This is a genomic window from Rhodococcus sp. NPDC055024, from assembly GCF_053608585.1.
The window spans coordinates 57672-169782 of sequence record NZ_JBSGVT010000012.1; the positions used below are offsets into that span (position 1 = coordinate 57672).

Genomic DNA, 112111 nt, shown 5'->3' on the forward strand with positions numbered 1-112111 from the left:
TACCTACGTCGGCGACGCCACCATCGGCCATCACAGCAACATCGGGGCTTCGAGCGTCTTCGTCAATTACGACGGGGTGAACAAGAGCCGTACTGTGGTGGGGTCGCACGTACGAACAGGCTCCGACACCATGTTCGTCGCCCCTCTCGTCGTGGGAGACGGTGCTTACACGGGTGCCGGCACGGTCTTGAAGAACGACGTACCGCCTGGGGCGCTTGCCGTCTCGGGTGGAGCGCAGCGCAACATCGAGGGTTGGGTCCAGAAAAATCGACCCGGAACCCCTGCAGCCGACGCCGCTGCAGCGGCTGCGCAACCTGACAGCCCTGCAACAACCTGACAGCCCCTGCACAACCAGACAGCCCTGCACGACCAGACAGCACAGATCACCACCAGATCGACCGGCAAGTACAAAAGGATGGCATGAACCAGTGACTGCGAATTGGATCGACAACCAGAAGAACCTGATGTTGTTCTCGGGTCGCGCACATCCCGAGTTGGCGGAGCAGGTGGCGAAGGAACTCGACATCAGCGTCACCCCGCAGACCGCGCGCGACTTCGCGAACGGTGAGATCTTCGTTCGATTCGAAGAGTCGGTTCGCGGCTCCGACGCGTTTGTCCTGCAGAGTCATCCGGCACCGCTGAACACGTGGGTGATGGAGCAGCTCATCATGATCGACGCTCTCAAGCGTGGGTCGGCAAAGCGCATCACTGCCGTTCTTCCGTTCTACCCGTACGCCCGCCAGGACAAGAAGCACCGCGGACGCGAGCCGATCTCCGCTCGCCTGATCGCAGACCTGCTCAAGACTGCCGGCGCGGATCGCATCATCACGGTCGACCTGCATACCGATCAGATCCAGGGCTTTTTCGACGGCCCCGTCGATCACATGCACGCACACAGCCAGTTGGCCAACCACATTCGCGCGGGATACAACCTCGAGAACATCACGGTGGTCTCCCCGGACTCGGGCCGCGTTCGTGTTGCCGAGAAGTGGGCCGACTCGCTTGGCGGAGCACCGCTGGCGTTCATTCACAAGACGCGCGATCCGTTGGTGCCCAACCAGGTCAAGTCCAACCGCGTCGTCGGTGATGTCGAAGGTCGCACCTGCATCCTGATCGACGACATGATCGACACGGGCGGAACGATCGCCGGCGCGGTCAAGGTGCTCAAGGAGGCCGGTGCGGGTGACGTCGTCATCGCCGCAACCCACGGCGTCCTTTCCGACCCTGCGGCCGAGCGTCTGTCGACGTGTGGTGCGAAGGAAGTTGTTGTCACCAATACACTTCCGATCGACGAGTCGAAGAAGTTCCCGACGCTGACGGTGCTGTCCATCGCACCGCTGCTGGCTCGCACCATCAAGGAAGTTTTCGAGAACGGTTCTGTGACTTCGCTGTTCAACGGCAGCGCCTAGTCTTCCGCCGCACTACGGGCGCGTACCTGTGACTTCACTGTCACCGGTACGCGCCCGTAGTCGTCTTCGCGAACCCCACGAAAACAGACCACGCGGTCATCATGAAACCACCTGTGCGACACACGAATACCAGAAAATGCGGCAAACAGCATGATCTTGATCACGCCCGCGTCGAGAAACCCAGGTCGATGTTGGGGCGGTGTTCACCGCGCCGCAATCTTCGCCTAGTGTGGCTCGTCGTGATCGACGCGCAAACCCTGGAATCCCGGCCCGAATCTCATTCTCTGAATTCATCAGTTCCGACGATCCGGCGGTGGCGCCCAGGATCTTGTGTCTGGTGCGGAGACGACAACTCCGTGGACATGTTCCGCAACGAACCCCGCTGTGGAAAATGCCGTGAAAACGAAGGCATCATCGACGACGCCAAGCGCTTCCTCGGGATGTACGGTCTGCGCCCGCTCGGCGGCACGCTGCAGTCCGACGACGACGAAGAGCGCGAGTACCGCGTCAACGCACGCGAGGCACGCCGAGTCCTGAACGAGATCCGCATGGACGTCCTTCCCGATGCGGCCGCTGTTCGCAAGGCAATTCGGCCCCGCGCCGCAACGGTTGTCGCCGACGCGTCACCCGCGCGGGCTTCTCGCCCCTCCAGCACGGGCACAGCGACGCGCGTTGCCGCTCCGGTCAAGACGGACACCGTGGACATCGACACGCTCCAGACGCGCGTCCTAGGGCTTCTCGATCAGCTCGGTTCGATCGACGAGCAGATCAAGGTCGCCGAACTCGCACAGGGGTTGCCGGCTCGCGCACGACTGAGCGATCTGAACAAGCAGAAGGCCACGGTTCTTCGCACCCTGGCCGCTCTCGAGAAGGCCCGCATCGCCGCCTCCAACTAATTCTCCTCGCGTCCATCCCACGGCCCCGTCTCACTTGCGAGACGGGGCCGTTCTGTATGAGCAGGTACCTTTACGAATCGTGAATGACATCACCATCACTTTTGTCGTGCTTGCACTGGTCGTGGCGCTGTTCGTAATCGGCCGAATCCCGGTCGGCATCATCGCGATCGGCACTGCCCTGGCGCTGTACGCCGCCGGTGTGATCACGATGGAGCAGGCGCTCGCCGGATTCGGCGATCCCACGGTGGTGTTCATCGCCGCGCTTTTTGTCGTCAGCGAGGCCCTCGACGCCACCGGCGTCACGACCTGGGCGGGTGAGAAACTGCTGGCGAAAGTCGGTGAATCCCGAGTCCGTCTCGTGAGTGCGATCATGTTGCTGGTTGCTGCGTTGACCGCCTTGATCAGTGTCAACGGGGCCGTAGCCGCACTGGTACCGATGGTGGTCGTCTTGGCGGTGCGTCTGGGTAAATCGACGTCACAACTGCTTCTCCCGTTGGCATTTGCCGCCCATGCCGGATCGATGCTCACCTTGACCGGAACGCCGGTCAACATCATCGTTTCCGAAGCAGCCGAAGAATCCGGGGCCGGCGCGTTCGGGTTCTTCAGTTTTACTTTGGTCGGTGCGCCGCTGGTGCTGGGAACTATTGCGATCGCCGTGCTTCTCGGGCCCCACGTCCTCCCACATCGTGCGGGGACGTCCATGTCACCTGATCTGAGTCGGCACGCCAAAACCCTCGCGAAGCAATATCGCCTCATGGGCACCGATGCCCCGTCCGCCGAACCCTTGATCACCAAGTACGACGGTGTGGTCGAAGTGATCATCCCGCCGCGCTCGGAAATGATCGGCGACAGGGCTTTTCCGGGCATGGTGACCGACAGCGGAGATCTGGTGATACTCGCAGTCCAGCGCGCCGGTGAGGACTGCGGCCCCAAGGGCGTCAAGTTGGCGGCCGGTGACACGCTTCTCCTGCAAGGCAGCTGGGACGATCTCGACACCCACACCGCAGTCGATCCGAACTTCCTTGTGGTCGACGCACCTGCTCAGATCCGTAAGCAAGCAGCACCGTTGGGAACCCGCGCAGTCATCGCCCTCGTCGTCGTCGCGGCGATGGTCGTGTTACTGACCTTCGGATTGGTGCCGTCGGCGATAGCCGGACTCCTCGCTGCGTGTGCGATGGTGCTGCTGAGAGTCATCAGCGTGGAGCAGGCACATCGGTCCATCTCGTGGACCACGTTGATTCTCGTCGGCGGAATGATCCCGCTCTCGACCGCGATCCAGCAGACCGGCGCAGCCGAAAAACTCGCTCATGCCTTCGTCGACGTCGTCGGCGGTGCTAGCCCCTATGTCGTTGTCGCCGGACTGTTTGTCGTGACGGCGACTCTGGGTCAGCTGATCAGCAACACCGCGACCGCCTTGATCATCACGCCGATCGCCATCTCGGTAGCAGGCGAACTCGACATTTCGGTGCTGCCCCTTCTGATGACGGTCACCGTCGCTGCCGCGGCTTCCTTCCTGACGCCCGTAGCCACTCCCGCGAACATGATGGTGATGGGCCCTGGTGGGTACAAGTTCGGCGACTACTGGAAGCTCGGGCTCCCGATGTTGTTGTGGTTCCTGGTAGTTGCGACCGTGTTGATCCCAGTGATCTGGAGTTTCTGATGTGCTCCCCGAAGGTGTTGTCGGAGGTCTACGAATCGATCGGACGAGAAGGCAGGAAGGTCAGCCGACGATCGATGTTCGCGGCGCTCGGCTCTACGGCGCTAGGCGCAACCGTCGTGGCCGGCGCGGTGCAGCCCACTGCGTCGGCAGCGCCGGCGGGTCAGACCATCGTCGATCTGACGCACGTGCTGACGCCCGATTTCCCGGTGTGGCCGGGCGCGCGCTCGTTCGAGATGAGGAACCTGGCGAAGATCGCCGACGCCGGCGGGTCTCTGGGCTCGCTCGGGTCCGCTGGTTTCGGCGGAAACTTCTACCTCAACGAACTCCGTCTCGAGGAACACACCGGTACTCACATCGACGCGCCTGCTCACGCCAGTGCGGACGGAATCACCGTCGAGAAGATTCCGGTTGCCGACCTCGTCGTACCGATTGCGGTCATCGACATCAGTGCCCGAGCCTCCGTCGACCCTGACACACTGCTCACCCGCCAGGACGTCCTCGACTGGGAAACCCTCCACGGGACGATCGCTCCCCGCAGCCTGGTGGCGATGAACTCAGGCTGGGATACCCGGGCCGGTGCCGGTGGAGCCTTCACGAATCGAGATGCACTCGGCGTGCAGCACACACCGGGATTCGCCCCCGAGGCGATCGACTTTCTCGTCCGCGAGCGCGACATCGTCGCCGTGGGCTCGGACACCCTCAGCATCGACGCGGGCCGAAGCACGACCCACGGGGCCCACCGAAGCGCCTTGGGCTCAGGAAAGTACGCGGTCGAAGCCCTTGCAAACCTGTCCGCACTTCCAGCCGTCGGCGCTACCGTGATGGTGGGAGCGCCGACGCATGCTGGTGGCTCTGGTGGTCCGTGCCGGGTTATCGCCTGGTACTGACGGATGACTGAGGTTTACGGCGTGGGTGTCACCCGGAGCACCTTGTCACCTGTTCCGTTGTCCGTGGTCACCAGGAGCGAGCCGTCCGCCGTCGGAGTCACCGAGCGCAAGCGCCCGAACTGGTTCACCAATCCGAAGGTCTGAGCGTCGACCGAACGGCCGTCGGCACTGAGGCGGAGGAAGATCAGTTCCTTGCTCTTGAGGCCACCCATTACGAGCGCACCGTCCCAGGCACCCCATGCAGCTCCACCGGTGAAGGCAGCGCTGGCGGTAGCCAACGTGGAGCTACCCGAACGCCACACCGCCGCAATTGCTCCCGGCACTCGCACCGGGTCGGTCATCGGCACGGATTCGTCGTACGTTCCGGGAAGCCGATCCGGGCGGTAGCCGTAATTTCCGCCGGGGGTAAGCAGGTTGACTTCGTCGTCGACGCTCGTGCCCTGTTCAACCGAGTACACCCGGCCGGTTCCGGGTTGCACGGCCAAACCTTGCACGTTGCGGTGCCCGAGCGTGTAGACGGGGCTGCCTGCATTCGGATTTCCCGCCGCCGGAGTTCCGTCGGCGTTGATGTGCAAGACCTTGCCGCCCAGCGAATTCGGATCCTGCGGAACGCTCGGCGTCGCGGTGTCACCCGTTCCGACGAACAGCGTTCCGTCCTGGGCCGCAAGAATTCGGCAACCCCCGTGACGCCCGGACGAGACCGGGATTCCTGGCAATACAGTTCCGGTTCGCGTCAGTGCGGTCCATCCGGCGTCGACGGTCCACGAGATCACTCGAACGTCCGTGACTCCCCCGGCGCTGAATCCCTGACAGGTGTACAGGGTGCGCGATTGAGCGAAATCGCGGGCAAGCGCAATGCCCATGAGGCCGGTTTCGGACTGCGCGTAGAGATCCGAAAGGTCAGCAGCGACTGGACCTGTCGTGTTGTCGCCTCGGCGAACGAAGAATCCGCCGGATCGTTGTCCGGTCAGGATTGCACCGTCCGGGGCCGCCACTACGTCCCAGGGGTGGTCGAGTCCGTCGACCAGTGTGGTGACCGACAACTGCGGGAGGGTGTCCTCGATGGGGATGTCCGGGTCTTCACCGCCCAGCGACCCTGTACTTCCGTTGCCGAAACTGCCGGGGTCGAAGGGGAAGGGTTGGGCCACGCTCTGCGTTACCGGCATCACCAGTACTGCAGTCAAGGCCACGGTCAATGCGGCGAGCTTCGGATGACGCACGCGTTCTCCTCGGGTCGGAAACCGTTCTGCGCCTCACTATAAACAGACAAATCGGTCTGCGCTGCCGGAACCGAGCGCACAGAAGTCGTTCCCAGACGCGGAAACCCGCGTTTAGAGTCGATTAGTGAACGCTCACGCCCGCTGCGCGCACAACAGCGCGAAGCGCTGATCCTGATCCGTCCACACCTTCCGCACCCCGAAGCCCGCGGACGCCAGCTCCGCGGCAATCCCGTCCTCGGTGAACTTCGCCGAGATCTCGGTGCGCAGTTGCTCGCCCGCTGCGAAGGTGATCTCCAGATCCAGGTCGTCGATCCGGACCGAGAGTTCACGAAGTGCTTCCAGCCGCATCTCGATCCACTCGTTCTCGGCATCCCAGAGCGCGACGTGACGGAAGTCCTCCAAGGGAAAGTTCGCTCCCAGTTGCTTGTTCAGGACCGAGAGAACATTGAGATTGAACTGCGCGGTCACACCGGCAGCGTCGTCGTATGCGGGCACGAGGACTGCGGGATCGATCACCAATCCCACGCCCAGGATCAGGTTCTCACCGGGATCGAGCACGGCTGCAATGCCCGAGAGGAACTCGGCGCGCTCTGCCGGAACGAGATTGCCGAGAGTTCCACCGAGAAACGCGACCGCCCGCCGTCCACCACCGGGCAGATGATGCAGCGAGCCGGTGAAGTCACTGACCACCCCGACCACATCGATCCCGGGGAATTCGGCACCGACCTGCCGCGCCGCGCCTTCCAGTGCGGTCACCGAAACATCCTGCGGTACATACGTTCGCAGAGTTCCGCGCGCGGTCATCGCATCGAGCAGCAACCGAGTCTTCTCCGAGGAACCGGAACCCAGTTCGATCAGGATCTCGGGTTCGGTCAACGCAGCGATCTCGTCGGCGTACTGCGCGAGCAGGCCGCGCTCGGTGCGGGTGGGGTAATACTCGGGTAGGGCCGTGATCTCCTCGAACAGTTCACTTCCACGCGCGTCGTAAAACCATTTGGGCGAGAGCCACTTCGGTGTGGCGGTCAAACCCTCTCTGGCCTCGGCGCGCAGTGCGTCGACCGATTCGGCCGGTGTCAGATAAACCTCGAGCGTAGGGGTTTTCATTGTTCTCCCATCGGTATCGGGGTGATGATCAAATGCCCAGGACGCGCGCAGACGATATGCCGGTCGGGCACCTGCTCCCAGTCCGGCGATCGATCGAACGGTTCGGAAACGATCAGGGCCCGCGACTCGTCGACCCGCGTGTACAAGGTGTGGCCCCACGCCGTGGCCCACAGTTCCTGCCCGTCGCCGAACAGGAGGTTCAGTCGTGAATCCGGTGCCGCCGCATCCACATCGTGAACCAGGCTCGTCACGGCAACCTCCGCGGGTTTCGACTTCAACCGATGCCGAAGCGCTGTCCACAACAGGGCAGCATCCGTCGGGGCGGGCATCTTCAGCAGTTCGACGGCCGGAAGTTCTGCCGCCAATTCGGCAAGTGAACCAGGCCAACCGGATACCGCTCCGTTGTGGCTGAAAGCGTAGGTTCCGTCGACGAACGGTGCGCAGGCACCGATCTCGACGGCCATCCCCTCCGTCGCGGAACGGACGGCGGCGAGAACGGATCCGGAAACGATGTGGGACAACGTCTCGTCGACGGTCGGGTCCGACCAGATCGGCGAAATGCTGCGATACCGCCCCTGCCTTCCGTCGTTCCACCACACCGCGCCGAATCCGTCGGCATTGATGGTCCCGCCGCCACGCATCTCGCGAGGTGCCCACGACTGGCGCATCAGTGAGTTCTCGCCGTCGTGGATGAGTTCACGAACCGAACGCGGCGGCCCGAGATACCCGAGGTGCCGACACATGTCAGGATCTACCCGAAATCGTTCTGGCGCAGCGAAAACCCGAGAAGATCTGGCGCCTGATCGGATGGTCCCAGTTGCGGAACGTCCCCCGGCAGGCAACGCTGTCGGTCCCGAACGATCCCCCTCGCAACACCTTGTAGTCGCCGCCGAAGAACACCTCCGAATACTCCCGATACGGGAAGGCCCGGAAACCCGGATACGGATGGAAACCCGAAGAGGTCCACTCCCACACGTCGCCGATCAACTGCTCGACACCTGCTGCCGACGCACCCGCCGGGTACGAGCCGACGCCCGCTGGACCGAGATGGCGCTGACCGAGATTGGCAAGATTCTCGTCTGCGGACGCGTCCCCCCACGGGAACCGTCGTGATCTCCCGGATTCCGGATCCCACCGCGCGGCCTTTTCCCATTCCGCCTCGGTGGGAAGCCGTTTGCCTGCCCAGCACGCGTAGGCCTCGGCTTCGTAGAAGCTCACGTGCACAACCGGCTTGTCGGGTGGAACCGGAGCCTCGACGCCGAAAGTCTCGTGCCACCAACCCGAACTGTCATGTTCCCAGAACAGAGGCGCTCGAAGCTTCGCGTCGACGCGATGCCGCCAACCGTCTCGAGACCACAATTCCGGTCGGGAATAGCCGCCGTCCTCGATGAATTCGACGAACTGCCCGTTGGTCACCGGGAATCTGTCGATTGCGAAGTCGGTGAGATAGACCTGATGTGCAGTGCGCTCGTTGTCGAGTGCCCACGGCTCGTCGTCGGTCCCCATGACGAAGGAGCCGGCCGCGATGGTGACCTCGTCGAGTTCCGGCATGCGGGCCGCTTGCGGAGCGGGTGTCGCAACGAGTGCCGTGGGCCCCGAACGTAATTGGTGTGTCGCGAGCATGGTCTCGGCGTGTTGCTGTTCGTGCTGCGCGATCATCCCGAACGCAAAGCCGTCCACGTCGAGTTCTGTGCGCCCGAACGTGCTGGCTTCGAGCACATCCCAGACCTTCCCACGAACCGTACGTACGTATTCGCGCGCCTCGGCCGGGTTGAGCAGGGGAAGTGTCGGTCTCGACGATCTCGAATGCTTGAAAGCGTCGTACAGCTCGTCTATGTCGCTACGCACCGGATCACGGCCACCGACATCGCGCACCAGCCAGAGTTCCTCTTGATTGCCGATGTGCGCCAGGTCCCACACCAGCGGACTCATCAACGGAGAATGCTGAGCGATCAATTCGGTATCGTCGACGCAGTCGGTGAGCAGCGTCGACCGCTCACGCGCTCGCAGAAGTACGGCCTCGACCGCTTCCTTGGTGATCTCCCCTGTCATGTGTCGCTCTCACCGGGCACAATTGCGCGACAACACCGTTCGGCTGCGGCATCGAGAAGACGGACAAACTGTGGCTCCGGCGCATAAGACGCGGCAAGCGACATCAGAGATGTTGCCGCCGAACGCAGTTCGACGTCGTCCAGACCGTACTCTGCCGCATCCCGCCACCTCCCGGCCGTCGACGCTGCAGCATCACTCGCCTCGCGCATCACGGCTGGCCCGGACAGCAACGCGTCGACCGCTGCTATCGGCACTCGCCACAAATCTCCCGGTTGTGCGTCGATGTAGCGAACCTCCAGATGGCCGACAGCGCGAACCGGCGGGAACAGCGTGGACAGGTGATAGTCCAAGTCCGCCCAGACGGGGCGACGTCCGATCTCGGCATCCAGGGCGCCGGCGATCCAGTCCGCGAAAGTCGCGCCCCGCGGAGCCGTCCAATCATCGCCTTCGTTTCGCACACACATGAGCGGAACGTCGAGCGCCCAGGCTGCGTAGTCCTGCGCTTCCGGGATTGCGGCGGTGCGCCAGGAATCGAGTTCGAGCCACGTCCGCATGCGTTGAGAAGCCCAATCTCCCCTCGGAACCCCTTGCAAGCGTGGAGAACACGCAAACGCCGCGACGAGAGCCGGACCCATGTCCCCGAGGAGCCGCCAACGCTGAGCGATCGACTCCGGACTCCCGCCGGCATCGACACTGACCTGCACTGCTGCGGTATTGCACATCATCAAGGTGCCGTACGGGCCTATCCCGGCGAAGCGGGATTCCATTGCGCAGTAACGCGGCAACCGGAGAATGCGGGAAGGGGGGCGGGCGACGTCGGCGGCAGCCGAACTGATTTCGATCGAGTACGACGCGAGAAGAGATTCGAGAGTCCGACGGTCTTCGTCGAGACAGTCACACAGTTCGCGGGCGGACGTGCGCGGTGCGGACGAGAGTTCGATCTGTCCGCCAGGTTCTACGGTGACCAGGCTGCCACGAGGAAGCGGAACCGCCGGTGAATCCGGGTCGATGCTGGTGGGTGCGTGTCGCCCGAGCGCTCTCGCCAGCGTCGCGGCGGATGGCCGCTCCCCACCGGGATCTTGCCTGGTCAGCCACTCGACCTCGGCTCCGACCAAGCGGGGTGGCCCCTGTTTGAAGCACACACCACCGACGTAGGCCTCGGCCGCAGGACGCGAATCCACCTGCGTGGTCTGTGCTGCTGTCAACGCTGCTGTCACCATTCGACTTCCCCTTCGGGCGGTCTTCGCGGTCGTTACCGACGATAGAACGCCTACGTCCGAGATGCACCCATTGTGGTGTTACGTGTCGTTGAATTTCTTCAGTCGTATCCACCGGTACCCACAACCGGCCAGAACCACACCTACCCCGGAAACAACCGCGATCCACGGAAGTGTGACCACCAGAACGAGACAACCAGCCGCCCCGACTGCCTGCAGCCACTTCGGATACATCCGGTCCACTCCGCGCTGGCTGTACGCGCTCACGTTCGCGACGAAGTAGTAGAGCAGCACTCCGAACGACGAAAAACCGATCACGCCACGAAGATCGGTTGTCGAAACCAGAACGATCACAACAGCTCCGACCACAAGTTCGGCATGGTGAGGGACTGCGAACCGTGGATGGACGGCAGCGAGGGCAACGGGCAGATCACTCTCGCGGGCCATCGCCATCGCAGTGCGACTCACCCCGGCGATCAGAGCCAGCAGCGCCCCCGCCGACGCCGCCGCGGCACCGATCACCACCACGGGAACGGCCCAGGTCCACCCGGCTGCGCCCACCGCATCGGCCAGGGGCCGCGCCGAATTCGCCAGCCGATCAGGCCCCAACGTCACCAACAGCACCACCGCTACCAGCGCATAGAGGACAACCGCGGCGGTGAGTGCAATCAGAATCGCCCGCGGAATCGTGCGGCGCGGATCACGCACTTCCTCCCCCAGCGTCGCGATCCTGGCGTAACCGGCGAAGGCGAAGAAAAGCAGCCCCGCCGATTGCAGAATTCCGTACCACGACCCGAACACGAGGTCGGGGAGCTCACGCACTGCACCAGGTCCCACGACGGCAACCAGCAATGCCACACCCAATGCCGTCGTCGACACGGCGACGATAGCCCTGGCCATCTGCGCCGTCCGCGTCACTCCGCGGTAGTTGACTGCTACCAGGGCCACGACCACCAGGACGGCGGCGGGAACACGCCAGGCCGCAGGAGCGACGTACGTCGCGAAGGTCAGAGCCATTGCCGCGCAACTCGCGATCTTCCCGATCACGAACGACCAGCCTGCGGCAAACCCCCACCAGGGTCCGAGCTGCTCACGTCCGTAGACGTAGGTCCCACCTGACGTGGGGTATCTGGCCGCAAGCTGCGCCGACGACGTCGCATTGCAGTAGGCGACGAACGCTGCGATCGCCAGGCCGAGCAGCAACCCGGTACCCGCTACTGCGGCAGCGGGCGCGAACACCACGAAGACTCCGGCGCCGATCATCGCGCCGAGGCCGATCACCACGGCGTCGGCCGTGCCCAGTCTTCGCTCCATCGGGACAGCTTCGTTCACAGGTAGTTTGAACCACACCGACATGAACGGAAGGTGCCATGTTCGATCTCGACACGATCCGCCGCGACACTCCCGGATGCCTCGACAAGGTGTTCCTCGACAGCGCGGGATCCTCGCTCCCGCCCGAGCCAGTGCTGACCACCATGATCGAGCACCTGCGACGTGAAGCCGACGTCGGCGGGTACGTCGCCGCTGCTCGCCAGAGCGGCGCACTGGCTGCTGTTCCGCATTCACTCGCCCGCGTCATCGGCGCCCAGGCAACCGATATCGCGTTGACGGACAGTGCAACCCGCGCGTGGAACGACTTCTACGCTGCCGTTCCACTCGGACCTGGTGATCGAATCCTGATCAGCGGAGTCGAGTACGCGAGCAACGCAATCGCCGCTCTGGGGCGGGCGCGTTCCACCGGCGCCGGCATCGAGGTCATTCCGAGTGATCAGTACGGATGCATCGACCTCGAGGCACTCGAGAACATGCTCGACGATCGGGTTCGACTCGTCTCCGTCGTACACGTCCCCACCAACGGCGGCTTGATCAACCCGGTCCGTGAGGTAGTCGAATTGGCCAGAGCCCACGGCTCTCTCGTCCTGCTCGACGCGTGCCAGTCCGTCGGCCAGTTGCCCATCGACGTCACCGAACTCGGCGTCGACGCGCTCAGCGCCACCGGCCGCAAGTGGCTCCGCGGGCCACGCGGAACCGGATTCCTGTACGTCCGCCCCGGACTCGTCGACGCGCTCGAACCCGCTGCAATGGACCTGCACGGAGCGGAATGGACCAGCGAGAACAGCTTCGTCCCTGCGCCGGACGCAACACGATTCGAACTCTGGGAAACGAGTGTCGCTGCGCGCCTGGGTCTCGGCGTCGCCGCCGACTATCTGCTCTCGATCGGCACCGACACGGTGTGGGAGCAGATCGAATCCCGAGCCTGCGCATTGAGGGAAGGTCTGGCAGCGATTTCCGGAGTCGAAGTCCGCGATCGAGGAACCCATCTGAGCGGCATCGTTTCCTTTACCGTCGACGGTATTTCCGAACACCTGATTCGGGATCAGCTTGCAGCACAGAACATCACCGTCACCGTCAGCGGTCGCGGGTCCACGCTCCTCGACATGGATGCCCGCGGGCTCGACGCCGTGGTTCGGGCATCGCCGCACTACTTCGTCGACGAAGCCGACCTGGACACATTTCTGGGTGCGGTCAGGAGTGTGCAAACCTCCCGTTGACCGGGACCATGCCTCATCTGCGGAGGTCGAAGCTGCGACTGTGTGGCGACCAGTAGTTTCGCATTCCGAGAGGACGCTTCGCATGGCCGACCCCACCGTCAAACCGATCTCAGCTGCCGACATCACCACCTGGGACTACGAGGCCGACGTCGTCGTCGCGGGATACGGCATCGCCGGCGTCACCGCTGCGATCGAAGCAGCGCGGTCCGGCGCCGAGGTCCTCGTCCTGGAGCGGACGGGTGGCTGGGGCGGAGCAGCTTCGCTGGCGGGTGGCTTCATCTATCTGGGCGGTGGAACGCCGCTACAGAAGGCGTGTGGGTTCGAGGATTCGGTCGAGAACATGAAGACGTTCATGAAGGCAGCGCTCGGCCCCGGAACCGACGACGCGAAAATCGACGCGTATTGCGAGGGCAGTGTCGACCACTACAACTGGCTCGTCGATGCCGGCGTCCCGTTCAAGGAGTCCTTCTGGGGTCAGCCCGGCTGGGAACCGCCGTACGACGACGGCCTGATGTACTCGGGCGGCGAGAACTCCGCACCGTTCAACACCCTCGTCGATCCCGCGCCCCGCGGACACGTTCCGCAGATGTCCGAGAAGAACACCGGTGAGCGGGGCGGCGGCTACATGCTGATGAAGCCGCTCGTCGAGACGGCCGAAAAGCTCGGTGTCCGAGCAGAATACGATCTGCGCGTCCAGACTCTGGTGGTGGACGGCGATCGAGTTGTCGGCGTAGTCGCCAAGCGTTACGGCAAAGACGTCGCGATTCGCGCACGCAAGGGCGTCGTGCTGGCGATGGGCAGCTTCGCGTACAACAACGAGATGGTGCGCTCGAACGCACCGCGTATCTTCGGCCACCCGGCGGCCTCCATCGAGGCGCACGACGGCCGCGCAATCCAGATCGGTCAGGCGCTGGGCGCCGACACCGCGCACATGGACGCCACCGAGGTCGCGTTCTTCTGCGACCCGCAGTTGATGGTGCGCGGCATTCTTGTCAACGGCCGCGGTCAGCGATACATCCCCGAGGACACCTACCCCGGCCGCATCGGCCAGGCAACGCTGTTCCAGCAGGACAACCAGGCATTCCTCGTCATCGACGAAGCTGCATACGAGGAAGGCGTGAATGCCGAATCGTCCAGTGCGCAGTTGCGGGCGCAGCCGACCTGGGTGGCGGAAACCGTCGAGGAACTCGAAGCCGAGATGGGGTTGCCCGCCGGATCTCTGCAATCGACCGTCGACCTCTACAACCGGCACGCGGTTGAAGGGTCGGATCCGGTGCTGGGGAAGAAGTCCGAGTGGGTGAAGCCGATCGTCGGCCCGTTCGCGGCAATCGATCTGCGCGGACGCACCGGCGGATTTACCCTCGGCGGGTTGAAGACCACCGTCGACTCCGAGGTCCTGCACGTCTCCGGTGAGCCGATTCCCGGATTGTTCGCGGCGGGCCGGTGCACGTCCGGTGTGTGCGCAGGTGGTTACGCCAGCGGAACCAGCCTCGGCGACGGCAGCTTCTTCGGACGACGTGCCGGAATCAGCGCGGCGCGCTAGATCACCACGACCCGCACGCCGTCGGCAAAGCGGTACGGCTGAGTCTGCAGGACCGCGCCGAGGTGTTTTCGCAGTCTGGATACCTCGGCGCGCACTGCCACCACGTGCTCGCGATCACCGAAGAGCACTTCGCTCAGGCCGGCGGCATCCACGCCCGCCGAACCGACGGCTGCCAGGGCCCTCAAGATCTGAGCGTGCCGCGGCGAGAGCGCTCGCGTCCAGTTGGCGTCACCACGCACCGTCACCTGCGGCGATGCGCCGAGGGACAGCTCCAGCTCGATCACCGGCCCGCCGACGCCGGTGCGCAACAGCCAGCCGTCCCCGAGGGGCTCGGGCAGACACATCCCCAGCCCCGGCACGATGACGGGCTTTCCCGCGCTCGGCGCAGCCACGCGGTCGGGCGCGGCTATCCCGCTGGCGCCGGCCACCCAACCGAACTCGTCGACCACCAATGCCGGACCCGTCCCGGCCGCGAACAACGGTGCTGCCCGCGAGCGCAGACGCTCGAGCTGAGCTGCGTGCTCGCGCCAGAGCGTCGCCTCCGCGAGGCGAACCGCGGTGCGGACCAACGCAACGGTGGTGGGATGCACCGAGGCTGCGGACCCACTGATATCGACAACTCCCAGGATCTCGCCCGTCCGCGGATCGTGCACGGGTGAACCGGTACACGACCAATTGTGGTGCGTCGGCGCATAGTGCTCGGCCGAGAAGAGTTGCACCGCAGAATCTTCGATCAGCGCCGTACCTATAGCGTTGGTACCGACCGACTGCTCCGACCAGCGCGCACCTTCGGCGAATCCGAGTGCGTCCGCCGCACGCTTGACTGCCTTCGCGCCCTCGCGCCAGAGCAGGACACCATCGGCATCGGCAACGACCACGATGAAGTTTGCGTCCTCGGCCACCTCGGTCAGCGTGGTTCGCAACTCGGGCAGAACCGCGCGCAGTGCGGTACGCGAACGCCTCGACTCCAACTCGGAGAAATCAGCGACAGTAGATGCGCCGCAGTGATCCGGCGTGAGCCCGCCCGCGGCCACTCTCGACCACGACCGTGCCACGACGGTCCGCGGCTGTGCCGGTGGTTCCTGCCCGGAGAGGACTGCGTCGTGCACCCGACTGAGAAGGCGAGCATGCTGCGACAGATCGGTACCCGGCACGACGGCACCGAGCCGACTGCCTTCGGGAGCGTTTCCCACGGTGGTCACTCCGTCAGGCTACCGCTTTCGATGTGACGCGAACCACGTCCACACGGCCAGGTCGCCGCCACCTGCGATTAGCGGCGAGGAGCAAACTCCGGTAACGTATCCAAAGTTGTCTCGGCGAGGGTGAATCGCAGCAGTTCCACACGTTGCAGGTTTACCGTGATCGACGCGGCTACGGCTCAGCTCGAGCGTTTCGCTCCTGGCCGTGTGCGCGCCTGTCCGCCTTGCCGCAGGCAAAACCACACGTCAGTAAACCGAGCACGAACCCCGTGAGTTGTAGGAGCCGTTTCATCATGTCTGAAGAAAACAACCTCGTCGCCGTCGTCCGCACCGAATTCGGCAAGGGCGCAGCTCGCCGCGCACGTCGCGACGGCCAGGTCCCCACGGTTCTGTACGGCCACGGCGAAGATCCCCGCCACCTCAACGTGCCGGCTCGCGACTTCGCTCGCATCCTCCGCGCACAGGGCACCAACGCCATCCTCACCCTCGACATCGAGGGCACGGAGCAGGTTGCACTGACCAAGTCGGTCGTCGTGCACCCCATCCGCAGCTACATCGAGCACGCTGACCTCCTCGTCATCAAGAAGGGCGAGAAGGTCACCATCGACGTTCACGTCGTAGTCGTCGGTGACGCTGCTGCAGGCACCATGGTCGCGCAGGATGCATCCACCATCTCCATCGAGGCAGACGCCCTCCACATCCCCGAGCAGATCGAGGTTTCGGTCGAGGGCCTCGAAATCGGCACCCAGATCCTCGCAAGCCAGCTCGAACTGCCCACCGGCTCCGTCCTGCAGGCTGACGCTGACACCCTGATCGTCAACGTCGTTGCTGCACCGACCGAGGCTGACCTCGAAGAGGGCGCAGAAGCTCCCGCCGCCGACGAGGCTGCAGAAGAGGCCTGATCCTCTCGGTTCCTACAGAACTCACTGCGCGCGGCGCGTCATTCCGATTCGGAGTGACGCGCCGTTCGCGCGTAGCAGGAAAAAAGAACAAGTCAGAAAGTAGCGTCCGTTGAGCACAGATACCGCCCTCGTCATCGGCCTGGGTAACCCCGGCCCGCAGTACGAGAAGACCCGGCACAACGTCGGCTTCATGGTCGCGGGCACCCTTGCCGGACGCATGGGCGGAAAGTTCAACGTACACAAGAAGAGTGGCGCCGAGATCGTCGAAGGTCGCCTCGCCGGCCGACGCGTGATCCTCGGAAAGCCGCGCTCGTACATGAATCTCTCGGGCGGCGCGGTCGCCGGTCTCGCACGATTCTTCTCGGTCGATGCCGCGAACATCATCGTCGTCCACGACGAACTGGATCTCGATTTCGGGACCATCAGGCTCAAACTCGGCGGCGGCGAAGGCGGCCACAACGGGCTGCGGTCCATTTCGAATTCGTTGACCACCAAGGACTACCTGCGCACGCGCGTCGGGATCGGTCGCCCGCCGGGCCGCATGGACCCGGCGGACTACGTTCTCAAGCCGTTCTCGTCCACGGAGCGAAAAGAACTCGATCTCGTGTGCGAAGAAGCTGCGGATGCAGTGGAACTACTGCTCGAACTCGGGCTCGAGGCAGCACAGAACCGTCTGCACTGACAATCAGTTACCCAGCAGGGCAGCTGAATTGGCGCGGCGAAGCTTTCCCGACGACGTCTTCGGGATACTGCCGGGACCAAGGACCGCAACGGCACGAGGGCGCACGCCGACGTCGGCGACCACGGCGTGGACCACTTCGCGCTCGATGCGCTTGACCTCTTCCGGATCCTCGAAAGCGTTGGTCTCGACCGCGACGGCAAAGCTCTCACGCTTCTGGCCGGCATCCAGGCGAATGGCGACTGCATTTCCCGGGCGCACACCGGCAACGCTTCCGGCCGCCCGCTCGATGTCGGTCGGATACACGTTCCGGCCGCCCATGATGATGACGTCCTTGACTCGCCCGCACACCACAACCAGGCCTTCTTCGGTGAAATAACCGACGTCACCGGTGTCTAGCCAACCGTCGGCGTCCTGGGCCGGCTTGTGTCCGTCGACTGTGACATATCCGGGGGTGACTGCCTTGCCGCGAACCTCGATGATTCCGACGCCTCGGGCCGGGAGCACCTGGCCGTCACGGTCGACGATGCGTCCCTCGAGGTCAGGCACCATCTTTCCGAGCGTCGCAAGGGCGCGCGCATTGGGGCGATTGGACGGCACCGCGCGGGACATCGACTCGAGGAAATCGGGATCGACGTAGTCGAGAACCTGCCCCTGATCGGGATCCGGAATCGACACCGCCAGGGTGGTTTCCGCCATTCCGTACACGGGAGCCAGCGCTGTCGGGTTCAAACCGAAACGCGCGCCGGCCGCGGCGAGGGCATCCATCGTGTCGGGATCCACCGGCTCGGCACCGTTCCACATGTATCGGACGCTGGACAGGTCGACCGCCCCGTCCTCTGCCTGTGCGAGTCGACGCGCCAAGAGGGAGTATGCGAAGTTCGGTGCGGCCGTGACAGTTCCGCCGTACTTGCCCATCAGTTCCGCCCACAGCACCGGAGTGCGGAGGAAATCCATCGGCGTGATGCTGATGACCTCGGCGCCCACCTGCATCGGAACCGTCAAGAACCCGACCATGCCCATGTCGTGGAACAGCGGAAGCCAGCTCACCATCACGTCGTCTTCGATGGAGAACTTGATGCGGTTGATCATCGCGTATGCGTTTGTGTAGAAGTTCTCGTGCGTGATCTGCACGGCCTTGGGCGAACCGGTGGAACCGGACGTCAACTGCTGGAGTGCGATATCCGATTCGACCGTCTCCACGGGATCGATCGACACTCCGCCACGAAGCTCGTCCACCGTCACGACGGTGATGCCACGCTCTTCGAGTAGCGGCTTGGCCGCATCGAAGGGCGCGCCCAGAATCACGGCTTTTGCCGAGATCATGTCGATCACCGTCTCGGTGTCCTGAGCCCAGACACCCAGATCCGTTCGGGGGGTCGGCTGATGCAGCATCGTCACCGACGCACCGCGCATCCACGTCGCCTGGCAGGCAGGCGCGATGTCGACGGGCTGTCCAGCGAGAATGCCGATCGCAACGCCACGGTCGATACCGACCTCGGCCAGGCCGCCGGCCATGCGCCGCGCCTCCTGGTGGATGTCGCCCCAGGTCTGACGGAAAGCGTTGTCGGGCTCTCCCGTCACCAGGCCGCGGTCGGTGACTGCGGCGGTCGCATACATCTCTTCGGTGAACTTGCTCAACGCAACTCCTCGGTCAGTGTCACTCTTCGATCAGTGCAACTCTTCGCAGGACACAAATGGCTGTGTGTTCGAACACACACATACTTGGATAATCAGCGATCGTTCGCCGAGTGTTACGCCGCAGTGGTTATTGCATCGTGGTCTGCGAGTATCCTTTCTCTGTTGTGCTGCCGCACTCTCCACCTGTCCGCGCACCGGCACGTCGCCGGCACTGACGCCCACTTCGAGAGGTTCTTCGTTGACTACCCCGTCCGACTCGACCGTCCCTTCCGACTCGACTGTCCAGTCCGACACCGAAGGCCCCGATTCCACCGAGAGCGGGTCGGTTGCGGTCACGACGACCACCAAGGGTTTGTCAGCCGAGGCGGAGCGTCGCCGCACCTTCGCCGTCATCTCGCATCCTGACGCCGGTAAGTCGACGCTCACCGAAGCGCTGGCACTGCACGCGAAGAAGATCTCCGAGGCAGGTGCCGTCCACGGCAAAGCCGGCCGCAAGTCGACGGTCTCGGACTGGATGGAAATGGAGAAGGCCCGCGGCATCTCCGTCAGTTCCACCGCACTGCAGTTCAACTACCACTCGTCCGAGACCCCGGACGAGCAGATCAACGTCATCAACCTCGTCGACACCCCCGGTCACTCCGACTTCTCCGAGGACACGTACCGCGTCCTGACCGCGGTCGACGCAGCCGTCATGCTCATCGACGCTGCCAAGGGTCTCGAACCGCAGACGCTCAAGCTGTTCCAGGTGTGTCGTCACCGCGGTATTCCGGTCATCACGGTCATCAACAAGTGGGACCGCCCCGGCCAGACTCCGCTCGAACTGCTCGACGAGATCAGCGAGCGGATCGGCCTCACACCCACTCCCCTGTACTGGCCCGTCGGCATCGCCGGCGACTTCCGCGGACTGCTGCGTCGCGGCGAAGACGGTGAGGCTCGCGAGTACGTCCGCTTCACCCGTACCGCCGGCGGCGCGAAGATCGCCCCCGAAGAGGTCATGGACGCCGAAGCCGCACTCGCCAAGGAAGGCTCCGAGTGGGAGACCGCGGCCGAGGAGAGTGAACTGCTCTCCGCTACCGGCCAGGACCACGATCAGGAAATGTTCCTCGCCGGTCAGACGTCCCCGGTGATCTTCGCGTCCGCGATGCTCAACTTCGGTGTCCGCCAGATCCTCGACACCCTCGTCGAATTGGCGCCGCCGCCGCGAGGCCGCGAAGACCTGAGCGGCAAGCCGCGCGAGGTCACCGATCCGTTCAGTGCGGTCGTCTTCAAGGTGCAGGCCGGTATGGACACCGCGCACCGTGACCGTCTGGCATTCATGCGCATCGTCTCCGGCGTGTTCGAGCGCGGCATGGTCGTCACGCACGCCCAAACCGGCAAACCCTTCACGACCAAGTACGCGCAGACGGTGTTCGGCCGCGAACGTTCCACTGTCGAGTCCGCGTTTCCCGGCGACGTCGTCGGTCTCGTCAACGCCACCGCCCTCGCGCCCGGCCACACGCTGTACACCGAGAAGAAGGTGGAGTTCCCGCCGATCCCGTCGTTCGCGCCGGAACACTTTTCGATCCTGCGCGCCGAAAGCGCAGGCAAGTACAAGCAGTTCCGCCGCGCTGTCGACCAACTCGACTCCGAGGGCGTCGTCCAGATTCTTCGCAATGACATCCGCGGCGACGCCTCCCCTGTCATGGCGGCCGTCGGCCCGATGCAGTTCGAAGTTGTCGCAGCGCGTATGAAGGCCGAGTTCAACGTCGAGGCCAAGATGGAACCCCTCGGCTATGCATTGGCCCGTCGTACCGACGCCGCGTCCGAGGTCGAACTGAACCGTCAGCGCGGTGTGGAGGTCTTCACCCGATCCGACGGTGTTCTGCTCGCTCTTGTCAGCGACAAGTGGCGCCTGCAGTACATCCAGAAGGAACTTCCGGATCTGACGCTCGAACCCCTCGTCGCTGCCGCGGACTGATGAGTCTGATCGAGGCGCTGTTCGACGCCGAACTGCACATCGGCAGCGCCACGATTCTCTGGCGAGAGATCATCGGAAACGCGTTCGGAATAGGCTCCGCCATCGCCGGAGCACGACGCTCGGTATGGGCGTGGCCTGTCGGTATAGCCGGAAATGCCTTGTTGTTCACGGTGTTCATGGGCGCGCTTTTCCACACGCCGCAAGAGCTCAATCTCTACGGCCAAGCCGGCCGTCAGTTGTTGTTCATCACCGTCAGCGTCTACGGATGGACTCAGTGGCGACGTGGGGCTCGCGACTCCGGTCGCGCAGTCCTGCCGCACTGGGCGACCACTCGCGAGCGCGTCGCCATGATCGCCGTCATGGCAAGCGGCACAATCGCTTTCGCCTGGATCTTCGACCTTCTCGGCTCGTACGGGGCATGGGCGGAGGCCTGGATTTTCACCGGATCCATCCTCGCGACGTACGGCATGGCACGCGGCTGGACTGAGTTCTGGCTCATCTGGATCGGCGTCGACGCCGTCGGTGTTCCCCTTCTTTTCCGGGCCGGGTATTACCCGTCGGCGATCCTCTATCTGGTCTACGCATTCTTCGTACTGTGGGGTTTCGCGATGTGGCTGCGCATTCAACGTCGAACTCCACAAGGGGTGCGACCGTAAACGAACTCCTGGTATGTTTGCGTCGATTAAGCAAACCAGCGGTCTGTTTACGGGCATCAGGAGCGAAACAATGGAAGACAAGAATTCTCACGGAATAACGGGTCCCAACGGTTCCGGAAACGGATCGAGAGCCAGTAGTTCCGCGAGTAACGGTTCCGCGAGTAACGGTTCCGCGGGTAACGGTTCCGCGAGCAATGTTTCCACTGGCAACGGTTCCGGCAGCGCCACCGCCACAGCGGATTTTCTGTCGACCGCACCCAAGCAATCGGATGCCTTCACGTTTCCGCTTCCCACCCGAACCACGGCCGCACACAGCAGCGGAGAGGACCTTTCAGTGCCAGCTTCAACACGCGAATCATCGAGGACACTCGAGACTCGGAGTCGCACCGTCGTACGGCGCGACGCGATGGGCGTAGCCGCCGTTCGAGTGGCCGGGCGTCTCACCCACACCGAACTGATCGCGAATCAGGCCTCACCCTCGAGCACCCATTCCTCCGATCCCACGATGGATCTGGACGAGTTGCTCACGATGCTCGGCAGCTACCTGTTGTCCTCGGGGTTCGAACACCCAGAAATCCACGCCAAGCTCGGCGGACAGTCGATCGTCGTCAACCTCGTGTCGCCGGAAATCAGCGCCAGCTGAGCTCGGCCCAGCTGTTCTTCAGGGCCACAGCACTGCGCGTGTCCATGCTCGGTTCGAGCCACGCCGGTACAACCACCGCTGATGCCGACGCCCGGAGTCTGCCTGCCAGAACTCGACAGACTCCGGTTCGAGGCACCACGCACGCCAGTCCTTCGACACGAACCCTGGGTCGTCGCCGATTCTTGCTTCCGCAGCGGCCACCGACGTGTCGTACGCGTCGACGTCTTCGAGCACCTGACTCTGCTTACTTGCCGTCGCCACCGCTCTCGCCGTGACGGAGCGTTCGACGAAGTCTCGGCGCCGAAGTGCGTCGTCGCCCTCACGAACCAATCCGCGAATCCGGACCTGCTGGCCCGTCTCACGCCAGTAGAACGCCAACGATGCCCGCGGATTTTCTTTCAGCTCAATACCTTTCGGCGATGTAGCCGAACCGGAGAACCAGAACCCACCCTCGGTCACGTCCTTGAGGATGAGGAAGCGCGAATCAGGCATACCGTCGCCGTCCACGGTCGAGAGCGCACACACGTGTGGCTCGACGACCCCGAAGGCCACGGCCGCACAGAGCCAGTCGAGGAACAACTCTCCTGGGTTCTCCGGAAAACGTTCAGGCGCGGGCGGCGGAGTTCCGGTCAGTGCGGGAATACCGCGAATCCATGCCCGGACGTCCGGCAGCGAGAAATCTGCGTCAACCATGAGCCGACTCTAATCGCGGGCGGCTTCAGGAGACGTTGCGAACGATCGAGTCACCGAACGAGGGTTGCTGCAGCAGTGCCCACTTGTTGGACGTCAATCGAAAACTCGGCATGTCGGCGAGCGCCACCACGGATTCCCAGGTGCGCTCGTAGCTCGTGTGGGAGATTCGCCATTCACCGTCGCTGCAGCGGGTGTATCTGTCGTGATAGAAAGCCGATCCACGAAGCAGCATGCCGTCTTCGGGGATGACCACCGTGTCCGCAAGGCACCAGATCCCGGTTGCGGTGTCTCCGTCGACGTCGATCTCGGGTTGCCCACATTGATGTTCGGTGATGATGTGCGAGCCGAGGGTGTTCTCGAGGAAGGAGACGAATGAATCTCGGGAATCGAAACTGAGTTGCTCTCCGTAGATCGCGGTGGCGTCGACGGTCAGAGTGTCGGCGAATTCGACCCACGATTTCGTGTCCAAGGCGCGTGCGTATCGGTACTTGAGTCTTTGGATGAGAACAATCGCTTCGAGATCCATGATCCCCGCCTCCCGGTGCAGCAACCACCCGTCCTATGTGTGCACATTAGCCTGTATCACGCGTAAACGGGCATTACTCTCAAAGCTAGTAGAAATGTCAGCCGATAACACGCCTTTCCAGGCCGTCGAGCATGATCGTGATCTTCTCGTCCAACCAACCTCGTCCGTGCCACGTCGATTCGTCGCCGATCCCCTCGATCAACGACTCCGACGCATTCCAACTCTCCTGATACGCCTGGCGTGCAGAACGCGAATCCGCGGAACTGACGGTCTTGTCCAGTGCCGCCATCATCGCGAACTGAGTCATCGTCACCTCGGAGATGAAGTCCACCGCCAGTACCGCGTCGTGTGGTGTGAAGCCTTGCGCAGTCAACGAACCGACCAGTTTCTCCACGATCTCGATTAACGCCGGCGGCGTGCCCGGAACAGCGAGACCTACCTGGGCAAGACCAGGATGACGCTCGAACGAAGACCACAGAACGTCGCAGAGGTCCTTGAGAAATTCACGCCACGGACGATCCGTGTCCGGCCACACAGTCTGACGCACAACGTGATCCGAGCAGGCCCGCAGCAGCGCTTCACGGTCGGCGAAGTAGCGATAAAGAGCAGAATGACTGACGCCCAGACGCTTTGCCACATTCGGCATGGTCAATTCGCTCAGATCACCAGCCAGGGCAGCCTCGACGATGTCCAGTCTCGACAACGTCGGCGGCCGCCCTGTTTTCTTTCCGGTCTGCATTCTCCTCAGCCTGCCACCTGCTCAGCCTGCTACCAACCGCCATCCCGACGCACGGTGGCGCTGATTCCAGAACGCGGCGTAGCTCCCACCGGTGGCAAGGAGAACTTCGTGAGTTCCCACTTCGACGATTGATCCGTCGTCACCGAGCACGATGATCTGGTCTGCGGCCACGACGGTCGACAGTTTGTGAGCAATCACGAGCAGTGTGCTTTCACTGGCGAGTTCCTGCATCGCGCGCTGAACGTGGGCCTCGTTCTCGGGATCGAGCGCGGCCGTCGCCTCGTCGAGCAGCACGATCGGTGCACGCTTGAGGAGTGCACGCGCAATGGAGACTCGCTGCCGCTCTCCACCGGACAGTGCCGTCCCGCCCTCACCGACGCGGGTGTCCCAACCCCGCGGAAGTCGCTCGACGATTTCCGCGACGCCGGCGATCCGAGCGACGTCGAAGACTTCCTCGTCCGTGGCTTCGGGGCGGCCGAGGCGGATGTTCGCGATCAACGTGTCGTCGAAGAGATACACGTCCTGGAAGACCAGGGACAACTGCGCCATAAGATCGGCACTCGTGAGGTCACGCACGTCGACGCCGCCGACGCGCACCACCCCGGAGTCGACGTCGTAGAAGCGCGAGATCAGCCGGGTGACGGTGGTTTTGCCAGAACCCGACGGACCGACCAACGCCGTCAGTGACTTCCGCGGCACGTCGAAGGAGATGTTCCGCAGAACCTGCCCACCGTCGGCGTAACCGAAGTCGACGGCGTCGAACTGCACTGCCGTCTCCCCCGTCGCCAGTCCGCTGGTTTCGGGTTCGACCAGTGGTTCCACTTCGAGGATCACGGACATCCGACGGATTTCGTTGCGTGCCATTCTGATTGCACCGCCGAACTCGCCGATCTCACCCAGCGGTTGAATGAACCGTGCGGTGAGCCCGAGTAGCGCGATCAAGGTGACCGGATCGATGTCGCCGCCGAGCGCGAGGAACGCACCCAGGATGATCACGGCCGAGAACACGAACTGCAGGGCGATCCCATTTACCACGGAACCGATCACCACGAACCACAGTTGTGAACGACCCGCGGTGTGCTGAGCTTCGATCGCGTCGTCGAGCGGTTCGTAGACCCCGTGGGTGCGTCCGAAAGCACGCAGGACCGGTTGGCAACGCGCGTATTCGAGCACCCGATTGTTCGATTCGACCGCCGCGGCATGGGCCTGATCGTCAGCCTTGGCGGTCATCGCCGAGGCAAAGCGTGCTGCTGCGAACAGAATCGGAACGCCGACCACCAGGGCGAGCCCGAGCCGCCAGTCGAAGAACAGCATGCACACGACAATGGTTGCCGGGCTGGCGATTCCGGAGATGATCGGTGTCATCAAATGCGCGGCCGCCCCCATCACCGAAATGGTGCCCTTGCTGGCGACCTGCGATACCTGGCCGAGTCGGCCGGCACCGAACCAACCGAGCGGGAGCGTGACGAGGTGATCACCGAGGCGCAGATGCATCGTCCGCAGCAAGGTGAGCGCCGACTCGAATCCCTTGATGGCCTGCAGGTAATGCGCAATCGAACTGATCACCGCGCACACAGCCATGGCGGCGAGCCACCGAACGAAACTTCCCCAGTCCTGCTCGAACAGTGCCCGCACGGTCGGCACCAGCAATGCCACTGCCAAACCCTGCATCACGCCGTACAACACAGCCCACACCAGGAACTCTCGATAGCGTCCCTGATTCTGCGGGCCGAGGATCCGGAAGAGGTCGCGAATCATGAGTTGGCCTTTCCTGCTGCGTCAGACGTACCTGCGATGCTGTCGGCTCGACTGTGTTCGATCGAGTCGGCTCGACTGTGGCTCGCCCACATCCGGGCATACGTCGAACCATTCGCCACCAGCTGATCGTGCGTGCCCTTCTCCACGATCCGCCCGGCGTCGAGGACCACGATCTGATCGGCACTCACGATCGAAGCCAACCGGTGCGCGATCACCAGCACGGTGCGCCCCACCGTCAAACGCGACAATGCTTCCTGGATATCGGCTTCGGACTCCGGGTCCGCAAACGCGGTCGCCTCGTCGAGCACGAGAACGGGAGTGTCCGCGAGAATCGCCCGCGCGATGGAGACTCGTTGAGCCTCACCGCCCGAGAACCTGGCGTCGACCCCGACCACAGAGTCGTACCCTCTCGGGAGGGCTTCGATTCGGGTGTCGATCTGCGCGGCTGCGGCGGCAGCCTTCACCTCGGCCTGCGACGCCTGAGGGCGGGCAAGCCGAATGTTGTCGAGAACAGTTGCTTCGACCAACTGCACGTCCTGCAGAACGAATCCGACGTGGCGGTACAGCTCGTCGGTGGCGACGTCCCGGACGTCGACACCACCGATGGCCACGGATCCGGTACGCACGTCATGGAATCGGGGAACGAGCGTCGCCAGTGTCGACTTACCCGAACCTGAAGGTCCGACCAACGCCGTCACCGTGCCCTCCGGCAGCGTCAGATCGATGCCGGACAGAACGTCGGCCCCGTCGTCGTAAGCGAAAGAGACTCCGGAAAATCGAACTTCGTTCCCCGCGGGCTTTTTCGGATCATCGGTTTCCGGCAGTGCGTCGGTTGCGAACAGAGCGATCAGCCGCGCCGCAGCGGCGGCAGCCTCACGGCGGGCCTGCATGCCGAAACCGATGGTCGTCACCGATACCGGAATCACCATCGCTACCAGAGAACTGGTCAGGACGTCGATGGGTGACACCCACCCGGAGTGGACGAACCACGAGCCGAGACCAAGGTTCACCACCAGCACTACCGGCGCGCTCAAGGCAATCGAGGCCAGCGCCTCGGTCCGAAGCATCGGGCGAACCCAACCCTCGTAAGAAACGGCAAAAGCCTTGGCGGCATCACGGTATCGAGAATGTGACTGCTTGTCCTGACCGAAAGTCTTGACCACTGCGATGCCGGTGACGAACTCGACGATCGTATTGCTGATGGCCGCGATGCCCTCATTCATCCGGCTCATCTTGACGGCCATGTCCTTGGTCATCGACGCATAGGCGATCATGTAGATCGGGAGCGTGGCAATCGCGACCAAACCCAGACGCCAGTCGATCGAAATCACGTAGCCGAGTCCGACGAGCGGCACCGCGATGGCTCCGGTGGTCTCGACGGCGCTGTGCGCAACCAGGTAGTGGAGATCGGAGATGTCGTTCTGCGCAGCTTTGCGCACGGTTCCGGACGAGTGGGAGGTGAACCAGCCCAGAGGAAGTCGACCGAGCGTCGCTGCGATTCGGCGTCGAAGCACAGCTTGGAGATTCACATCGGCGAAGTGCGTCACGATCAACGCGCCGCCACCGAAGAACGCACGCACACCCAGGCCGAAGACGACCACCCACACGATCGTCCAGACGCGAGACGAGTCGATGTCGCCGCCCACGATCAGCGTCTTGCCCAGTTCGGCGATGGCAACGTACGGGACGACGGCAGCAACCGCGGCAATCACCTGCATCACCATCGCGATGGTCGTCCGTGTCCGAACTGGCGCAAGGAGTTCGCGTAACGCGCTCTTGTGCGCCGCCGCTTCAGCCTTGGCCTGTGAGGCTTCGGCCGCAGATCCATGCGGCGCGTTTGCCTCCTCGGGTGGAACGTCTGCTGACTTTTCCTGTGTTGTCGTCATTTCGAGAACGCCTTCCATCGGGTGACTGCGTCGGCGTCGGATGCGATACGGCCCTGGAGTTCCGCGCCGGTGAGAGTGCGATCGGCAAGTGCCTCGAGATCTTCGAGGATCCAGTAGACCGCGAAGGGATAACTGCCGAACCAGAGTTCACCGCTCACGTCCGCGGTGCGTCCGGCCTGCACGGCGGCAACCTCGTTGAACAGCGGATTTGCGTGAACAAGGGCGCCGTCGTAGATGTTTCCCGACGTCACGATCATCGCGTCCGCTGCGTGTTGCCCGACCGCCTCGCCCGAAACGGAGGACGTGGCAACCCCCGTGTTGGGGCCGACCTTCGCTTCGAGTTCGGCTTGGGGGCGCCCGAACCCTGCTTCTCCGATGATCGAGGACATCGGCGACTGCGGGATGACGGTGTAGATGCCGCCCGAATATCCGACCAACACGGACAAGGTTTGTGGCTGCTCCTCGACCCTTCCGGACACCTCTGCGAATTTCTCCTCGAGCGTCGAGACGATCTGCCGAGCCTCGGACTCCCGGCCCAGTGCAATGGCAGCAGTATCGAGAACCTCGCGCCACGGCGCCGCATAGGCGAGCACCGTCGTCGGCGCAATCTCATTGGCCTGCGCGGTGATCGAGGTCAACGAGCCGACGTCACTGAGAAGGATCCTGTCCGGATCGACGGCCGCGATCTGTTCCACGTCGGGTGACTGGAAGAACGTCGGTTTGTCGATGACCTCGATACCCTCGCTCTGCAAGATCTCCTTCGCCGCCTGTGATTGCAGGGTGGCGAAGACCGTATCGGGCTTGACCCCGAGCGTGAGCGCGTTGAGTGCTGCAAATTCGTCCAGTGCGAGCAATTTTTGTGGTGCAGGCACGGCCGACGACCCGCCTACTTCCGATGCATCCGCGTCATCGCTGCCCGACGAGCAACCGACAAGGGTCGTTGCCGTCGCTGCGAGTGCCACGGCTCGTAGGCCCCACTGCTGCCGCATCATCTCTCCCTGCCTTAGTTACATGCTGTCTCGATTAGGGGAGCCTACAATAACTCAAGCCGTTTGTGCAGCCCTCGTCACGGGAAGTGCAATCGCCGGCAGAAATGCAACAACACTGATGACGGCGCCCACCACGAACGCCACCGCGAACGAGTCGCCGGAAACTCCGATCGCCAGGACCGCTGTGGTCACCGGAGCGCCCACCGCCGAACCGACGGTTCTGATCACACTGTTGACACCGCTGGCCGCTGCCATTTCCGATGGCGGGACGATCGAAGCAACCAGCAGAGCACAGACTGCGAACCCCACGCCGTTCCCCAATCCGACGAGGGAGAAGAACAGCACGATCGCAACCACCGAGCTCGGCCAGATCGCGAGTCCGACCGCGCCCGTCGCCATGAGTGCCAGCGCTAGGACTGCCGGCACTCGCGGCCCGTATCGCCGCGCGAGAGCCGGCGTCAGACGGCCACCGAGGAAGACGAGGACAGCGGCGGGCAAGAGGGCCAACCCGGTCTGCACAACGGTGAATCCACTTCCATACGTGGAGGTTTCCGGCGCCTGGAGGATCCGCGGCAGGCAGAGGTAGAAGATGTACGGCACGAACCCGAACACCAGGGTCAGTGCGCTGGTGATCATCATCGGCTTGTCCCGAAAAACTCGCATGTCGACGATCGGAGCGTCGTGGCGGGAATCGACGGCAATCAGAGTTGCGAACGAGACGAACGCGATAACCACCAGACCCCAGAATCCGAGCGACAGAACTCCCCACTCGGAGGCTTTGGTGATCGCCAGGAGCAGGCTCACCAACCCGAACGCCAGAGCGCCGGCACCGGCCCAGTCCGTCGGCATACCCGGCCGGCGATGCGAACCCGGAACCACAGCCACCACTGCGACCAATGCAAGCACGATCAGGATCCCGGTGATCACGAACAACCACTGCCAGCTGAGGTACTCGAGAATGACACCACCGATCACCAGTGCACTTCCGGCACCGATTCCCAAAGTCCCAGCGAGCCAACCTATCCCAGAAGACAACTCCGGACCGGCCACCGTTCTTCGCAGCACTGCCATCGCGAGCGGGAAGCTTGCCATACTCACTCCCTGGACAGCTCGAACGACAAGCAGCACCCCGATATTCGGGGCGGCCGCCGCGGCAAATGTCGCGAGAGCGAAGATGATCAGGACGATCACCAGGACTCGCTTGTCGCCGAATCGATCCCCCATCGCCCCGACGATCGGAGCCATCACCGCGGCCGCCAACAGGTACGCCGTCAGGATCCAGCCGGTCACCGCCACGGACGTATCAAAATGCTCACCCAACACCGGCAACGCCGGCACCAGCATGGTCTGCATGAGCGAGTAGACGAGCACCGCCCCCGCAAGTGCGGCGATCACCCGACTCCCGGATCGCGTGGGCGCCTCCGCCAAGGTTGTCATCGACACCTTCCTCCAATCTTGATTTCAATCGGAACGGAACACTCCGTTCCGATTGAGTAAACCATGCATTGCTAGCCTGTGGGAATGGCGAAAGAGAATGCGAGCCTCCCCGGACGCGCCCGAGAAGCCGCAGACAACGACGTCACCGTACTGCGAGCAGCGCGCGAGATCTTCGCCGAACAGGGTTGGAATGCACCGGTATCGGCGATCGCCACCCGGGCCGGGGTAGGCGTCGGCAGCATCTATCGCCGCTACCGCGGCAAAGAGGAACTGGCGCAATCGCTGCGCGTCTGGGCGATCGACCACCTCGCCACCCTGGCACGAGAGTGCGTGTGCAACGCAGACACCGATGAAGCCGTACTGAAGACGTTCTTCTCGCGATACCTTGCCGAATCGGTGGGACCCCTCATTCCCGTCCTCGGCGGCAGGTTGCCCGAACACACCGAAGTCACCCGCGCCGCAGAAGAATTGGAGGCCGCGCTGCAATCGATGGTCGAGATCTGCATCGATACTGGCGAAGTCCCGCCCGACTTCACTTCTGCAGACGTCATGCTCATGACGGTGCATCTACGACCGACCCTACCGATCGAGGGGGTCCGCGCCACCGAAATACACACGCGCTATCTCGAGTTCATGCTCGACGGACTTCGTCACGGAAGCCCTCAACCGTCGACCACTCCCCCATCCTGGAGCGAATGGCTTCAGATGTGGCAGGGCAGCAACTGACCCTGAGGACACCCGAACAAGATGTCAGGTTAGGCTTACCTAGCTTAGTTCGCCATGTTCGGAAGGTTCTCATGAAAATCACTCGCAGGCTCGCAGGCTTCGCCGCATTACCCGCCGTTGCCGCACTCCTACTCACCGGCTGCGGCAGCAGCGACGCATCAACTTCTACCGAGGCCAGTTCGACGGACCAGTCCTGGAGTTATACAACGGGATACGGAAACACGGTCACCCTCGATCACGCCCCGGAGCGGATCGTCGTCGACGCGTACTCCGCTGCTGCGCTGTGGGACTACGGCATTCGGCCGGTCGGCATCTTCGGTTACGGCGTCGGCGAACCCGACGTCACCGATCACGCTGACGAGTCGACGATGACCGTCGTCGGTCGTGAAGGTGAACTCAGCGCGGAAGCTCTTGCGGCACTGGACCCAGACCTGGTCATCGGGTACGGAAACAGCGACGACCCGACCCGATGGACTTGGTGGGACGAGCCGATGGGCAAGACCGTCAACGATGTTGCACCGTTTGTCGGTGTCAAGTTCTCCGGCTCTTCGACGCCGGACGTGTTGAGCGAATACGCCTCACTCGCCGAAGCTCTCGGCGGAGACCGACACAGCAACGGCGCGCGAGGGCAAGGAAGCATTCGAATCCGGGGCAGCGCGCATCCGAGCCGCTGCGGGCAAGGTTGACGACATCGAAGTGCTCGCTCTGAACGGCGACGGCTCCGAGTTGTACGCAGGCACAACGGCACTCGCTCAGTTCGGCTACCTGAAGGAACTCGGCGTGAAGTTCACCGGCCCGGGAGGTGACAAAGGCTGGGCCGACCTCAGCTGGGAGCAGGTCCCTGACTATCCGGCGGACATCGTGTTCCAGTTCGCGAAGTCGGCGGAAGCGTTCGCAGCATCACCCGTTTTCGTCAAGCTGCCCGCGGTGACCGCGAACCAGGTGATCGACTTCGACGACAAGCGTCCCAACACCTACGCCAATTACGGTGCCTGGTTCGAGCAGGTTGCACAACTACTCGACCAGGCCCGCAACGTCACCTGAATTACTCTCCAGCGGTGATTCGCCCGGCCGCTTCCTCGAGAACGTCGAGGAAGATGGCCGCGGTCAGCGCAAATCCTTGGTTGTATCGCGCGTCGCTGGTCAACACGTTGCCCGCTTGGACTGCAGGCAACCGCTGCCACGTCGGCTGCGTCTTGATCGCGTCGAGCGCTTCCTGATCGCGTGCTTGCGCGATGATCACATCCGCCGGAGCCAAGGTGTCGAGTTGTTCGAAAGACAACTCGAACGAGTTCTCTGTATTGTCGTCATCACGGAAAAGCACGTCGAGGCCGGCATCGATTGCGACGCTGATCCGCAGATTCCGCTGATGCACCAGGAATCCGGTCGGCGTCTGAACGCCGAACACGATCTTCTTTCCGCCGAGCTTCTCCTGCAACATCGGACGCAGTCTCGCGAGCTTGTCGTCGTACTCCGCAATGGAAGCCTCGGCGATCGCCACCCGGTCGAGCTGGCTCGCCTGCGCCATCAGCGCACCTCGCCAGTCGACCGGGTGTCCGGCGATCGGTTCGACGTCGTCGCCGACGACCAACAGCGGCGCGATGGAAGACAATCGCTCGGTGCCGTACCAGTCACTGGTGTACCCGATCGCAGTGATGACGATCAGATCGGGCTCGAGAGCGAGCAACGCCTCGAAGTTGGTGGAGAAGTCGCCGGCGACGTTGACGAAGCTCGCGCCCTCGATGGTGCGGCCGGGAAACTGGAATCCCGCCTTGGCGTCGGGGAACCAGAAGTTGCCCGAACCGACGATCGGGTAGTCCATCATCATCGCGAATTCGAGGTCGACCCGGCCGTCGAGCACCACCACACGCTTGGGGTCGCGCGGAACGTCGCCACTGAACTCGGCCCACGTGTACGGGAGAGTGTCACTGGCCGAGTCGGATTCGCCATCGGAGCTTCCGCAGGCGCTCAGCGCCAGTGCTGCAGCCACACCGGCAGCGCCACCGAAGAATCGGCGTCGTGAAATGCGGTCGACGATCTGAGTCCACTCCGTGTCGGTAACCTGCGTATCCAGGACGAATGTCATACGTTTGCTCCTTCGTTGTTTCGCTGACGCTCGCGTCCCAGCGGAATGACCAGCGGTGTGTGGGAAACCGGATCGTCGATGATGCGGCATGCCATGCCGAACACCTCCTGCACCAGTTCTTCGGTGATGATCTCCGCGGGCGGGCCTTCGGCGACTACCGCGCCGTCCTTCATCGCGATGATGTGAGTTCCGTAGCGGCACGCGTGATTGAGATCGTGAAGCACAGCCACCAACGTGTGTCCGTCGTTCTCGTTCAGATCGCGGCACAGCTCCAACAGTTCGATCTGATGAGCGATGTCGAGGAAGGTCGTCGGTTCGTCCAGCAGCACCAACGGGGTCTGCTGCGCGAGAACCATAGCGACCCAGACACGTTGGCGCTGACCGCCGGACAGTTCGTCGACCGGCCTGGCCGACAGATCCGTGACCTTGGTTGCCTCCATCGCCTTGATGACGGCGGCCTCGTCCTCTCGGGACCACTGGCGGATCAGCTTCTGGTGCGGATAACGTCCGCGCGCAACCAGATCGGCGACTTTGATGCCGTCCGGAGCGATCGACGTCTGCGGCAGAAGCCCGAGTCGCCTCGCAACTTCCTTGGCCGGGTACGAGGTTATCGTCTTGCCGTCGAGGAGGACCTTGCCGGTCGTCGGCTTGAGCAACCGCGACAACGCACGCAGAAGCGTCGACTTGCCGCAGGCGTTGGGACCGACGATGACGGTGAATCCGCCGTCGGGGATCTCGACGTCGAGGTGCTCCGAGATGACGCGCTTGTCGTAACCGATCGTGACGTCCTCGGCGCGAAGCCGATTCGTCCTTTCAGGCACGACGGCGGCCGCACTTGTCTCGTTCACACTGTTCCTCGTTCCTTCACCGATCACTGCTTACGTGCCTCTCGCGCGAGAAGCCAAACAAAATAGATGCCACCGATGGAGACGGTGACGACGCCGACCGGCAACTGCGTCGGTGCAAAAGCTCGCTGCGCCACCCAGTCACTGACCATCAGCAGTGCTCCACCCATCGCCGCCGACGGCAGCAGGGTCACTCCGGCGCTACCGGTCAATCGTCTGACCAACTGCGGAGCGGCCAGCGAGACGAACCCGATGGGCCCGGCCGCAGCCGTCACCATGGCTGTCAACGCAACACCGAGAACAACCAGGGAAAGCCGGGTCGGTTCGGCCCGGACGCCGAGTGCCTTGGCGGCGTCGTCGCCCATCTCGAGCATCTGCATCCGCCTGCCCAACACCAGGATCAGCGGAATGAGGATGGCCAGCACGACAACCACCGGCCACACCTGAGTCCAGCCGAGACCGTTCAACGAACCGGCACCCCACACTGCGGCAGCCATGGCGTCGTCGAGCTTCGCCTTGAGGATCATCCAGGTATTGACCGAGCCCAACATCGCGCTGATGGCGATACCGACGATGATCAGCCGGAATCCCTGCACGCCACGTTTGTACGCAAGAAGGTAAACGACTGCTGCGGTGGCGATTCCGCCCACCAGAGCGCCGACTGCGATCTCGTAGTAAGTGCCACCGATGAGGAGGATGACCACCAGAGCGCCCGTGTACGCACCGGAGTTGAAGCCGATGATGTCCGGGCTACCAAGCGGATTCCTGGTGAGTGACTGGAAGATAGCACCACTCATGCCCAGTGCCGCACCGAGCATCAGCGCCAACAGAACTCGGGGCAGACGCCATTCCACGACGACCATGTGGATACGCGCGGGAGCTTCGCCGAACAGGGCGCCGAGGACGTCCCCGATCGGCACCTGGTAATCACCACTGCCGAGGGCGATGACACCGATCGCCAGTGCAAGCGCAACGAGGATGAGGCAGACAGTGACCGTACGGACGTCGATCCGCGCGGACCAGCCTTCTTTGGGTGAGCGCACCACCGTGGTGGGGCGCCCGAAATCAATGCTCACAGACCGCTCACCTTGCTTCGACGCACCAGCATGATCAGCACCGGAGCACCGATGAAGGCCGTGACGATGCCGACCTGAAGTTCACCCGGGCGCAGCACGATTCGGCCGACGACATCGGAGAAGAGAAGAAGAATCGGCGAGCACACCAACGTGTACGGGAGAATCCATCGCTGATCTGGCCCGACGAACCATCGCGCGACGTGGGGAACCATCAGACCGACAAATCCGATCGGGCCGGCCGCAGCTGTCGCCGCGCCGCACAGCAAGGTCACCGCAATGACGCCGAGGATACGAGTACGGGTGATGTTGGCACCGAGCGAACGTGCCAGATCGTCGCCCAAGGCCACGGCGTTGAGTTGGCGCGCCAACGCGAGCGCCAGGAAGAGCCCGATGAGAATGAACGGGGCAACGGCGAGAACGATTTCCAACGAACGTCCGCTGAGTGAGCCGGCATTCCACTGACGCATCTGGTCGAAGGCGGTGGGGTTGAGCAGGGTGATGCCGGACGAGATGCCGCCGAGCACCGAGCCGATGGCAACACCGGCCAAGGTCAGCCGAATGGGCGTCGCACCACCTCGGCCGATAGACCCCAACGTGTAGACGATCGCCGTGGCTATCACCGCTCCGAGGAAAGCGAACCAGATGTAAGACCAGATGCTGGTCAATCCGAAGACCGCGACGGCAACAACCATCGCGAACCCCGCGCCGGCATTGACACCGAGAATTCCGGGGTCAGCCAAGGGATTTCGCGTCATCGCCTGGATGAGGCCGCCCGCCACACCGAGCGCCATGCCGACTATCAGTCCAAGCAGAGTTCGCGGTAGCCGCAGGTCACGGATGATCACGTGATCATTGGAGTCGTCGTAGTTCACCAAAGCGTCGATCACGGTGCCGAAAGGAATGGTCTTCGAACCCACCGCGATACTCAGAAGGAGCACGGCGGCGAGCACTACCAGACACACCAGAAGACCTGCCATACGACGAGAGTTGGTCGATACCAGCCCGTCCGGTTGCTTCTGCTTCTCTTGCAGCGATTCGTCGATCAGCTCTTCGGTGTGTTTGTCGACGGCGCTCTTGTCGACTGCACTTTTGTCTACAGCACTCTTGTCGACAGCACTCTTGTCGAATCCAACGGTCACAAGCCGGCGCTCTCTAGAGTCTTCTCGACCTCGTCGCGGATCTCTTCCTCGTCGCGGTCCGATTCCCAGGCGGCATCGAGTGCCGCACGGACACTTTCGTCGAGGGCCTCGTACTTCGCGTTCCACACCTCGGCCTTGTAGGTCCAGTAACCGATGACCTTGTACTGCTCACCCGGCAACTTCAGTTCGTGGCGAAGGTACTTGCGGATGTCACGGAGCATCGTGCTTTCGCCGGCCACCCACACGTATCCGAGATCGGTGGGCAGGTTCATCGCCCGCACCGCGTCCGGGAGCTTCGACGGTGCAACACCGTTGCCGCTGCCGACAAGCCAGATGAACTCGACGTCGGCCGCGGAGGTGATCTGCTGCTTGTGAGACTCGTCCACCACCTCGACGATTGCCTTCGCCGAGATGCCGGCGGGCAACTGTTCGATCAGGCGCCCGAGTGCGGGGAGTCCAGTCGCGTCGGCGACGAATACCTGCCAGCGTGCGTCGGCCGGCGGCTCGTAGAGCCCGCGAGATTCGCCGATCGCCAACTTGTCGCCGATCTCGGCTTTCTGTGCCCAGTCGCTGGCGATGCCGCCCTCGTGAACGACGAAGTCGATCGTCATGCGGCTGGCTTCGGTATCGAACCGTCGCACGGTGTACGGCTGGCACGGGGACGGTTCCTCGCCCTCCGGGTACCGCCAACCGCGCGGGGCGTCCGGATCTTCGGCCGGCAGAACGAACTTGCCCGTGGCCGGGACCGGGAAGTGCAGACGCAGGTATTCGTCGCCGGTGCCGGTGGTTTCGAACGCGGTCAGCTCCTCCCCACCGAACACGATACGAACCATTCCCGGGGTCACGTACTCCTTGTGAAGTACCTCGCCGAACACAAGACTCACAACAATCTCCAACATCGATGGAACATGAACCGGACCCGAACACGAGGATCGATCCGACTTCCGGACATAGTTAACCCGCACTAAGTAAGGTAGACCTTAATTTATTGCAGTGTTGTCGATGAGTCGATGCCTTCCCCGCCGCAACGGGGCCAACTACTATCGCGATTCGGCCACAGCCAGACGTATGGCCTGTTCACGACAAGTATTGGCACCTGTGTGACTTCTGACTACCGGCCACGGTCCCTAGCGTGGACCCAGTGCCTTCGACACCACTTCTTTCGGCCGATACAAACGGTCCCCCAACAAGCCCGGCGATCACGCCGCGCCAGGTAATCACACGCGCGATCGCCTCCGACGGACGCGGAGCCAAGCTGGCGGCAGCGTCCGTCGGCTTCACGGGCCACCAGGTCGCGGAAGCGTTGGTGCCGGTGGTGATCGGTGCGGTCATCGACCGAGCTTTGGCGACCAGCGATGCGGCAGCACTGGGAAAGTGGATCCTCGTTCTCGGAATTCTCTTCACCGGCTTGTTGCTCAGTTGGCGCTTTGCGGCGCGCATCTCCGATTCCGTCACCGAGCACGGAGCACACCGCTTGCGGATGGACATCGCGAGCCGAAGCCTCGATCCGCACGGCATGTCACCGCGGCGCATGCCCGGCGAGGTCTACTCGATCGCAACATCCGACGCGGGTTCGGTGGCCGGATTCACGCACACACTGAGCACAAAACTCGCCGCGGCCTGCGGAGTACTGACCGCAGCGATCTCGCTACTCGTGATCTCGGTACCGCTCGGCCTGCTCGTCATCCTCGGCACTCCCCCGGTACTCGCCCTCATGCAGGTGGTCAGCCGACCGCTCGAACGCCGAGCCGAAACCGATCAATGGCAGGGAGCCAAAGCCGGTGCACTGGCCGCAGACCTACTGTCGGGGCTCCGGATCCTGTCCGGAATCGGCGCGGGAGACGCTGCAGCGCAGCGTTATCGGGGAGCCAGCCGGACTTCGCTGGAAGCAACCCTTCGCGCACAGCGATACCAAGCGATGTACTCCGCCGCGAACGTGGCGATCGCCGGAGCTTTCCTGGCCGTCATCGCGTACGTCGGTGGGCGGATGGCAGCGTCCGGGAGCATCTCGGTCGGTGAATTCGTGGCTGTGGTGGGTCTGGCACAGTTCCTTCGAGGTCCGTTGATCGACATCATCTACTTCGGCGCCGGCCTGGCACGGGCCCGCGCTTCCGCCAACCGCGTCGCAGCGCTTCTCGGGACCGGCGAGGCTGTCACACCCACGAGTGAACCTGTACCCCTGAGCCACTCGGAGTTCCTGACGCTGCGTGACGTCGTGTTGGCCGGAGCGTCACCAGTCGATCTCGACGTCAAACGCGGCGAGATCATCGGCATCGTCACCGAGAATGCGGCCTGGGCGGATGCGTTGGTCGACGCACTGGCGCGTCGAATCGAGCCTTCGAGCGGAACGATTCATCTCGGCGACAACGCCATTCACGAACTGCACATCGACGAGCTCCGGTCCCACGTTCTGGCTGCGCCGCACGACGCGGCACTGTTCATCGGCACAGTCGGTGACAACATCGAGGCACTCGCACCGATCGGCAGCCGCAGCGACGAGGCAATCGCCGCCGCTGCCGCAGATCAGGTGATCTCGGCCCTTCCGCTCGGCCTCGCCACCCGAGTCACCGAGCAGGGAAATTCGCTCTCCGGCGGTCAGCGACAACGCATCGCCTTGGCAAGGGCACTGGCGAGCGAAGCTCCGGTCCTGGTGCTGCACGACCCCACCACTGCCGTCGACTCCGTCACCGAAGCGCGAATTGCACGCGGGATCGCCGAGGTACGCGGTGCTCACGCGACTCTTCTTCTGACCAGCAGCCCCGTGCTGCTCGATATCTGCGATCGGGTGATCGAGCTGTGAACGAACTACTCCCCACCGCGACACCGAAACAGGCACGCCGCGCAGCACTTCGGTTGATGGGTCCGCACCGGATATCCGCCGTCGCCGCCGTCGTCACTCTGACTGCTGCGACCGCGATCGGCCTGCTCACGCCGCTGGTCCTCGGCGCGATGGTCGACGCTGTGACGGACGGAGACGGCGACGCTGTCTCGCGCATCGGCACGCTGACTCTCGCGTTGGTCGCCATCGCGGTTGCCTCCTCCCTTCTCGTCGGAGTCAGCAACTACCTGCTCGCCGGTGTCGGCGAAAGGGTTGTCGCCGACCTGCGCGAAGAAGTTGTCGTCCGGGTTCTCGATCTTCCGCAGAGCGACGTCGAACGAGCAGGGCGCGGAGATCTCGTCTCCCGCATCACCGGGGACGTCCGCTTGGTGACCCGCGCTGTATCCGAAGCACTTCCGGTTTTTGCCACCGCGGCACTGACCATCGTGTTGACCCTGATCGGATTGGGCAGCCTCGATTGGCGATTCGCCATTGCCGCGGTGATTGCGGCGCCCATCCAGATCCAGGCGCTGCGCTGGTATCTCTCGAGGTCGGCACCGGTCTACCGCGAGGAGCGGGAGGCAGAAGGTGCACGTGCGCAACAACTCCTGGACTCACTGAGCAACTCCGACACCGTCGGATCACTTCGTCTGGCTCAGCCCCACCTGGAACAGATCGAATCTCGATCGATGACGGCCGTCCGGCTGAGCTTGATGACCACGCGTCTACGCACCAGGTTCTTCGGCCGGCTCAACATCGCCGAATTCATCGGCCTGTCCGCCGTGCTGATCACAGGCTTCTGGCTGGTGCGAGACGGTCAGATCAGCATCGGCGCCGCCACCGCCGCAGCATTGTTCTTCCACCGGCTCTTCGATCCGGTCGGCGCGGTTCTCAGCGTGTTCGACGAATTGCAGGAAGGCACAATCGCATTGGCTCGACTGGTCGGAGTCACCCTTGCACCCGTGCCACCCGCGCCGTCCGATCCACATGAACCTGTCGACAGCTCAGCGACTTTGGAAAGCGTGACGTTCGCGTACCGAAGCGGCGACGCTCCTGTTCTGCGCGACATAGACATCACCATTCCGGCCGGGACCGTCACGGCACTCGTGGGCGCAACCGGAGCCGGAAAATCGACAGTCGCAAAACTGATCGCGGGTACCTACGAGCCGACCGAAGGCATCGTGAAGATCGGGACGGTACCCCGGAACGAATTGCCACGGTCGACTTCTCGGAGCGCGGTGGCCCTCGTGACTCAGGAGGTCCACGTCTTTGCCGGCACGTTGGCCGAGGATCTACGGCTCGCTGACCCGTCGGCAACCGACGACGACATCATCGCGGCGCTCGATACCGTCGGTGCGTCGGATTGGCTGCGGGCCCTGCCGGACGGACTCGAAACCGTAGTCGGGGACAGCGGACACCGACTGACCGCGACACAGGCACAGCAACTCGCTTTGGCAAGAATCGAATTGCTGGATCCGCCGCTGCTGATTCTCGACGAGGCGACCGCCGAAGCGGGCAGCGCCGGAGCCAAGGTCCTCGACGATGCCGCGCTGGCCCTTACCCGGGGTCGCACTGCTGTCACAGTGGCACACCGACTCTCACAGGCCGTCGACGCCGACCAGATCCTGGTCATGAACGACGGCCGCGTCGTCGAGCAAGGCTCTCATAACGAGTTGGTCAACCTCGGGGGTCGGTACGCGGAACTGTGGGACGCGTGGTCCGCGCCGCGGCGGTGACCGCGACGGTTGCACCGGGCACTACCGCCTGGTGCGACCTACCTCAAGCGTGCAGAAGGTACGGCACCGATTCGGGCGCCACACTCCCCTTGTTCATTATGCTGCCGGGCGTACGGCCGGTGACCCGACGGAACACTGCGACAAAAGCACTCGGAGTTTCGTACCCGACTCGCCTACTGACAACCGAAACCGGCACTCCAGCAGCCAGATACGTCAGTGCTGCGCGGACTCGAACCTGAATTCTCCACTGTGCAAAGGTCATTCCCGTGCCCTGCGCGAACACTCGCGTCAACGTACGGACGCTGCCGCCAGCCGTCAGTGCCCATTCCGACAGCGACCGCTGGTCTGCCGGATTGGCGACCAATGCTTCGGCAACGAACAGCGCCCGCGGATCAGTCGGCATCGGAACCTCCACCGCAGCAACTTCGAGCGGCTGCAGCATGTCGAATGCCACCCGCTCGGCGCGACTACGCGCCTCGTCGGGCATATTCCGCCGATGCATGTGCAGTAGTACCTCACGCAGCAGAGCACTGACACCGAACAAGCCAGGAACGCCAGAGGGCGCAGCGTGAGCCTCGGGCCGGAAATAGGTACAGAAGAACTCCGTACCCGGACCTGCCTTCACGGCATGCAACGCGCCGGCGGGCAACCACAGCCCTGCCGAAGGCGGAACCTCCCAGGTGATGCCGTCAGCGACAACCGTGAGCATTCCGCCGGAGTTTCCCCAGATCAGCTCATGTTCAGGGTGACGGTGCGGTGCCCACTGCCGCTGGTGAGAGAGCTTCAGAGTCACCGTTGTCATCGAGTAGGGGTGATCGATGGAACGCGGCCCCACGGGCACCGAAATTCTCTCTGCCACAGCTGTCATGATGACGAGTATAGGACTTTCGTTAGGCATACCTAAATAGGAACCTGAAAAATGTTGACTGTGACCCGCGAGTTACACATATTAGGATCCCCGATATCGTGACTGCAACTCCCGGCTACGGGTCGGCAACGAGAGGTACATGATGGTTGACGCATCACGAATCCCGGTCATCGTCGGCGTCGGCGATCTGCGCTGGAACCCAGCCGACGGGCACCGCGAACCTCTCGATCTGATTCACGACGCCACCGTTGCCGCCTTGAACGACAGTGGACGCACTGAGCTGGGAACACAGATCGATTCCGTGTACGCGGTCAAGACCGTCAGCTGGTCGTACGACGACCTCCCCGGACTGCTCGCCTCGCGACTGGGCGCGACTCCCACGATCACCTCGACCTCTCCGATCGGTGGCCACTGGCCCGCGGCGCTCCTCGATCGGATCGGCGCGTCCATCGCCCGCGGTGAATCTTCGGTTGCTCTGCTCGTGGGCGGAGAATCGCACGCCAGCAGCACCGCGCTGCGAAAGTCCGGAGTCACCCCCGACTCGATCGGGTGGACGGCAGCACCCGGAGGGCCTCCCGGATTCGATCCGACCGACCTGGGAAGCCCCGAAATGCAGCGCGCCGGTTTCATCGTGCCTACGCGCGTCTACCCGCTCTTCGAGAACTGCTTCAGTGCGGCCGAGGGCCACGGCGCCCGCGAATCGCTCGCCTGGTCCGCGAGGATGTACGCCGCGTTCTCGGAGCTGGCATCGAAGAATCCAGCCTCCTGGACGTCGGAGATCCGATCGGCAGACGAGATCGGCACCGTCGGACCTGGCAATCGGATGGTCTCCGAGCCGTACCCGCTGATGCTCAACGCCATGCCCTTCGTCAATCAGGCTGCGGCCGTTGTCGTCTGCTCGTTGTCGACGGCCCGCGAGTTCGGGATCGATGAAAGCAAACTGGTGTACCTCTGGGGCGGCGCGGGCGCCAGTGATCCATTGGACATCCTCAGCCGCAACGGCTTCGACAGCTCAGCCGCGATGCACGACGCCGTGCATCGCACACTCGATAGTGCCGGAGTAGGCGCCGACGCACTCGACATCGTCGATGCCTACAGTTGCTTCCCGATCGTGCCCAAGCTGTTGATCCGCGAACTCGGACTCCCGGATACCGCGATCCCGAGTGTCACCGGAGGTCACTCGTTCTTCGGTGGGCCACTCAACAGCTACACCCTGCATTCCGTCGCCGAGGTCACCAGGCAAATTCGTGACGGCGCCAACCTTGCCCTCGTCCACGGCAACGGTGGATTCCTCACCTGCCAGCACTGCGTACTGTTGTCCGCCGCTGCTCATGCTGACGGGTACGTCGGCGATCCCGACGCACGCGCGTTAACTGCGGAGGTTCCGGAACTGATCACTGGTTACACGGGCGCGGCGGAAATAGTCTCGGCCTCTGTCGAATACGGCCGCACCGGCGAGCCTGAGATCGGGTTCGTGATCGCGACGACGCAGGACGGCCGCCGAGTCGCCGGTCACACTGGTCCCGAGAATGCCGCCGAACTGACGCAGCTTCGCGGTGACAACCCGCCGGCGATCGGGCGAACTGTTCACATCAGCGACGAGAACGGGCGACTCACGCTCACATTCTGACAGTAGCGTTCTGACAGTAGACAACCGTGAGCACCGGGGCATGGTTCGTCCCCGGTACTCACGTATTCAGTTACGCCCGTTCAGGCGGCTGTGGGTGGACTGTTCCCACCGATCGGCTGCTGGAACGGATCGATCGACATCGGCGGATAGAACACCGCCTTCCGGTCCGGGCCTATCTCCACCCGCCACTCGGTGTGGTGCAGTGTCCGATGATGATGACCGCACAACAGAATCAGGTTGTCGAGATCTGTTGGGCCACCATCGTTCCAATGAACAATATGATGAGCATCGCACCACCCCGACGGCGTTCCGCACCCCGGAAACGCACACCCACCATCACGCACCGCCAACGCCCGCCGCTGCGGAACCGTCGCCGTTCGCGCTTCCTTGCCGCACTCGAGTGGAACACCATTCCCATCCAACAAAATCCGGGTGATGGTGCAGTCGCACGCCAACATCCGGGCAGTGTCGATGCTGATCGGCCCCACCCAATCCGTCCACGCAAATCCCAACTCTTCTGTCGACGGCAACAGGTCCTTCAATGCTTTGAGGTCCGTCATGTCCTTCGCCGACGCTGTCACAGTGATGTGCGGTTTCACGCCGCCCTCGATCGGACCCAACCCCGCCCGCTCGTACCGTCGCAGTAATTCGCAGAACCCGTCCGCGCGCCGCAACGCCGGTGTACGCGTGTCTTTGACGCCGTCCTTCTCTGGTGTCGGAGCCGACAGGCTCGACAACAAGGTGATCAGACGCGCCCCGTTGACCGCATCCAGATCGCCTTTCACAGACACGCGCCCGTACAGGCCTTTCGAGGCGTAGAACTCGTTGCGCTCCGAGTCCTCCCCGACCGGGACACCGTCCTCGCGTTTTCCGTACTGCTTCTCGATCCGCCGGATCGCTGCACGCACCGCATCACAATCCGCGATGTTCTTCGACGCCAGGTCAAGCAGGATCCTGCGGGCTTTGTCGACATCGGCCGGTGTCATGTTCTTGGGTGGATGTTGACAAAACGACGCCACCTGACGAGCCTTCAATGCATCCACATCCCCGCGGTGGAATGCATCCGCGACAACAGGTTCGAGCAACAGCAGCCGCGCCAGACTGACCAGCAGGCTGCACTCACCGATCTCCAGATTCGTAGAACCGTGCAGCCACTGCGCGATCGCCCGAAAACCCTTCCCGCCGAGAACGTCACGGGAAAACATCTCCACGATTAACAACACCATCCGCGACTGCAACTCATGCCGCACGCGCACCAGATCCAGAACCTCACACTTGAGGCCCTCACCATCCAGCTGCCACGCTTCCCGACTGTCCATGCTCAAAGTTTAATCGAACATACTTTCGATTACCAGAGACATAACGGACAACTTTAGGAAGGTGCACGACTCGAGACTTGTTGAAGTACATCAACATTCATCTAGCCGTCAAAGACGACGCGATAGAGGACGTATCCCGCGAAACACACAATCGCAACAACGCACAGCACCAGCAGGATGTCGAAAAAGACGAGCCGGGTTGGGTTTCGCGCTTGGTCGATGAGAGGCGTCGAGGACGTAGCCGGCGTGCCACACGGCAGCGCACGGCACTACTTCGCAAACCAACGTGGACTGATAGTCGAAGTGGTGCGACATCTTCTGGACGGTGATCTTCCTCGCCCGGGCGAGACACCGAAGCAACAGGTGGCCCGATGGCTGGGACCCGAGTCCGGTCGCACTCGTGCTCGCTACGAACTGATCATCGCGTCATTCCACGATCCCGACCTCGCAGTGGAACTGGTGCGTGGTCGGGATCGATTTGTTGCCATCTTGATCGGACGCGGCATGACCTCGTCCAAGCAGTTCGGGGCGAAGTTCCCCTAGCCGTCCAGCTCGGCGAAGAGCTCCATCCACTGCTCTTCGGCGGCTTCCTTGTCGGCGATGACCTGCTTGAGTTCTGCGCCGAGTTTCTGCAGCTTGTCCGGGTCGGTGGCCGCGTCGGCGAGTGATGCGTGCAGCTTCTTCTCACGGTCGTCGAACTTCGCGATGGACCGCTCGAGCTTCGAAAGTTCCTTGCGCGCAGCGCGATCCGCGGCACCGTCGCGAACCTGCTTGCTCTTCGACGCACCACTCGCGGTCGAGGCAACTGACGGGTTGTCGCCATCCCCCATCGCGGCGCGTCGACGCAGGTAGTCCTCGATACCGCCGGGCAGGTTGGTGAGCTTGCGATCACCGAAGAGCGCCCAGGTGGTGTCACAGATTCGCTCGATCAGGTACCGGTCGTGCGAGATCACAACCATGGTGCCTGCCCAGCCGTCGAGCAGATCCTCGAGTTGCTGAAGCGTGTCGATGTCGAGATCGTTGGTGGGCTCGTCGAGAAGCAAGACGTTGGGCTCGGCCATGAGAACACGCGTCAACTGCAGGCGTCGGCGCTCACCACCGGACAGGTCACCGACGGGGGTGCGCTGACGCGCCGGTGTGAAGCCCAGCCGCTCGGCGAGCTGACCAGCCGATACTTCCTTGTCACCCAGGGTGATTCGCTCGGCTACGTCCTTGACCGCGTCGAGTACGCGCATGTCGGTCGGAAGATCGTCGAGTTCCTGCTTGAGCCAACCGATGTGGACGGTCTGTCCCTGAATGCGCTTTCCGGCTGCGGGCTCGAGTTCGCCGGCCAGCGTCCGCAGCAGCGTCGTCTTGCCCGAGCCGTTGACGCCAACCAGGCCGACACGCTCGCCCGGCGCCAGACGCCAGGTCAGATCCTCGACGAGTACGCGGCCGTCCGGGGTTTCCAGACGAGCGTCTTCGAGTTCGATGACTACCTTGCCGAGCCGACGCTGCGCGAACGACGCGAGCGCCACCGCGTCACGAGGTGCCGGAACGTCGGCGATCAAGGCTTCTGCTGCTTCGATGCGGTACTTCGGCTTGGACGTACGGGCGGGGGCACCGCGGCGCAGCCACGCCAGTTCCTTGCGCGCAAGGTTGCGGCGACGCTCTTCGGAAGCGTCGGCCTGACGGGAACGCTCGGCACGGGCGAACACCCAGTCGTTGTAGCCACCCTCGTAGCTTTCGACGCCGCCACCGACAACCTCCCAGGTGCGGGTGGCGACGGTGTCGAGGAACCAGCGATCGTGGGTCACGACAACAAGCGCACTGCGACGTGAGACGAGGTGCTCGGCCAACCACTGAACACCTTCGACGTCGAGGTGGTTGGTGGGCTCGTCGAGCACCAGCAGATCGAGGTCCTGAACAAGAGCTGCAGCCAGCGCGACGCGGCGGCGCTCGCCGCCGGACAGTCCGTCGACCTTGGCGTCCAATGCAGACCGCTCGCCGCCGGCGCCCAGATTGTCGATGCCGATACCCGAGAGCACTGAACGGATGCGCGCATCGCCGGCCCACTCGTGCTGAGCTACTCCGAGCGGCCCCAGGACCACTTCACCGACCGTAGAGCCGGGAGGCAGTACACCGCGCTGCGTCACGACGGCCATCCGCAATCCGCCGACGCGGCTCACTCGTCCCGAATCCGGCTGCTCCACACCCGCGAGGACCTCGAGCATCGTTGTCTTGCCGCCACCGTTGAGACCGACGACGCCGATGCGCTCGCCTTCCTCGACGCCCAGGGAGACCCCGTCGAGCAACGGCTTGACGCCGAAAGACTTCGACACGTTTTCCAGATTGATCAGATTCGCCATCAGTGCTGTCCCTTTGCCGCATTGTCGAGTATTCGTGCTCCGGGAACAGGTCCGCTCGCCACGCGAACGGTGCGGCACACCCCCGCTCCCGCAAGTTCTGCGCTCACTTCCACCGCGGACTGTGCGTCGGCGCAGAGAAACGCGCATGTAGGTCCGGAGCCGGAGACGATGCCTGCCAAAGCTCCGGCTTCGACGCCCGCTCGCAACGTCCGTCGTAGGTCCGGGTTGAGTGAGAGTGCTGCCGCCTGCAGATCGTTGCCGAGGAGCGGCGCAAGCAGATGAGCGTCACCGGTGGTGAGCGCCTGAATCAACGCATCGGCGCTGCCCAACCGTTTCGGGGAACCTTCGGCCCGCAGCTTGTCCAGTTCGCGGAACACGACCGGTGTGCTCAAGCCGCCCTTGGCCAGCGCCAGCACCCAGTGGAAGGTGTGGCGGGTCAAGACAGGCACAAGTTGTTCGCCGCGGCCGGTTCCGAGGGCGGTGCCACCGTGCAGGGAGAACGGAACGTCGCTCCCGAGGCGTGCCGCGAAGGCGTCGAGATCAGGTCGTGAGAAGTCGAGCTTCCACAACGAGTTGAGCCCAACCAACGCGGCGGCCGCGTCGGCGCTCCCGCCGGCCATTCCGCCTGCGACGGGAATGCCTTTCTCGATGACGATCTCGACGTTCGGGGCCACGCCACCCTCGACCGCGAGCATCTCGGCGGCACGCCACACGAGATTGGTGCGATCGGTAGGCACGGCCGCGGCGTCGTCGCCGATAACCCGCACGGCCAGGGTGTCCGCAGGCGCCACCGTGACGGTGTCTGCCAGCGACAATGCCTGAAACACCGTCGTCAGTTCGTGATAGCCGTCCTCGCGCAGGTCCCCGACGGCAAGGTGGAGATTCACCTTGGACGGGGCCCGAACGACTACGGGGCGAGGAACGACGGAGAGCACAAGGAACAACAATAGGCGCTGCGAACACCTGGGCGAAAACCTGCGACCGCCGCACCCCGTCCGACAGCCTGTACACCCACACTATTTCACCGCGCGCACACCTACGCCCAGACCGACAACCGCAACGCCCACAGCGGCCACGATTCCTGCCAGAACGCTGCCCGACGCGAAGTCACCGGCAAACAGTGCCCGCTCGGCATCGACGACGTAGCCCAGCGGATTGACGTTCACGAGGACCTTCATCCAACCTGGCGCATCATCGAGTGGAAGCATGGTTCCGGACAGGATCAGGAGCGGGAACATCAGCGTCTGCTGAACGACCCAGAACATCCAATCCTGCTCCCGCACAGCCAGAGCGAGAGCGTACGAGAGCGCACCGAGTCCGACGCCGAACACTCCGAGCAGGACGATCCCGAGCGCGGCGCCCGCTGCGTTGACGTCCAACCCGAGCGGAAGCGCAACCAGAATGATCAAAATCGCCTGCGCGGCAAGCGGAACCATCTCCTTGCACGCTCGCCCGATCAACAAGGACGAGCGTCTGAGCGGAGTCACCAACATTCGCTCGTGCGATCCCTGCTGCATCTCCATCAGGAGGTTGGACCCGGTCATCGTCGTTCCGAAGATCGCGATCATCACCAACACCCCGGGAATGAACCAATTCCATACGCCGTCACCGGTACCCGGGACCCCTTTGAGCAGAGGCCCGAACAACGCCAACAGGATCAGAGGCTGAATCAGGCTGAAGATGACGCTGACCGGGTCGCGCAACATCGGTCGCAGTTCACGACCCATCACGATTGCGCTGTCTCGAACGATGTTGCCGTGCACGGTACGTGGGGTATCGAGCGTGATTGTCATGGCAGATTCCTGTTCTTCGAAGTACTTTGTCGTGGTTTCAGGAAGCGACCGCGGCGGCGCTCTCGCGCAGGCTGCGACCGGTGAGGGTGAGGAAGACATCGTCGAGAGTCGGCCTGGTGATGTCGGCGGTGAGAGCGCGGGCACCTCGGGCATCCGCTTCACGCAGCAACACCGGTAGCGTCGAATCGCCCTCGCCGGCACGGATACTCACCGTGCTTGCGTCGACAGTGACTTCACGGACAGTGACAAGTTGCTCGGCCACCGACGCTGCGACGCCGGCCGCCTCGACGCTGTCGAAGGTGAGCAGAAGATGATCTCCCGCAAGGTCCGCCTTGAGCGCGGCAGCGGTGTTGTCCGCGATGACAGTGCCCTCGTCGATGACGATGACCCGCTCTGCCATCGAATCCGCTTCTTCGAGGTAATGCGTGGTCAGCACAATCGTCGTGCCCATCTCGCGCCGCAACCGAAGGATGTGGTCCCAGAGGTTGGCCCGACTCTGCGGGTCCATTCCCGCGGTCGGCTCGTCGAGGAACAGAAGAGGTGGGCGATGGACCAGGCCCAGAGCGATATCGAGGCGCCTGCGCTGCCCGCCCGACAGAGTGCTGACCTTCCGAGTACCCAGATCGGTGAGTTCGAGATCACCCAGCAACTCGTCGGCCCGGACCTGCGAATCGGCCTTGGACATTCCGTAGCACAACCCCTGCGTCACCAACTCGTCGCGAACCCGCTGGTTGTGGCCGGCGCCGTTCCCCTGTCCGACGTATCCAAGGCTCGAGCGCACCTCGTTTCGTGCCGCGGAGATGTCGAACCCTGCGATTCGCGCGCTGCCGGAGGTGGGCTCGAGCAAGGTGGTCAGCATTCGCAACGTCGTCGATTTTCCGGCACCGTTCGGCCCCAGCAAGGCGACCAATTCGCCCTCCGCTACGTCGAGCGTGACTCCCTTGACTGCTTCCACGAGCTTCTTGCCCTGAGCGAAGTGCTTGGTGAGCGCCTTCGTCTCGATCATCGGTCTCCTCATGATGTGGCCCCAATTTCTGCTCGACTGGTCGGATATGGACCAACCTAAATTCAATTGAGGACTCATACGGTCCTAAATGTTTGGCAGACTTCTTGCCATGAAGGAGACATCGGCTCGCCTACTGCGGTTGCTGTCACTGCTCCAGACGCGTCGAGACTGGTCCGGTGCCGAACTCGCAGACAAACTCGCGATTACCCCGCGCACGGTTCGACGTGACGTGGACCGCCTCCGCGATCTCGGTTACCCCGTCGACGCAACGGTCGGCGTCGGCGGCGGATATCGCCTGGGTGCCGGCGCGGAGATGCCCCCGCTACAGCTCGATGACGAGGAAGTGCTCGCGGTTGCGCTCTCCTTGCAGTCCGGAGTGACCGGCTCCGTGGTCGGCATCGGCGAGGCCTCGATGCGCGCGCTGGCGAAACTGCGTCAGATCATGCCGTCGAGGCTGCGGCACCGTCTGGAGTCACTGTCGATCGACGTCGTGCCGCGCGAACCGGCAGCTAGCGCGGTCGATGCGTCGGTCCTGTCCGCCATCGCGTCCGTGTGCCACAACCACGAACGCTTGAGATTCGACTACAGCACACACGACGGCACGCAGAGCCGGCGCGAAGTGGAACCGTATCGGCTCGTACGGTCGGGTGTTCGGTGGTACCTGGTGGCCTGGGATCTCGCTCGCGAAGACTGGCGGTCATTTCGCGTCGACAGGATGGAACCCAAGATCCCCACCGGTCCGCGGTTCACGCCTCGGGAACTACCTGCGGGCGGTGCAGCCGACTTCGTTTCCCGCGGTGTCGCTCGGGCCTATTCCTCCACGCGCGCAACAGTTCTACTGCACGCGCCCATCGAGCAGGTAGCACCCATGGTCAGCGAACAGTGGGGATCAGTGGAGTCCACCGACGAAGGGCGTTGCGTCATAGTGCTTTCGGGCACTTCCCTACGGTCGATCGCACAGTGGCTCAGGGCTTTCGACGTCGATTTCACCGTTGTGAATCCACCTGAACTCCGCGAAGAATGCCGGACCATCGCGGCGGAAACGGCAATCGCCACCCAGCGGTATCTCGATGCGTGACAGCGCTTTTCACCCAAACGCAACAAGACCCCAACTCCGAAGAGTTGGGGTCTTGTCAGTACGTCATGCGTCGGTTGCCCGACTTACATGGACGTCTTAGACGATGGTAACGCCGGTGGCCTGCGGGCCCTTGTTGCCCTGACCGATCTCGAACGCCACGCGCTGGTTCTCCTCGAGAGTGCGGAAGCCGCCACTCTGGATCTCGGAGTAGTGAACGAAGACGTCAGCACTGCCGTCTTCGGGAGCGATGAAGCCGAACCCCTTCTCGGAGTTGAACCACTTCACGATGCCCTCTGCCATGTAAATCTCCTCTAACACAGTGTCAACAGGCAGTCGCTTCGACCGCCCGGGTCACTTACTACGACCGTTCTGAGACAAATCCGTGGAGGATGTCCAAACGCTCGCAACCTAACCATTTGCGAGCGTGGAAACACAAACACAAACACTTACGACCAACACAAGTAGACCACACATCCGCCGTGTTGTCTTCCCTGAGGCCTTCATCACTGACCAACCCGTTGACAGGCATACCCCCTGGGGGTACCTTCGATGGCAGAGCGATACCTACACCGGGTATCCGTAAAATGAGTTTTCCACAACCGAAGGGATCTGCGATGACCACCGCCGAATACACCGTTTCCGGAATGACCTGCGGACACTGCGTCGGATCCGTCAAGGAAGAGATCGGCAACATCGCGGGCGTAACCGCGGTGGATGTCGAATTGGCGAGCGGACGCGTCGTTGTCACCAGCGATGCTCCCGTCTCCGCAGCCGACGTCGTCGCAGCAGTCGACGAAGCCGGCTACGCAGTCGTACCAAGCTGAGTCAGCCGTGCGCACCTCGACAACACTTGCCACCTACGCCGTAGGGCTGGTCGCCGTCTTCGGCGCCGCCCTCGGTGTGGGGGCCGCAATCGGAAGCCCGATAGACATGTCCACTACCCAGCACAGCACCCACGAATCAACCACCGAATCGATGCCGGGCATGGATTCGGCAACACCCGCAGGGCTCGAAGTCTCTTCCGGCGGATACACACTCACCGAAGTGACCGCACCCGATCGAGCTGGGGAGCCGGGAACCTTGACCTTCCGGATTCTCGACAGCAACAACGAGCCCGTCGTCGATTTCGACCTTCTGCACGAGAAGAAACTCCACCTCATCGTCGTCAGAAACGACACCAGCGAGTTCCGCCACGTGCATCCTTCGCTCGCCGCAGACGGCACCTGGTCGATCGACTGGACCTGGCCTGTCGCCGGTACCTACCGAGTCTTCGCGGACTTCGACCCCACCGACGGCACCCAACTGACACTCGGCCGAAACTTCGACGTGGCAGGCGAATTCGCTCCTGCTCCACTGCCGGCGAAGAGTGCGACCGCAACTGTCGACGGATACACCGTGACTCTCGACGGTGATCTGACCACTGCCGGCGGCCCGATCACGCTGAGCGTTGCTCGCGACGGAGCCCCGGTCACCGATCTCGATCCGTACCTCGGTGCCTACGGTCACCTTGTCGCTCTGCGCACCGGCGACCTCGCCTACCTGCACGTTCACCCCGAGGGTGAACCGGGCGACGGCGTCACTGCTCCCGGTCCGGACATTTCCTTCCATGCACAGGCGCCGAGTGAAGGAACGTATCGCCTCTTCCTCGACTTCCAACACGAAGGAGTGGTTCGCACCGCCGAATTCACGGTTGATGCAGGCACTTCCGCAGCTTCAGTTCCAGACAATCACGAGGGAGGGCACTGATGACGTCACCGACTGCGGTCGACAATGCTGCCAACTCGAGTAGCGTCGAACTCGCGATCACCGGAATGACCTGCGCTTCCTGCGCGTCACGAATCGAGAAGAAGCTCAACAAGATCGACGGCGTCACCGCCACCGTCAACTACGCGACGGAAAAGGCCAAGGTCACTTTCCCAGACGGTGTACCCGTCGAAGATTTGGTCACTGCCGTCGAGAACGCCGGCTACGCTGCCGCGCTCCCCAAGCCGCCGAGCGCGCCCGACACCGTCGACCCGGACGCGGAAACCCCGCAGGATCGCGATCTGCGCGAGCTGCGCACCCGCCTGATCATCTCGACTCTGCTCTCCGTACCGGTCATCGCGATGGCGATGGTTCCTGCGTTGCAGTTCGACAACTGGCAGTGGCTCTCCCTCACGCTGGCCGCGCCGGTCATCGTGTGGGCGGCCCTTCCCTTCCACCGTGCCGCCTGGGTGAACCTGCGTCACGGCGCCGCCACGATGGACACGCTCATCTCCCTGGGCACCATCTCGGCATTCGTCTGGTCGCTCTACGCACTGTTCTTCGGCACCGCGGGCGAAGCGGGGATGAAGCACGCGTTCAGACTGACGGTCGACCGGATGGACGGCAGCGCCAACATCTACCTCGAAGTTGCCGCGGGCGTCATCACGTTCGTACTGGCCGGACGCTACTTCGAGCACAAGTCCAAGCGCACGTCCGGTGCCGCACTACGAGCGCTCATGGAACTCGGTGCGAAAGACGTCGCGGTATTGCGAGACGGCATCGAAGTACGAATCCCCGCCGAAGAACTGGCAGCGGGCGACTCCTTCATCGTTCGGCCCGGCGAGAAGATCGCCACCGACGGCATCATCACCGAGGGCCGCTCAGCCGTCGACATGAGCATGTTGACGGGTGAATCCGTGCCGGAGGAAGTCGGTGTCGGGGACACCGTCGTCGGCGCCACCGTCAACGTCGGTGGAACCTTGACAGTCCAGGCCACCCGAGTCGGGAGCGACACCCAACTCGCCCAGATGGCGGCGCTGGTCGAAGACGCCCAGAACGGCAAGGCCGAAGTTCAGCGCCTCGCCGATCGGATCGCCGGCATCTTCGTTCCGGTCGTCATCGCGATTGCCGTTGCGACACTGGGCTACTGGCTCGGGACCGGCAACCCCATCGAGATGGCGTTCACCGCTGCGGTCGCCGTGCTGATCATCGCGTGCCCCTGTGCTCTCGGATTGGCAACGCCCACAGCCCTGTTGGTGGGCACGGGCCGCGGAGCTCAGATGGGAATCCTGATCAAGGGACCCGAGGTGCTCGAATCGACGCGCGCAGTCGACACCGTCGTGCTCGACAAGACGGGAACCGTCACCACTGGTCAGATGACATTGCTGGACACCGTCGTGGGCGAAGGAACAACCGTCGACGAGGTGCTTCGACTGGCGGGCGCACTGGAACATCGCTCCGAGCACCCCATCGCCGCAGCGATCGCGAAGGGCGCGACCGAAGCCGTGGGCGAATTGCCTCCGGTCGAGGATTTCGTGAACGTCGCCGGACGCGGCGTGCAGGGAATGGTCGACGGTCATGCCGTCGTCGCCGGCCGAGACGCGCTGCTCGCCGACTGGTCGATGCCGTTGCCGGAAAATCTCCGCGAGGCGAAAGCTGAAGCAGAGAAGGCCGGGCGCACCGCAATCGCGGTGGGTTGGGATGGCAAGGCACGCGGCATCCTCGTGATCGCCGACGCGGTCAAGGACACGAGCGCCGAAGCGATCGCGCAGTTGAAGGCACTCGGCCTCGAACCCGTTCTGCTGACCGGTGACAACGCCACCGTCGCCCGCACTGTCGCGGATCAGGTCGGAATCAGCACCGTGTTCGCCGAGGTCATGCCGGCCGACAAGGTCGACGCCGTCAAGAAACTGCAGGCGGAAGGACGCGTCGTGGCCATGGTCGGCGACGGCGTGAACGACGCGGCAGCCCTGGCTCAGGCCGATCTCGGTCTGGCAATGGGCACGGGTACCGACGTTGCAATCGAGGCCAGCGACATCACCCTGGTGCGCGGTGACCTGCGGTCGGCAGCCGATGCAATTCGACTGTCCCGCAAGACGCTCAAGACCATCAAGGGCAACCTGTTCTGGGCATTCGCCTACAACACGGCAGCGATCCCGCTGGCTGCGGCCGGTCTGCTCAACCCGATGCTCGCCGGCGCCGCAATGGCATTCAGCAGTGTGTTCGTGGTGAGCAACAGCCTGAGGTTGCGGCGGTTCAAGTAAGGGGGCAAGCCCCTGTGCGCGGTTAGGGAGTCCCTGCACTCCTTAACCGCGCACGGGGCTATTCGCCTCCAGCCAGCCGAACGAAGGCTGCTGCGTCGAGCATCTCGCCACGCGTCTGTGGCTCGATGCCGGCAGCGAGAAGCCGTCGTTCGGCCTCGGCAGGCGAACCTGCCCAACCACTGAGCGCGGCACGCAAAGTCTTGCGGCGCTGCGCGAATGCGGCGTCGATCGCCGCAAAAACCTGCTTGCGATGCTTCTCGTCCATCGGCCACGGCGGCTCCGCGTACCGATCGATACGAACCAGTCCTGATTCGACCTTCGGCACCGGCCAGAACACGTTGCGTCCGACGGCACCGGCGCGGCGAACCTCGCCGAAGAAGTTGGCCTTGACGCTGGGAACGCCGTAGATCTTGCTTCCCGGATCAGCCGCCAGGCGGTCGGCAACCTCGGCTTGCACCATCACGAGTGCGGTCCGCAGACTCGGAAGCGACGCGAACAGGTGCAGCAGTACCGGCACCGCGACGTTGTACGGAAGGTTCGCGACCAGCGCGGTCGGCTCGCCGGGAATCTGCGAAGGCAACACACGCATTGCGTCGGCTTCGACGACGGTCAGGCGATCGGCCAGTTCCGGCGCTCGCTCGGCCACCGTCTTGGGGAGGCGGGCCGCGAGGTTGGGATCGATCTCGACCGCGATGACCCGATCGACCACGTCCATCAGCGCCATCGTCAGCGAACCGAGACCGGGCCCTACTTCGAGGACGACGTCGTCACGAGTGACGCCTGCGGTGGTGACGATGCGTCGCACGGTATTGGCGTCGTGAACGAAGTTCTGCCCCAACTGTTTCGTGGGTCGGACACCGAATTCCTCGGCAAGAGCGCGCACCTCGACCGGACCGAGCAGGGCTGCCTGCCCGCGCGGAGTAGCGATGGGTTCGTTCGATTGTTCGGCGTCTGACACCAGTAGAACTTATCCCAGTCCGAGGCGACCCGAGCACGACGGCCATGCGCCCCAGCCCTGAGTGCGCTGGGTCTGTGTCGCAATCGCGATCTGCTCTTCACGGGTGGCGAGGTCGGCGCGGGGCGCATATTTCAACCCGCCCTGTCGTTCCCAGGTGTTCTGATCGAACTGCACGCCGCCGTAGAAACCGTTGCCGGTGTTGATTGCCCAGTTACCGGTGGCCTCGCACTGTGCGAGCGCATCCCACGTCGAACCGTTCTCCACGGGCGGCACCTCGGTGCCCGGCTTCGTGCCGACACGCACGACCTTCGGCTGAGCCGGTGTGGTGATCGTCTCCGCCACCTGTGTGCGTCCGGCTTCGACACCGTTGACGAGATTGACGGCGAACGTCACGTCGCGCACGCCGGGAACGCCCGGGTTCTCGACGGTCGTACGGCTCTGGTTCATCGTCGGATCCTCGATGCGCTGATCCGGCGGATCGAGCGGCAAGGTCTCGATCTTGTTCTCGGTGCGGTTACGCGTCACCGTGACCTCGAGGCCCTCGGTCAGCGGAGCATCTGCGGCGGGAACAACCGTGTCCGACTGCTCGAGCGGCGTTCCGTTTGCGGTGAGGAACTCCCCTACCGTCGGAGCCGCGATACGCACGTCTGCTGCCGCGTTTGCGCCGTCGACCAGTTTTGCGACAACCGGTGTCAGCACGTCCAGCGCGGCGCCGTCGAGCGGAAGACGCTGCGAGCGCGACGCCGACACGTGCACATCTGCTGCGACATCCAACTGCTTCAACGCGTCGTCGACGGTCAAAGCGGTGGTCCAGAGCTTCTGAGGCTGACCGTCGACCGTCAGCGTGATCTCTCGCGCGCGACGGAGCACCACGGTGTCGCCGTCGGACAGCGAAGCGTCGGCCGCGGGAGCAACTGCGTCCTTGTCACCGATCGGGTAACCCGCATCCTCGAGAGCGCCGTCGACGTTGGTCGACATGGTGCTCAGGCGAATCTGCTCACCGTCGACGTCGAGGGTGATGGTCTTGTGCCGGACGACAGCGAGAACACCACCCACGAGGACGGTGAGAAGGAGCGCGGCGATCGCCGAGTACAACAACGGCGACCTGGTCGAGTTGATCTTGGCGAACGGTGACATGGGTTCCTGAGTTCTGTGTGGAGTGAGGGCGGGTCAGCGCAGGCCCAATTTGCTGGTGCAGGACGGCCACGCACCCCAGCCCTGACCGGCGCGGACCTTCTCGCCGATCGCGATCTGCTGTTCACGTGATGCGAGGTCGGCGCGAGCCGCGTACTGACCGCCGCCGAATGCCTCCCAGGTGCTCTGGGTGAACTGAAGTCCGCCGTAGAAACCGTTGCCGGTGTTGATGGCCCAGTTTCCGGTCGCTTCGCACTGAGCAATGGAATCCCACGTCGACGCGTTGGACACGGCGGGCGCGGAAGTCTGCTTGGTGCCGACCTTCACTACTGCTGCGACCGGTTCCTTGATCACGGTCGCGGAAAGTTCGGTTCGGCCGGCCTCGACGCCGTTGACGGTCTTGACCTCGACGGTGGCCGTGCGCTCGCCCGCAACACCCGGGTTCTCGACGACGGTCTTGTCCTTCTCGAGCTCGGGATCTTCGACCTTGTTCTCGGGCGGCGCGATCGGCTGCGTCTCGACGCGAGTGTCCGTGCGGTCGCGGGTGACCTGGATGGTCAGGCCGTTGGTGACTGGTGTGTCCGCGGTGGGAACAACCGAGTCGGCCTGCTCGAGCGGCGCATTCTTCGCCGCGAGAAGATCACCGACGGTCACGGCGGCGAGCTTGATCTCCGATGCGGGAGCGCCGCCGTCGCTGACGCTGACGGTCTTCGGGCTGACGACGTCGAGTTCGGTCCGTTCGAGGGGCAGACGATGCGAGCGCGAAGCCGAAACTGCGAAGTCGTCGGAAACATCTACTTGCTTCAATGCCTCGTCGACCGTCAATGCGGTGGTCCAGATGGTGGTCGGCTGACCGTCGACGGTCAGCGCCAACTCACGGGCACGGCGCAGTACGACGGTATCGCCGTCGGACAGGGAGGAATCGGCGCTGGGAGCGAGAGCGTCCTTGGGATCGACCTGGTATCCGGCGTCCTCGAGAGCGGTACCGACGCTGCTCGACATCGTGGACAGCGAGATCATGTCGCCGTCGACATCAAGGGTGATCGTCTTGTGCCGAACTACGGCGAGCGCACCCCCGACGATGAGCGTCAAAAGCAACGCACCCACCACTGAGTAGAGAAGTGGTGACTTCGTGGAGTTGATCTTGGCAAAAGGCGACACAGGAAATCCCAAGGCAGACGACGTTCGATCACAATACGGTAACGACCGAGCGTTGTATCGGCAACCAAATCACAACGAAATGCGACTTTTGTCACGGAACGGCAACGGCGTGTCGTGTGTTCTGCACTTTCCGGCTCCGATACCCGTGTATCGATTCAGCTCTGGGCGCAGTATGTTCTCGTCTGGTTCAAAGCAGTCCGGCGATCCCGGGCGCGACAGAAGAAAGCTGGGCGATAGTGCGAAGAAGATTCGACAGACCACGTAATGCCAGGTGGCCGATCCTGGCCATCCTGCTGGCGCTGATCGCAGCGCTGTTCGCCCCCGGAATCGCGAGCGCGCAACCCGGTCGCACCTACACGATCGCCACCGATCTGACATTCGCCCCGTTCGAATTCGAGAACGAAGACGGCAAACTCGTCGGCATCGACATCGACCTGCTCAATGCGATCGCCGAGGACCAAGGTTTCAAGGTCGACATCAAGCAGCTCGGCTTCGACGCGGCCCTTCAGGCTGTGCAGGCGGGGCAGGCCGACGGTGTCATCGCCGGCATGTCCATCACCGACGCCCGCAAGCAGGTCTTCGACTTCTCCGACCCGTACTTCGAGTCGGGCGTGCAGATGGCCGTCCTCGAGACCGACAACGACGTGAAATCGTACGAAGACCTGAAGGGCAAGCGCGTCGCCGTCAAGAACGGCACCGAGGGCGCCAGCTTCGCCGAGTCCATCAAGGACCAATACGGTTTCACCACTGTCTATTTCGCTGACTCCGCCAGCATGTACGACGAGGTCCGAACCGGGAACTCCGTCGCCGTCTTCGACGACTATCCCGTCCTCGCCTACGGCATCACGCAGGGCAACGGCCTCAAGACCGTCACCGAAAAAGAGGTGGGCGCGAGCTACGGCTTCGCCGTCAACAAGGGCCAGAACGCCGAACTGCTCGAGATGTTCAACGCCGGTCTGCAGAACCTGCGCGACGACGGCCAGTACGACGAAATCGTCTCGACCTATCTCGGTCAGGGAGCATCGACGTCGGACAACTCGATCATCGGCTTGATCAAGAGCACCTACCCCCAACTCCTCAAGGGTCTGTGGCTGACCATCGTCCTCTCGGTCGTCTCGATTGCTATCGCCCTGGTACTCGGCGCGATCTTCGGCCTCTGCCGGGTGTCGACCAACATATTCGTCCGAGGCATAGGAACCGCGTACGTCGACATCTTCCGCGGCACACCACTGTTGGTGCAGGCGTTCTTCATCTACTTCGGCATCCCTGCCGCCCTGCATTTCCAGATGTCCGCCTTCACGGCAGGCATCATCACGCTCTCGCTCAACGCCGGTGCGTACATGGCTGAAATCGTCCGCGGCGGCATCCTGTCCGTCGACAAGGGACAGATGGAAGCGTCACGAAGCCTGGGTATCAACTACATGAAGTCGATGCGAAAAGTCATCATGCCGCAGGCAATTCGCACGATGATCCCGTCGTACATCAACCAGTTCGTCATCACCCTCAAGGACACGTCGATCCTGTCGGTCATCGGACTTGCCGAGCTCACTCAGACGGGGCGCATCATCATCGCGCGCAACTTCCAGTCGTTCAACATGTGGCTGATCATCGGCGTCATGTACTTCATCATCATCATGGCGCTCACCAAGCTGTCGAACCGCCTCGAGAAGAGGATCAACAAGTGACCGAAACAGCCGTCAACATGGGCAAGCCCGATACCGAGGTCAAAATATCGGTCCAGGGACTGAAGAAGTCGTTCGGCGACAACGAGGTTCTCAAAGGCCTCGACGTCGACATCAAGAGCGGTGAAGTGGTCTGCGTCATCGGACCTTCCGGTTCGGGCAAGTCCACCTTCCTGCGCTGCCTCAACCGCCTCGAAGACATCACCGCAGGTTCCGTGCGCGTCGACCAGTTCGACCTCACGAACAAGGACGTCGACATCGACAAGGTGCGCCAGCACATCGGGATGGTGTTCCAGCACTTCAACCTGTTCCCACACATGAGCGTCGTCGAAAACGTGATGCTCGCCCCGGTGCAGACCGGGCGATCGTCCAAGGAACAGGCTCGCGAGATCGCCGTCAAACTGCTCGGCCAGGTCGGCCTCGCAGAGAAGGCAGATGCCAAGCCCGCCAGCCTGTCCGGTGGGCAGAAGCAACGTGTCGCCATCGCACGCGCGTTGGCGATGAGCCCCGACATCATGCTGTTCGACGAGGCCACCAGCGCCCTCGACCCCGAAATGGTGGGCGAGGTTCTGCAGGTTCTTCGCGACCTCGCCAAGCAGGGCATGACCATGGTCGTCGTAACCCACGAGATGGGCTTCGCCCGTGAGGTTTCCGACCGGGTCATCTTCATGGCCGACGGGTACATCGTCGAAGAAGGCAAGCCGGAGAACTTGTTCGGCAACCCCCAGCAGCAGCGGACCCAGGACTTCCTGGCGAAGGTTCTCTAGGGGGCAAGCCCCCTGTGCGCCTTTTTGGTAGTGCGGACTACCGGAAAGGCGCACGGGTGGTGGCCAATTCGACGACAACGGCCGTCTCCATCCAGCCACGCTGACCGGCAACCAGAGACGACATGCCGCGAAATTGTCGTGGGACCTTCTCGACTCGAACATAGTCGGTGCTGCCAGGCACCAACACCCAGTGCCTGGGTTCTTGTTCGACAAATTCGCCGCGCTCGAGTCGGATCGCGAGAACGATCCCGGCTGTAGGTTCCACGTCGTCGGGATAGATTCCTCCATGGACCGTCCCGTCGAACCACGGCGACTCAGGTATCGGGTGCAAAGCCCACGAAGATTTTTCGCCGACCACCGGCAACGGTGCACAGCACTCGAATTCCCACGTTTCGATGCGGACTGTGACCACGTTGTAGTCATTCATCTGAAATACCCCGCGCAGTAGACGGACCGGGACACGACGGTCCCAGGCGCGGAGTTACCTGTCAGACCACCATAGCGTCAGAGTTTGTAGACGCGCTCCGCTGTCGCCGTGGACGCTGCCGCGAGAGCTTGCGGATCCTCACCGCGGATGTCTGCGAGCGCACGCACTGTGTAGGGCAGGCAGTACGACTCGTTGGGCGCCCCGCGGAACGGGTGCGGCGTCAGGAACGGCGCATCCGTTTCGACGATCAGCTGATCCGACGGCACCAGCAGCGCAGCCTCACGCAGTGCTTTCGCGTTCTTGAAGCTGACGGTTCCCGAAAAGCTCAGCACGTACCCGGCGTCGATGCACTCCCGCGCCATCTCCGAATCCGAGGAAAAACAGTGGAACACCACCGTCTCCGGTGCACCTTCCTCGTTCAGCACCCGCAGCAAATCCTGGTCGGCTTCGCGGTTGTGGATCATCAACGTCTTGCCCAGACGCTTCGCCAAGTCGATGTGCCACCGGAAACCGTCGACTTGCTCCTCGATGGTGGCGCACCCCTCGAGCTTGCCGGGCCAATAGAGATCGAGCCCGGTCTCCCCCACGGCAACGACTCGTGGATCGGACGCCAAACGCTCGATCTCGGCTCGGGTGCCGGCATCAAGAACGTTTGCCCTGGTCGGATGGATTGCGACGGCTGCGTAGACCCTCGAATCCCAATGAGCCGCGTCGACGGCAAATCGCGCGGCGTCGAGGTCGTCGGCCACCGTGACGACTCGCCCGACGCCGACGGCCTCGGCTCGATCGACTATCTCGGCCACGGTTGCAGCGTCATGCGCACCACACGCGTCAAGGTGTGTATGGGCGTCGATCAGAGGCGACAAGGGCTCAGGGGCATCGGGGGCGGGACGGTCTTTGCTCACGCCCGATAGAGTAAGCGCACCATGACTGTGCCTGCCTCACCCTCCCAGACCCCGCGCCCGGACTCCGCCGCCTCGGAAGGCGCGGAACGACCGCCGTTCTACATCACGACAGCGATCGCGTATCCCAACGGCGCTCCGCACATCGGCCACGCGTACGAGTACATCTCCTCGGACGCGCTCGCCCGCTTCAAGCGGTTGGACGGACATGAAGTGTTCTTCATGACCGGCACCGACGAGCACGGTCTGAAGATGCAGCAGACAGCGATCAAAGAGGGCATCGACGTCCGCGAACTCGCGGCTCGGAACTCCGACGTGTTCCAGAACCTCGACAAGGTCCTGAACATCTCGTACGACCGGTTCATCCGCACCACCGACGCAGATCATCAGGTCGCCAGCAAGGCGATCTGGGAGAAGATGGCCGCATCGGGCGACATCTACCTCGACACGTACTCGGGGTGGTACTCGGTTCGTGACGAGGCCTTCTACACCGAAGCCGAGACCACGCTTCTCGAGGACGGCACCCGTCAGTCCACCGAGACCGGTACGCCGGTGGAGTGGACCGAGGAGTCCAACTACACGTTCCGGCTCTCGGCGTACGAGGACCGTTTGCTCGCTTTGTACGAAGAGCATCCCGAGTTCATCGCCCCCACGACTCGCCGCAACGAGATCGTCAGCTTCGTCAAGGGCGGCCTCAAGGACCTGTCGATCTCGCGCACCACGTTCGACTGGGGCGTCGAGGTTCCCGGCGACCCCGACCACGTCATGTACGTCTGGGTCGACGCCCTCACCAATTACCTGACCGGCGTGGGCTATCCGAACGTCGACTCGGAGGAGTTCAAGAAGTTCTGGCCCGCGAGCCTGCACATCATCGGCAAGGACATCACACGGTTCCACACCGTGTACTGGCCGGCGTTCCTCATGTCGGCCGGCATCGAACTGCCGGAGCGAGTCTTCGTACACGGGTTCTTGTACAACAAGGGCGAGAAGATGTCGAAGTCGGTCGGCAACGTGGTCGATCCGATCGCGATGGTCGATCAGTACGGCCTCGACGCGGTCCGCTTCTTCCTGCTCCGCGAGATCTCGTACGGCCAGGACGGCAGCTACAGCCACGAAGCAATCGTGACTCGCATGAACGCCGACCTGTCCAACGAACTGGGCAACCTCGCGCAGCGTTCACTGACGATGGTCGCGAAGAACTGCGACGCCCAGGTCCCCACCCCCGGTGAGTTCACCGAAGACGACCTGGCGATGCTGGCGTCGGCGGATGCCTTGCTTGCCAAGTGCCGCAGCGAGTTCGACGTGCAAGCACTGCATCTCGCGTTGGAGGCCATCTGGGGCGTCCTCGGAGAGACCAACCGGTACTTCTCCAAGCAGGAACCGTGGGTTCTGCGCAAGACCGATCCGGCACGGATGGCAACGGTCCTCTACGTGACGATCGAAGTTGTCCGTATCGTCGGCCTTCTCGTTCAGCCCGTCATGCCCGACGCGGCGTCACGCATCCTCGATCTGCTTGGTCAGAGCGAAGAGAACCGTCAGTTCACCGACATCGCGGTTCGCATCGACGCGAACCGGAAACTGCCTGCTCCGGCACCGGTCTTCCCCCGCTTCGTCGAGGAATGACCTAGGCACGAGTGCCGCACGTGGGGTCCGAAATATCCGTCTATCGGCGGATGTGTCGGACCCCACGTGCACACTCCAGCCATGACTACGAATAGAACATACATTCGAACCAGCGCTTCGGCGCAGACACTGCCTTGGAACGGAGCACGGGTGTCCACTCAGGAGGTCAGCCCTCAATCCGTCTCTGCGGCGCAGGGTCTCGTCAGCGAACTGACGGCCGCCTACGAACGCGGATGGCAACCGGCAGATCTGATCCATCTGGCTCGCCGAAGCAAAGACGCGTCCGACGCCGATCTCGCTGCCACCACCATCCTGTTCGACGCGAACGCCTCCCGCGCGTCGGATCGCGCACCACTCGAGTGGGTGGGGCAGTTGCAGACGATCGGCGAGCAGTACCCGAAGTCTCGGCGCGTCGCCTCTCGAATCACCGTGGACGACGACGCTTTCCGCTCCCTCGCGGCCGGCCTACTGTTCCAGGACCCTTACTTCCTTGTTTCGCAGATCGTCGATGTCACACGATCGTGGATGCGCCTACCTCAGTGGACGGTATTGCTCGCGCCACCATCCACCTGGCCGTCGCAACGCACCGACACCAGCTATGCCGGCGTCGGTAACACCGAGGTCGACGCCAAGGTACTCAAGCGAATTCGTGGGCTACTCGCCAAAGCCGAAGCCACCAACTTCGCGGAAGAAGCCGAGATCTTCACCGCGAAGGCCCAGGAGTTGATGACGCGATACGCGATCGATTCCGCACTGCTCCACAGTCGCGCCGGGGTCACCGACACGTCCGTGAATGCACGACGCATTCACATCGAGAACCCGTACGTGAAAGAAAAAGTTCACCTCTTGACCGAGATCGGCGAATCGAATCGTGTCAGGACGGTGTGGTTCAGCGATATCGCGCTCGCGACCGTCGTCGGCACTCCGGTCGACCTTCAGCAAGTCGACATGCTGTTCACCTCACTGCTTGTGCAGGCAACCCGTGCAATGCAATTCGCCGATTCGAGCAATCGCGGCGGCTCCCGCACCACATCGTTCCGCAAGGGGTTCCTGGCCGGTTTTGCCAGCCGAATCGGACACCGCTTACGCGACGCAGGCACCAAAGCCACAGCCGAAGCGGCCGACGCAGCATCGATGGACGTCGCGGATCTTCTACCGATCCTCGCCACCACGTCCGAGGCTGTCGACGCCGAATTCGATCGACTGTTCCCGACAACCCGCAAGACTCGCGGACGCTCCGTCGACGCCGAAGGCTGGCACGCCGGCCAGGCCGCAGCCGACGACGCCAACCTGCGTCCCGGTGCGCCAGCAGTGCACCGCTCCCGCTAGTCCTTGCGAGCGGCCAGAACCGTCTCGTACAACTCACGCTTGGATACTCCGGCCGTCGCGACCAGAGCGCAGGCGTCCTTCAAGCGGGTTCCCCCCTCGACCAGCCTTTCCACCTCGTCGACAAGATCGGCAGGATCGGATGCCACCAGCACGGCGCCTTCGAGCACCACCGTGATCTCGCCCCGAACACCCTCGGCCGCCCAGGCAGCTAACTCCCCGAGAGTGCCGCGCTTGACCTCCTCGTAAGTCTTGGTCAATTCCCGGCACACGGCCGCGCGCCGATTCGGCCCGAGAACTTCCACCGCATCTGCGAGGCAGTCGGCAAGGCGATGGGGTGCTTCGAAAAACACACACGCTCGCTGCTCGGTTGCCAAGGCCGAGAGCCACGTCTTGCGCTGCCCCTGCTTACGCGGTGGGAATCCGTCGAAGCAGAACCGCTCCACGGGCAATCCGGAGAGTGCCAGCGCCGTCGTCACCGCCGACGGGCCGGGAAGGCACGTGACGGCGAGGTTCTCGGCCACGCAGGCGGCAACGAGGCGATATCCAGGATCGCTGACAGACGGCATGCCTGCGTCTGTGACCAGAAGGACGGTCTTGCCTTCGGCGACGTCGGCGACCAGCGCAGGCAGCCGCGAAATCTCGACCTGATCGTAGAAACTGACGATCTTCCCGGTGATGGTGACCTCGAGCGCGGACGCCAGAGACTTGGTGCGTCGTGTGTCCTCCGCAGCGACGACGTCGGCGGTTGCGAGAGCAGACCGAAGACGCGGAGACGCGTCACCGACATCTCCCATGGGTGTTGCGGCGAGTACCAAACGACCAGTCATACCTGACAGCCTACGATTGCCAGGTGACTGTGCAGACGGACGAGCGGCCAACGCCCGCCACGAGCGATCGGGTAGTGCGTAGTCCCGGGCCGCTGGTACCGGATCCTGATTTCGGCCCGACCGACAGATTGCGCGGCTGGATCGTCACCGCTTTCATCACCGCCATCGCGGCAATCACACGCTTCACGATGCTCGCCTATCCGACCGACGCCGGCACTCCGGTCTTCGACGAGAAGCACTACGTTCCGCAGGGTTGGCAGGTTCTCACCGGCGGCGGCATCGAAGACAACCCCGGCTACGGATTGGTGGTTCACCCGCCGATCGGCAAGCAGATGATCGCGATCGGAGAAGCACTCTTCGGTTACAACGGTTGGGGGTGGCGATTCTCGTCGGCCCTGGTCGGGACACTGATGGTTTTGCTCATCATCCGCATCGTGCGCCGCATGACGCGCTCCACGCTGATCGGCGCGATTGCCGGAATCCTGCTCATCGTGGACGGCGTCACCTTCGTCTCCTCACGCCTGGGGATGCTCGACATCTTCCTGGCGTTCTTCGTCCTCGCCGCTCTCGGATGCCTGGTGGTTGATCGCGACCAAGTCCTCGAACGGATGGCGAAGGTATACGAGGAAGGCCGAATCGATGATTCGGCCTGGGGTCCGCGGCTGGGTTTCCGGTGGTGGAGGTTCGGCGCCGGCATCCTGCTCGGTCTGGCCTGCGGAACCAAGTGGTCCGGCATGTACTTCATTCTGTTCTTCGGATTGCTCAGTGTTGCCTTCGACCTGTCAGCGCGCCGCGCATACCGCGTGCAGCGCCCCTGGGTCGGCACCGCCGTTCGCGACATCGGACCCGCTCTGTATGCGCTGGTGATCATTCCGCTCGGTGTGTACCTCGCGAGCTACTGGGCTTGGTTCACCAGCGAGACCGGCGTCGACCGTCACGCCGTCGGTAACGAGATCGGTGAGGGCGGCACGTGGAGCTTCATCCCCTCCGCGCTGCGCTCACTCTGGTACTACAGCGGAAATGTTCTCCAATTCCACGCCGGTCTGACGAACTCCGCCGGAAACCACCACCCGTGGGAGTCGAAACCGTGGACGTGGCCGATGGGGCTGCGACCGATGCTCTACTACTACGCCGACGGTGAGCAGGTCACCGGTTGCGGGGCCGCCAGCTGCGTCAAGGCCGTGATGCTGATCGGCACACCGGCGATGTGGTGGCTGGCCCTGCCGATGCTGGCGTGGGCGATCTGGCAGACGTTCGTGCGCAGGGATTGGCGATACGCCGTGGTCCTGACGGGTTACGGTGCCGCCTACCTTCCGTGGTTCGCGACGCTGGACCGCCAGATGTACTACTTCTACGCCGTTGCACTCGCCCCGTTCATGGTCATGGGATTTGCGCTCGTCCTCGGTGACGTTCTAGGCAAGGCGAGCGCGTCCGTCGAGCGTCGTACCACCGGACTTCTTGCAGTCAGCCTGTACATCGGTCTGGTCGTGGCCAACTTCGTCTACCTCTGGCCGATACTCACCGCCATGCCGATCACGCCGGAATCTTGGCAGAACCACCTCTGGTTGCCGAGCTGGAAGTAACAGGACAAGGAAGGAGGCACCGAACCCAGTTCGGTGCCTCCTTCTTTTCACGCTTACTCCGCCGATTTACCGACGCGACGCCCCCGCCGCGGGCGCAGGAGCGCACGTTTCTGCTCCTTCGCCGCAACGATGATCGGGTCGTGCGAAAGATCCTTGTACAGCGAGAAGCACAGTCCGATCATGACAAGCACGAACGGCGCCGCAGCGATGATCGTCATCGTCTGCAAGCCGTCGAGCGCTTCGGAACCACCGGTCCACAGCAGAAGCGCCGCGACGCCACCGGTCAACATGCCCCAGAAGACCACGACCCAGCGACTCGGTTCGAGCGTTCCGCGCTGCGAGAGCGTGCCCATCACCATCGACGCGGCGTCCGCGCCGGAGACGAAGAACACTGCGACGAGCAGCATGACCAGGACAGTCGTCACTCCGGCCAACGGCAGATTGTCGAGCATGCCGAAGAGTTGAGCCTCTTCCGAGCCGCGGCTGGACAGGCCGATTCCATCGCGTTCCTCCCCGATGCCGGCGCCGCCGAAGATCGCGAACCAGAGCAAGCTGACAGTCGTGGGAACGGCGATGACGCCGACGATGAACTGACGGATCGTACGACCACGGCTGATGCGCGCCAGGAACATGCCGACAAACGGCGTCCAGGACACCCACCATGCCCAGTAGAAGATCGTCCAGGACGAAAGCCACGCGCCCGTTTCCGGATTCGACGACGCACCCGTGCGGGCGGACATCTGGGCAAGGTCGGAAACGTATGCACCGATGGTCGTCGGGAGCAGATTGAGAATCAGTACGGTGGGCCCGAGAACGAACACGAACAGGGCCAAGACCAGCGCGAGCACCATGTTGATGTTGGAGAGCCACTGAATTCCCTTGGCCACACCGGAAACCGCGGAAGCGACGAACGCCAGGGTTAGCACCGCGACGATGGCAACGAGCAGGAATACGCCGGCTTCTTCCATCCAGCCGACTACCTCGAAACCGGAGCCGATCTGCAGTGCGCCGAGCCCCAAGGATGCTGCGGTTCCGAAAAGTGTCGCAAAGATTGCCAGGATGTCGATGACCTTGCCGATCGGCCCTTCAGCCTTGCGACCGAGCAACGGGATGAAGGCCGAACTGAACAGTTGCTTGCGTCCGCGGCGATACGACCCGTACGCAATGGCAAGGCCCACAACGGCATACATCGCCCAAGGGTGAAGTCCCCAGTGAAACATGGTGGTAGCCATGGCAGTTCCGACGCCGCCGTCGGTGCCGGGAGGCGGAGTCACGTAGTGCGCAAGCGGTTCCGCGACACCGAAGAACATCAGGCCGATCCCCATACCGGCGCTGAACATCATGGCGATCCAGCTGACGGTGCGGAACTCGGGCTTCTCCCCGTCTTTACCCAGCGGAATGTCGCCGAATCGGCTCACTGCGAGGTAGATGGAAAACAGCACGAAAGCCGAAGCCGCGAGTACGAAGAGCCAGCCGATGTTGGTCACCAACCAGCCGAGAACACTTCCGGTTACCGAGTCGAGGTTGTCGGGAGCTACCAGGCCCCACACGACAATGGCCGACACCGCTGCGGCCGCCACGGAAAACACCACGTAGTCGGTCCGAACGCCTACCCGAGTAAAGCCCGTCTCCGGACGCTCTTCGTTGGCCCCGGAATCTTGTTCGGTTCGATCAGATTTCGTCACCATAGATGACTACGTTCGTCACTTTGTGGTCCAAAAGCAAGCCAGAAGGCGGGCTCAACGTCCGCTGAGCCCGCCTTCTCACCCCGATCAAGCTGGGGTTTTAACCCAACCGTTGCCCTTGCCGATCAATCCGTCGATGCTGATCCGTCCTGCGCCGATCACGGCGATCAAGAGCGATCCGACACCGAGAGCGACGACGAGTTCGTAGCCACCGTTGTCGATGAAGACACCCTTGTCCGCGTGCACGATGAAGAACGCGCCGACCATGTCGAGGAACAGCAGCGCTCCGACGAGCGGGGTCAGCAGACCCGCGATGAGCAGGATTCCGCCACCGAGTTCGATGGATGCGGCGAGAACTGCAGAAATCTTGGGGAGCGGGGCGCCCATCCCTTCGAATGCGGCCTGCGTTCCGGCGATCTTGTAGGTGAAGAACTTCTGCCAACCGTGGGCGATGAAGATGATCCCGAGGCCGACACGGGCGATGAGGAGTCCGAGGTCACGAGCAATCGACGAATTCATGAGCCAAGACTGACAGCTTTAACTTGAAGCGTCAACTTAATCATTGTGTCACGCACCTCTCAATGCAGACTCGACCATGGCGACGATCTCACTGTCGGAGTACCCGAGCGAGCGGACGCTATGCGCAAACGCAGTCGCCGCTTGTTCGGCCTGCGCCTGCACTGGATCAGCCCCGGACGCGATGAATGTCCCTTGCTTTCCCCGCGTCTCGATGACGCCCTGATCACTGAGCGCGCGATAAGCCTTCGCGACGGTGTTGGCCGCCAAACCCAGCTCCGAGGCGAGCGCCCGCACCGTCGGGATCTTGGTTCCCGCGATCAATCCGCCGCCGTGAACCTGCTCGATAATCTGTTGCCGCAGTTGGTCGTACGGAGCCGTGGAGGAATCGTGTTCGATCGCGATCTTCATCGTCACCCTCGTCGTATCTTCTCGGTCACAGGCCACAGCATCTTCTCGATCACAGGCCCTCGACAGCCTCGCGGATCGTATGGGGGCCGGAGGTCAGAACCAATATCTTGCCGACGCTGGACGGCGCATCGATGAGCGCCTCTACTACGGCGGCGACGTCGGCACGCGGAACAGAGCCGCGATCGACGGGCGGCTGCGCAAGCAACACTTCACCGGTTGGGTCGTCGTCCGTCAGAAGGCCTGGCCGAAGAATCGTCCAGTCCAGCGAAGTCCTTGCCTGGAGGTCCTCCTCCGCCGCAGTCTTCGCCCGCAGGTACGCGGCAAAAACCTCGTCGGTGCCCTCGGGAACGTCGTCACCAGCACCCATGGCGCTGATCTGGATGAACCGACGCACTCCCGCTTTCTCGGCGGCATCGGCCAACAGCACGGCCGCGGCTCGGTCGACGGAGTCCTTGCGTTCGATCGAGCTGCCCGGTCCGGCGCCCGCGGCGAAGACTGCCACGTCGGCACCGTCCAGCACCTTCGCAACTTCCTCGACCGTCGACGATTCCAGATCGATAACCACGGGGAACGCGCCAAGCGTGCGGACTGCACCCTCGTGCGCAGAATTGCGAATCAGCGCTACCGGCCGATCACCATGCCCGGCCAGCAGGTATGTCAGGTGCTGCGCGATCTTGCCGTGCCCACCGGCAATGACTACGCGTCGTTCGTCCACACTTCGATGTTCCGTCATCGTTTTCTCCTCACACGTCGGTACTTCAAGTGCAGCACGCCGGAGCGGCCCGTTGTTCCCCTGTTTGTCCCACGAGTTCGGACGCAGAGGCAGAATGACGAACATGGCATCTGCAACCATCTTCCACAATCAACGGTGCAACACCTCGCGGACTGTTCTCGGGCTCATCCGGGATGCCGGAATCGAACCCACCATCGTCAAGTACCTCGATACTCCGCCTACCCGATCCGAGCTGGAAAAACTCCTCACCGACGCCGGCCTCGAGCCCAGTCAAGCGGTCCGCAAGCGCGAAACGCAGTACAAGGAACTCGGACTCGCCGACGCTTCCGAATCCGAGATCCTCGACGCGATGATCGAACACCCAATTCTGATCGAACGCCCCTTCGTCGTCACTGACAAGGGCACCGTGCTCGCGCGTCCGGCAGCCAAGGTGGAAGAGATTCTCTGACAGCGCCTACCACTCACAGCGGATCGCGGGCGATCGGACAGGACATACACCGAGGCCCGCCACGACCGGAGCCCAGTTCGGAACCCGCGATTCGCAAGACCTCGATACCCGAGGCCTCCAGCCTCGCGTTCGTTTCGACGTTGCGCTCGTACGCGACGACGACGCCAGGTTCGACAGCCAACGTGTTGTTGCCGTCGTCCCACTGCTCACGCTCGGCCGTCACCGTGTCGAGTCCGGTGTCGATCACACGAAGTTTTCCGATTCCCATGGCGTCGGCTGCCGCTTCGAGGAACGGCGTCGCACCGCGAATACTCACTCCGTCATCTTCCTTGCGCAGGGTGAACGCCGACAATGCGTCCTGGATGGCCGGGTACATGACGACCGCGTCGGCCTCGACCATGGTGCAGACCGTGTCGAGATGCATCGACGCTCGGCGCTGCTCGATCGGAACAACCAACACGGTGTGCGCGAGACCGTCGTCGAACACGCTGCGCGCCAATGCTTCTGCTCCGGCGGGTGACGTCCGCTCACCGACACCGATTGCGATCACCCCCGGAGCGAGAAGCAGCACGTCCCCTCCCTCGACGGGGGCGGTGTGGGACTCGTACGCGCGTCGCACGCCCTTGAATCGAGGGTGATGGGCGTACACGAGATCCGTGATCGAGGATTCGCGAGCTCGCGCCGACAACGCCAAGGACGTGATGATCACCCTCGGCCCGACCCAGAACGACGAATCGCGGGTGAAGAGCAAATTGGGCAGGGGGTCGATCACGAAGTCACCGCCGTGATGCATCCTGCGCACCAACGAGGTCGAGTCGGCATCGATCGGCAGCTCGTCGAACGTCATCCCGGCAGTGAGGATCGACGACAGCTCCTTCGGCTCTACCTGTCGCAGGTACGCGGCCAGGTGTTGCCCAAGCGCGTGTCCGATCTTGCGTGCGTCGACGGCAGCCGCGATTCCCTGGATCCTGGCTGCGCCACTGACCTTGAGCGCCTCGGTGAGGAGGTCGGACAAAAGCAGCACCTCGACGCCGCGCTCACGAAGGACGGTCGCAAACTGATCGTGCTCTTCCTGCGCACGGTCCACCCACGGCAACGCGTCGAACAGCAGCTCGTCGTTGTTGCGCGGGGTCAACCGTTTCAACTCGTCGCCAGGCCGATGAAGAATGACCGATCGCAAGCGGCCCACCTCGGAATCGACACCGAGGGGGACGGAGCCAGAAGCGTTCATGAGTGAACACTAATCCCGTAGGCCCCACCCAGCAGGGAGAAGCAGCTGCCTTACCGGCCCGCGTAACGTCTGATCCGACGCAGGCGAGAGGACTACGCAATGGACAGTACGGATCAGGTGGCGCTGAGCGGCGCCGGAATCGACAGGTTCACCGGACGCTGGGTCGGCGCTGGAGCCGGACATTTCCCGACCATCGACGACTTCGAGTACTCCGAGGAGATCGAGTTCGCGGCCACTCCCAAACCATTTGTCACCTACTCGTCGCGCACTCGCGGGCTTCCCGACGGCCGACCGCTTCACATGGAGTCGGGATACCTGCGCCCAACATCTGGTGGCGAGCTCGAACTGCTCGTCAGTCAACCCACCGGATTTGTCGAGATCCACCGCGGCACCGTCGACTCCGAAGGCACTCTCGCTTTGACCCGTCTCACGCTCGCAGCATCGCCCGACGCAAAACCCGTTCACGACGTCCGACGCGTCTTGCGGGTCCAGGGCGACACGCTGACATACGACGTGTGGATGGCGCACGGAGACACCCCGCTGATGCATCACCTCCACGCCACTCTTCATCGGGCGACGGACCGGTAGCCGTTATGGAGATGCCGTCGTGGAAGGCCAAGGAACTGACGCCCGGCCAACTCTCCGAGCGCAGCGGTGTGGCGGTCTCAGCCCTACATTTCTATGAACGGGAAGGCCTGATCGTCAGTCGCCGGACCGGCGGCAACCAGCGTCGATACCAACGAGACACGCTTCGACGCGTCGCCTTCATCAGAATCTCGCAACGCGTCGGAATTCCGCTGTCGGAAATCCGGGAGGCCCTCGGCACACTGCCTGAAGGCCGGACGCCGAACCGCGCAGATTGGGAGAGGTTGTCGACCGGGTGGCGGCGCCACCTCGATCTACGCATCGAGCAGTTGGAACGCCTACGAGACAACCTCACCGGCTGTATCGGTTGTGGATGCCTCTCGCTGGAGGGGTGCGCCCTCGCCAACCCTCACGATCAACTCGCGTCCGCCGGCCCGGGTGCGCGCGTTCTGGAGGTCGATTTCGGCGCCGATTCAGGCGAGAAATGACTCGACGGCGTCCCGATCGCGCCCCAGCAAGTCCTCGACGGTCTTCTTCAGCAACTTCTCGATCTGGCCGCCGATAATCGGCATCTTCACCTCAGCCGTTCCGTCGACGACCAACCGCGTGCAGGACTCGGCAGCGGTGAGATCGAGCGTCGTCTCGATTCGTATCGGCAGACCCTGCGCAATTCCAGTCACCGAACCTGCCGCACGCCCGTCCGACAGAGGTCCCCACCGATCGATCCGCTGCAGACCGAGTCGACTCGGCGCAACCTTCGCAACCAAGCTCGGCAGGGAGGCGGAGTCGATTTCCTCGGACACCGATACTTCGATGGATCCGTCCAGTACCGCGATGTCCGAGGTGGCATACAGATCGCCCAGTCGAACTTCCCAATAACTCGGGTCTGTCAAAGTTCGATGAACGTCGTCGATCGGATATTTGAAATCGATATCGAAATGAAAACTCTTCGGCATGACCTTGGTCCCTATTCGACTAGATAAAAGTCCCGACTGAGTTAATGCTCATCGCTTGAGCAATTTACCGAACTGGTCGTTCGCTTTTTGCATGACGAACTCATAAGGCGGGGCGAATTTGCGCGCCCACCAGTATCCGAAACGGATGTCATTGGACGTGTAAACGAGATACTTGTTCTTCTCGATCCCCCGAACAATGCACGACGCCACCTTTTCCGGCGAAACCGCGCGCTTCTCGAACCGATGTGTGAGCTTTTTTACCCGCGGGTCATCCCTGTCGATACCCGCGATTTCCACAGTTCCCACCAAAGGCGTCTTCACCCCACCAGGCACAACCAGACTGACGCCGATCCCGTGCCGCTTCAGATCGAATCGCAGCACCTCGGAGACCCCGCGAAGGCCGAACTTGCTCGCACTGTAGGCAGCGTGCCACGGCAGGGCCAAGAGCCCGGCGGCCGAAGACACATTGACCAGATGTCCACCCTTGCCTGCACGAATCATGGGCGGAACAAACGTCTCCATGACATGAATAGGCCCCATCAAGTTGACGTCCACCATCGACTTCCAATGCCGATGTTCGAGGTTCTCGATAGTTCCCCAAGCTGAAATGCCGGCGATATTCATGACGACATCCATCGGAGAGAATTGAGTGTGAATCTCGGTACCGAATTTCACGACCTCGTCGTAGTCCGAGATGTCGAGCGCCTTCGCCATGCTGACCGTGCCGCCGCCGGCACCGACCATCGCAACGGTCTCCTCTAATCCGAGGTCATTGATATCGGTGAGAAACAATTCTGCACCAGCTTCGGATGCGCGCAGCGCGGTTGCGCGTCCAATTCCACTACCAGCGCCGGTGATCAGGCATTTCTTGCCGTCGAGCGACCTTACAGACATGGATGAACACTCCCCCGCACTCGTACTGTGGACATGCGGGAAAGTCTACGCACGCACGGTGCGGCCGCCCCGAAACACGCAAGTTGACCTGCGAGTGAGGCCGCACTCCACAAATATTCGGTGGAGACGACCGCACGCAGTACTAGAGACGCTGCATCATCTGCTCTTGATAGCCCCTGACCGTACGGTCGAGTTCTTCCGCCGCTACATCGTCCCCACGCTTGCGCGCGTCGTGGGCTCGATCCTGAATTTCACGGATTGCGCGGCGCAGTTCGTCATCGCTCATCGTGTGTTTCATATCACAATTCTGCACCTGTCCAGCGGGTTTAGCTAGCACAGATCGCATTCCGGCAAACCGTTCAAGGTTCAACCCAGAAGTGATCCCCACGACATCGCGAATAAGCATTCAGATTGCGGCCCCATTCATTCAAACCGTCTCTGAACTGCAGTTTTTCAACCGAAACACTCTCGAAAAACCAGGCTAACGCTTAGCTAATATCGCCAAAACAGGTAAATAGTCTGATAATGGGCATATTAGCCAAGTACTGGAAGGTTCGAATAGCGCAGCCGTAGCTGCGCATTTCCGTGCGGCGGATACTCAATGTGCGCTGGGACATAGCTGAGCACTCAACGACCCGATAAATCGAATCTCGGACACATTTGACAACTAGTCCACTAAACAGACTACGGTGAGCTACCGATCGGTTATCCGCGTGATACCGTAGGATTCACTGAACGGACAATTGCTAGCTAGAGAGGATTACGGGGCGGTTCACAATGGCTGACTTTGCAGAACGATTGAACAAACTGTTCGACAGTGTTCATCCTCCGGGGCGCAAACCCCACACCAATGCCGAGGTTGCGGCAGCGCTCATCGAAGACGGCCATCAGATCTCCAAGCCGTACATCTCGCAGCTCCGCTCGGGACAGCGCACCAATCCGTCCGACGAGACAGTCGCCGCATTCGCCAGGTTCTTCAAGGTGAAGCCCGACTACTTCTTCAACGACATCTACGCAGCCAAGATCGATCACGACCTCGAGCTGCTCTCGCAGCTCCAAGGCTACGGTCTTCGCCGCCTCTCGAGCCGTGCATTCGACCTCTCGGAAGAATCGCAGAACCTGCTCACCACGATGGCTGAAAAGCTCCGCGCGAGTGAAGGATTGCCAGAGGTTCCGCCTGACGCGTCACGCTGATGCGAAAGTGCTGACGTGCCGAGAGCACTGAAATAACTGAAATGACATGGAGTAGGTCGACTATGAACGTCGACCTACTTTTGTCGTTTCATCGAGTTCTTTCGCCAACAACAAGACCCAACGGCGCGCAGACATCTTCTCCGGTGGTGCAATCCACCTGGTGTCCAACACATCCGAGGCCAACGGATCCGCGATCCACCCTGCCATTATTCCCGCATGTGCAGTGACTGCCCGTGGCGGTTCCTGTCCGCCGACGTCGAACATCCCGGCGCCGGACTGGATGTACATTGCATCCATGATCTGGGCGATCATGTCCGATGCTCGCAGCACAGACGTACTTCCGGCACTGTCCGCGTCGACAACCTCGGGAAATCGCTTGACGAGAAGCGCATGCATTCGCCGCAGACGATACAAATCTCGTCGTGCGCGCAACCAGGTCTCGAGAAGCACCCATGTGATGCCCAGCGCTATGAGAACACTCGACGCAGCGATGAACCAAACCCCTGCGCCCGTCCAGACATCCGATTCGAGTGCTCCTGTGCCACCGATCGATTCGACCAGCATCACGACGACCACGACAAGCAGGATCGACGAACCCGTCACGATCAATGCGATACCGCGGCCCAACGGCGCCCACGCTACGTGTCTTAGACCTGTCGAAATGACAAGGGACAGAGCGACGATGACAAAGATCAGAGCCGGCGCCGGGTAACCGAAAAGAACCGCGATCGCCACCAGCAGCCCCACCGAGTACAGCACCGTAGCCAGACCGCGCATAGCTGGACGCGACATCACCGGCCAGGCAGACACGGCACCGACTGCGCTGGCCGCAGACAACGCTGTCCACAAGACGATGACGATCATCGCTGCGGCATGCTGCTCCGGTGCAATGCGATCGACGATGTCCCACACCGCCGGCACCATGACCGTCGAGGACAATGCGACCGAGAAGCCGGCAAAGACCATCGACATTCGCAAGGGCGTAGCGGTGCGCGCGACAACTCGACCCAGTCTCGCGCCGGCTGCAACCCAGACGAGAAGGGCGACAGCCCAAAAGATCATCCGATCGCCTCGTCGTACCGCAACACCGACAGCGGTGTCCCACGGCCACTCATCGTTCGCAGACGCATGATCAACATGGACGCAAACGTCTCGGCTTCCCACTCGGCGATGTCATCCATCGGCACGGGCTCGTTGCGCCGCAAAGAACGTTGACTCAGCATGTACGCGATCAAATCGTCACTGACTTCGAGCGTCGCCTCGGCGATCTCGGCACCCTCGTGACGAAACACTATGTGCCCCAACTCATGTGCCAGGGTTCGCTCGACATTGGGCAGTCCGGGAGCCAGCACGATGACATCGTGATCGTCGTAGGCTCGACGCTGACCGCACACTCCGGTGGCGAGCGGGGTTTCCAGATCGATCTCGATCGGTCGACCACGCTCGCGGGCGACTGTCTGCACCACCGTCAGCAGTGACACAGCCTCGGACGACGCTGCAGCGTCACATACGGCATCCACCGCAGCCAGAACGCGGCGATGTGAACGTCTGTCCGGCACGACTCACGCACCTCCCTGTGATCCGGGTGCCAGGAATTCGGCACGAGCGGCAGCCAATCGCGCCTTCTGCAGCGATGCTCCGCGGAAAGTCATTGCTCCCGCACCGGCCGCTACAACTGCCATTCCGCCCACACCGCCGGCGACGGCGGCAGCGTTGAGAATCGGCGGAAGCCCTTGAGTGAACGCCGTCGGAAATGCCTGCGGGTTGTCACTGGGAGCCGCGACGTTCGGAGTATTCGACGGCACCTGGGGAGCCACGGGTGCCGGAGCGGCCAGGACCTCGGGGACCGATGGTGCTGCGACTGCGCCCGGCGCAGCGTTCGCCGGTCCACCGGAAGAGGGTGCCGGTGCTCCGCCACCCGCTGACGGTCCCTTCGGATCAGACGGTCCTGCCGGCGGAGCCGCCACCGCGGACGACTGCTCGGAACTCGGCTGCGATTCGGAGGGAGACTGCGTCTCTGACGTCTGCGACTCGGAGGGTGCTTCGCTCGGAGAACTCTCGGTCTGCGAGGTTGGGCTGGTTGCCGGTGACGCACTGCTGCTCGGACGTTGCGACGCCGAAGGGTTCACTGAGGGCTCAGTCGTCGTCGTGGTCGGCTCGGTCGTCGTCGTGGTCGGCTCGGTCGTCGTCGTGGGCTCAGTCGTCGTCGTTGTCGGCTCGGTCGTCGTCGTGGGCTCAGTCGTCGTCGTTGTCGGCTCAGTCGTCGTCGTTGTCGGCTCAGTCGTCGTCGTTGTCGGCTCAGTCGTCGTCGTTGTCGGCTCAGTCGTCGTTGTCGGCTCAGTCGTCGTCGTCGGCTCAGTCGTCGTCGTCGGCTCAGTCGTCGTCGTCGGCTCAGTCGTCGTCGTCGTCGGCTCAGTCGTCGTCGGCTCAGTCGTCGTCGGCTCAGTCGTGGTCGGCTCAGTCGTCGTCGTGGTCGTCGGCACAGTCGTCGTGGTCGTCGGCACTACCGTCGTTCCGCAGTTGTGGTGATGGCAATGCCAGCCGTAGTTGCCGTTGCCGCCACCGTTGTTGCCGTTGCCGTTGCCGCCACCGTTGTTGCCGTTGCCGTTGCCGCCACCGTTGTTGCCGTTGCCGCCACCGTTGTTGCCGTTGCCGTTGCCTCCACCGTTGTTGCCGTTGCCGTAATTGCCGTTGCCGTGCCCGTTGCCGTTGTTTCCATTGCCGTTGTTTCCATTGCCGTTATTGCCACCAGGCTGGGCGGCGACGATGGCGGGGAATACCGATACGGCAAGGACGCCGATTCCCATCAGGCACATCACAGCAACAAGCATCATCGCTAGCCGTCGTGGCTGGCTCATCGACATTCCTCCCCGACATATACGTCCTACCTGCGGAAAACTGCAGCGGACTCATCGTGCCTATCGCAGCGGACAGACCCTCGTTACATTTCCGGCAAACATGTATCCACCCAAGGATCATCCCTCACTTGGAAGCTCAACGGTCCGGATCGGCGGTCGCAATCGTATGAAACGGCGCACACTCAGACCGAATCTTCGCAATTCGGGCAGGCCCTGAAAATGCAGGAAAGGGTCGTTCAACTTTCGTTGAAAGACCCTTTTTGCTGGTACTTCTTGGTGGAGCTGAGGGGAATCGAACCCCTGACCTCTTCGATGCGAACGAAGCGCGCTACCAACTGCGCCACAGCCCCGTGCCACCGCCTCAGCGGTGCTCGGCAACTCTAACAGGAATGAATACTCCCGTTGGAATCACCCGACACGAACTTTCGGCCCGACGGATCGACCCAGAAGATCGGCTCAGAGGATCACTGACCGGACGCGCGACGCATCTCGGTGTGCCTGATCTCTTCTTCGTAGTGGTCCAAGTGATCGAACACCGGATCTTCGTCGTCGACCTCGAGGACAACCGCTCCGGGCCGACGCAGTCGCGCGGGAATCAGGCGCAGCTCTTCGTCGGTGTGCGATTCGACTCCGAGTCGCGATCGGTTGAGGCGTTCGGTGCGACGGCGGCGAATCTCCTGCTCGATCCGAACCTGCCGACGCAAGTAAGCCATGTACCCGCCGAGGCCGCACACGGTGAGCGCGAACAACCACCACACCATCGGCGAGATGATCAATGCGAGAGCGCCCGAAAGAATTGCGACGAACGCAAGTCCCAGCAATGTCCGCTGACGGAAGGCATACCGCGCCTCCCGGGCGATGGCATCCGCTTCGGGGTCGAACCCGCCTCGGCCGCGCCTGACGGGAACAAATTCTCCGACCGGTGCACGACCGCCGGCGTAATCGTCTTCTGCGTGAGTGTCCATCTGGTCCTCCGCGTCGTAGCTGCTGCGCACTGGTTCTGGTTGCCAGTTCGGATCGCTTCGATGTCCTGCTGCCGGCCCGCGCTGAACAGGGTTGCTGTCGCCGCGGTGGAGTACTCGAGTCGCGAGCGCCGCGTCACTCGTCTGCCGGATCCTGGGGCGCTTGTTGACAAGCATCGGCACCAGGACGAACAGCCACACGGCCACCAGCCCGATCCACACGAATGAGCTAGGCATGCCGCGGCCTCCTCCCGATCACCTACCAGCACCTATGCCAGCCGTTGACGAGTCAAGGTTAACGGCCGACGCCCTCGCATCGTTGCCGACGCGCCGAACCCCACCATACTCATGTGTCACACGCGTACCGAACTGAACTTCCGGTTCAGTCCCAAAAGTCTCAAGTTCTAGTTGAATCAAAAATCACAAATTTCCGACCAAAAGTAGGACTACTCAGCGGTAACTGCTGTTTAGCTCGCGTTTCTCACGCTTCTGGCGCCGTCTTCGTCACACCCACGAAGCGCGCCCGGACCGCACCAATCTGTCGACGACGGTGGTGGGCACTTCCTCGATCGTCATTCCGACCAGAAGATGGTCGCGCCATTGGCCGTCTACATCGAGATAGCGTTTGAGGAGACCTTCCTCCCGGAACCCCACATTTCGCAGGACTGCGCGACTCGACGCGTTCTCGGGGCGAACAGTGGCCTCCACTCGATGCAGACCGACCTTCGAGAATGCGTGATCGAGTGTGAGCGCAACGGCCGCTGTGGCAACGCCCCCACCGGTGACGTGCGAGGCGACCCAATAGCCCACCCAGGCGGACCTCAGGGCGCCGCGCACCACATTTCCGATGGTGACCTGCCCGCAGTACTTCCCGTCGAGTTCGATCACCAGGGGAAGGATCCTGCCCTTGCGCGCTTCGGAGCGAAGGTTTCCGCACAGGGAGGGCCAGACGGTGATGTGGTGGCGAGCATCCCAGGGCGATTCTCCGGTGGGCTCCCACGGCTCGAGGTGCTCGCGATCGCGAATGCGGAGACGACTCCACACAGCAGCGTCACGAAGTTTGACGGGGCGGAGGGTCACCACGCCCGCGGGCACTCGCAGCGGGCCGAGATCTTCCGGCCATCCTGGATGGACTGACATCACACCCCACTCGGGTCGGCGTTACCCACGTTGGGCGAGAAAAGCTACGTCGACTTCTTCACCGATGTGCACTTCGGTGACGTCTCGATCGACAAGAACCAGGCAATTGGCTTCCGCCAAGGTCGCGAGGAGATGAGAGGACGCGCCGGGTGCACCGCCGAGGGCCTGCACCAGGTACTCCCCCGTCGCTTCGTCACGCATCAGCTGACCACGCAGGAAACCCTTGCGATCGGCGATCGACGTAATCGTTCCCACCGTGCGCGCCTTCACGACTCGTCGCATCGGTTGGCGTCGTCCCAGCGCGATTCTGATCAGCGGGCGAACCATGACTTCGAATACCACCAGTGCGCTGACCGGGTTGGACGGTAGGAGAAAGGTCGGAACCTCGTCTCGTCCCAGCTGTCCGAAGCCCTGGACTGACCCCGGATGCATGGCAACGCGCTCGACCTCGAGTGTCCCCAGATCGGCAAGCGCCTCACGAACTTCGTCGGACGCTCCGCCGCCCACTGCACCGGCGATGACAACGATTTCCGAGCGAATCAGCTGACCCTCGACTACTTCACGAAGACGGCGCGAGTCGTTGCCTGCGATTCCCACGCGGTTGACGTCGGCACCGGCATCACGCGCGGCGGCGGCGAGAGCATACGAATTGACGTCGTAGACCTGACCAGGCCCCGGCGTGCGATCCACGTCGACGAGTTCTCCACCGACGCTGATGACCGAGAGGCGCGGACGCGGATGGACGAGCACTTTGTCGCGGCCGACGGCGGCAAGCAACCCGACCTGTGCGGCTCCGATGATGGTGCCTGCACGAACAGCGACATCACCCGGTTGGACGTCGTCACCTGCACGGCGAACGTAATCGCCCGAACGCACCGGCTCGAAGATCCGAACACGAGCGCGACCACCGTCGGTGTTTTCGAGCGGAAGGACTGCGTCGGCCAACGTGGGCAACGGCGCGCCGGTGTCGACTCGGACGGCCTGACGAGGTTGCAGCCGGATCGGTTGGCGTGAGCCCGCCGTCACCTCGCCGACCACCGGCAAGCTGAGGTCCGTGGGCTCGCCGTCCTCCCCTCGGAGATCGGCTCCCGCGCCGGCGACATCGACGCTGCGAACCGCGTAACCGTCGATGGCAGCTTGATCGAATCCTGGCAATGGGCGTTCGGTCACCACTTCCTCGGCACACAGCAGTCCCTGCGCCTCCGAGATGGCGACCCGAACCGGACGGGGTGCCACTGCAGCAGCGGTAACCCTGGTCTGCTGCTCCTCAACCGACCGCATCTGGTCCGCGTCCTCCTGTGTCTGGAAATTCGGTGATATCCGTCAGCTCATGATGCCTTGCCTTCGAAAAGGGACAAGCACATTGATACTGCGTTATCGGGCGATCAACCACCGTGGCGACACGCTCAGCGGTCGAGTCGATCCGCGAGCCACTTACGCAAGGACGGGCCGTAGTCGTCACTGTCGAGAGCCAGGTCAACCGAAGCGCGGAGGTACCCGCCGGGGTTGCCCAGGTCATGACGTGTTCCGCGGTGCACCACCACGTGAACCGGATGACCCTCGGAAATCAGGAGCGCGATGGCGTCGGTGAGTTGCAACTCACCGCCGGCTCCCGGCTTGATGCGACGAAGTGCGTCGAAGATCGCACGGTCGAGCAGGTAGCGACCCGCCGCGGCAAAGGTCGACGGCGCATCTTCCACAGCGGGCTTCTCGACCATGCCGACGACCTTGAGTACGTCGGGATTGACCGCGTCGGGAACGATCTCGACGTCGAAGACGCCGTACGCACTGACCGCATCTTTGGGTACGTCGATTGCACAGAGAACGGAGCCGCCGCGCTTGGCCCGAACTCGCGCCATGATCTCCAGGACACCACGCGGCAGTACGAGATCGTCGGGCAGAAGGACCGCGATGGCATCTTCGTCGTCGTCGAGAACCGACTCGACACAACCGACGGCATGCCCGAGCCCGAGGGGCTGTTCCTGAATCACGGAATCGACTTCGAGCAAACCGGGCGCTTTGCGCACCTTTGCCAGCGCAGCAAGTTTTCCGCTTGCCTCCAGCTTGCTTTCGAGTACGAGATCCTCGACGAAGTGAGCAACCACTCCGTCTTTACCCGGGGACGTCACGATGACGAGCCGCTCGGCTCCCGAGTCCGCGGCTTCACCAGCCACCAGTTCGATACCCGGTGTGTCCACGACCGGCAGCAATTCTTTCGGAACCGTCTTGGTGGCAGGCAGGAAGCGCGTACCAAGTCCGGCTGCGGGGACCACGGCCGTACGGAAGGCCCTCGTGCTGCTAGCGACAACGTCTGTCATGCCAACACCTTAGCCGCCGCTTGTTACCGCTCGGTCAGCAAGACGAATATCGTTGCGGGGTGACACCTCGGACAAAAGCGCAATGGCGACAAATCGCACTCGCAGCCCGTGAAGCAGTCTCGGAGCACACTCGAAACACGGAAACTGCGGCGTTGATCACGCACCTGCGGTCGGTGATCGTCGACGGGTCAACGGTATGTGCGTATGTCCCCACTCGCACCGAACCCGGATCCACCGACTTGCTCGACGCCGTTGCCGAGATCGCCCAGCGAGTACTACTTCCGATCACCGGGGAGCCCGGACCCTTGTCCTGGGTCCAGTACAGCGGCGCCGACGGTTTGCGCCCGGCGAAGTACGGCATTCGGGAGCCCGTCGGACCCGTCCTACCACCGGAAACCCTGTCCGAGGTGGAATGCATGCTGATCCCTGCACTCGCGGTGGACTTTCGCGGAACACGCCTCGGCCGTGGCGCAGGCTTCTACGACCGCACTCTCGGGTCGGTCGGCTCGCAGACTCGACTGGTGGCCCTCGTCAGAGACTCCGAACTCGTCGAGACCTTGCCGGCAGACGACCACGACATTCCGATGGGCTGGGCACTGACGCCGGGCGGCGGTCTCACGCGGCTCCATCGCGAATGATCTGCGGGAATAGATCCCTGATTAGCGCTGTTGGCACTGTCACTTGTAGAGTGCTAAAGGCTGCGGTGTAAATACGCGGCTGCTCGAACATCACAGTGCGGAGGAAGCCCGGTGCCCACCTACTCATACGCATGTACGGAATGTGACAACCGTTTCGACATCGTCCAGTCCTTCAGCGAAGATTCGCTGACGGTCTGCCCAGCCTGCTCAGGCAAGCTCCGCAAGCTGTTCAACTCTGTTGGCATCGTGTTCAAGGGCAGCGGCTTCTACCGCACCGACAGCCGCGGCGGCTCCGGCACAGCGAGCGAGCCGGCCAAGAGCGATTCCGCACCTGCCGCGAAGTCCGAGTCCAAGTCGGACTCCTCTTCGACCTCGAGTTCGTCGACCAGCACGCCGGCGCCCGCGAAGGCTGCCGCAAGCTGATTTCCACAACCTCCGGGTTGTCCACAGGTTCACATCGTTAGGGCCGGAAGCACCGCTTCCGGCCCTAACGTGCATGAATGCCGTCAGTACGTTCTCGTTCGCCGAGGCGCTCCCACCCATTGCGCGCCCAACTCGATCTCACGCCGAACACCTTCGATCGCCTCGTCGAACTGACACGCGGCACACGATTTCGCTCGGCGACCGTCCGCAAGTTCGCAGCCGTTGTCCTGGCCGTACTCGGCGTTGTTCTTTTCTTCCGAGGCGACCCCGCGACCGACACCGTCGCCGTAGTTGTCTCGAGTCGCGATCTCACTCCGGGGCAGGTGATCGCGGATTCGGATGTCGAGGTCCGCGAGATCGACTCGAAACACCTTCCCGAAGGAGTTGTCTCCGATACCGACCTGGTAGTCGGGAGAACCGTTGCCGGCCCGATTCGCTCCGGAGAAACCGTCACCGACGTGCGTGTTCTCAGCCCCCGGTTGGCCGGGTTGTCGGTGGGCACCGACGACGCCCGCATCGTTCCCGTTCGACTCGCCGATGCGGCCGTTGCAGACATTTTGCGCAGCGGCGATGTCGTCGACGTCCTGACTGTCGGCCCAGACACACCCCGCCCCGACACACCCAACGAATCAATTGCCGACAAGGCCCCGCAGATTCTTGCCGCGGGGGCGGTCGTCGCGCTGGTCACCACCTCGGAAAGTACACGTAACCTGCAGGAACAGGTGATTCTGCTGGCCCTGCCGACACCCGCGGCCAACGTCGTAGCCGCCGCATCTCTGTCCAATGCGATCACCGTGACATTTCGCTGACCGCACAAAGCGGCCGAAGCTCCTCTAGGATTTTTCCAGTCGGTTCGGTATCAACGGACCATCTGGCACTTGCCATCGGAGACTCGAGGGGACACCGACATGCTCAAGGGATTCAAGGATTTCCTGCTTCGCGGAAACGTGCTCGACCTGGCCGTCGCAGTGGTCATCGGAGCTGCCTTCACCGCCATCGTCACAGCATTCACCAGCAACATCATCAACCCGCTCGTCGCTTCGATCGGCGGCGGCAACGAATACGGGTGGGGCATTCAGCTGACGGGTGACACCTCTGAGACGTTCCTGAACTTCGGCGCAGTGGTCACCGCGATCATCAACTTCATCATCATCGCAGCGGTCGTTTACTTCGTCCTCATCGTTCCCGCGAATGCGGCGAAGAAGAAGTTCGTCTCCGAGCCCGAGGACAAGGAAGCCAGCGAAACCGATCTGCTCATCCAGATCCGCGACATCCTCTCCGCCAACAGTGGCGCCGACACGGGAGCGCACGCCAAGACGCTCGAATAGGCAGTGCCCACAGAACAAATCAGGCCCTCGGACATTGCGTCCGAGGGCCTGATTTACTTCTCAACCACCGTGGTGCGGGGGCCGCTGGCTGCGCAGCCAATCGTCGTCCGAGGATCGCGACGATCCTTCCGGACCCCGCTCGTCCGACGTCGTCTCGGGAAAGACGTCCCCGAAGATGCGCGCCAGGCGCTTCTTGTCGACTGGCGGCTTCTTCGGGATATCCGGCTGCTCGGGCAAACCGTCTCAGCCCTCGAGGCTGGACAGCTCGGCGATGACGTGGCTCGCCAGTGCCGTCAGGGTTGCCATGCCGTCGCGAATCGCCGGCCTGGTCGACGCCAGGTTGGCGACCAACGTGCTGCCCGAAACCCCGACGAGGCCACGGGACAAGCCTGCATCGAGTGATCCGGCCGAAAGACCGGAAGCGCGAAGTGCTTCGGCAATTCCCGGGATCTCGCGATCGAGAACCTCGGCGGTCACATCGGGAGTGACGTCACGCGGGGACACCCCGGTACCGCCGACCGAGATGACGAGGTCGACGCCACCGATGACTGCTGTGTTGAGAGCGTTGCGAATTTCCACTTCGTCGGCGGCGACGGCAACCGTCGCATCGACGAGAAAACCCGCTTCGTTCAGCAGTTCCGTGACCAGAGGACCGATGGAGTCGGTGTTGTCGCCGTGGGCTGTGCGATCGTCGACGATGACGACCAGAGCGCGGCCGGCCGATGTGGCTTCGAGTTCCATGACTCCTACCGTAGTGTCCGATCCCGACGCCGTTGCGATCTGGCCGAAGATCGGGTCGATCGTCTGCTGATCGCCGAACATCATCGACCGCCCTGCGCTGCCGCGGTTCCCAACGTGACGTCGACGGTCTTGGTCTGTCCGCCGTCGCTGTACGTGATCGAGACCTTGTCGCCGGGAGCATGTGAACGCACTGCCGCGATCAGCGAATCACCATCTGCGACAACACGATCGTCGACTTTGGTGATGACTGCACCCTTCGGGATACCGGCCTTGGCAGCCGGCCCGTCAGCAGTGACATCCATGACGGTTGCGCCGTCGGCGTTGTCCTGCGACGGCACGGTCACGCCGATCATGGCCTGGGTCGCCTTGCCGGTCTTGATCAGTTCGTCGGCAACGCGACGTGCCTGATCGATCGGGATGGCGAACCCGAGGCCGATGGAACCGCCCTGGGTACCCGAGGACGCTCCGAGAGAGGCGATCGCCGTGTTGATGCCGATCAGCTGGCCGTCCATGTTCACGAGGGCACCACCGGAGTTGCCGGGGTTGATCGCTGCGTCGGTCTGCAGAGCGTCGATGACGGTGTTCTGGTTACCGGACTCGCCGCTCGTGGACACCGGACGATCGAGGGCGGAGATGATGCCTTCGGTGACCGTGCCGGCCAGACCGAGCGGGGACCCGACGGCAACAACCTGCTGTCCGACCTGGACGTCGCCGGAGTTGCCGAGATCGATGGGAGTGAGGTCGTTGCGACCGTCGACCTTGATGACGGCGATGTCGGAGACGGGATCGGCACCGACCAGGGTGGCCGAGGCCTTGGTTCCGTCGGAGAACGCGACGCGAAGTTGCGCTCCCTGAGCACCGGCAACGTGGTTGTTGGTCAGGATCAGGCCGTCGGATGACAGGATGACACCGGAACCCTCACCGCCCTGTCCCTGTGCGGTGGCCACCTCGATCTGCACGACGCTGGGCACCACCTTCGAGGCAACGGCCTGAACCGAGCCGGCAGGAGCGTTGGACGTGTTGGTCGCAGTGGGCTTGGGGGCATTCAACGAGTTGGTGACCGTCGCGGTTCCTCCGTTGCGGTCCGCTACGACGGCTCCGACCACGCCACCGACGCCACCACTGACCAGAACCAGGGCAAGAGCGCCGGCAACCAGCGCCATGCGTCCTGACTTCGGCTTGGTGGTGGTCGAACCGGAGTTCGGCCCCTGCAGCGGCGCTGGGATCTGATTGTGGCCGCCCGGACCGTTCGGGCCACCGGGTCCACCGGGTCCACCAGGTCCACCTGGGTTGGGTGCGCCGTACGGAGCGTTCTGCTGGTACGCGGCCTCATGGGCACCGTGCGGGTGGCCGAAAGCCTGCGTGGGCTGGTGCTGCGCCTGCCCGAAGCTTTCGGTGGGCCGGGCAAAAGATTCGGTCGGCTGGTACGGCTGCTGCGGCTGCGCCTGGGTGGTGGGCTCGCTGTTGGGCTGCTCGGGCCGGGTCGGCCCGACGTTACGGTCCTCGGTCATCGGCTCGCTTTCGTCTACGGTGACCACCGGACGGGCAGTCACAACTGTTCTGCCGACAATGCTGCCTTGCGCTGCTGAGAAGGCGCTGAGACGTGCCTGTCACTTTACCCAGAGTTCGACGTGAAAAACCGGTGTTGCCGGCTCGGCCCGAAAGACTTTCGGGCCGAACGCATTAAGCCGTGACGTCAGTCACCGAAGCGCGGGACCAACGGGTCTACAGAACACGCTACTCGGCACTCGGCCCCGGTTCACCGGGAAGCACGATTCGAACCAGCGCTCCCCCGCGATCGGATTCGTCGATCGCGATGGTGCCGCCGTGCTTGACGACGACCTGACGCACAATCGCAAGTCCCAGACCCGATCCCGGCATGGACCGAGCCGCGGTCGACCGGTAGAAACGATCGAACACCAACTCCCGATCCTCCTCCGGAATGCCAGGTCCCGCATCACTTACGGTCAATTCCAACAATCCTTGGCCGACCGGACGCATTTCGACGCGTACCTGTTCGCCCTTCGGGCTCCATTTCGCAGCGTTGTCGAGGACGTTGAGCACGGCACGCGAGAGGCCCGCCTGGTCTCCGTAGACGTACCACGGAGTGGTGACCGCCTCGAACTCGATTTCGTTGCGCCTGCGCCGTGCTCGCTCGAGCGCCCGCTCGACGACGTCGCTGACGTCGACCCGCTCGTACACGGTTTCGGGCGCGTCTTCGCGGGCCAGGTCGACGAGGTCGCCGACAAGAGTCGACAGTTCCTCGATCTGCGCGACGACGTCGGCGCGCAGTTCGGCCATGTCCTCGTCGGGAATCTGCGGCGCGCCTGGTCGGCTGGACGCGATGAGCAATTCCATGTTGGTACGCAACGAAGTCAGCGGTGTGCGCAACTCGTGTCCGGCGTCCGCAACGAGACGCGACTGACGCTCACGGGACTCGGCGAGCGCCCGCAGCATCGTGTTGAAACTCTCTGTCAGGCGCGCCAATTCGTCACTGCCGGTCACGGGGATCTGCGTCAGATCGTCGGTCCGAGCGACTCGTTCGGTGGCAGCAGTCAGCCTGGCAATGGGCCGTAAACCGGTGCGGCCCACGGTAGTACCCGCCACCGCCGCGAGAATGACGCCACACCCGCCGACCACGAAGAGCACCCAGGCCAGACGGTCCAGTACCGCGACGGTCGGCGCGAGCCGCTGCCCGATCACCAAAGTGCTTCCGTCATGGGTTCGTTGGGCCAGCACACGCTGGCCGTCGACGGTTCGCAGCGAGGAATCCGATTCGCCCCGCGCAACGGCATCTTCGGCTTCACCGATCGGCACGTCGGAACCGGGCGGCTGGTACGTGCTCAGATCCGAGAAGATCAGGGCGACACTGATGTCGGTCGTGTAGAGCGTCGCGCCGGAGATGTAGCGAGGATCGAAGCGCACGACATTACTGTCGATGAGCACCGCTGCTCTGGTCCGCAACTGGTGATCGACGTCCGCGTAGAGCGCACGCGAAACCACCGCGTATGCCGCGATCGCCATGACCGCGACGGCAATGGCCACCACCGACGCAGCGAGCAGTGTCACGCGCCAACGCAGCGACACCGAACGGGTCAGTGGCATCGGCGGGCGCATTTCGACGGACGCTTGGGTGGTGGAGGATTTCTTCGGTTCGGCGTTCTTGCCGAACGGAGCGGTGATCACGGAGGCGTCTCCCGCAGGACGTAGCCGACTCCGCGGACGGTGTGAATCAACCTCGGTTCGCCGTCCGCCTCCGTCTTACGACGCAGGTAGCCGACGTACACCTCGAGCGCATTGCCGGACGTCGGGAAGTCGTATCCCCATACCTCTTCGAGAATGCGTCCACGAGTCAGCACGCGGCGCGGGTTGGCCATGAGCATTTCGAGTAGGGAGAACTCGGTTCGGGTGAGGCTGATCGATCGTTCGCCGCGCTTGACCTCGCGGGTGACCGGGTCGAGGGTGAGGTCCTCGAACGCCATCATCTCGGAATCGGCGTCGAGATCGGGTGCGGTGCGACGCAGCAGAGCGCGCAGTCGCGCGAGCAGTTCTTCCAAGGCAAACGGCTTGGGCAGGTAGTCGTCGGCTCCGGCGTCGAGGCCGGCGACTCGCTCGCTGACCGAATCGCGAGCGGTGAGTACCAGGATGGGTAGGTCGTCGCCGGCGCTACGCAATCGGCGGCACACTTCGAGTCCGTCGAGTCGCGGCATCATGACGTCGAGAACGACGGCGTCGGGCCGGTTGGCGAGGATCTTCTCGAGAGCGTCGAGCCCGTCGACCGCGAGTTCGACCGTGTAGCCGTTGAAGCTGAGCGACCGCCGAAGCGACTCGCGAACCGCCCGGTCGTCGTCGACCACCAAAATACGCATACCGACAGTTTGGACTGAAGTGCTGAGATGCGGCTGAGAGGGTCCGATTCCGGGCTCCGGCGTGTCGCGATCAGTCCCGGGTTCGCCGGGGTCCTGGCAGACTCCAATGCCGCCACAACGCAAGCAGTCTGAACACTGCGGCGAATGCGGTGCCGCATACCAGCGCGGCGTTGGTGGACAGTCCGGCTTGCGAGACTGTGACCACCAACGCAGCGCCGAGCAGTGCGGGAACCGCGTACAGGTCCTTGTGCAGGAGCAGCGGCACCTCGTTGACGAGGACGTCGCGGATCACTCCGCCGCCGATTGCAGCGGTCGCACCGATCAACGTCGCCGCCAGCGAACTGGCGTTGTTGTCCAGCGCGATGACGGCGCCGGTGCTCGCGAACAGACCCATTCCCAGTGCGTCGAGCGCCAGGATTTCACGACGCAGTCGATTCAGCGGCTCGTGGAGGTAGAACACGGCGAGTGAGGTGGCCGCGGCCGTTCCGAAGTACGGCCAACTGCTCAGCGAGCTGGGCGGATGGACGCCGAGGAGAACGTCGCGGACGATACCGCCGCCGATACCGGTGAACACACCCACCGAGCACACCCCGAAGATGTCGAGTCGCTTGGTGACGCCCACCAGGGCACCCGAGGCTGCGAACGCCACGATGCCCACCAGTTCGAGGATCCTCAGCAGCACCGGCCAAGGATCGCACGGTCAGATGCGGCTCGGGTCGATCACCCCGAGTCGAACTGCTTTGACCAGTCGCCGGGGAACCCGGTGGGTCTGGCCGAAGGCCGTGACCTCGACCAGATCGGGCGCCGTCGCCTTCCACTGGGCACGGCGACTGCGCGTGTTGGAGCGCGACATCTTCCGCTTGGGAACGGCCATCAGAGTGCCTTGCGCTTTCCGTAGCGACGCTCGAACTTCTCGACGCGTCCTGCGGTGTCCATCACGCGTTGCGCTCCGGTCCAGAACGGGTGCGAGTCGCTCGTGACATCGACGACCAGCAGCGGGTACGTGCCGCCGTCTTCCCATTCGACGGTGCGGTCACTCGTCACGGTCGATCGGGTCAGGAAGCTCTTGCCGGTGCTGGCGTCCTGGAACACCACCGGGTGGTAGTCGGGGTGCATCTGCTTCTTCATTCGTTTCCCTCTCGCGTTGATTCGGTTTCGGCATAAGGTGATTCGGATTCGTCACACGGGTCTTCGTGGAACTCACCGAACGGGTCTTCCCAGGTGGCCCACGACGTTTCATCTGCCAATTCGTCGTCGGTGACCAAGGCATGCTGCAGTGTTCGGTCGATCTCGAGCGGGTTGGCACCGCAGGTCAGAACGACCATCGAGGTGTCGCGATCACCGAAACGCTCGTCCCATTTCAGGGCCGCGAGGGCACGGCGCTCGGCCGGAACGCGCTCTCGTTGCTCCGGCGTCATCGCGGCCAGCCAGGTGTCTGCGCTGGCAACCCGCAAGCCACCGCCGGCCGATTCGAGCCAGAGCGCTTCACCCGGTTGCGTCGCCACCCAGACGCGCCCCCGGGAGTACACGACGCCTTCGAGCAGGACGTCGATCGCCTCGTGCAGACGCCCGGGGTGGAACGGCCGGTTCGCGGTGAACTCGACCAGCATCACTCCATCGTCGTCGTCGAGCGGCGGCTGGCGACGCAGCAACGGTGAATGTGCGTCGGCCAGTTCACCGCGTCGCGCATCCGCAGGCACCTCGAGGAGCAGTGCCTCGATGTCGTCTCCCTCATCGAAGACGGGTACCCGCGGAGCGATGCGCGCGAGAACCGCGTTCAGTCGGGACCGCTGCCAGCCGTCGAGTCCGTCGGACCCGCGCAGGACGAGCGCGTCGGCGAAGTCGACCTGCCCGACGACGACCTGAGCCAGAGTGCGGTCGTCGTCGAGAGCTTCGTCGCCCGTCGCGTCGGCGAGCCAGGTCTGCGCGTCGATGCACGTCACGACGGCGTCGACGCGGACATCGCGCTGTGCCGGTCCGTCCAGTTGGCCGACGACGCCGGTCACGACGACGTGCTCGATCGCCCAGCACAGCGCCTCGGGCTCGAGTTGGCGGTCCAGCAGCAAGACGATCCGCTGGACCGAACTGTGCGAGTGAAGCCGGCGCAGGAGCGGCAGCAAGTCTTCGCGCAGGGTGCAGGAGATGCAGCCGTGCGCGAGCTCGAGGATCGTCTCGCGCTCGGACACAGTGCTGGCAGACCCGGCACTCCCGGTCATCGAGGTGACCGTCCGCCGGACCACCCCTTCACGGACGTGGCTCAGGTCGTGATGGACCAGAACAGTTCCGGTTCGCAGCAACGCTCGTGCGGTGTGTGGGGTGGATTCGCTCATGCCGGCGACCAGGACCAGCGGAGTCCTGCCGTCCAAGATCGTGTTCACAGCGGGCCTTTCTGGGAATGATTGTCATTACCGAGGTTGAACGGTACATTGATCTCACCGCATTGTCGAAAATGATTGTCATCTGCAAGTTGAAAGGAACACCCATGTCGGCTCACTGCCAAGTGACCGGACGTGTGCCGGGGTTCGGAAAATCCGTCTCGCACTCCCACAAGCGTTCGAATCGTCGCTGGAACCCGAACATCCAGCGCAAGACCTACGTGCTGCCCAGCGAGGGTCGCCGCATCACGCTCACTCTCTCGACCAAGGGGATCAAGACGATCGACCGCGACGGCATCGAATCCGTCGTCGCCCGGATCCGCGCCCGCGGCGAGAAGGTCTGAGCAGATGGCGCGCAACGAGATCCGCCCGATCGTGAAACTCAAGTCCACCGCGGGCACCGGGTACACGTACGTGACCCGCAAGAACCGTCGCAACGACCCCGATCGACTCGTGCTGAAGAAGTACGACCCGGTGCTGCGAAAGCACGTCGATTTCCGAGAAGAGAAGTAGGCATGGCCAAGAAGTCGAAGATCGCCAAGAACAACCAGCGCCGGGTCATCGTCGAGCGGTACGCGGAGCAGCGATCCGCTCTCAAGGAGGCGATCCGCTCGCCGAAAAGCTCGCCCGAGGAGCGCGCGAAGGCCCAAGCGACCCTGCAACGTCTACCACGCGACGCCAGTCCGGTACGATTGCGCAATCGAGACGCTGCGGATGGACGTCCGCGCGGCCACCTGCGGAAGTTCGGGCTCTCCCGGATTCGCGTGCGAGAAATGGCGCACCGTGGGGAACTGCCTGGCGTACACAAGTCGAGCTGGTAAGGAAGTCGGATGGCAGTCAAGCGTTCACCGTCGAAGAAGCCACGCCCCGTAGAGGGTCGTAAGCCCAAGAAGAACCCGTTGTTCGCAGCGAAGATCACGCATGTCGATTACAAGGACATCAACTTGCTTCGCACGTTCATCTCGGACCGCGGCAAGATCCGCAGCCGTCGCGTCACGGGCCTGACCCCGCAGCAGCAGCGTCAGGTCGCCGTTGCAGTGAAGAACGCACGCGAAATGGCGTTGCTCCCCTTCACCGCCGCACGGTAGGTCACACGTAGAAGTACCGAAGAGGCCGCGCAGTCACTCGACTGCGCGGCCTTTTTGTTGCCCGGACTAAGATTTCTCGAAGTCGTTCATTCCAGTCGAGAGGTGCCCGCAGCGTGTCGGGAGTTGTTGCGGGTTTCACCGTAATTTTTGTTGTCATCGCGGTCGGGTATCTCCTCGGCCGACTCGGCACCCTCGGTAGCCAAGGACAGTTCGTTCTCGGTCGACTCGTCTTCTTCGTCGCGACGCCCGCCCTGCTGTTCACCACGCTCGCGTCTTCCGATCTGTCGGTGATCTTCTCGCCGACGCTCGCGGTTGCGTCGGCCACGGCCTTTGCCGTCGGCGCTCTGTACGTTCTCGTCGCGAAGATCTGGCTCAACCGGCCGCTACCCGAACTGACTATCGGCGCACTGTCTGCGTCGTACGTGAATTCGGCAAACCTCGGAATCCCGATCGCGGTATTCGTACTCGGCGATGCCACGTTCGTTGCCCCGCTCCTGCTGTTCCAGATCGTCGTCTACTCCCCGATCGCTTTGACGATCCTCGATCTGACGGCGCTTCGCGGCGAGAATGCCGAGAAGCTCTCGTTGATCGACACCGTCACTGCCCCCTTCAAGAACCCGATCGTGCTCGCGGGCGCAGCGGGATTGATCGTCGCGTTGGTCGGTTGGTCACCGCCCCGGCCGCTGATGCAGCCTTTCGAATTGATCGGCGCCACGTCGGTCCCCGGAGCGCTTTTGGCATTCGGGCTCTCGCTGTACGGCGTGCGGGTGCTGGAGAAGGGCTCGAGTCCGCGCCGCGACGTCGCGCTGGCGTCGACGCTCAAAATCGTCGTCCAACCTGTGTTGGCCTACCTGATGGCGCATTTCCTCCTCGGCATCGACGGCCATCAGTTGTTCGCCATCGTGGTCGTCTCGACCTTGCCGACTGCGCAGAACGTCTTCATCTACGCAAGCCGCTACCGGCGCGGAATGGTCCTCGCCCGAGACAGCGCCTTTGTCACCACTTTGGCGTCGATTCCGGCAATTGCGCTGGTCACGGCACTACTCGCTTGAGCAGGGTTACGGTGGATCCATGCGTGTACTAACCCTCGCCGTTCTGGCCTGCCTTGCTTTGGCCGGATGCTCCGTCGGGGCCCAGACAACCGGGCCGGTTGCCGCACCGAATCCGATGGCGGCCAACGAAGCGAGTCCCGCCGACTGGTCGCTCGGAACGCCCGTTCCCGACGAGGTCGACGACAGCGAGATGGGCACGGAGTTCGACAGTCGCACCGACATCGTGGGTGCAACGGCCACGATGTTCGAATCGTGGTCCGAGGTCGACGATCACACGCTGGCCGTCCACTTCGTGACGGGCACTCCGGAGTGCTACGGCGCGTACGCAACCGTCGAAGAGACTGATACGACGGTGATCGTCACTCTGCGAACCGGGGCACTGCCCGAGGCCGCGGACAAGATGTGCATTCTGGTTGCCGTGTTCGGCAGCTTGGACGTCCCGCTGAGCCGACCGCTCGGCGATCGTCACGTCATCAACGGCTAGCCGCGCGCCTAAACGGCACAAGTTCGACGATCGAACACTCCGTTTCGTCAGGTGTGGCGTGCGTCTCCTCAGGACAGACTGAAAACCGACACCCGTTCACTCGCTCGTCGGCAGCTTTTCGACTCGAGCGGTGCTCAACATGAAGGAGCTCGCAAGTGCCTACTCTCCAGAGAGACGTTGCAATCGTCGGCGCCGGCCCCTCTGGCCTGGCAGCGGCAACCGCGCTGCGCAAGGCCGGCTTGTCCGTCGCCGTGATCGAAGCACGCGATCGTGTCGGCGGCCGCACGTGGACCGACACCATCGACGGCGCAGTCCTGGAAATCGGCGGCCAGTGGGTCTCCCCGGACCAGACCGCGCTGATCTCCTTGCTCGACGAGCTCGGCCTCACGACGTTCGAGCGCTACCGAGAGGGCGAATCCGTCTACATCTCGTCAGCGGGTGAGCGGACGCAGTACACGGGTGATTCCTTCCCCACGAACGAGACCACGAAGAAGGAGATGGACCGTCTCATCGACGAGATGGACGATCTCGCAGCGCAGATCGGCGCGGAGGAGCCGTGGGCACACCCCCTCGCCCGCGATCTCGACACCGTCTCGTTCAAGCAGTGGCTGATCAACCAGTCCGACGACGCCGAGGCGCGCGACAACATCGGCCTCTTCATCGCCGGCGGCATGCTCACCAAGCCCGCCCACTCGTTCTCCGCTCTGCAGGCAGTCCTGATGGCCGCCTCCGCAGGTTCGTTCTCCCACCTCGTCGACGAGGACTTCATCCTCGACAAGCGCGTAGTCGGCGGAATGCAGCAGGTATCCATCCGTATGGCCGAGGCGCTCGGTGACGACGTCTTCCTCAACGCGCCCGTGCGTACGGTGCAGTGGAACGAATCCGGCGCAACGGTGTTGGCGGACGGCGATGTTCGTGTCGAGGCAAGCCGGGTCATCCTGGCTGTACCGCCCAACCTCTACTCCCGGATCTCCTACGATCCCCCGCTGCCGCGCCGTCAGCACCAGATGCACCAGCACCAGTCCCTCGGCCTCGTCATCAAGGTGCACGCCGTGTACGAGACGCCTTTCTGGCGTGAAGACGGCCTGTCCGGCACCGGCTTCGGCGCGTCCGAGGTAGTGCAGGAGGTGTACGACAACACCAACCACGAGGACGATCGCGGCACCCTGGTCGCTTTCGTCTCCGACGAGAAGGCCGACGCGATGTTCGAGCTTTCCGCCGAGGAGCGCAAGGCCACGATTCTGGCCTCACTCGCCCGCTACCTGGGCCCGAAAGCCGAAGAGCCGGTTGTGTACTACGAATCCGACTGGGGCTCGGAGGAATGGACACGCGGTGCCTACGCGGCGAGCTTCGACCTCGGCGGCCTTCACCGCTACGGCGCGGATTCCCGCACGCCCGTCGGCCCGATCCACTTCTCGTGCTCCGACATCGCGGCCGAGGGGTACCAGCACGTCGACGGTGCCGTCCGGATGGGTCAGCGAACCGCCGCCGACATCATCGCCCGCAACAAGGCCTGACGGCCGCTTTGCCAAGTCTCGATCATTGCCCGGCAGTCACGACTGCCGGGCAATGATCGAGAGCAGCAGTTCCGCACGAACTCTCGCAACTTCGAGCCGACAGTCGATCAGGCTCTCCACCTTCGCCATTCGGCTTCGCAGCGTGTGCCGGTGGACGCCCATCGTGATGGCTGCCGCTTCCCAGTGCCCGTTGGCCTCGAGAAATGCCCGCAACGACGCCAGCAGTTCGGTGCCGTTGTCACGGTCGTAATCCTCGATCGGAGTGATCATCGTTTCCGCCAGCGTGTTGAGCACTTCACGCGTCGAATCGAAAGACAGCAGCACACTTCCGGTCAGCGCCGCGAATTCCAAAGGCTCACCGCCGATTTCCGCCGCAGACGCACACAGCTGGGACTGTTCGACGGCGACCGCCAGGGCCGCGACTACGCGTCTCGCGCTCAGGCCGACGCGGAGTGAGCGTAAATCCGACCTCGATACCCCGCTCAGTAACTCTCGGGCGAACGCGACGTCGTCGGTTCCTCGCAGCAGCACCGTGACGCGAGTGTCGTTGATCCGCGAGAACAACTGCCGCCCTGCCTTGTTCATGAATTCGGCAATCTCGACTGCGACGCGTCCCGCGACATCGGACGTGTCGGCAAGAACTGTCAGGCCACGGATCATCCCCTCGCCGTCGGCGGCCTGGCGGATCTGTTGCCACGCCGGCGCCGGGTCGCGGTCTTCGGTGAGCAGCAGTCCGAGGGCATGCGAATTCAACTGATCCTGAGTGGCACGCAGGCGCGCAGGTTTCTCGAAGTCCAACGCCAACAACGAGTTCGCGTGACCGAGAAGTATCTGATCGACGTAACTGAGCGCAGACGCACTGATGACCGCCAGGTATCCGTACGGCGTTCGCCCGACGCTGATCTGCTGCACGGCGATGGACGCGCCGGAACGTGCAAGCGTCACGCTGCTGGACGCGCCGCCCCCGAGAGTTGCTCGCAATTCCTCGATCACGTCGTCCGTCGGCAGTTGAGGTGAGCTCTCGAGAACTCGTCCGGCGACGTCGAGCAGGAGTACCGTCGCCGAGGTTGCGATCGCCAGTTCACGCACGGTCGCAGCAGTTCCGCCGGAAATGACTGCGCGCGTCATCCGCGGTTGCGCCCGTGACGCCCGAAGGACAGCTTCGTATTCCTGCTCTGCCAACCGGCTCATCACGCGCTTGACGACGGCTGCGAAAGGCGTCGGCAGCGGCACCTCGATCAGCGGCAGTCCGATCTCGTCGGCAACCGCCACCAGATCGGCCGGAACCTCGGGGTACGAGAGTCCGGTCCCGAACCCCACCGCCGCCACACCCGCTGCGTCGAGCATCCGGAGATAACGGCCGCGCTTTTGCTGAGTGGACGGCAGTCGAATGCCGGTGGTGAGGATGAATTCGCCGCCGGTCAACCATCGGAACGGGTCGAGCAACTCCGTGGCGTGCGCAAATGTGATTTCGCGACCGACACCCTGCGCCCCACCTTTGAGTTCCAGCGCGAGGTCCGGCTGCGCCAACATCCACCGCACAGCGATCGTCATGCGCTGGACTGTACAACTCGGCGCGTTGGTGATCAAAGATTTCACCTTTTTGGCAGCTGCCTTTACCTGTGAGTCAGCGCACACTTGCTCACACACGCCCCACAAAGTGCGAGTTCCGTGCTGATCACCTCGGCCGGAACTCGTTCGACCTCGAGAGGAACCGGTACCGATGTCGATCGTCGTACTCGAGAACTACATCAACGGTGAATTCGTCGCCTCAGCCGCGACGGAAACGCTCGACCTGATCAACCCCGTGGACGAGAGTGTGGTCGGGCGTACGCCGGTCTCCACCAAGGAAGACGTCGACGCCGCCGTCGAAGCGGCGCAGCGCGCATTCGAGACCTGGGGCAAGACGACTCCGAGCGTGCGCCAGGCCGCACTCCTCAAACTCGCCGACGCCATCGAAGCGCACAGCGACGAAATCGTCGCGGCCGAAAGCGCCAACACCGGCCAGGCCCACCAGATGATCGCCGACGAAGAGGTCAAGGTCGGAGCCGATCAGATGCGGTTCTTCGCCGGCGCCGCACGCCTTCTCGAGGGCAAGGCTGCCGGAGAGTACATGGAAGGTTTCACCTCGTACGTCCGCCGTGAGCCGATAGGCGTCGTCGGTCAGGTCACTCCCTGGAACTACCCGTTCATGATGGCGCTGTGGAAGATCGGGCCCGCGCTCGCAGCCGGCAACACGATCGTCCTCAAGCCCAGCGACACCACACCGGGCAGCACGCTGGTCCTGGCTAAGCTCTCGAAGGGCATCCTGCCGGACGGTGTGTTGAACGTCGTGCTCGGCAACGGCGGAACCGGCGCGACGTTGGTGGAGAACCCGGCCCTCGGTCTCGTCTCCATCACCGGTTCGGTACGAGCAGGCATCGCTGTCGCCGTGTCCGCGGCGCAGCAGCTCAAGCGTGCACACCTCGAGCTTGGCGGCAAAGCCCCGGCGATCGTCTTCGGCGACGTCGACATCGAGAAGACCGCCACCGGCATTGCCGAGGCAGCATTCTTCAACGGCGGCCAGGACTGCACCGCGGCCACCCGCGTGATCGTTCACGAATCCATCCACGATCAGCTCGTCGAAGCTCTCGTGCGTAACGCCGAAAAGCTGCGACCCGGAGCGCCTTCCGATCCTGATGCCTTCTACGGCCCGCTCAACAACATCAACCACTTCAACGCCGTGAGCGACAAGATCGCGAACCTGCCGGCGTCGGCCAAGATCGTTACCGGCGGAAAGCGTTCGGGCGAAACCGGATTCTTCTTCGAGCCGACCGTCATCACCGGCGTCGCGCAATCAGACGACATCGTGCAGGAAGAGACTTTCGGTCCTATCCTCACAGTCCAGAGCTTCTCCGACGAGAAGGAGGCGATCACGCTTGCCAACGACGTTCGGTTCGGCCTGGCCTCGAGCATCTGGACCAAGGATCACGGTGTCACGCAACGCGTCTCCGCTGCTCTCGACTTCGGTGCGGTGTGGATCAACTGCCACATCCCGCTCGTCGCCGAGATGCCCCACGGCGGCTTCAAGTACTCCGGTTACGGCAAGGATCTCTCGGCCTACGGAGTCGAGGACTACACCCGTCTCAAGCACGTCATGAGTTCGCACGACTGAGTCTCCGCCCCTCCTGCTGTGCGCCTTTATTAACCCCCCGCGGTTAATAAAGGCGCACAGCAGATTCCTCCAATCCGGAAAAGAGCCACCATGCGCCTTATCGTCGGATACCTCGCCACACCCAGCGGTAAAGACGGGCTGGTCCTCGGGGCCCAGCTCGCGCGCAGTCTCGGCGCGCAACTCGACATCTGCATGGTCCTCCCACCGGATCGGACACTGCCGGCCAAGGTTCCCTCGGAAGCCGGCTACGACGACATCCTCGCCGCACGTGCACACGACTGGCTCGCCGAAGCGAAAGCCTCGGTGCCCGAGGACATCCAGGTGGAAGTACACCTGAGCTTCCACGAGTCGTTCGCTCAGGGCCTGCTCGACGAGGTGGACCGACTGAACGCGCTGGCGATCGTCGTGGGCGCTTCCGGCGACGGTCTGCTCGGCCGTCACGCGATAGGTTCGGTCTCGACCGAACTGCTGCACTCAGCCCACGTCCCGGTAGCACTGGCGCCTCGCGGAACGCGGCACTCGTCGGCTACCGCAATACGAGAAGTCACCTGTGCACTCGGCACCCGCGTCGGCGCCGACATCGTCTTGAACACCGCCGTACGCGCCAGCGAACTGATGCAGGTTCCGCTGCGACTGGTCTCTCTCGTGGCGCTCGACCCCCAGAACGATCTGCGCGATCATCGCGACACCGCCGAGTCGGCCAGGGAGCGTGCACGAAATCACGCTCAGGACACACTCGACGTCGCAAGAGCCGCGCTCCCCGCGGAGTTCCCCATCGAGGTCATCATCGCCGACGGGTCCACCGTGGAATCGGCAGTGCGTCAACTGGACTGGCAGGACGGCGATCTCGTGATGGTCGGTTCAAGTCGCCTCGCCCAGCCCCGCAAACTTTTCCTGGGTTCCACCGCCGCCAAGATGCTGCGCGTGTTGCCCGTTCCCATGGTCGTAGTGCCCAAGCACGAATTCACCCAGCCGGAGGCACTGTCATGACCAGCACCGAACTGAGTTCCAAAGGCCTCGCTACCGGCAAGATCGGCATGATCTCCGGCGCAGTCCTCGGAATCTCCTCCGTGGCACCGGGTTACACCCTGACGGCCAGCATCGGATTGATCGTCGCTGCGGTCGGTCTCAAGATGCCCGCCATCTTCATCGCCGGCTTCATCCCGATGTTCCTCACCGCGTACGCGTACCGCGAACTGAACTCCGACACTCCTGACTGCGGAGCGTCATTCACGTGGTCCACCAAGGCATTCGGACCATACGTCGGCTGGATGTGCGGCTGGGGCATGGTGATCGCCACCATCATCGTGCTCTCGAACCTCGCGGCCATTGCCGTCGACTTCTTCTATCTGTTCATAGCTCGGGTGGTCGACAATCCCTCGATCGCCGATCTACCGGGCAACAAATTCGTCAACGTCGGCACCACCCTGGTGTTCATCGCCTTGGCCACCTGGATTGCCAGTCGAGGAATCACCACCAGCGAGCGCGTGCAGTTCGCGCTCGTCGGTTTCCAGATGGTGTTGCTCGTCGTCTTCGCCGTCGTTGCACTGGTTCACGTCGGTGCCGGCGACGCCCCGGCCGGATTGTCCTTCGACCTGAGTTGGTTCAACCCGTTCAGCGGACTCGCGATCGGCGCATTTGTCATCGGACTCACCGGATCGATCTTCGCGTTCTGGGGCTGGGATACCTGTCTCACACTGGGCGAGGAGTCGAAGAACCCGAAGAAGACCCCGGGCCGTGCCGGTTTGCTCTGTGTCGCAACCATTCTCCTGACCTACCTGCTGGTCGCCGTCGCCGCGATGATGTACGCCGGCGTCGGCGAGGAAGGCCTCGGCCTCGGCAACCCCGACAACTCCGAGAACGTCTTCGGCGCCCTCGCCGACCCGGTCTTGGGTAACTGGGGCGGAATGCTCCTGTTCCTCGCCGTCTTCGTCTCCTCCGTCGCCAGCCTGCAGACCACGTTCCTGCCCGCTGCACGAACCATGCTCGCCATGGGCGCGTACGGAGCCTTCCCCAAGAAACTCGCCGAGGTCTCCCCTCGCTTCCTGGTGCCGTCGTACGCCACAGTCGTGGCCGGCGCGGTGACCGCCGTGTTCTACAGCGTTGTCACGTTCCTGTCCGAAAGTGCACTGCTCGACACGATCGCTGCACTCGGCATCATGATCTGCTGGTACTACGGCATCACGGCATTCGCGTGCGTGTGGTACTTCCGCAAAACGCTTTTCGAGAGCTTACGAAACTTCGTCTTCCGGCTCGCGTTCCCACTCATCGGTGGCCTCATGCTGCTTGCGGTGTTCGTCATTTCGGTCCAAGAGAGCATGAATCCGGACAACGCCAGCGGAGCATCCATCGGCGGGATCGGCCTGGTCTTCTTCCTCGGGTTCGGAATCCTCATCCTCGGCGCGGTCCTGATGATGGTCATGCGAGTGCGCAATCCCGAGTTCTTCGAGGGCAAGACCCTCAACCGCGACACGGAGGCACTGCGCGACGAGAACGACCTCAGCGTGTCCTAGGAGGCAGTTTCGGGAGCCTGCGCGATCAGGCCCGCCATCAGCACGCGCAAGCCGAATTCGAAGGCGGCGTCGGCACGTTCGGGATTTTTCCCGGACGTTGCCAACGCCGCCTTCATCGCGTCGTTGGCCTCGGGCCCCGACGCCCACTGGACGTCCGGCGCCGCCAGATCCAAGGCCGAACCGAGAACAAAACTGTCGACGGTCGTGATCGCGTGCAGTGTTTCAGCCGGGTCGAAGCCACCATCGGCAAATGCCTGCGCCAATGCGTTGTACAGGGTGAAAGCCACACCGGCCTGCACGGTCTGCGCAGTGAAGAGCGGAATCAGACGAGGATGCGCGGCGTAGCTTCGCCGGTACTCGGCTGCCAGCGCCGCGACGGTCTCACTCCAGGTCCCCGAGGCCGACTTCACGTCGATTCCTGCCATCAGTTGAGCCCTCATCAGTTCGACGATCTCAGCCCGTCCGGAAACGTGGTTGTAGAGCGACGACGGTCGAACCTTCAGCCTTGCGGCGAGTCCCGGCATGGTGAAGTCGCCGGATTCGTCCACCGACTCGATCGCTGCCTCGGTGATGATCTCCGGTGAGAGCAGTCGTTGCGGTGGCCGCGGCATATGTCCTCCTGTAGTGATCCACACCGTTCGGGCGCCGCAAAAAACAATTCCTCGAAAGTCCTTGATCAATCAGCGCTCACCCACCATACTTAACGAATCACATTCGTTTTACGTTGAACGTCGAATACCCGAGCACCGAGGAAACCCCATGCTGACGATCACCGCCCTCACTCCACCCGAGTCACTGGCCGCGACTTCGCCGTCCACGTCCACCCCTCTCCGTGTAGGTCTCGTCCAACATCGCTGGCACGAGGACCAAGACGACCTTTACACCGAGTTGAGCGAGGGCATTGCGTCCGCAGCGAAGCTGGGCGCTTCCGTGGTCTTTCTTCCGGAGCTGACGCTCAGCCGCTACCCCGCCTCCACCCCTGCCGGGGACAATCCCGGACGCCAAGCCGAAGACCTGCTCACAGGACCCACACTCTCATTCGCTACCAAGGCAGCCACCGAGAACCAGGTCCTCGTTCATGCATCGCTGTACGAGCGCAGCGAAGCCGAGGACGGACTGGGATTCAACACCGCGATCCTCGTCTCGCCCGGAGGGGAGCTTCTCGCTCGTACCCGCAAGCTCCACATTCCGGTGACGGCCGGGTACTACGAGGACACGTACTTCCGGGGTGGTCCGGCCGAGGACGCATACCCCGTTCACGAGGCGCTCGGCGCCAAGTTCGGACTCCCGACGTGCTGGGACGAGTGGTTTCCCGAGGTCGCACGTGCGTACTCCCTCGCCGGTGCACAGGTTCTGGTGTACCCGACGGCGATCGGTTCGGAGCCTGATCACCCGAACTTCGACACCCAGCCACTGTGGCAGCAGGTGATCGTCGGAAACGGGATCGCGAACGGCACGTTCATGGTTGTCCCCAATCGCCACGGCAGTGAAGGCCTCATCACCTTCTACGGTTCCTCCTTCATCTCGGACCCGTACGGACGCATCCTCGTTCAGGCTCCCCGCGACGAATCAGCCGTGCTGGTCGCCGATCTCGACCTGCAGCACCGTGAAGACTGGCTGGCACTGTTCCCATTCCTGGCAACGCGTCGTCCGGACACCTACTCGACTCTGACCGCGCCGGTGAACACTGCGGGAGCCAAGCGATGACCTGGCGCATGCCCGCGGAAAGCGAACCGCACGAACGTACCTGGATGGCCTACCCCAGCGCCGGATACTCCCTCGGGGACACCGCGGAAGAACAACACGAAGCTCGCTCGACGTGGGCCGCAGTTGCACACGCCGTCGCCGAATTCGAGCCCGTCACCGTCGTCGTCGATCCCGCCGAGGTCGAAGAAGCGCGAAAGTACCTGTCCGAGAAGGTAGACATCGTCGAGGCACCCCTCAATGACGCATGGATGCGCGACATCGGGCCGACGTTCGTCTTGTCCGACGAGGGCCGTCTCGGCGGAGTCGACTGGGTGTTCAACGGGTGGGGCGCACAGGATTGGGCGCAGTGGGACAAGGACTCGAAGATCGGCAGATTTGTCGTCGAGCAGTCCGGGTCCCAATTGATCGACTCACCAATCGTCAACGAGGGCGGCGGCATTCAGGTCGACGGCCTCGGCACTGTGCTGGTCACCGAAACCGTGCAACTCGATCCGGGACGAAACCCCGAACTGACGAAGGCGGACATCGAGGCCGAACTCGCCCGCACCATCGGAGCCAAGCATGTTATCTGGCTTCCCCGCGGATTGACCCGCGATCAGGAGACCTACGGAACGCGCGGACACGTCGACATCGTCGCGGCAATCTGTTCCCCCGGAGTGGTACTCGTCCATGACCAACGCAATCCGGTGCACCCCGACTACGCCGTCAGCAAGACGATCATCGAGTTGTTCGAACGCTCGACCGACGTCGGCGGCCGGCCGTGGAAGGTCATCCGGGTACCTGCGCCCGAGATCCTGCGCGACGACGAGGGATTCGTCGACTACAGCTACATCAACCATCTTGTGGTGAATCGGGGAGTGATCGCCTGCAGCTTCGACGATCCTGCCGATGCCGAAGCGGCCCGGATCCTGTCAGCCGCTTACCCCGGGCGCACCGTCGTCACCGTCGACGCGAGGCCGCTGTTCGAACGTGGCGGCGGCATCCACTGCATCACCCAGCACCAGCCCGCTGAACAGAACTAACGTCGACCTCGCATGTAGTCACTCACCACGGCGGCGCCGAGGCCGTCCAGGTCCGGCGCGATGACGCGTCCACCCACACGGTGCGCCATCCGGTCGACCACCCTGGCCAGGCCTGGATCGTCACCGAGGCGGAAGAACGTGACCTTGGCGCCCAGCCTGGCCACCGCGTCGAGTGCGCGAACCGTCAAACCGAGGGTTCGTGCACTCGGCGGGTAGTCGAACCTGGCTTCTCCGTCGGCTTCGAGATGAGCCGTCGGTTCACCATCGGTGACGATCAGTACCACCGGCTGTGCGTTGGAGTGGCGTCGAAGGTGTCTGGCCGCCAACAAGAGCGCATGGTGGAGGTTGGTTCCCTGGTCCCACGCGCCGTCCAAACCGGCGAGCTCAGACGGGCTCAGCACGTGCGCGTGGCGTCCGAAGGCGATCAACTGCAGCTCGTCGCTACGAAATCGTGTACTCACCAGGTGATTGAGCGCCAGAGCGGTGCGCTTCATCGGAACCCAGCGATCCTCCATGACCATCGAGAACGACGTGTCCACCAGCAGAGCCACGGCAGCCTGACTACGTTGTTCGGTTTCGGCCACCTCGACATCGACGACGCTCAGCCGCACCGGCATTCGGCCCGGGTCACGCAGGACGGCGTTGGTGATCGTTCTCGTGACGTCCCACGGTTCCGTGTCCCCGAATTCCCATTCGCGGGACGCTCCGGTCGGTTCACCCATCGCACCGGCCCGACGCGTGTCGCGTTGACCGGTTCGCGACGACAGTTGCCCGGCGACATCGCGTAGAGCAGTCTGTCCGAGCTGCCGCATGGCCTTGGGCGACAGGCGCCATTGACCGTCCGGTGCGCGATCGAAGAAACCCTGCTCCTGCAAAGCCTTTTCGAGGTCGGCGAGGGTGCGGGCGTCAGCAGCGGCTTCGTCGCCGAGTTGCCGCGCGAGCAGTTCGGGGTCGATGTCGTCGAGTGCTGCGCCTGCATACTGCTGCGATAGTTGGTCCGCCAACGATTCCAGCTCGGCAATGTCCTGCAGTGCGCCGGTTCCCTCACCCAAACCCATCCCGTTGTCGCCGCGGAACTGTTGCGAGCCTTCCCAGTCCTCACCCGGCCGAGCTGCCTGAAGGTACTGGTCGAGTTGCCCCAGTTCACTCATCAGGCTCGGATCCCCGAAAGCCTGCTGCGCCAAAGCATCCAACTCGTCACGCTGCTCCTGCGAGAGCGAGTTCCGTAATCGTTGTGCGGCCGCTGCGCGCTGCGCCAACGAATCCAGAAGTTCCTCGACGTTGCGGGGCTTGTCCGGGAAATACTGCCCGTGCTTGTCCATGAACTCTGCGAACTGCTCCGGAGTGTCGACGCCCCGAGAGTGCGCGTCGAGCAGGTGATTCAGATCTGCCAGCATCTGGCGAATCTGCTCACGATCCTCATCGGTGGCACCCTCGAGCGCCTGCTTCATACCCGAGAATCGCTGATCGAGGACTTCACGACCGAGCAGATCACGAATCTTCTCGTAATCCGCGCGAGCCTGTTCGCTGCGCCAGTTGTAGTCGGCCAGATCTTGCACGGCCTGAGCTGTCGACGGCGGTAACTCCTCGATCCGCATTTCGTTGAATCGTGCGTCGTCGTCGAGAGCACGTGCCAGTTCTTTGCGCTCTTCGAGCACCGCCTTGTCGAGGAGCTTACGAACCTCGTCGAGCGTTCCGTCGAGATTGTTGCGGCGCAGCAACTCGCGTCGACGCCGGTTCGCCTGGGCGGCAAGGTCGTCGAGCCCGCGCATGTCCCGGTTTCCTCGGCGCAGGAGCTCTCGGAGGGCATGGCGCGGCGACGTGCCCGACAACACGTCGTCGCCGATTGCTGCCAGGGCCTCGCGCAGATCCACGGGAGGCGCGAGCGGATCGGGACCACCGTCGTAAGGCCCGTACCGCGGATTGTGGATCATCACTGCCCCTTACGAATACACCGAGCGGCCGCCCGGGCCTTGATCTTTGGAGATCCGGCGCGCGAGGTAAAGCCCTTCGAGGGCAAGTTCGGCACCGGCGGCACGCTCACCGTCGGATTGCGCGCCGAGACGTTCGGCTACTTCGTCCAGAACTTCGAGATCCGGAAGTTCGTCGAGAAACGCCTTGGCCGTGACAGATTCACCGGTGACGATCGTATTGCCCATCTCCACGGCTGCAACCAGCATTCCCAAGTCGATTCCGCCGAGACGTACCCGAACCGTATCGGCCGTCGCGCGACGCAACAGGTGCTCGAGCACCTCCAGTTCCCGTCCCTCTTCACCGGATTCGAACTCGACCTTGCCTCGAAGAACCTCGACCACGGACTCGAGATCGACCGGCCGTGCAACAGGATCAGCTTCGCCGAGCACCGCCGCGCGTCGTACTGCGGCCGCACTGACGGTTTCTGCGCCGGCGACGGCAAATCGTGCCGACACACCAGATCGCTGGTCCACCGAGGTGGATTCACGAAGCAGGCGTGTGAATCTGGCAAGAATTTCGAGGAGATAGTCGGGCACCTCGGCGGCCAGATGCGCTTCCTGCTCGATCACCGCGATCTCGCCCTCCAGTTCGACCGGATAGTGAGTCCGGATCTCGGCACCGAAGCGGTCCTTGAGCGGTGTGATGATGCGTCCACGGTTGGTGTAGTCCTCGGGGTTCGCGCTCGCGACCAGCAGGACGTCCAACGGAAGCCGAAGCGTGTATCCGCGGACCTGGATGTCTCGCTCCTCCATCACGTTGAGCAGCGAAACCTGGATGCGCTCGGCGAGGTCGGGAAGCTCGTTGATGGCCACGATTCCGCGATGCGCGCGAGGCACGAGACCGAAGTGAATAGTCTCCGGATCGCCGAGGCTCCGACCCTCGGCAACCTTGACCGGATCGACGTCGCCGATCAGGTCGGCGACCGAGGTATCCGGCGTTGCCAGTTTCTCGGAGTACCGCTCGCTGCGGTGGCGCCAAGCGATCGGGAGGTCGTCGCCCAGTTCCTTGGCTCGACGTATCGAAGCCGGGGTGATCGGCTCGTACGGGTGCTCCCCCAGTTCCGAGCCTTCGATTACGGGCGTCCACTCGTCGAGCAGGAGCCCGAGAGTGCGAAGCAACCTCGTCTTTCCCTGGCCTCTTTCGCCGAGCAGAACCACGTCGTGGCCGGCGATCAGCGCCCGCTCGAGTTGTGGAGCGACCGTGTCCTCGAACCCGACTATCCCGGGCCAGGGGTCACGGCCGTCCCGCAACGCGGCGAGAAGATTCTCTCGTAGTTCTTCCTTGACACTTCGCTGTACGTGTCCGGAGGCGCGTAGCTCTCCGAGGGTTTTTGCGACAGTCACCACTCCACGCTACGAGTGTTTGCGGGGTTTCGCCTCTCGCCGAGGAAGTTCGGTCGCTCAGCCCTCGATGTTCTCGGGATTCATCCAGATGATTTCCCAGATGTGGCCGTCGGGATCCTGGAAGCTGCGGCTGTACATGAAGCCGTGATCCTGCGTCGCGTTTCCCTCGGAACCGCCGCTCGCGAGTGCCTTGTCGACGATGGTGTCGACGGCCTCACGGGTCTCGGCCGAGAGACCGAGCAACGCTTCCGTCGACGTCGAAGTGTCGGCGATGCCCTTGGTGGTGAAGGTCTTGAAGAAGGGCTCGGCCAACAACATCACGACGATGGTGTCACTGATGACCATCGACGACGCGTTCTCGTCGGAGAACTGCGTGTTCTTGGAGTATCCGAGGGCCTCGTAGAAGGTGGTGGCCTTTCCGAGGTCCTTGACGGGCAGGTTGAGGAAGAACATCGGCTGCGGGTTTGTCGCCATGGAAGGTCCTTTCCGAGACTTTGCTGTGCGCCTTTATTAACCGCCGGCGGTTAATAAGGGCGCACAGTAGACCTAAACTCCACCCATGGATACCTGGGTGTTGCCCGCCATGCTCGGCCTCGGACTCGCCGCCGCGTCCGGAATGCGAACCTTCCTGCCGCTGTTGATGCTGAGCGCTGCGGTGCATTTCGAACTGTTCGGGGTCACCGTCGGCGAGTCGATGCGGTGGATCGGATCCACCGGCGCACTGGTGGCATTGGGAATCGCCGCAGTGGTCGAACTGGGTGCCGACCTCATTCCCTTCGTGGACAACGCGTTGTCGGTGATCGGGAACGTCACCGGACCCATCGCCGGAGTGATCGCGGCTTGGGCGGCTTTCAGCCATCTCGATCCTGCGATAGCCGCGCTCGCGGGCATCATCGTCGGTGCACCGACGGCATTGACGTTCAGCGCCGCCCAGACAGGAACTCGCGCGGTCAGTACGGCCACTACCGGTGGGCTGGCAAATCCTGTCGTTTCCGTCATCGAGGACGTACTGACTTTCTTCACCTCGTTGATCGCGATGATCTTGCCGTTCCTGATCATTCCGCTGCTCGCCGCACTCTTGTGGTTCAGTTGGCGCGGCTGGCGCCGTGTACGGAGTCTGCGCACCGCCTGAACGTGCGGACCTGGTAGACAAGTCGTCATGTCCGACACCGAGATCTCGTTCCAATCCGGCGACGTCACCCTGTACGGGAGTCTTCGCCTGGCCGCCTCACCCGACACCCCTGCCCCGGCCGCACTGATTCTGGCCGGCAGCGGCCCCACCGATCGCAACGGCGACAGCGCGCTCCTCGAAGGTGACATCGGAACCCTCCGCTTCATCGCGGATCTCCTTGAGAATCAGGGCATTTCAAGTCTGCGTTACGACAAGCTCGGCAGCGGCGAAACCGCACTCGGCGACTACGAGATCGAAGACATCGCCGATCTCGGCTTCAACACTTTTGTCGACGCCGCCTCCGACGGACTGGACTACCTCGCCGGGCAACCCGGTGTCGATCCCGAGCGGTTGTTCGTGGTCGGACACAGCGACGGCGCCGTCGTCGCACTGGCTCTCGCCACTGCTAAGGAGGGCACCAGAGTCAGCGCCCTCGCACTCCTCGAGCCACTGAGCGTCAGGCTTCTCGATCTACTCACGACGCAGATTCACCGCCAGCTCGACGCCGTCGTCGGCGCCGGTCAGTTGCCGGTCGAACTGGCTGACGAACTGCGCGTCGCGCTCGCCGACGCCGTCGAGTCGCTGCGATCCGAGGGCACAGTTCCGGATGACCTGCCCGAGCCGCTGCAGAACGCGGGACTCGTACACGCCAACGCCAAGGCACTCGCCGAGGAAGACGCATTGGACCCGATTGCGCTCGTGGCGGCGCTACCGGCGGGCATGCCGGTTCTCACGAGCTGCTCGGACAAGGACATCCAAGTCATTCCCGCCGACGTCGCAGCACTGGATGCCGCGCTCTCACATACAGCGCTGACTTCCGTGCGGATGCGCAACGCCAACTTCGTACTCAAGGACATCGGCGACGAACAGTCCACCGGTGCCGACTACGTCGCGCCGCTTCCGTACTCGGCAGAGTTCTCGGAGCCCTTCACAGCGTGGGTCCGTTCGTTCTCCTGATCACGTACAGACCGAACGTCCTTTTTTTCAGGTAGAAAGTTCCCTCCGCGAAGCATCGCGGAGGGACTTTCGCTTTCTACGCCTGACCTGCACCAGAGGCTCTTTCAATCCCGCAAATCCGGGGACAGAAGTCACCCGGTGTTTACGTTCGCGGCGCTTTTTATTGGTGCGAACCCTCGATCCGTGCTGTACGGTCATCCATTAACCAGCAACGCCACACGGAAAGGAACGGACATCATGTCGCTAGACCCGAACGTCGTATCCGTACTTTCGTGGCGCAGCTGCACCGCAGACAAGCACATTTTTTCGGCCGCAATGTCGGCCGAGCACATGGGCAACAAGCGCGGTGTACCCCGAGAATGATCCCCAGTTTCACCGGATTCGTTCTCGGGCACCCAGGGCAAACGCCTCGGGTGCCTTTTCTTTTACCTTTCACACGCAGGAGCACCACATGAAACTTCGAGTCAACCAACTGTCCATCGCGCCGCCGTATGTCGATCTGCCCGGTGACCTCACCGGATACGCCGTCACCCTGGATCTTTCGCACTCCGACGCTGCCCACGAAGCCACCCTCGGCGCACTGATCAGCGAGATCCGCAGTCGCGGAGCCTCACGCGTCGTCATCACCGGCTCACCCCGCGAACTCCAGGGCACCCACAGCAGCGCTGCCTGAAAGAACCGGGCTGCCTGAAAGAGCCGGGCCGCCTGAAAGCAGAACGGGCCCCGACAACCTACGAAGAGGAAGTCGAGGCCCGCCAGCGAAGCAGGAATCAGTGCGCGAAGTGGCGCGCACCGGTCAGATAGAGAGTGACGCCGGCTTCCTTGGCCGCAGCAATCACTTCGTTGTCACGAACCGATCCACCCGGCTGCACAACAGCCTTGACGCCGGCGTTGAGAAGTACCTGCAGGCCGTCCGGGAACGGGAAGAACGCGTCCGAGGCCGCAACCGAACCTACGACGCGGTCACCGGCGCGCTGAACAGCAAGATGCGCTGCATCGACGCGGTTGACCTGGCCCATGCCGACGCCGACGGACGCGCCGCCGGAGGCCAGCAGGATCGCATTGGACTTCACCGAACGGCTGGCGCGCCAAGCAAATTCGAGGTCTGCGAGGGTCTCGGCATCGGCAGCCTCACCGTTGGCGAGAGTCCAGTTGGCCGGGTTGTCCCCGTCAGCGTCGAGGACGTCGCGCTGCTGGAGCAGAGTACCGCCCGAGATCGGACGCAGTTCGATGCCGGTAGAGGTGGGAGCGGCAGCCTTCAGAACACGAATGTTCTTCTTACGCTGCAGAACCTCGACAGCTCCGTCTTCGTACGAGGGCGCGATGACGACCTCGGTGAAGATGTCGGCGATCTGCTCGGCCAGTTCGACGGTGACCTCACGGTTGGCTGCGATCACACCACCGAAAGCACTGACCGGATCGCATGCGTGCGCCTTGCGGTGAGCGTCGGCGATGTCGGTGCCGATGGCGATGCCACACGGGTTGGCGTGCTTGATGATTGCCACTGCCGGATCAGTGAAGTCGTACGCTGCGCGCCACGCGGCGTCGGAGTCCGTGTAGTTGTTGTACGACATCTCCTTGCCGTGCAACTGCTCTGCCTGAGCCAAACCTGCAGGCGCTGCGGGGTTTTCGTACAGTGCGGCGTCCTGGTGCGGGTTCTCGCCGTAGCGCAGGACAGCGCTGCGGTTCCACGTGGCACCGACCCAGGCCG

Annotated in this window: 117 protein-coding genes and 1 tRNA gene (2 of these 118 only partly in view); 54 read left to right on the forward strand and 64 right to left on the reverse strand. The window is 63.2% G+C overall.

Translation table 11 applies throughout. The annotated features are described in order from the left end of the window. From glmU to ACWF6P_RS23205, 5 genes are all read left to right on the forward strand, one after another. On the forward strand, window positions 1-337 hold the final stretch of the coding sequence (glmU, locus tag ACWF6P_RS23185) for a bifunctional UDP-N-acetylglucosamine diphosphorylase/glucosamine-1-phosphate N-acetyltransferase GlmU (RefSeq protein WP_452622664.1). It extends 1115 nt beyond the left edge of the window; the window shows 337 of its 1452 coding nt (coding positions 1116-1452); the start codon falls outside the window, past its left edge; the stop codon is at window positions 335-337. Window positions 338-428: 91 nt separating this feature from the next. Then, on the forward strand, window positions 429-1409 hold the full coding sequence (locus ACWF6P_RS23190) for a ribose-phosphate diphosphokinase (RefSeq protein WP_020970292.1): 981 nt from the start codon (window positions 429-431) through the stop codon (window positions 1407-1409). A 239-nt stretch (window positions 1410-1648) separates the two neighbouring features. Continuing rightward, window positions 1649-2305 carry a hypothetical protein gene (locus tag ACWF6P_RS23195; protein ID WP_349307339.1) on the forward strand — a complete coding sequence of 219 codons (657 nt, stop codon included), beginning with the start codon at window positions 1649-1651 and terminating at the stop codon, window positions 2303-2305. A gap of 79 nt (window positions 2306-2384) precedes the next feature. After that, window positions 2385-3965 (forward strand): SLC13 family permease, encoded by a 1581-nt coding sequence (locus tag ACWF6P_RS23200; RefSeq protein ID WP_452622665.1) that lies wholly within the window; start codon window positions 2385-2387, stop codon window positions 3963-3965. After that, window positions 3965-4852 carry a cyclase family protein gene (locus ACWF6P_RS23205; RefSeq protein WP_452622666.1) on the forward strand — a complete coding sequence of 296 codons (888 nt, stop codon included), beginning with the start codon at window positions 3965-3967 and terminating at the stop codon, window positions 4850-4852. Before ACWF6P_RS23200 ends, ACWF6P_RS23205 begins: the two co-directional genes overlap by 1 nt. Before the next feature lie 14 nt (window positions 4853-4866). Here ACWF6P_RS23205 and ACWF6P_RS23210 read toward each other — a convergent pair whose 3' ends face one another. The 6 genes from ACWF6P_RS23210 to ACWF6P_RS23235 all read right to left on the reverse strand — a co-directional run bounded on the left by ACWF6P_RS23210 (window position 4867) and on the right by ACWF6P_RS23235 (window position 11801). Continuing rightward, window positions 4867-6072 carry a PQQ-dependent sugar dehydrogenase gene (locus ACWF6P_RS23210; protein ID WP_452622667.1) on the reverse strand — a complete coding sequence of 402 codons (1206 nt, stop codon included), beginning with the start codon at window positions 6070-6072 and terminating at the stop codon, window positions 4867-4869. Window positions 6073-6204: 132 nt separating this feature from the next. Then, window positions 6205-7176: an L-histidine N(alpha)-methyltransferase gene (gene egtD, locus ACWF6P_RS23215; protein WP_452622668.1), complete on the reverse strand. Its 972-nt coding sequence runs from the start codon at window positions 7174-7176 to the stop codon at window positions 6205-6207. Next, complete coding sequence (egtC, locus tag ACWF6P_RS23220) at window positions 7173-7919, reverse strand: ergothioneine biosynthesis protein EgtC (RefSeq protein ID WP_452622669.1); 747 nt, start codon at window positions 7917-7919, stop codon at window positions 7173-7175. Before egtC ends, egtD begins: the two co-directional genes overlap by 4 nt. A gap of 1 nt (window position 7920) precedes the next feature. Further along, window positions 7921-9228, reverse strand: a complete 1308-nt coding sequence (gene egtB, locus ACWF6P_RS23225) for an ergothioneine biosynthesis protein EgtB (RefSeq protein ID WP_452622670.1) — start codon at window positions 9226-9228, stop codon at window positions 7921-7923. Then, window positions 9225-10448 (reverse strand): ergothioneine biosynthesis glutamate--cysteine ligase EgtA, encoded by a 1224-nt coding sequence (gene egtA, locus ACWF6P_RS23230; protein WP_452622671.1) that lies wholly within the window; start codon window positions 10446-10448, stop codon window positions 9225-9227. Before egtA ends, egtB begins: the two co-directional genes overlap by 4 nt. Before the next feature lie 78 nt (window positions 10449-10526). Further along, window positions 10527-11801 carry an APC family permease gene (locus tag ACWF6P_RS23235; protein ID WP_452622672.1) on the reverse strand — a complete coding sequence of 425 codons (1275 nt, stop codon included), beginning with the start codon at window positions 11799-11801 and terminating at the stop codon, window positions 10527-10529. 14 nt (window positions 11802-11815) lie between these two features. On the opposite strand from ACWF6P_RS23235, the gene ACWF6P_RS23240 reads away from it, so the two are divergent. After that, window positions 11816-12997, forward strand: coding sequence for an aminotransferase class V-fold PLP-dependent enzyme (locus ACWF6P_RS23240; RefSeq protein WP_452622673.1), 1182 nt, complete (start codon window positions 11816-11818; stop codon window positions 12995-12997). An 82-nt stretch (window positions 12998-13079) separates the two neighbouring features. Further along, window positions 13080-14540: an FAD-dependent oxidoreductase gene (locus ACWF6P_RS23245; RefSeq protein WP_452622674.1), complete on the forward strand. Its 1461-nt coding sequence runs from the start codon at window positions 13080-13082 to the stop codon at window positions 14538-14540. On the opposite strand, the gene ACWF6P_RS23250 is transcribed toward ACWF6P_RS23245, so the two are convergent. Further along, a complete protein-coding gene (locus tag ACWF6P_RS23250) occupies window positions 14537-15742 on the reverse strand; it encodes a GAF domain-containing protein (RefSeq protein ID WP_452622675.1) in 1206 nt (401 codons plus the stop codon). The two genes, ACWF6P_RS23245 and ACWF6P_RS23250, sit on opposite strands and share 4 nt — an antisense overlap. A 290-nt stretch (window positions 15743-16032) precedes the next feature. Here ACWF6P_RS23250 and ACWF6P_RS23255 point away from each other — a divergent pair, with 290 nt between their 5' ends. Next, window positions 16033-16641 (forward strand): 50S ribosomal protein L25/general stress protein Ctc, encoded by a 609-nt coding sequence (locus tag ACWF6P_RS23255; RefSeq protein ID WP_230814263.1) that lies wholly within the window; start codon window positions 16033-16035, stop codon window positions 16639-16641. 109 nt (window positions 16642-16750) lie between these two features. Beyond that, window positions 16751-17323, forward strand: a complete 573-nt coding sequence (pth, locus tag ACWF6P_RS23260) for an aminoacyl-tRNA hydrolase (protein ID WP_452622676.1) — start codon at window positions 16751-16753, stop codon at window positions 17321-17323. 3 nt (window positions 17324-17326) lie between these two features. Here the strand turns inward: pth and ACWF6P_RS23265 are convergent, their stop codons facing one another. Continuing rightward, entirely contained in the window at window positions 17327-18961 is a 1635-nt protein-coding gene (locus tag ACWF6P_RS23265) for a fatty acyl-AMP ligase (protein ID WP_452622677.1), read from the reverse strand. Window positions 18962-19313: 352 nt separating this feature from the next. On the opposite strand from ACWF6P_RS23265, the gene ACWF6P_RS23270 reads away from it, so the two are divergent. The 3 genes from ACWF6P_RS23270 (at window position 19314) to ACWF6P_RS23280 (ending at window position 22217) form a co-directional block, all read left to right on the forward strand. Next, on the forward strand, window positions 19314-20918 hold the full coding sequence (locus tag ACWF6P_RS23270) for a peptide chain release factor 3 (protein ID WP_378446546.1): 1605 nt from the start codon (window positions 19314-19316) through the stop codon (window positions 20916-20918). Beyond that, a complete protein-coding gene (pnuC, locus tag ACWF6P_RS23275; RefSeq protein ID WP_452622678.1) occupies window positions 20918-21574 on the forward strand; it encodes a nicotinamide riboside transporter PnuC in 657 nt (218 codons plus the stop codon). The genes ACWF6P_RS23270 and pnuC overlap by 1 nt, the downstream gene beginning before the upstream one ends. A 334-nt stretch (window positions 21575-21908) precedes the next feature. Beyond that, entirely contained in the window at window positions 21909-22217 is a 309-nt protein-coding gene (locus ACWF6P_RS23280; RefSeq protein WP_283301934.1) for a hypothetical protein, read from the forward strand. A gap of 18 nt (window positions 22218-22235) precedes the next feature. On the opposite strand, the gene ACWF6P_RS23285 is transcribed toward ACWF6P_RS23280, so the two are convergent. From ACWF6P_RS23285 to ACWF6P_RS23315, 7 genes are all read right to left on the reverse strand, one after another. After that, window positions 22236-22910, reverse strand: coding sequence for a pyridoxine/pyridoxamine 5'-phosphate oxidase (locus tag ACWF6P_RS23285; protein WP_452622679.1), 675 nt, complete (start codon window positions 22908-22910; stop codon window positions 22236-22238). Between the two features lie 25 nt (window positions 22911-22935). Further along, window positions 22936-23436 (reverse strand): nuclear transport factor 2 family protein, encoded by a 501-nt coding sequence (locus ACWF6P_RS23290; protein ID WP_283301938.1) that lies wholly within the window; start codon window positions 23434-23436, stop codon window positions 22936-22938. Window positions 23437-23533: 97 nt separating this feature from the next. Beyond that, window positions 23534-24175, reverse strand: a complete 642-nt coding sequence (locus ACWF6P_RS23295) for a TetR/AcrR family transcriptional regulator (protein WP_452622680.1) — start codon at window positions 24173-24175, stop codon at window positions 23534-23536. A gap of 21 nt (window positions 24176-24196) precedes the next feature. Then, on the reverse strand, window positions 24197-25933 hold the full coding sequence (locus tag ACWF6P_RS23300) for an ABC transporter ATP-binding protein (protein ID WP_452622681.1): 1737 nt from the start codon (window positions 25931-25933) through the stop codon (window positions 24197-24199). Further along, entirely contained in the window at window positions 25930-27819 is a 1890-nt protein-coding gene (locus tag ACWF6P_RS23305; protein ID WP_452622682.1) for an ABC transporter ATP-binding protein, read from the reverse strand. Before ACWF6P_RS23305 ends, ACWF6P_RS23300 begins: the two co-directional genes overlap by 4 nt. Next, window positions 27816-28808: an ABC transporter substrate-binding protein gene (locus tag ACWF6P_RS23310; RefSeq protein WP_452622683.1), complete on the reverse strand. Its 993-nt coding sequence runs from the start codon at window positions 28806-28808 to the stop codon at window positions 27816-27818. The genes ACWF6P_RS23305 and ACWF6P_RS23310 overlap by 4 nt, the downstream gene beginning before the upstream one ends. Before the next feature lie 54 nt (window positions 28809-28862). Further along, entirely contained in the window at window positions 28863-30245 is a 1383-nt protein-coding gene (locus tag ACWF6P_RS23315) for an MFS transporter (protein ID WP_452622684.1), read from the reverse strand. 84 nt (window positions 30246-30329) lie between these two features. Between ACWF6P_RS23315 and ACWF6P_RS23320 the strand changes: the two genes are divergently transcribed. The 3 genes from ACWF6P_RS23320 to ACWF6P_RS23330 all read left to right on the forward strand — a co-directional run bounded on the left by ACWF6P_RS23320 (window position 30330) and on the right by ACWF6P_RS23330 (window position 32015). After that, complete coding sequence (locus tag ACWF6P_RS23320; RefSeq protein ID WP_452622685.1) at window positions 30330-30971, forward strand: TetR/AcrR family transcriptional regulator; 642 nt, start codon at window positions 30330-30332, stop codon at window positions 30969-30971. Window positions 30972-31042: 71 nt separating this feature from the next. After that, window positions 31043-31657, forward strand: coding sequence for a hypothetical protein (locus ACWF6P_RS23325; protein WP_452622686.1), 615 nt, complete (start codon window positions 31043-31045; stop codon window positions 31655-31657). A 10-nt stretch (window positions 31658-31667) separates the two neighbouring features. Beyond that, complete coding sequence (locus ACWF6P_RS23330) at window positions 31668-32015, forward strand: hypothetical protein (RefSeq protein ID WP_452622687.1); 348 nt, start codon at window positions 31668-31670, stop codon at window positions 32013-32015. A 1-nt stretch (window position 32016) separates the two neighbouring features. Here ACWF6P_RS23330 and ACWF6P_RS23335 read toward each other — a convergent pair whose 3' ends face one another. The 5 genes from ACWF6P_RS23335 to ACWF6P_RS23355 all read right to left on the reverse strand — a co-directional run bounded on the left by ACWF6P_RS23335 (window position 32017) and on the right by ACWF6P_RS23355 (window position 37001). Beyond that, window positions 32017-33057 carry an ABC transporter substrate-binding protein gene (locus ACWF6P_RS23335; RefSeq protein WP_452622688.1) on the reverse strand — a complete coding sequence of 347 codons (1041 nt, stop codon included), beginning with the start codon at window positions 33055-33057 and terminating at the stop codon, window positions 32017-32019. Further along, complete coding sequence (locus ACWF6P_RS23340) at window positions 33054-33905, reverse strand: ABC transporter ATP-binding protein (protein WP_452622689.1); 852 nt, start codon at window positions 33903-33905, stop codon at window positions 33054-33056. Before ACWF6P_RS23340 ends, ACWF6P_RS23335 begins: the two co-directional genes overlap by 4 nt. A gap of 23 nt (window positions 33906-33928) precedes the next feature. Further along, window positions 33929-34978, reverse strand: a complete 1050-nt coding sequence (gene fepG / locus ACWF6P_RS23345; RefSeq protein WP_378446465.1) for an iron-enterobactin ABC transporter permease — start codon at window positions 34976-34978, stop codon at window positions 33929-33931. Beyond that, complete coding sequence (locus tag ACWF6P_RS23350; protein WP_228118027.1) at window positions 34975-35955, reverse strand: Fe(3+)-siderophore ABC transporter permease; 981 nt, start codon at window positions 35953-35955, stop codon at window positions 34975-34977. The genes fepG and ACWF6P_RS23350 overlap by 4 nt, the downstream gene beginning before the upstream one ends. 158 nt (window positions 35956-36113) lie before the next feature. Further along, window positions 36114-37001, reverse strand: coding sequence for a siderophore-interacting protein (locus ACWF6P_RS23355; protein ID WP_378543648.1), 888 nt, complete (start codon window positions 36999-37001; stop codon window positions 36114-36116). Between the two features lie 257 nt (window positions 37002-37258). Between ACWF6P_RS23355 and ACWF6P_RS23360 the strand changes: the two genes are divergently transcribed. Together ACWF6P_RS23360 and ACWF6P_RS23365 are read left to right on the forward strand one after the other, a co-directional pair. After that, window positions 37259-38917, forward strand: coding sequence for an ABC transporter ATP-binding protein (locus ACWF6P_RS23360; protein WP_452622690.1), 1659 nt, complete (start codon window positions 37259-37261; stop codon window positions 38915-38917). After that, window positions 38914-40671, forward strand: coding sequence for an ABC transporter ATP-binding protein (locus ACWF6P_RS23365; protein ID WP_452622691.1), 1758 nt, complete (start codon window positions 38914-38916; stop codon window positions 40669-40671). The genes ACWF6P_RS23360 and ACWF6P_RS23365 overlap by 4 nt, the downstream gene beginning before the upstream one ends. A 43-nt stretch (window positions 40672-40714) precedes the next feature. Here ACWF6P_RS23365 and ACWF6P_RS23370 read toward each other — a convergent pair whose 3' ends face one another. Beyond that, the gene (locus ACWF6P_RS23370; protein WP_452622692.1) at window positions 40715-41539 is read right to left on the reverse strand and encodes a helix-turn-helix domain-containing protein; all 825 of its coding nucleotides are present in this window, start codon (window positions 41537-41539) and stop codon (window positions 40715-40717) included. 139 nt (window positions 41540-41678) lie between these two features. On the opposite strand from ACWF6P_RS23370, the gene ACWF6P_RS23375 reads away from it, so the two are divergent. Beyond that, window positions 41679-43169: an acetyl-CoA acetyltransferase gene (locus ACWF6P_RS23375; RefSeq protein ID WP_452622693.1), complete on the forward strand. Its 1491-nt coding sequence runs from the start codon at window positions 41679-41681 to the stop codon at window positions 43167-43169. A gap of 80 nt (window positions 43170-43249) precedes the next feature. Here the strand turns inward: ACWF6P_RS23375 and ACWF6P_RS23380 are convergent, their stop codons facing one another. Beyond that, window positions 43250-44488, reverse strand: a complete 1239-nt coding sequence (locus ACWF6P_RS23380) for a DUF222 domain-containing protein (protein WP_452622694.1) — start codon at window positions 44486-44488, stop codon at window positions 43250-43252. Window positions 44489-44707: 219 nt separating this feature from the next. Here ACWF6P_RS23380 and ACWF6P_RS23385 point away from each other — a divergent pair, with 219 nt between their 5' ends. Continuing rightward, entirely contained in the window at window positions 44708-45031 is a 324-nt protein-coding gene (locus ACWF6P_RS23385) for a TetR/AcrR family transcriptional regulator (protein ID WP_452622695.1), read from the forward strand. On the opposite strand, the gene ACWF6P_RS23390 is transcribed toward ACWF6P_RS23385, so the two are convergent. The 4 genes from ACWF6P_RS23390 to ACWF6P_RS23405 form a co-directional block, all read right to left on the reverse strand. Continuing rightward, entirely contained in the window at window positions 45028-46836 is a 1809-nt protein-coding gene (locus ACWF6P_RS23390) for an ABC-F family ATP-binding cassette domain-containing protein (RefSeq protein WP_003946255.1), read from the reverse strand. The genes ACWF6P_RS23385 and ACWF6P_RS23390 overlap by 4 nt on opposite strands. Further along, complete coding sequence (locus ACWF6P_RS23395) at window positions 46836-47771, reverse strand: 4-(cytidine 5'-diphospho)-2-C-methyl-D-erythritol kinase (protein WP_452622696.1); 936 nt, start codon at window positions 47769-47771, stop codon at window positions 46836-46838. The genes ACWF6P_RS23390 and ACWF6P_RS23395 overlap by 1 nt, the downstream gene beginning before the upstream one ends. A gap of 81 nt (window positions 47772-47852) precedes the next feature. Then, on the reverse strand, window positions 47853-48629 hold the full coding sequence (locus ACWF6P_RS23400) for an ABC transporter permease (RefSeq protein ID WP_378446454.1): 777 nt from the start codon (window positions 48627-48629) through the stop codon (window positions 47853-47855). Between the two features lie 37 nt (window positions 48630-48666). After that, window positions 48667-49635, reverse strand: coding sequence for an ATP-binding cassette domain-containing protein (locus ACWF6P_RS23405; protein WP_452622697.1), 969 nt, complete (start codon window positions 49633-49635; stop codon window positions 48667-48669). Between the two features lie 109 nt (window positions 49636-49744). On the opposite strand from ACWF6P_RS23405, the gene ACWF6P_RS23410 reads away from it, so the two are divergent. Further along, window positions 49745-50713 carry a helix-turn-helix transcriptional regulator gene (locus tag ACWF6P_RS23410; protein WP_452622698.1) on the forward strand — a complete coding sequence of 323 codons (969 nt, stop codon included), beginning with the start codon at window positions 49745-49747 and terminating at the stop codon, window positions 50711-50713. Window positions 50714-50809: 96 nt separating this feature from the next. Here the strand turns inward: ACWF6P_RS23410 and ACWF6P_RS23415 are convergent, their stop codons facing one another. After that, complete coding sequence (locus ACWF6P_RS23415) at window positions 50810-51013, reverse strand: cold-shock protein (RefSeq protein ID WP_003946232.1); 204 nt, start codon at window positions 51011-51013, stop codon at window positions 50810-50812. 314 nt (window positions 51014-51327) lie between these two features. Here ACWF6P_RS23415 and ACWF6P_RS23420 point away from each other — a divergent pair, with 314 nt between their 5' ends. From ACWF6P_RS23420 to ACWF6P_RS23430, 3 genes are read left to right on the forward strand one after another with little or no spacing between them, the layout of a single operon-like run. Next, window positions 51328-51537 carry a heavy-metal-associated domain-containing protein gene (locus tag ACWF6P_RS23420; protein ID WP_003946267.1) on the forward strand — a complete coding sequence of 70 codons (210 nt, stop codon included), beginning with the start codon at window positions 51328-51330 and terminating at the stop codon, window positions 51535-51537. 7 nt (window positions 51538-51544) lie between these two features. Then, window positions 51545-52459: a hypothetical protein gene (locus ACWF6P_RS23425; RefSeq protein WP_452622699.1), complete on the forward strand. Its 915-nt coding sequence runs from the start codon at window positions 51545-51547 to the stop codon at window positions 52457-52459. Next, window positions 52459-54720: a heavy metal translocating P-type ATPase gene (locus ACWF6P_RS23430; protein WP_452622700.1), complete on the forward strand. Its 2262-nt coding sequence runs from the start codon at window positions 52459-52461 to the stop codon at window positions 54718-54720. Before ACWF6P_RS23425 ends, ACWF6P_RS23430 begins: the two co-directional genes overlap by 1 nt. Window positions 54721-54778: 58 nt before the next feature. Here ACWF6P_RS23430 and rsmA read toward each other — a convergent pair whose 3' ends face one another. The 3 genes from rsmA to ACWF6P_RS23445 are packed head-to-tail and all read right to left on the reverse strand — an operon-like array spanning window position 54779 to window position 57973. Continuing rightward, the gene (gene rsmA / locus ACWF6P_RS23435) at window positions 54779-55678 is read right to left on the reverse strand and encodes a 16S rRNA (adenine(1518)-N(6)/adenine(1519)-N(6))-dimethyltransferase RsmA (protein ID WP_003946263.1); all 900 of its coding nucleotides are present in this window, start codon (window positions 55676-55678) and stop codon (window positions 54779-54781) included. Window positions 55679-55687: 9 nt separating this feature from the next. Further along, window positions 55688-56815 carry a transglycosylase family protein gene (locus ACWF6P_RS23440; RefSeq protein WP_378446449.1) on the reverse strand — a complete coding sequence of 376 codons (1128 nt, stop codon included), beginning with the start codon at window positions 56813-56815 and terminating at the stop codon, window positions 55688-55690. Between the two features lie 33 nt (window positions 56816-56848). Next, the gene (locus ACWF6P_RS23445; protein WP_452622701.1) at window positions 56849-57973 is read right to left on the reverse strand and encodes a transglycosylase family protein; all 1125 of its coding nucleotides are present in this window, start codon (window positions 57971-57973) and stop codon (window positions 56849-56851) included. Window positions 57974-58209: 236 nt separating this feature from the next. Here ACWF6P_RS23445 and ACWF6P_RS23450 point away from each other — a divergent pair, with 236 nt between their 5' ends. Both ACWF6P_RS23450 and ACWF6P_RS23455 read left to right on the forward strand, forming a co-directional pair. Then, a complete protein-coding gene (locus tag ACWF6P_RS23450) occupies window positions 58210-59658 on the forward strand; it encodes an amino acid ABC transporter substrate-binding protein/permease (protein WP_378446447.1) in 1449 nt (482 codons plus the stop codon). After that, the gene (locus ACWF6P_RS23455) at window positions 59655-60422 is read left to right on the forward strand and encodes an amino acid ABC transporter ATP-binding protein (RefSeq protein ID WP_378446446.1); all 768 of its coding nucleotides are present in this window, start codon (window positions 59655-59657) and stop codon (window positions 60420-60422) included. Before ACWF6P_RS23450 ends, ACWF6P_RS23455 begins: the two co-directional genes overlap by 4 nt. A gap of 37 nt (window positions 60423-60459) precedes the next feature. On the opposite strand, the gene ACWF6P_RS23460 is transcribed toward ACWF6P_RS23455, so the two are convergent. Further along, window positions 60460-60849 carry a DUF6578 domain-containing protein gene (locus ACWF6P_RS23460; RefSeq protein ID WP_378632165.1) on the reverse strand — a complete coding sequence of 130 codons (390 nt, stop codon included), beginning with the start codon at window positions 60847-60849 and terminating at the stop codon, window positions 60460-60462. 77 nt (window positions 60850-60926) lie between these two features. Continuing rightward, a complete protein-coding gene (locus ACWF6P_RS23465) occupies window positions 60927-61754 on the reverse strand; it encodes a TatD family hydrolase (protein ID WP_347874363.1) in 828 nt (275 codons plus the stop codon). Between the two features lie 21 nt (window positions 61755-61775). On the opposite strand from ACWF6P_RS23465, the gene metG reads away from it, so the two are divergent. Both metG and ACWF6P_RS23475 read left to right on the forward strand, forming a co-directional pair. Next, window positions 61776-63374 carry a methionine--tRNA ligase gene (metG, locus tag ACWF6P_RS23470; protein WP_378446444.1) on the forward strand — a complete coding sequence of 533 codons (1599 nt, stop codon included), beginning with the start codon at window positions 61776-61778 and terminating at the stop codon, window positions 63372-63374. Window positions 63375-63524: 150 nt separating this feature from the next. After that, the gene (locus ACWF6P_RS23475) at window positions 63525-64703 is read left to right on the forward strand and encodes a DUF2786 domain-containing protein (protein ID WP_452622702.1); all 1179 of its coding nucleotides are present in this window, start codon (window positions 63525-63527) and stop codon (window positions 64701-64703) included. Here the strand turns inward: ACWF6P_RS23475 and rsmI are convergent. After that, a complete protein-coding gene (rsmI, locus tag ACWF6P_RS23480; RefSeq protein ID WP_378632150.1) occupies window positions 64700-65530 on the reverse strand; it encodes a 16S rRNA (cytidine(1402)-2'-O)-methyltransferase in 831 nt (276 codons plus the stop codon). The two genes, ACWF6P_RS23475 and rsmI, sit on opposite strands and share 4 nt — an antisense overlap. Before the next feature lie 23 nt (window positions 65531-65553). Between rsmI and ACWF6P_RS23485 the strand changes: the two genes are divergently transcribed. After that, window positions 65554-67113, forward strand: a complete 1560-nt coding sequence (locus ACWF6P_RS23485; protein WP_452622703.1) for a dolichyl-phosphate-mannose--protein mannosyltransferase — start codon at window positions 65554-65556, stop codon at window positions 67111-67113. A 53-nt stretch (window positions 67114-67166) separates the two neighbouring features. On the opposite strand, the gene ACWF6P_RS23490 is transcribed toward ACWF6P_RS23485, so the two are convergent. The 4 genes from ACWF6P_RS23490 to ACWF6P_RS23505 all read right to left on the reverse strand — a co-directional run bounded on the left by ACWF6P_RS23490 (window position 67167) and on the right by ACWF6P_RS23505 (window position 70458). Continuing rightward, the gene (locus ACWF6P_RS23490; RefSeq protein ID WP_452622704.1) at window positions 67167-68801 is read right to left on the reverse strand and encodes a BCCT family transporter; all 1635 of its coding nucleotides are present in this window, start codon (window positions 68799-68801) and stop codon (window positions 67167-67169) included. A gap of 84 nt (window positions 68802-68885) precedes the next feature. Beyond that, the gene (locus ACWF6P_RS23495) at window positions 68886-69317 is read right to left on the reverse strand and encodes a DoxX family protein (protein WP_003946228.1); all 432 of its coding nucleotides are present in this window, start codon (window positions 69315-69317) and stop codon (window positions 68886-68888) included. 48 nt (window positions 69318-69365) lie between these two features. Then, entirely contained in the window at window positions 69366-69725 is a 360-nt protein-coding gene (locus tag ACWF6P_RS23500) for a GntR family transcriptional regulator (protein ID WP_230814308.1), read from the reverse strand. Between the two features lie 49 nt (window positions 69726-69774). After that, the gene (locus ACWF6P_RS23505; RefSeq protein ID WP_378446439.1) at window positions 69775-70458 is read right to left on the reverse strand and encodes an SDR family oxidoreductase; all 684 of its coding nucleotides are present in this window, start codon (window positions 70456-70458) and stop codon (window positions 69775-69777) included. Between the two features lie 94 nt (window positions 70459-70552). Here ACWF6P_RS23505 and arsC point away from each other — a divergent pair, with 94 nt between their 5' ends. Beyond that, window positions 70553-70906, forward strand: coding sequence for an arsenate reductase (glutaredoxin) (arsC, locus tag ACWF6P_RS23510; protein ID WP_452622705.1), 354 nt, complete (start codon window positions 70553-70555; stop codon window positions 70904-70906). A 13-nt stretch (window positions 70907-70919) separates the two neighbouring features. Here the strand turns inward: arsC and arcA are convergent, their stop codons facing one another. Then, a complete protein-coding gene (arcA, locus tag ACWF6P_RS23515) occupies window positions 70920-72137 on the reverse strand; it encodes an arginine deiminase (RefSeq protein WP_452622706.1) in 1218 nt (405 codons plus the stop codon). A gap of 99 nt (window positions 72138-72236) precedes the next feature. On the opposite strand from arcA, the gene ACWF6P_RS23520 reads away from it, so the two are divergent. Together ACWF6P_RS23520 and soxR are read left to right on the forward strand one after the other, a co-directional pair. Next, window positions 72237-72725: an FABP family protein gene (locus ACWF6P_RS23520; RefSeq protein ID WP_452622707.1), complete on the forward strand. Its 489-nt coding sequence runs from the start codon at window positions 72237-72239 to the stop codon at window positions 72723-72725. Between the two features lie 5 nt (window positions 72726-72730). After that, window positions 72731-73210, forward strand: coding sequence for a redox-sensitive transcriptional activator SoxR (gene soxR / locus ACWF6P_RS23525; RefSeq protein WP_452622708.1), 480 nt, complete (start codon window positions 72731-72733; stop codon window positions 73208-73210). Here the strand turns inward: soxR and ACWF6P_RS23530 are convergent. From ACWF6P_RS23530 to ACWF6P_RS23540, 3 genes are all read right to left on the reverse strand, one after another. Continuing rightward, the gene (locus ACWF6P_RS23530; RefSeq protein WP_378532652.1) at window positions 73196-73678 is read right to left on the reverse strand and encodes a DUF2505 domain-containing protein; all 483 of its coding nucleotides are present in this window, start codon (window positions 73676-73678) and stop codon (window positions 73196-73198) included. The genes soxR and ACWF6P_RS23530 overlap by 15 nt on opposite strands. A 48-nt stretch (window positions 73679-73726) precedes the next feature. Then, the gene (locus ACWF6P_RS23535) at window positions 73727-74572 is read right to left on the reverse strand and encodes an SDR family oxidoreductase (protein WP_378532650.1); all 846 of its coding nucleotides are present in this window, start codon (window positions 74570-74572) and stop codon (window positions 73727-73729) included. A gap of 142 nt (window positions 74573-74714) precedes the next feature. Then, window positions 74715-74858, reverse strand: a complete 144-nt coding sequence (locus ACWF6P_RS23540) for a hypothetical protein (RefSeq protein ID WP_378446434.1) — start codon at window positions 74856-74858, stop codon at window positions 74715-74717. A gap of 491 nt (window positions 74859-75349) precedes the next feature. Between ACWF6P_RS23540 and ACWF6P_RS23545 the strand changes: the two genes are divergently transcribed. Beyond that, a complete protein-coding gene (locus ACWF6P_RS23545) occupies window positions 75350-75766 on the forward strand; it encodes a helix-turn-helix domain-containing protein (protein WP_003946231.1) in 417 nt (138 codons plus the stop codon). Between the two features lie 60 nt (window positions 75767-75826). Here ACWF6P_RS23545 and ACWF6P_RS23550 read toward each other — a convergent pair whose 3' ends face one another. From ACWF6P_RS23550 to ACWF6P_RS23560, 3 genes are read right to left on the reverse strand one after another with little or no spacing between them, the layout of a single operon-like run. After that, the gene (locus ACWF6P_RS23550; protein WP_378632132.1) at window positions 75827-76828 is read right to left on the reverse strand and encodes a hypothetical protein; all 1002 of its coding nucleotides are present in this window, start codon (window positions 76826-76828) and stop codon (window positions 75827-75829) included. Continuing rightward, entirely contained in the window at window positions 76825-77325 is a 501-nt protein-coding gene (locus tag ACWF6P_RS23555; protein WP_003946241.1) for an ImmA/IrrE family metallo-endopeptidase, read from the reverse strand. Before ACWF6P_RS23555 ends, ACWF6P_RS23550 begins: the two co-directional genes overlap by 4 nt. Before the next feature lie 3 nt (window positions 77326-77328). Then, entirely contained in the window at window positions 77329-77895 is a 567-nt protein-coding gene (locus ACWF6P_RS23560) for a hypothetical protein (RefSeq protein WP_452622709.1), read from the reverse strand. 19 nt (window positions 77896-77914) lie between these two features. On the opposite strand from ACWF6P_RS23560, the gene ACWF6P_RS23565 reads away from it, so the two are divergent. Then, window positions 77915-78295, forward strand: coding sequence for a hypothetical protein (locus tag ACWF6P_RS23565; RefSeq protein ID WP_452622710.1), 381 nt, complete (start codon window positions 77915-77917; stop codon window positions 78293-78295). Window positions 78296-78300: 5 nt separating this feature from the next. Further along, window positions 78301-78606 carry a hypothetical protein gene (locus ACWF6P_RS23570; protein ID WP_452622711.1) on the forward strand — a complete coding sequence of 102 codons (306 nt, stop codon included), beginning with the start codon at window positions 78301-78303 and terminating at the stop codon, window positions 78604-78606. A gap of 292 nt (window positions 78607-78898) precedes the next feature. Here the strand turns inward: ACWF6P_RS23570 and ACWF6P_RS23575 are convergent. The 5 genes from ACWF6P_RS23575 to ACWF6P_RS23595 all read right to left on the reverse strand — a co-directional run bounded on the left by ACWF6P_RS23575 (window position 78899) and on the right by ACWF6P_RS23595 (window position 83044). Beyond that, a tRNA-Ala gene (locus ACWF6P_RS23575) sits at window positions 78899-78974 on the reverse strand. Between the two features lie 114 nt (window positions 78975-79088). Beyond that, window positions 79089-79823 carry a divisome protein SepX/GlpR gene (gene sepX, locus ACWF6P_RS23580; RefSeq protein ID WP_007727521.1) on the reverse strand — a complete coding sequence of 245 codons (735 nt, stop codon included), beginning with the start codon at window positions 79821-79823 and terminating at the stop codon, window positions 79089-79091. Between the two features lie 267 nt (window positions 79824-80090). Then, entirely contained in the window at window positions 80091-80726 is a 636-nt protein-coding gene (locus ACWF6P_RS23585) for a GNAT family N-acetyltransferase (protein ID WP_452622712.1), read from the reverse strand. Window positions 80727-80747: 21 nt separating this feature from the next. Next, the gene (glp, locus tag ACWF6P_RS23590) at window positions 80748-82007 is read right to left on the reverse strand and encodes a molybdotransferase-like divisome protein Glp (RefSeq protein WP_317554289.1); all 1260 of its coding nucleotides are present in this window, start codon (window positions 82005-82007) and stop codon (window positions 80748-80750) included. A 125-nt stretch (window positions 82008-82132) separates the two neighbouring features. Further along, on the reverse strand, window positions 82133-83044 hold the full coding sequence (locus ACWF6P_RS23595; protein ID WP_019744725.1) for a UTP--glucose-1-phosphate uridylyltransferase: 912 nt from the start codon (window positions 83042-83044) through the stop codon (window positions 82133-82135). 59 nt (window positions 83045-83103) lie between these two features. Here ACWF6P_RS23595 and ACWF6P_RS23600 point away from each other — a divergent pair, with 59 nt between their 5' ends. From ACWF6P_RS23600 to mscL, 4 genes are all read left to right on the forward strand, one after another. Continuing rightward, entirely contained in the window at window positions 83104-83682 is a 579-nt protein-coding gene (locus ACWF6P_RS23600; protein ID WP_378543574.1) for a 5-formyltetrahydrofolate cyclo-ligase, read from the forward strand. A 111-nt stretch (window positions 83683-83793) separates the two neighbouring features. Continuing rightward, window positions 83794-84105 (forward strand): FmdB family zinc ribbon protein, encoded by a 312-nt coding sequence (locus ACWF6P_RS23605; protein ID WP_003946378.1) that lies wholly within the window; start codon window positions 83794-83796, stop codon window positions 84103-84105. Window positions 84106-84182: 77 nt separating this feature from the next. Then, window positions 84183-84914: an SAF domain-containing protein gene (locus tag ACWF6P_RS23610; RefSeq protein ID WP_452622713.1), complete on the forward strand. Its 732-nt coding sequence runs from the start codon at window positions 84183-84185 to the stop codon at window positions 84912-84914. Window positions 84915-85013: 99 nt separating this feature from the next. Next, entirely contained in the window at window positions 85014-85433 is a 420-nt protein-coding gene (gene mscL, locus ACWF6P_RS23615; RefSeq protein WP_317827296.1) for a large conductance mechanosensitive channel protein MscL, read from the forward strand. A gap of 60 nt (window positions 85434-85493) precedes the next feature. On the opposite strand, the gene ACWF6P_RS23620 is transcribed toward mscL, so the two are convergent. From ACWF6P_RS23620 to mrf, 9 genes are all read right to left on the reverse strand, one after another. Then, window positions 85494-85670: a hypothetical protein gene (locus tag ACWF6P_RS23620; protein WP_230814328.1), complete on the reverse strand. Its 177-nt coding sequence runs from the start codon at window positions 85668-85670 to the stop codon at window positions 85494-85496. 6 nt (window positions 85671-85676) lie between these two features. Then, the gene (locus ACWF6P_RS23625) at window positions 85677-86174 is read right to left on the reverse strand and encodes a MogA/MoaB family molybdenum cofactor biosynthesis protein (RefSeq protein WP_283303020.1); all 498 of its coding nucleotides are present in this window, start codon (window positions 86172-86174) and stop codon (window positions 85677-85679) included. A gap of 80 nt (window positions 86175-86254) precedes the next feature. Next, window positions 86255-87685, reverse strand: coding sequence for a S1C family serine protease (locus tag ACWF6P_RS23630; RefSeq protein ID WP_452622714.1), 1431 nt, complete (start codon window positions 87683-87685; stop codon window positions 86255-86257). Window positions 87686-87911: 226 nt separating this feature from the next. Further along, window positions 87912-89291 carry a HAMP domain-containing sensor histidine kinase gene (locus ACWF6P_RS23635; protein ID WP_020908630.1) on the reverse strand — a complete coding sequence of 460 codons (1380 nt, stop codon included), beginning with the start codon at window positions 89289-89291 and terminating at the stop codon, window positions 87912-87914. 65 nt (window positions 89292-89356) lie between these two features. Further along, a complete protein-coding gene (locus ACWF6P_RS23640; RefSeq protein ID WP_003946387.1) occupies window positions 89357-90043 on the reverse strand; it encodes a response regulator transcription factor in 687 nt (228 codons plus the stop codon). 70 nt (window positions 90044-90113) lie between these two features. Continuing rightward, a complete protein-coding gene (locus ACWF6P_RS23645) occupies window positions 90114-90725 on the reverse strand; it encodes a trimeric intracellular cation channel family protein (protein WP_003946409.1) in 612 nt (203 codons plus the stop codon). A gap of 18 nt (window positions 90726-90743) precedes the next feature. Continuing rightward, a complete protein-coding gene (gene rpmF / locus ACWF6P_RS23650; RefSeq protein WP_007727540.1) occupies window positions 90744-90917 on the reverse strand; it encodes a 50S ribosomal protein L32 in 174 nt (57 codons plus the stop codon). Next, a complete protein-coding gene (locus tag ACWF6P_RS23655; RefSeq protein ID WP_019744731.1) occupies window positions 90917-91171 on the reverse strand; it encodes a type B 50S ribosomal protein L31 in 255 nt (84 codons plus the stop codon). The genes rpmF and ACWF6P_RS23655 overlap by 1 nt, the downstream gene beginning before the upstream one ends. Next, window positions 91168-92421 carry a ribosome hibernation factor-recruiting GTPase MRF gene (mrf, locus tag ACWF6P_RS23660; RefSeq protein WP_452622715.1) on the reverse strand — a complete coding sequence of 418 codons (1254 nt, stop codon included), beginning with the start codon at window positions 92419-92421 and terminating at the stop codon, window positions 91168-91170. Before mrf ends, ACWF6P_RS23655 begins: the two co-directional genes overlap by 4 nt. Window positions 92422-92525: 104 nt before the next feature. On the opposite strand from mrf, the gene rpmB reads away from it, so the two are divergent. The 7 genes from rpmB to ACWF6P_RS23695 all read left to right on the forward strand — a co-directional run bounded on the left by rpmB (window position 92526) and on the right by ACWF6P_RS23695 (window position 96559). Next, window positions 92526-92762, forward strand: a complete 237-nt coding sequence (gene rpmB, locus ACWF6P_RS23665) for a 50S ribosomal protein L28 (protein WP_020908631.1) — start codon at window positions 92526-92528, stop codon at window positions 92760-92762. Between the two features lie 4 nt (window positions 92763-92766). Continuing rightward, window positions 92767-92931 carry a 50S ribosomal protein L33 gene (rpmG, locus tag ACWF6P_RS23670; RefSeq protein ID WP_003946358.1) on the forward strand — a complete coding sequence of 55 codons (165 nt, stop codon included), beginning with the start codon at window positions 92767-92769 and terminating at the stop codon, window positions 92929-92931. A 2-nt stretch (window positions 92932-92933) separates the two neighbouring features. Further along, window positions 92934-93239, forward strand: coding sequence for a 30S ribosomal protein S14 (rpsN, locus tag ACWF6P_RS23675; protein WP_019744735.1), 306 nt, complete (start codon window positions 92934-92936; stop codon window positions 93237-93239). A 9-nt stretch (window positions 93240-93248) separates the two neighbouring features. Next, complete coding sequence (gene rpsR / locus ACWF6P_RS23680; RefSeq protein ID WP_003946414.1) at window positions 93249-93506, forward strand: 30S ribosomal protein S18; 258 nt, start codon at window positions 93249-93251, stop codon at window positions 93504-93506. Window positions 93507-93619: 113 nt separating this feature from the next. Next, window positions 93620-94558 (forward strand): AEC family transporter, encoded by a 939-nt coding sequence (locus tag ACWF6P_RS23685; protein ID WP_452622716.1) that lies wholly within the window; start codon window positions 93620-93622, stop codon window positions 94556-94558. A gap of 19 nt (window positions 94559-94577) precedes the next feature. Next, window positions 94578-95042 (forward strand): hypothetical protein, encoded by a 465-nt coding sequence (locus ACWF6P_RS23690; RefSeq protein ID WP_452622717.1) that lies wholly within the window; start codon window positions 94578-94580, stop codon window positions 95040-95042. 155 nt (window positions 95043-95197) lie between these two features. Beyond that, a complete protein-coding gene (locus ACWF6P_RS23695; protein WP_452622718.1) occupies window positions 95198-96559 on the forward strand; it encodes a flavin monoamine oxidase family protein in 1362 nt (453 codons plus the stop codon). Between the two features lie 36 nt (window positions 96560-96595). Here ACWF6P_RS23695 and ACWF6P_RS23700 read toward each other — a convergent pair whose 3' ends face one another. Further along, window positions 96596-98113 (reverse strand): PucR family transcriptional regulator, encoded by a 1518-nt coding sequence (locus ACWF6P_RS23700; protein ID WP_378632100.1) that lies wholly within the window; start codon window positions 98111-98113, stop codon window positions 96596-96598. A 169-nt stretch (window positions 98114-98282) separates the two neighbouring features. Between ACWF6P_RS23700 and ACWF6P_RS23705 the strand changes: the two genes are divergently transcribed. The 3 genes from ACWF6P_RS23705 to ACWF6P_RS23715 all read left to right on the forward strand — a co-directional run bounded on the left by ACWF6P_RS23705 (window position 98283) and on the right by ACWF6P_RS23715 (window position 102226). Next, the gene (locus ACWF6P_RS23705; protein ID WP_378446420.1) at window positions 98283-99713 is read left to right on the forward strand and encodes a gamma-aminobutyraldehyde dehydrogenase; all 1431 of its coding nucleotides are present in this window, start codon (window positions 98283-98285) and stop codon (window positions 99711-99713) included. Between the two features lie 90 nt (window positions 99714-99803). Next, window positions 99804-100703, forward strand: a complete 900-nt coding sequence (locus tag ACWF6P_RS23710) for a universal stress protein (protein WP_378532628.1) — start codon at window positions 99804-99806, stop codon at window positions 100701-100703. After that, window positions 100700-102226: an APC family permease gene (locus tag ACWF6P_RS23715; protein WP_378532626.1), complete on the forward strand. Its 1527-nt coding sequence runs from the start codon at window positions 100700-100702 to the stop codon at window positions 102224-102226. The genes ACWF6P_RS23710 and ACWF6P_RS23715 overlap by 4 nt, the downstream gene beginning before the upstream one ends. Here the strand turns inward: ACWF6P_RS23715 and ACWF6P_RS23720 are convergent. Further along, window positions 102223-102837: a TetR/AcrR family transcriptional regulator C-terminal domain-containing protein gene (locus tag ACWF6P_RS23720; RefSeq protein ID WP_378532624.1), complete on the reverse strand. Its 615-nt coding sequence runs from the start codon at window positions 102835-102837 to the stop codon at window positions 102223-102225. The genes ACWF6P_RS23715 and ACWF6P_RS23720 overlap by 4 nt on opposite strands. Before the next feature lie 148 nt (window positions 102838-102985). Between ACWF6P_RS23720 and ACWF6P_RS23725 the strand changes: the two genes are divergently transcribed. Both ACWF6P_RS23725 and ACWF6P_RS23730 read left to right on the forward strand, forming a co-directional pair. Beyond that, on the forward strand, window positions 102986-103933 hold the full coding sequence (locus tag ACWF6P_RS23725) for a nitrilase-related carbon-nitrogen hydrolase (RefSeq protein ID WP_452622719.1): 948 nt from the start codon (window positions 102986-102988) through the stop codon (window positions 103931-103933). After that, on the forward strand, window positions 103930-104955 hold the full coding sequence (locus ACWF6P_RS23730) for an agmatine deiminase family protein (protein WP_452622720.1): 1026 nt from the start codon (window positions 103930-103932) through the stop codon (window positions 104953-104955). Before ACWF6P_RS23725 ends, ACWF6P_RS23730 begins: the two co-directional genes overlap by 4 nt. On the opposite strand, the gene ACWF6P_RS23735 is transcribed toward ACWF6P_RS23730, so the two are convergent. From ACWF6P_RS23735 to ACWF6P_RS23745, 3 genes are read right to left on the reverse strand one after another with little or no spacing between them, the layout of a single operon-like run. Beyond that, complete coding sequence (locus ACWF6P_RS23735; RefSeq protein WP_452622721.1) at window positions 104952-106889, reverse strand: vWA domain-containing protein; 1938 nt, start codon at window positions 106887-106889, stop codon at window positions 104952-104954. The genes ACWF6P_RS23730 and ACWF6P_RS23735 overlap by 4 nt on opposite strands. A gap of 9 nt (window positions 106890-106898) precedes the next feature. After that, entirely contained in the window at window positions 106899-108275 is a 1377-nt protein-coding gene (locus ACWF6P_RS23740; RefSeq protein WP_378446415.1) for an ATP-binding protein, read from the reverse strand. A gap of 54 nt (window positions 108276-108329) precedes the next feature. Further along, the gene (locus tag ACWF6P_RS23745; RefSeq protein WP_452622722.1) at window positions 108330-108746 is read right to left on the reverse strand and encodes a VOC family protein; all 417 of its coding nucleotides are present in this window, start codon (window positions 108744-108746) and stop codon (window positions 108330-108332) included. Window positions 108747-108831: 85 nt separating this feature from the next. Here ACWF6P_RS23745 and ACWF6P_RS23750 point away from each other — a divergent pair, with 85 nt between their 5' ends. From ACWF6P_RS23750 to ACWF6P_RS23765, 4 genes are all read left to right on the forward strand, one after another. Further along, a complete protein-coding gene (locus ACWF6P_RS23750) occupies window positions 108832-109404 on the forward strand; it encodes a DUF4126 domain-containing protein (RefSeq protein ID WP_283302094.1) in 573 nt (190 codons plus the stop codon). Window positions 109405-109431: 27 nt separating this feature from the next. After that, complete coding sequence (locus ACWF6P_RS23755) at window positions 109432-110400, forward strand: alpha/beta hydrolase family protein (RefSeq protein WP_452622723.1); 969 nt, start codon at window positions 109432-109434, stop codon at window positions 110398-110400. Between the two features lie 237 nt (window positions 110401-110637). Further along, window positions 110638-110763, forward strand: a complete 126-nt coding sequence (locus ACWF6P_RS23760) for a hypothetical protein (RefSeq protein ID WP_452622724.1) — start codon at window positions 110638-110640, stop codon at window positions 110761-110763. An 88-nt stretch (window positions 110764-110851) separates the two neighbouring features. Beyond that, window positions 110852-111073 carry a hypothetical protein gene (locus tag ACWF6P_RS23765; protein WP_003946391.1) on the forward strand — a complete coding sequence of 74 codons (222 nt, stop codon included), beginning with the start codon at window positions 110852-110854 and terminating at the stop codon, window positions 111071-111073. Window positions 111074-111170: 97 nt separating this feature from the next. On the opposite strand, the gene purH is transcribed toward ACWF6P_RS23765, so the two are convergent. Beyond that, on the reverse strand, window positions 111171-112111 hold the 3' portion of the coding sequence (gene purH, locus ACWF6P_RS23770; protein ID WP_452622725.1) for a bifunctional phosphoribosylaminoimidazolecarboxamide formyltransferase/IMP cyclohydrolase. It continues 619 nt past the right edge of the window; the window shows 941 of its 1560 coding nt (coding positions 620-1560); its start codon lies beyond the right edge, outside the window; it ends in the stop codon at window positions 111171-111173.

Bases quoted from the DNA above. Each gene is read 5' to 3' on its own strand.
- ACWF6P_RS23205 (WP_452622666.1), top strand. From the start codon at position 3,965: ATGTGCTCCCCGAAGGTGTTGTCGGAGGTCTACGAATCGATCGGACGA.
- egtD (WP_452622668.1), bottom strand. From the start codon at position 7,176: ATGAAAACCCCTACGCTCGAGGTTTATCTGACACCGGCCGAATCGGTC.
- egtC (WP_452622669.1), bottom strand. From the start codon at position 7,919: ATGTGTCGGCACCTCGGGTATCTCGGGCCGCCGCGTTCGGTTCGTGAA.
- egtB (WP_452622670.1), bottom strand. From the start codon at position 9,228: ATGACAGGGGAGATCACCAAGGAAGCGGTCGAGGCCGTACTTCTGCGA.
- egtA (WP_452622671.1), bottom strand. From the start codon at position 10,448: ATGGTGACAGCAGCGTTGACAGCAGCACAGACCACGCAGGTGGATTCG.
- ACWF6P_RS23235 (WP_452622672.1), bottom strand. From the start codon at position 11,801: ATGTCGGTGTGGTTCAAACTACCTGTGAACGAAGCTGTCCCGATGGAG.
- ACWF6P_RS23240 (WP_452622673.1), top strand. From the start codon at position 11,816: ATGTTCGATCTCGACACGATCCGCCGCGACACTCCCGGATGCCTCGAC.
- ACWF6P_RS23245 (WP_452622674.1), top strand. From the start codon at position 13,080: ATGGCCGACCCCACCGTCAAACCGATCTCAGCTGCCGACATCACCACC.
- ACWF6P_RS23255 (WP_230814263.1), top strand. From the start codon at position 16,033: ATGTCTGAAGAAAACAACCTCGTCGCCGTCGTCCGCACCGAATTCGGC.
- pnuC (WP_452622678.1), top strand. From the start codon at position 20,918: ATGAGTCTGATCGAGGCGCTGTTCGACGCCGAACTGCACATCGGCAGC.
- ACWF6P_RS23285 (WP_452622679.1), bottom strand. From the start codon at position 22,910: ATGGTTGACGCAGATTTCTCGCTGCCGGACGTCCGGGCATGGATTCGC.
- ACWF6P_RS23290 (WP_283301938.1), bottom strand. From the start codon at position 23,436: ATGGATCTCGAAGCGATTGTTCTCATCCAAAGACTCAAGTACCGATAC.
- ACWF6P_RS23295 (WP_452622680.1), bottom strand. From the start codon at position 24,175: ATGCAGACCGGAAAGAAAACAGGGCGGCCGCCGACGTTGTCGAGACTG.
- ACWF6P_RS23300 (WP_452622681.1), bottom strand. From the start codon at position 25,933: ATGATTCGCGACCTCTTCCGGATCCTCGGCCCGCAGAATCAGGGACGC.
- ACWF6P_RS23305 (WP_452622682.1), bottom strand. From the start codon at position 27,819: ATGACGACAACACAGGAAAAGTCAGCAGACGTTCCACCCGAGGAGGCA.
- ACWF6P_RS23310 (WP_452622683.1), bottom strand. From the start codon at position 28,808: ATGCGGCAGCAGTGGGGCCTACGAGCCGTGGCACTCGCAGCGACGGCA.
- ACWF6P_RS23315 (WP_452622684.1), bottom strand. From the start codon at position 30,245: ATGACAACCTTGGCGGAGGCGCCCACGCGATCCGGGAGTCGGGTGATC.
- ACWF6P_RS23320 (WP_452622685.1), top strand. From the start codon at position 30,330: ATGGCGAAAGAGAATGCGAGCCTCCCCGGACGCGCCCGAGAAGCCGCA.
- ACWF6P_RS23325 (WP_452622686.1), top strand. From the start codon at position 31,043: ATGAAAATCACTCGCAGGCTCGCAGGCTTCGCCGCATTACCCGCCGTT.
- ACWF6P_RS23335 (WP_452622688.1), bottom strand. From the start codon at position 33,057: ATGACATTCGTCCTGGATACGCAGGTTACCGACACGGAGTGGACTCAG.
- ACWF6P_RS23350 (WP_228118027.1), bottom strand. From the start codon at position 35,955: ATGGCAGGTCTTCTGGTGTGTCTGGTAGTGCTCGCCGCCGTGCTCCTT.
- ACWF6P_RS23370 (WP_452622692.1), bottom strand. From the start codon at position 41,539: ATGACAGCTGTGGCAGAGAGAATTTCGGTGCCCGTGGGGCCGCGTTCC.
- ACWF6P_RS23375 (WP_452622693.1), top strand. From the start codon at position 41,679: ATGATGGTTGACGCATCACGAATCCCGGTCATCGTCGGCGTCGGCGAT.
- ACWF6P_RS23380 (WP_452622694.1), bottom strand. From the start codon at position 44,488: ATGGACAGTCGGGAAGCGTGGCAGCTGGATGGTGAGGGCCTCAAGTGT.
- ACWF6P_RS23385 (WP_452622695.1), top strand. From the start codon at position 44,708: ATGAGAGGCGTCGAGGACGTAGCCGGCGTGCCACACGGCAGCGCACGG.
- ACWF6P_RS23390 (WP_003946255.1), bottom strand. From the start codon at position 46,836: ATGGCGAATCTGATCAATCTGGAAAACGTGTCGAAGTCTTTCGGCGTC.
- ACWF6P_RS23400 (WP_378446454.1), bottom strand. From the start codon at position 48,629: ATGACAATCACGCTCGATACCCCACGTACCGTGCACGGCAACATCGTT.
- ACWF6P_RS23405 (WP_452622697.1), bottom strand. From the start codon at position 49,635: ATGATCGAGACGAAGGCGCTCACCAAGCACTTCGCTCAGGGCAAGAAG.
- ACWF6P_RS23410 (WP_452622698.1), top strand. From the start codon at position 49,745: ATGAAGGAGACATCGGCTCGCCTACTGCGGTTGCTGTCACTGCTCCAG.
- ACWF6P_RS23415 (WP_003946232.1), bottom strand. From the start codon at position 51,013: ATGGCAGAGGGCATCGTGAAGTGGTTCAACTCCGAGAAGGGGTTCGGC.
- ACWF6P_RS23420 (WP_003946267.1), top strand. From the start codon at position 51,328: ATGACCACCGCCGAATACACCGTTTCCGGAATGACCTGCGGACACTGC.
- ACWF6P_RS23430 (WP_452622700.1), top strand. From the start codon at position 52,459: ATGACGTCACCGACTGCGGTCGACAATGCTGCCAACTCGAGTAGCGTC.
- ACWF6P_RS23440 (WP_378446449.1), bottom strand. From the start codon at position 56,815: ATGTCACCGTTCGCCAAGATCAACTCGACCAGGTCGCCGTTGTTGTAC.
- ACWF6P_RS23460 (WP_378632165.1), bottom strand. From the start codon at position 60,849: ATGAATGACTACAACGTGGTCACAGTCCGCATCGAAACGTGGGAATTC.
- metG (WP_378446444.1), top strand. From the start codon at position 61,776: ATGACTGTGCCTGCCTCACCCTCCCAGACCCCGCGCCCGGACTCCGCC.
- rsmI (WP_378632150.1), bottom strand. From the start codon at position 65,530: ATGACTGGTCGTTTGGTACTCGCCGCAACACCCATGGGAGATGTCGGT.
- ACWF6P_RS23490 (WP_452622704.1), bottom strand. From the start codon at position 68,801: ATGGTGACGAAATCTGATCGAACCGAACAAGATTCCGGGGCCAACGAA.
- ACWF6P_RS23495 (WP_003946228.1), bottom strand. From the start codon at position 69,317: ATGAATTCGTCGATTGCTCGTGACCTCGGACTCCTCATCGCCCGTGTC.
- ACWF6P_RS23500 (WP_230814308.1), bottom strand. From the start codon at position 69,725: ATGAAGATCGCGATCGAACACGATTCCTCCACGGCTCCGTACGACCAA.
- ACWF6P_RS23505 (WP_378446439.1), bottom strand. From the start codon at position 70,458: ATGACGGAACATCGAAGTGTGGACGAACGACGCGTAGTCATTGCCGGT.
- arsC (WP_452622705.1), top strand. From the start codon at position 70,553: ATGACGAACATGGCATCTGCAACCATCTTCCACAATCAACGGTGCAAC.
- arcA (WP_452622706.1), bottom strand. From the start codon at position 72,137: ATGAACGCTTCTGGCTCCGTCCCCCTCGGTGTCGATTCCGAGGTGGGC.
- ACWF6P_RS23520 (WP_452622707.1), top strand. From the start codon at position 72,237: ATGGACAGTACGGATCAGGTGGCGCTGAGCGGCGCCGGAATCGACAGG.
- soxR (WP_452622708.1), top strand. From the start codon at position 72,731: ATGGAGATGCCGTCGTGGAAGGCCAAGGAACTGACGCCCGGCCAACTC.
- ACWF6P_RS23530 (WP_378532652.1), bottom strand. From the start codon at position 73,678: ATGCCGAAGAGTTTTCATTTCGATATCGATTTCAAATATCCGATCGAC.
- ACWF6P_RS23535 (WP_378532650.1), bottom strand. From the start codon at position 74,572: ATGTCTGTAAGGTCGCTCGACGGCAAGAAATGCCTGATCACCGGCGCT.
- ACWF6P_RS23540 (WP_378446434.1), bottom strand. From the start codon at position 74,858: ATGAGCGATGACGAACTGCGCCGCGCAATCCGTGAAATTCAGGATCGA.
- ACWF6P_RS23545 (WP_003946231.1), top strand. From the start codon at position 75,350: ATGGCTGACTTTGCAGAACGATTGAACAAACTGTTCGACAGTGTTCAT.
- ACWF6P_RS23550 (WP_378632132.1), bottom strand. From the start codon at position 76,828: ATGATCTTTTGGGCTGTCGCCCTTCTCGTCTGGGTTGCAGCCGGCGCG.
- ACWF6P_RS23570 (WP_452622711.1), top strand. From the start codon at position 78,301: ATGCCAGCCGTAGTTGCCGTTGCCGCCACCGTTGTTGCCGTTGCCGTT.
- sepX (WP_007727521.1), bottom strand. From the start codon at position 79,823: ATGCCTAGCTCATTCGTGTGGATCGGGCTGGTGGCCGTGTGGCTGTTC.
- ACWF6P_RS23585 (WP_452622712.1), bottom strand. From the start codon at position 80,726: ATGTCAGTCCATCCAGGATGGCCGGAAGATCTCGGCCCGCTGCGAGTG.
- glp (WP_317554289.1), bottom strand. From the start codon at position 82,007: ATGCGGTCGGTTGAGGAGCAGCAGACCAGGGTTACCGCTGCTGCAGTG.
- ACWF6P_RS23595 (WP_019744725.1), bottom strand. From the start codon at position 83,044: ATGACAGACGTTGTCGCTAGCAGCACGAGGGCCTTCCGTACGGCCGTG.
- ACWF6P_RS23610 (WP_452622713.1), top strand. From the start codon at position 84,183: ATGCCGTCAGTACGTTCTCGTTCGCCGAGGCGCTCCCACCCATTGCGC.
- mscL (WP_317827296.1), top strand. From the start codon at position 85,014: ATGCTCAAGGGATTCAAGGATTTCCTGCTTCGCGGAAACGTGCTCGAC.
- ACWF6P_RS23625 (WP_283303020.1), bottom strand. From the start codon at position 86,174: ATGGAACTCGAAGCCACATCGGCCGGCCGCGCTCTGGTCGTCATCGTC.
- ACWF6P_RS23630 (WP_452622714.1), bottom strand. From the start codon at position 87,685: ATGACCGAGGACCGTAACGTCGGGCCGACCCGGCCCGAGCAGCCCAAC.
- ACWF6P_RS23635 (WP_020908630.1), bottom strand. From the start codon at position 89,291: ATGCGCCCGCCGATGCCACTGACCCGTTCGGTGTCGCTGCGTTGGCGC.
- ACWF6P_RS23640 (WP_003946387.1), bottom strand. From the start codon at position 90,043: ATGCGTATTTTGGTGGTCGACGACGACCGGGCGGTTCGCGAGTCGCTT.
- rpmF (WP_007727540.1), bottom strand. From the start codon at position 90,917: ATGGCCGTTCCCAAGCGGAAGATGTCGCGCTCCAACACGCGCAGTCGC.
- ACWF6P_RS23655 (WP_019744731.1), bottom strand. From the start codon at position 91,171: ATGAAGAAGCAGATGCACCCCGACTACCACCCGGTGGTGTTCCAGGAC.
- rpmB (WP_020908631.1), top strand. From the start codon at position 92,526: ATGTCGGCTCACTGCCAAGTGACCGGACGTGTGCCGGGGTTCGGAAAA.
- rpmG (WP_003946358.1), top strand. From the start codon at position 92,767: ATGGCGCGCAACGAGATCCGCCCGATCGTGAAACTCAAGTCCACCGCG.
- rpsN (WP_019744735.1), top strand. From the start codon at position 92,934: ATGGCCAAGAAGTCGAAGATCGCCAAGAACAACCAGCGCCGGGTCATC.
- rpsR (WP_003946414.1), top strand. From the start codon at position 93,249: ATGGCAGTCAAGCGTTCACCGTCGAAGAAGCCACGCCCCGTAGAGGGT.
- ACWF6P_RS23690 (WP_452622717.1), top strand. From the start codon at position 94,578: ATGCGTGTACTAACCCTCGCCGTTCTGGCCTGCCTTGCTTTGGCCGGA.
- ACWF6P_RS23700 (WP_378632100.1), bottom strand. From the start codon at position 98,113: ATGACGATCGCTGTGCGGTGGATGTTGGCGCAGCCGGACCTCGCGCTG.
- ACWF6P_RS23705 (WP_378446420.1), top strand. From the start codon at position 98,283: ATGTCGATCGTCGTACTCGAGAACTACATCAACGGTGAATTCGTCGCC.
- ACWF6P_RS23710 (WP_378532628.1), top strand. From the start codon at position 99,804: ATGCGCCTTATCGTCGGATACCTCGCCACACCCAGCGGTAAAGACGGG.
- ACWF6P_RS23715 (WP_378532626.1), top strand. From the start codon at position 100,700: ATGACCAGCACCGAACTGAGTTCCAAAGGCCTCGCTACCGGCAAGATC.
- ACWF6P_RS23720 (WP_378532624.1), bottom strand. From the start codon at position 102,837: ATGCCGCGGCCACCGCAACGACTGCTCTCACCGGAGATCATCACCGAG.
- ACWF6P_RS23725 (WP_452622719.1), top strand. From the start codon at position 102,986: ATGCTGACGATCACCGCCCTCACTCCACCCGAGTCACTGGCCGCGACT.
- ACWF6P_RS23730 (WP_452622720.1), top strand. From the start codon at position 103,930: ATGACCTGGCGCATGCCCGCGGAAAGCGAACCGCACGAACGTACCTGG.
- ACWF6P_RS23735 (WP_452622721.1), bottom strand. From the start codon at position 106,889: ATGATCCACAATCCGCGGTACGGGCCTTACGACGGTGGTCCCGATCCG.
- ACWF6P_RS23745 (WP_452622722.1), bottom strand. From the start codon at position 108,746: ATGGCGACAAACCCGCAGCCGATGTTCTTCCTCAACCTGCCCGTCAAG.
- ACWF6P_RS23750 (WP_283302094.1), top strand. From the start codon at position 108,832: ATGGATACCTGGGTGTTGCCCGCCATGCTCGGCCTCGGACTCGCCGCC.
- ACWF6P_RS23755 (WP_452622723.1), top strand. From the start codon at position 109,432: ATGTCCGACACCGAGATCTCGTTCCAATCCGGCGACGTCACCCTGTAC.
- ACWF6P_RS23760 (WP_452622724.1), top strand. From the start codon at position 110,638: ATGTCGCTAGACCCGAACGTCGTATCCGTACTTTCGTGGCGCAGCTGC.
- ACWF6P_RS23765 (WP_003946391.1), top strand. From the start codon at position 110,852: ATGAAACTTCGAGTCAACCAACTGTCCATCGCGCCGCCGTATGTCGAT.